Origin of the sequence: Streptomyces tirandamycinicus, assembly GCF_003097515.1 — a bacterium.
Lineage (GTDB): Bacteria > Actinomycetota > Actinomycetes > Streptomycetales > Streptomycetaceae > Streptomyces > Streptomyces tirandamycinicus.
Genome location: NZ_CP029188.1, coordinates 3,855,001 through 3,970,343, shown reverse-complemented (window position 1 = coordinate 3,970,343; position 115,343 = coordinate 3,855,001). Strand labels below are relative to the sequence as shown.

Annotated in this window: 102 protein-coding genes, 2 rRNA genes and 1 pseudogene (2 of these 105 only partly in view); 31 read left to right on the top strand and 74 right to left on the bottom strand. The window is 71.7% G+C overall.

Going from position 1 to position 115,343, the window contains the following annotated elements:
- The 8 genes from DDW44_RS17620 to DDW44_RS17585 all read right to left on the bottom strand — a co-directional run.
- Positions 1-469, bottom strand: partial view of an NADH-quinone oxidoreductase subunit 5 family protein gene (locus DDW44_RS17620; RefSeq protein WP_108907032.1) — the 5' end (the start) only. The gene continues 1,532 nt to the left of window position 1, outside the view; 469 of the gene's 2,001 nt are visible here — the first part of the coding sequence; it begins with the start codon at positions 467-469; its stop codon lies off the left edge, out of view.
- Positions 466-825: an NADH-quinone oxidoreductase subunit NuoK gene (gene nuoK / locus DDW44_RS17615; RefSeq protein ID WP_018889378.1), complete on the bottom strand. Its 360-nt coding sequence runs from the start codon at positions 823-825 to the stop codon at positions 466-468. The genes DDW44_RS17620 and nuoK (DDW44_RS17615) overlap by 4 nt, the downstream gene beginning before the upstream one ends.
- On the bottom strand, positions 825-1,394 hold the full coding sequence (locus DDW44_RS17610; RefSeq protein WP_017948751.1) for an NADH-quinone oxidoreductase subunit J family protein: 570 nt from the start codon (positions 1,392-1,394) through the stop codon (positions 825-827). The genes nuoK (DDW44_RS17615) and DDW44_RS17610 overlap by 1 nt, the downstream gene beginning before the upstream one ends.
- Entirely contained in the window at positions 1,391-2,053 is a 663-nt protein-coding gene (locus DDW44_RS17605; RefSeq protein ID WP_108907031.1) for a NuoI/complex I 23 kDa subunit family protein, read from the bottom strand. Before DDW44_RS17605 ends, DDW44_RS17610 begins: the two co-directional genes overlap by 4 nt.
- On the bottom strand, positions 2,050-3,021 hold the full coding sequence (locus DDW44_RS17600; RefSeq protein WP_017948749.1) for a complex I subunit 1/NuoH family protein: 972 nt from the start codon (positions 3,019-3,021) through the stop codon (positions 2,050-2,052). The genes DDW44_RS17605 and DDW44_RS17600 overlap by 4 nt, the downstream gene beginning before the upstream one ends.
- A 741-nt stretch (positions 3,022-3,762) precedes the next feature.
- Positions 3,763-4,812 (bottom strand): NADH-quinone oxidoreductase subunit C, encoded by a 1,050-nt coding sequence (locus DDW44_RS32835; protein ID WP_244224055.1) that lies wholly within the window; start codon positions 4,810-4,812, stop codon positions 3,763-3,765.
- Positions 4,809-5,513: an NADH-quinone oxidoreductase subunit B gene (locus tag DDW44_RS17590; RefSeq protein WP_108907030.1), complete on the bottom strand. Its 705-nt coding sequence runs from the start codon at positions 5,511-5,513 to the stop codon at positions 4,809-4,811. The genes DDW44_RS32835 and DDW44_RS17590 overlap by 4 nt, the downstream gene beginning before the upstream one ends.
- On the bottom strand, positions 5,504-5,908 hold the full coding sequence (locus tag DDW44_RS17585) for an NADH-quinone oxidoreductase subunit A (RefSeq protein ID WP_017948747.1): 405 nt from the start codon (positions 5,906-5,908) through the stop codon (positions 5,504-5,506). Before DDW44_RS17585 ends, DDW44_RS17590 begins: the two co-directional genes overlap by 10 nt.
- 1,053 nt (positions 5,909-6,961) lie before the next feature.
- Between DDW44_RS17585 and DDW44_RS17575 the strand changes: the two genes are divergently transcribed.
- The 4 genes from DDW44_RS17575 (at position 6,962) to DDW44_RS17555 (ending at position 13,990) form a co-directional block, all read left to right on the top strand.
- Positions 6,962-8,908 carry a 2-oxoacid:acceptor oxidoreductase subunit alpha gene (locus DDW44_RS17575; protein ID WP_108907028.1) on the top strand — a complete coding sequence of 649 codons (1,947 nt, stop codon included), beginning with the start codon at positions 6,962-6,964 and terminating at the stop codon, positions 8,906-8,908.
- Entirely contained in the window at positions 8,901-9,962 is a 1,062-nt protein-coding gene (locus DDW44_RS17570) for a 2-oxoacid:ferredoxin oxidoreductase subunit beta (protein ID WP_108907027.1), read from the top strand. Before DDW44_RS17575 ends, DDW44_RS17570 begins: the two co-directional genes overlap by 8 nt.
- Before the next feature lie 386 nt (positions 9,963-10,348).
- Positions 10,349-11,353 (top strand): EamA family transporter RarD, encoded by a 1,005-nt coding sequence (rarD, locus tag DDW44_RS17565; RefSeq protein ID WP_108907026.1) that lies wholly within the window; start codon positions 10,349-10,351, stop codon positions 11,351-11,353.
- A gap of 1,281 nt (positions 11,354-12,634) precedes the next feature.
- Positions 12,635-13,990, top strand: coding sequence for a M28 family peptidase (locus DDW44_RS17555; protein ID WP_108907025.1), 1,356 nt, complete (start codon positions 12,635-12,637; stop codon positions 13,988-13,990).
- 179 nt (positions 13,991-14,169) lie between these two features.
- Here the strand turns inward: DDW44_RS17555 and DDW44_RS17550 are convergent, their stop codons facing one another.
- The 4 genes from DDW44_RS17550 to DDW44_RS17535 form a co-directional block, all read right to left on the bottom strand.
- Positions 14,170-15,054, bottom strand: coding sequence for an ABC transporter permease (locus DDW44_RS17550; RefSeq protein ID WP_108907024.1), 885 nt, complete (start codon positions 15,052-15,054; stop codon positions 14,170-14,172).
- A gap of 103 nt (positions 15,055-15,157) precedes the next feature.
- Complete coding sequence (locus tag DDW44_RS17545; RefSeq protein ID WP_108907023.1) at positions 15,158-16,099, bottom strand: ABC transporter ATP-binding protein; 942 nt, start codon at positions 16,097-16,099, stop codon at positions 15,158-15,160.
- A 120-nt stretch (positions 16,100-16,219) separates the two neighbouring features.
- Positions 16,220-17,491, bottom strand: coding sequence for a LolA family protein (locus DDW44_RS17540; protein WP_108907022.1), 1,272 nt, complete (start codon positions 17,489-17,491; stop codon positions 16,220-16,222).
- A 320-nt stretch (positions 17,492-17,811) separates the two neighbouring features.
- Positions 17,812-18,822 carry a polyprenyl synthetase family protein gene (locus DDW44_RS17535; protein ID WP_108907021.1) on the bottom strand — a complete coding sequence of 337 codons (1,011 nt, stop codon included), beginning with the start codon at positions 18,820-18,822 and terminating at the stop codon, positions 17,812-17,814.
- Between the two features lie 284 nt (positions 18,823-19,106).
- Between DDW44_RS17535 and DDW44_RS17525 the strand changes: the two genes are divergently transcribed.
- Entirely contained in the window at positions 19,107-21,356 is a 2,250-nt protein-coding gene (locus tag DDW44_RS17525) for a CocE/NonD family hydrolase (RefSeq protein WP_108907019.1), read from the top strand.
- 157 nt (positions 21,357-21,513) lie between these two features.
- Positions 21,514-22,743: a fumarylacetoacetase gene (fahA, locus tag DDW44_RS17520; protein WP_108907018.1), complete on the top strand. Its 1,230-nt coding sequence runs from the start codon at positions 21,514-21,516 to the stop codon at positions 22,741-22,743.
- Positions 22,744-22,803: 60 nt separating this feature from the next.
- Here fahA and DDW44_RS32105 read toward each other — a convergent pair whose 3' ends face one another.
- The 15 genes from DDW44_RS32105 to DDW44_RS17450 form a co-directional block, all read right to left on the bottom strand.
- Positions 22,804-22,953, bottom strand: a complete 150-nt coding sequence (locus tag DDW44_RS32105) for a hypothetical protein (protein WP_167455503.1) — start codon at positions 22,951-22,953, stop codon at positions 22,804-22,806.
- A 166-nt stretch (positions 22,954-23,119) separates the two neighbouring features.
- A complete protein-coding gene (gene nuoN, locus DDW44_RS17515; RefSeq protein ID WP_108907017.1) occupies positions 23,120-24,769 on the bottom strand; it encodes an NADH-quinone oxidoreductase subunit NuoN in 1,650 nt (549 codons plus the stop codon).
- Entirely contained in the window at positions 24,766-26,364 is a 1,599-nt protein-coding gene (locus tag DDW44_RS17510) for an NADH-quinone oxidoreductase subunit M (RefSeq protein WP_017948733.1), read from the bottom strand. The genes nuoN and DDW44_RS17510 overlap by 4 nt, the downstream gene beginning before the upstream one ends.
- A 5-nt stretch (positions 26,365-26,369) precedes the next feature.
- Positions 26,370-28,274: an NADH-quinone oxidoreductase subunit L gene (gene nuoL / locus DDW44_RS17505; protein WP_017948732.1), complete on the bottom strand. Its 1,905-nt coding sequence runs from the start codon at positions 28,272-28,274 to the stop codon at positions 26,370-26,372.
- 14 nt (positions 28,275-28,288) lie between these two features.
- On the bottom strand, positions 28,289-28,588 hold the full coding sequence (gene nuoK, locus DDW44_RS17500) for an NADH-quinone oxidoreductase subunit NuoK (RefSeq protein WP_017948731.1): 300 nt from the start codon (positions 28,586-28,588) through the stop codon (positions 28,289-28,291).
- Positions 28,585-29,484 (bottom strand): NADH-quinone oxidoreductase subunit J, encoded by a 900-nt coding sequence (locus DDW44_RS17495; protein ID WP_018889394.1) that lies wholly within the window; start codon positions 29,482-29,484, stop codon positions 28,585-28,587. The genes nuoK (DDW44_RS17500) and DDW44_RS17495 overlap by 4 nt, the downstream gene beginning before the upstream one ends.
- Positions 29,481-30,122 (bottom strand): NADH-quinone oxidoreductase subunit NuoI, encoded by a 642-nt coding sequence (gene nuoI / locus DDW44_RS17490; protein ID WP_017948729.1) that lies wholly within the window; start codon positions 30,120-30,122, stop codon positions 29,481-29,483. Before nuoI ends, DDW44_RS17495 begins: the two co-directional genes overlap by 4 nt.
- The gene (nuoH, locus tag DDW44_RS17485; RefSeq protein ID WP_108907016.1) at positions 30,115-31,524 is read right to left on the bottom strand and encodes an NADH-quinone oxidoreductase subunit NuoH; all 1,410 of its coding nucleotides are present in this window, start codon (positions 31,522-31,524) and stop codon (positions 30,115-30,117) included. The genes nuoI and nuoH overlap by 8 nt, the downstream gene beginning before the upstream one ends.
- Entirely contained in the window at positions 31,521-34,049 is a 2,529-nt protein-coding gene (locus DDW44_RS17480) for an NADH-quinone oxidoreductase subunit G (RefSeq protein ID WP_108907015.1), read from the bottom strand. Before DDW44_RS17480 ends, nuoH begins: the two co-directional genes overlap by 4 nt.
- Complete coding sequence (gene nuoF, locus DDW44_RS17475; protein WP_017948726.1) at positions 34,046-35,410, bottom strand: NADH-quinone oxidoreductase subunit NuoF; 1,365 nt, start codon at positions 35,408-35,410, stop codon at positions 34,046-34,048. Before nuoF ends, DDW44_RS17480 begins: the two co-directional genes overlap by 4 nt.
- Positions 35,410-36,267, bottom strand: a complete 858-nt coding sequence (nuoE, locus tag DDW44_RS17470) for an NADH-quinone oxidoreductase subunit NuoE (protein WP_017948725.1) — start codon at positions 36,265-36,267, stop codon at positions 35,410-35,412. The genes nuoF and nuoE overlap by 1 nt, the downstream gene beginning before the upstream one ends.
- 17 nt (positions 36,268-36,284) lie before the next feature.
- The gene (locus DDW44_RS17465) at positions 36,285-37,661 is read right to left on the bottom strand and encodes an NADH-quinone oxidoreductase subunit D (RefSeq protein WP_170812520.1); all 1,377 of its coding nucleotides are present in this window, start codon (positions 37,659-37,661) and stop codon (positions 36,285-36,287) included.
- The gene (locus DDW44_RS17460) at positions 37,658-38,386 is read right to left on the bottom strand and encodes an NADH-quinone oxidoreductase subunit C (RefSeq protein ID WP_017948723.1); all 729 of its coding nucleotides are present in this window, start codon (positions 38,384-38,386) and stop codon (positions 37,658-37,660) included. The genes DDW44_RS17465 and DDW44_RS17460 overlap by 4 nt, the downstream gene beginning before the upstream one ends.
- Before the next feature lie 91 nt (positions 38,387-38,477).
- The gene (locus DDW44_RS17455; protein WP_003998928.1) at positions 38,478-39,032 is read right to left on the bottom strand and encodes a NuoB/complex I 20 kDa subunit family protein; all 555 of its coding nucleotides are present in this window, start codon (positions 39,030-39,032) and stop codon (positions 38,478-38,480) included.
- Positions 39,033-39,046: 14 nt separating this feature from the next.
- Positions 39,047-39,406 (bottom strand): NADH-quinone oxidoreductase subunit A, encoded by a 360-nt coding sequence (locus DDW44_RS17450; protein ID WP_017948722.1) that lies wholly within the window; start codon positions 39,404-39,406, stop codon positions 39,047-39,049.
- A gap of 716 nt (positions 39,407-40,122) precedes the next feature.
- On the opposite strand from DDW44_RS17450, the gene DDW44_RS17445 reads away from it, so the two are divergent.
- Entirely contained in the window at positions 40,123-40,920 is a 798-nt protein-coding gene (locus tag DDW44_RS17445; protein ID WP_108907014.1) for a C40 family peptidase, read from the top strand.
- Positions 40,921-41,349: 429 nt separating this feature from the next.
- Here the strand turns inward: DDW44_RS17445 and DDW44_RS17440 are convergent, their stop codons facing one another.
- Positions 41,350-42,639: a geranylgeranyl reductase family protein gene (locus DDW44_RS17440; RefSeq protein WP_017948720.1), complete on the bottom strand. Its 1,290-nt coding sequence runs from the start codon at positions 42,637-42,639 to the stop codon at positions 41,350-41,352.
- Between the two features lie 99 nt (positions 42,640-42,738).
- Here DDW44_RS17440 and DDW44_RS17435 point away from each other — a divergent pair, with 99 nt between their 5' ends.
- Positions 42,739-43,251: a GNAT family N-acetyltransferase gene (locus DDW44_RS17435; RefSeq protein WP_017948719.1), complete on the top strand. Its 513-nt coding sequence runs from the start codon at positions 42,739-42,741 to the stop codon at positions 43,249-43,251.
- 228 nt (positions 43,252-43,479) lie between these two features.
- Here the strand turns inward: DDW44_RS17435 and DDW44_RS17430 are convergent, their stop codons facing one another.
- The 5 genes from DDW44_RS17430 to DDW44_RS17410 all read right to left on the bottom strand — a co-directional run bounded on the left by DDW44_RS17430 (position 43,480) and on the right by DDW44_RS17410 (position 48,199).
- Positions 43,480-44,391, bottom strand: a complete 912-nt coding sequence (locus tag DDW44_RS17430; RefSeq protein ID WP_017948718.1) for a glutaminase — start codon at positions 44,389-44,391, stop codon at positions 43,480-43,482.
- 20 nt (positions 44,392-44,411) lie between these two features.
- Positions 44,412-45,107, bottom strand: coding sequence for a demethylmenaquinone methyltransferase (locus tag DDW44_RS17425; RefSeq protein ID WP_017948717.1), 696 nt, complete (start codon positions 45,105-45,107; stop codon positions 44,412-44,414).
- A 113-nt stretch (positions 45,108-45,220) separates the two neighbouring features.
- A complete protein-coding gene (locus DDW44_RS17420; RefSeq protein ID WP_108907013.1) occupies positions 45,221-45,880 on the bottom strand; it encodes a hypothetical protein in 660 nt (219 codons plus the stop codon).
- Positions 45,881-45,887: 7 nt separating this feature from the next.
- The gene (gene mqnC / locus DDW44_RS17415) at positions 45,888-47,087 is read right to left on the bottom strand and encodes a cyclic dehypoxanthinyl futalosine synthase (protein ID WP_017948715.1); all 1,200 of its coding nucleotides are present in this window, start codon (positions 47,085-47,087) and stop codon (positions 45,888-45,890) included.
- Between the two features lie 215 nt (positions 47,088-47,302).
- Positions 47,303-48,199, bottom strand: coding sequence for a menaquinone biosynthetic enzyme MqnA/MqnD family protein (locus DDW44_RS17410; protein WP_017948714.1), 897 nt, complete (start codon positions 48,197-48,199; stop codon positions 47,303-47,305).
- Positions 48,200-48,468: 269 nt separating this feature from the next.
- On the opposite strand from DDW44_RS17410, the gene DDW44_RS17405 reads away from it, so the two are divergent.
- Both DDW44_RS17405 and DDW44_RS17400 read left to right on the top strand, forming a co-directional pair.
- Positions 48,469-48,672, top strand: a complete 204-nt coding sequence (locus tag DDW44_RS17405; RefSeq protein ID WP_017948713.1) for a cold-shock protein — start codon at positions 48,469-48,471, stop codon at positions 48,670-48,672.
- 420 nt (positions 48,673-49,092) lie between these two features.
- Positions 49,093-49,491 (top strand): DnaJ family domain-containing protein, encoded by a 399-nt coding sequence (locus DDW44_RS17400; protein WP_018889403.1) that lies wholly within the window; start codon positions 49,093-49,095, stop codon positions 49,489-49,491.
- 278 nt (positions 49,492-49,769) lie between these two features.
- On the opposite strand, the gene DDW44_RS17395 is transcribed toward DDW44_RS17400, so the two are convergent.
- The 9 genes from DDW44_RS17395 to DDW44_RS17360 all read right to left on the bottom strand — a co-directional run bounded on the left by DDW44_RS17395 (position 49,770) and on the right by DDW44_RS17360 (position 56,345).
- Positions 49,770-50,390 (bottom strand): TetR/AcrR family transcriptional regulator, encoded by a 621-nt coding sequence (locus tag DDW44_RS17395; protein WP_208648045.1) that lies wholly within the window; start codon positions 50,388-50,390, stop codon positions 49,770-49,772.
- Between the two features lie 184 nt (positions 50,391-50,574).
- On the bottom strand, positions 50,575-50,649 hold the full coding sequence (locus tag DDW44_RS33560) for a 50S ribosomal protein bL37 (RefSeq protein WP_106430099.1): 75 nt from the start codon (positions 50,647-50,649) through the stop codon (positions 50,575-50,577).
- Positions 50,650-50,877: 228 nt separating this feature from the next.
- Complete coding sequence (locus DDW44_RS17385; protein ID WP_027731903.1) at positions 50,878-52,209, bottom strand: dicarboxylate/amino acid:cation symporter; 1,332 nt, start codon at positions 52,207-52,209, stop codon at positions 50,878-50,880.
- A 127-nt stretch (positions 52,210-52,336) separates the two neighbouring features.
- Positions 52,337-52,483 (bottom strand): hypothetical protein, encoded by a 147-nt coding sequence (locus DDW44_RS32100; RefSeq protein ID WP_158687449.1) that lies wholly within the window; start codon positions 52,481-52,483, stop codon positions 52,337-52,339.
- A gap of 192 nt (positions 52,484-52,675) precedes the next feature.
- On the bottom strand, positions 52,676-52,966 hold the full coding sequence (locus DDW44_RS17380) for a DUF4229 domain-containing protein (RefSeq protein ID WP_017948708.1): 291 nt from the start codon (positions 52,964-52,966) through the stop codon (positions 52,676-52,678).
- 131 nt (positions 52,967-53,097) lie between these two features.
- Positions 53,098-53,622: a GNAT family N-acetyltransferase gene (locus DDW44_RS17375; RefSeq protein ID WP_108907011.1), complete on the bottom strand. Its 525-nt coding sequence runs from the start codon at positions 53,620-53,622 to the stop codon at positions 53,098-53,100.
- A 185-nt stretch (positions 53,623-53,807) separates the two neighbouring features.
- Positions 53,808-54,971 carry an aminofutalosine synthase MqnE gene (gene mqnE, locus DDW44_RS17370; RefSeq protein WP_018889407.1) on the bottom strand — a complete coding sequence of 388 codons (1,164 nt, stop codon included), beginning with the start codon at positions 54,969-54,971 and terminating at the stop codon, positions 53,808-53,810.
- Between the two features lie 94 nt (positions 54,972-55,065).
- Positions 55,066-55,521, bottom strand: coding sequence for an Lrp/AsnC family transcriptional regulator (locus DDW44_RS17365; RefSeq protein ID WP_018889408.1), 456 nt, complete (start codon positions 55,519-55,521; stop codon positions 55,066-55,068).
- Positions 55,522-55,679: 158 nt separating this feature from the next.
- Positions 55,680-56,345, bottom strand: a complete 666-nt coding sequence (locus DDW44_RS17360) for a UbiX family flavin prenyltransferase (protein WP_108907010.1) — start codon at positions 56,343-56,345, stop codon at positions 55,680-55,682.
- Between the two features lie 92 nt (positions 56,346-56,437).
- Here DDW44_RS17360 and DDW44_RS17355 point away from each other — a divergent pair, with 92 nt between their 5' ends.
- On the top strand, positions 56,438-57,028 hold the full coding sequence (locus tag DDW44_RS17355) for a rhomboid family intramembrane serine protease (protein ID WP_018889409.1): 591 nt from the start codon (positions 56,438-56,440) through the stop codon (positions 57,026-57,028).
- A 188-nt stretch (positions 57,029-57,216) separates the two neighbouring features.
- Here DDW44_RS17355 and DDW44_RS17350 read toward each other — a convergent pair.
- The 3 genes and pseudogenes from DDW44_RS17350 to DDW44_RS17340 all read right to left on the bottom strand — a co-directional run bounded on the left by DDW44_RS17350 (position 57,217) and on the right by DDW44_RS17340 (position 60,204).
- Positions 57,217-57,827, bottom strand: a pseudogene (locus DDW44_RS17350) (Uma2 family endonuclease).
- Between the two features lie 26 nt (positions 57,828-57,853).
- On the bottom strand, positions 57,854-58,756 hold the full coding sequence (gene mqnP / locus DDW44_RS17345; protein ID WP_018889411.1) for a menaquinone biosynthesis prenyltransferase MqnP: 903 nt from the start codon (positions 58,754-58,756) through the stop codon (positions 57,854-57,856).
- The gene (locus DDW44_RS17340; protein ID WP_026281601.1) at positions 58,753-60,204 is read right to left on the bottom strand and encodes a menaquinone biosynthesis decarboxylase; all 1,452 of its coding nucleotides are present in this window, start codon (positions 60,202-60,204) and stop codon (positions 58,753-58,755) included. The genes mqnP and DDW44_RS17340 overlap by 4 nt, the downstream gene beginning before the upstream one ends.
- Before the next feature lie 85 nt (positions 60,205-60,289).
- Between DDW44_RS17340 and DDW44_RS17335 the strand changes: the two genes are divergently transcribed.
- Both DDW44_RS17335 and DDW44_RS17330 read left to right on the top strand, forming a co-directional pair.
- A complete protein-coding gene (locus DDW44_RS17335; RefSeq protein ID WP_026165418.1) occupies positions 60,290-60,613 on the top strand; it encodes a PLD nuclease N-terminal domain-containing protein in 324 nt (107 codons plus the stop codon).
- 19 nt (positions 60,614-60,632) lie between these two features.
- Positions 60,633-61,124 (top strand): nucleoside deaminase, encoded by a 492-nt coding sequence (locus DDW44_RS17330; RefSeq protein WP_108907009.1) that lies wholly within the window; start codon positions 60,633-60,635, stop codon positions 61,122-61,124.
- A 141-nt stretch (positions 61,125-61,265) separates the two neighbouring features.
- On the opposite strand, the gene DDW44_RS17325 is transcribed toward DDW44_RS17330, so the two are convergent.
- The 8 genes from DDW44_RS17325 to hemL all read right to left on the bottom strand — a co-directional run bounded on the left by DDW44_RS17325 (position 61,266) and on the right by hemL (position 69,861).
- On the bottom strand, positions 61,266-61,796 hold the full coding sequence (locus DDW44_RS17325) for an SRPBCC domain-containing protein (RefSeq protein ID WP_018889415.1): 531 nt from the start codon (positions 61,794-61,796) through the stop codon (positions 61,266-61,268).
- Between the two features lie 278 nt (positions 61,797-62,074).
- Complete coding sequence (gene ccsB / locus DDW44_RS17320) at positions 62,075-63,154, bottom strand: c-type cytochrome biogenesis protein CcsB (protein WP_108907008.1); 1,080 nt, start codon at positions 63,152-63,154, stop codon at positions 62,075-62,077.
- Entirely contained in the window at positions 63,151-64,986 is a 1,836-nt protein-coding gene (gene resB / locus DDW44_RS17315; protein WP_108907007.1) for a cytochrome c biogenesis protein ResB, read from the bottom strand. The genes ccsB and resB overlap by 4 nt, the downstream gene beginning before the upstream one ends.
- Positions 64,987-64,989: 3 nt before the next feature.
- On the bottom strand, positions 64,990-65,730 hold the full coding sequence (locus tag DDW44_RS17310) for a cytochrome c biogenesis CcdA family protein (RefSeq protein ID WP_108907006.1): 741 nt from the start codon (positions 65,728-65,730) through the stop codon (positions 64,990-64,992).
- A gap of 2 nt (positions 65,731-65,732) precedes the next feature.
- Positions 65,733-66,347 carry a TlpA family protein disulfide reductase gene (locus DDW44_RS17305; RefSeq protein WP_108907005.1) on the bottom strand — a complete coding sequence of 205 codons (615 nt, stop codon included), beginning with the start codon at positions 66,345-66,347 and terminating at the stop codon, positions 65,733-65,735.
- Between the two features lie 142 nt (positions 66,348-66,489).
- Positions 66,490-67,740 carry a polysaccharide deacetylase family protein gene (locus DDW44_RS17300; protein ID WP_108907004.1) on the bottom strand — a complete coding sequence of 417 codons (1,251 nt, stop codon included), beginning with the start codon at positions 67,738-67,740 and terminating at the stop codon, positions 66,490-66,492.
- A 115-nt stretch (positions 67,741-67,855) separates the two neighbouring features.
- Complete coding sequence (locus DDW44_RS17295; protein ID WP_108907003.1) at positions 67,856-68,548, bottom strand: histidine phosphatase family protein; 693 nt, start codon at positions 68,546-68,548, stop codon at positions 67,856-67,858.
- Positions 68,545-69,861, bottom strand: a complete 1,317-nt coding sequence (hemL, locus tag DDW44_RS17290) for a glutamate-1-semialdehyde 2,1-aminomutase (RefSeq protein ID WP_108907002.1) — start codon at positions 69,859-69,861, stop codon at positions 68,545-68,547. The genes DDW44_RS17295 and hemL overlap by 4 nt, the downstream gene beginning before the upstream one ends.
- 126 nt (positions 69,862-69,987) lie before the next feature.
- Here hemL and DDW44_RS17285 point away from each other — a divergent pair, with 126 nt between their 5' ends.
- From DDW44_RS17285 to DDW44_RS17270, 4 genes are all read left to right on the top strand, one after another.
- Positions 69,988-70,551: a hypothetical protein gene (locus DDW44_RS17285; protein ID WP_078503500.1), complete on the top strand. Its 564-nt coding sequence runs from the start codon at positions 69,988-69,990 to the stop codon at positions 70,549-70,551.
- A 922-nt stretch (positions 70,552-71,473) separates the two neighbouring features.
- Positions 71,474-71,929 (top strand): hypothetical protein, encoded by a 456-nt coding sequence (locus DDW44_RS17280; protein ID WP_108907001.1) that lies wholly within the window; start codon positions 71,474-71,476, stop codon positions 71,927-71,929.
- 189 nt (positions 71,930-72,118) lie between these two features.
- Positions 72,119-72,679, top strand: a complete 561-nt coding sequence (locus tag DDW44_RS17275; RefSeq protein ID WP_018889422.1) for a GNAT family N-acetyltransferase — start codon at positions 72,119-72,121, stop codon at positions 72,677-72,679.
- A gap of 183 nt (positions 72,680-72,862) precedes the next feature.
- Entirely contained in the window at positions 72,863-73,597 is a 735-nt protein-coding gene (locus DDW44_RS17270; RefSeq protein WP_018889423.1) for a Mut7-C RNAse domain-containing protein, read from the top strand.
- Positions 73,598-73,658: 61 nt separating this feature from the next.
- Here the strand turns inward: DDW44_RS17270 and DDW44_RS17265 are convergent, their stop codons facing one another.
- Entirely contained in the window at positions 73,659-74,234 is a 576-nt protein-coding gene (locus DDW44_RS17265) for a TetR/AcrR family transcriptional regulator (protein ID WP_017948685.1), read from the bottom strand.
- Between the two features lie 160 nt (positions 74,235-74,394).
- On the opposite strand from DDW44_RS17265, the gene DDW44_RS17260 reads away from it, so the two are divergent.
- The 3 genes from DDW44_RS17260 (at position 74,395) to DDW44_RS17250 (ending at position 77,124) form a co-directional block, all read left to right on the top strand.
- Positions 74,395-75,870 (top strand): FAD-dependent monooxygenase, encoded by a 1,476-nt coding sequence (locus DDW44_RS17260; RefSeq protein WP_108907000.1) that lies wholly within the window; start codon positions 74,395-74,397, stop codon positions 75,868-75,870.
- A gap of 99 nt (positions 75,871-75,969) precedes the next feature.
- Positions 75,970-76,305, top strand: a complete 336-nt coding sequence (locus DDW44_RS17255) for a YnfA family protein (RefSeq protein WP_108906999.1) — start codon at positions 75,970-75,972, stop codon at positions 76,303-76,305.
- Between the two features lie 51 nt (positions 76,306-76,356).
- On the top strand, positions 76,357-77,124 hold the full coding sequence (locus tag DDW44_RS17250; protein WP_108906998.1) for an SDR family NAD(P)-dependent oxidoreductase: 768 nt from the start codon (positions 76,357-76,359) through the stop codon (positions 77,122-77,124).
- 196 nt (positions 77,125-77,320) lie between these two features.
- Here DDW44_RS17250 and DDW44_RS17245 read toward each other — a convergent pair whose 3' ends face one another.
- The gene (locus tag DDW44_RS17245; protein ID WP_108906997.1) at positions 77,321-80,176 is read right to left on the bottom strand and encodes an AMP-binding protein; all 2,856 of its coding nucleotides are present in this window, start codon (positions 80,174-80,176) and stop codon (positions 77,321-77,323) included.
- Positions 80,177-80,479: 303 nt separating this feature from the next.
- Here DDW44_RS17245 and DDW44_RS17240 point away from each other — a divergent pair, with 303 nt between their 5' ends.
- From DDW44_RS17240 to DDW44_RS17225, 4 genes are all read left to right on the top strand, one after another.
- A complete protein-coding gene (locus tag DDW44_RS17240; RefSeq protein ID WP_108906996.1) occupies positions 80,480-81,496 on the top strand; it encodes an iron ABC transporter substrate-binding protein in 1,017 nt (338 codons plus the stop codon).
- Between the two features lie 2 nt (positions 81,497-81,498).
- Positions 81,499-83,088, top strand: a complete 1,590-nt coding sequence (locus tag DDW44_RS17235; RefSeq protein ID WP_108906995.1) for an ABC transporter permease — start codon at positions 81,499-81,501, stop codon at positions 83,086-83,088.
- Complete coding sequence (locus DDW44_RS17230; RefSeq protein ID WP_108906994.1) at positions 83,085-84,140, top strand: ABC transporter ATP-binding protein; 1,056 nt, start codon at positions 83,085-83,087, stop codon at positions 84,138-84,140. Before DDW44_RS17235 ends, DDW44_RS17230 begins: the two co-directional genes overlap by 4 nt.
- A gap of 354 nt (positions 84,141-84,494) precedes the next feature.
- Positions 84,495-85,376: a serine hydrolase gene (locus DDW44_RS17225; protein ID WP_108906993.1), complete on the top strand. Its 882-nt coding sequence runs from the start codon at positions 84,495-84,497 to the stop codon at positions 85,374-85,376.
- 85 nt (positions 85,377-85,461) lie between these two features.
- Here DDW44_RS17225 and DDW44_RS17220 read toward each other — a convergent pair whose 3' ends face one another.
- Positions 85,462-86,718, bottom strand: a complete 1,257-nt coding sequence (locus DDW44_RS17220) for an RtcB family protein (protein ID WP_108906992.1) — start codon at positions 86,716-86,718, stop codon at positions 85,462-85,464.
- 282 nt (positions 86,719-87,000) lie between these two features.
- On the opposite strand from DDW44_RS17220, the gene DDW44_RS17215 reads away from it, so the two are divergent.
- The 3 genes from DDW44_RS17215 (at position 87,001) to DDW44_RS17205 (ending at position 90,545) form a co-directional block, all read left to right on the top strand.
- On the top strand, positions 87,001-87,822 hold the full coding sequence (locus tag DDW44_RS17215) for a hypothetical protein (RefSeq protein WP_017948675.1): 822 nt from the start codon (positions 87,001-87,003) through the stop codon (positions 87,820-87,822).
- A gap of 178 nt (positions 87,823-88,000) precedes the next feature.
- A complete protein-coding gene (locus DDW44_RS17210) occupies positions 88,001-88,729 on the top strand; it encodes a DUF3558 family protein (RefSeq protein WP_027731928.1) in 729 nt (242 codons plus the stop codon).
- Positions 88,730-89,081: 352 nt separating this feature from the next.
- On the top strand, positions 89,082-90,545 hold the full coding sequence (locus DDW44_RS17205; protein WP_108906991.1) for a DUF2637 domain-containing protein: 1,464 nt from the start codon (positions 89,082-89,084) through the stop codon (positions 90,543-90,545).
- Between the two features lie 276 nt (positions 90,546-90,821).
- Here DDW44_RS17205 and lysS read toward each other — a convergent pair whose 3' ends face one another.
- A complete protein-coding gene (gene lysS / locus DDW44_RS17200) occupies positions 90,822-92,561 on the bottom strand; it encodes a lysine--tRNA ligase (protein WP_017948672.1) in 1,740 nt (579 codons plus the stop codon).
- Positions 92,562-92,955: 394 nt separating this feature from the next.
- Here lysS and argS point away from each other — a divergent pair, with 394 nt between their 5' ends.
- On the top strand, positions 92,956-94,716 hold the full coding sequence (argS, locus tag DDW44_RS17195) for an arginine--tRNA ligase (RefSeq protein ID WP_108906990.1): 1,761 nt from the start codon (positions 92,956-92,958) through the stop codon (positions 94,714-94,716).
- A 105-nt stretch (positions 94,717-94,821) separates the two neighbouring features.
- On the opposite strand, the gene DDW44_RS17190 is transcribed toward argS, so the two are convergent.
- The 7 genes from DDW44_RS17190 to DDW44_RS17160 form a co-directional block, all read right to left on the bottom strand.
- Entirely contained in the window at positions 94,822-95,094 is a 273-nt protein-coding gene (locus DDW44_RS17190; RefSeq protein ID WP_017948670.1) for a DUF1876 domain-containing protein, read from the bottom strand.
- A gap of 141 nt (positions 95,095-95,235) precedes the next feature.
- Positions 95,236-96,240 carry a porphobilinogen synthase gene (hemB, locus tag DDW44_RS17185; protein ID WP_108908865.1) on the bottom strand — a complete coding sequence of 335 codons (1,005 nt, stop codon included), beginning with the start codon at positions 96,238-96,240 and terminating at the stop codon, positions 95,236-95,238.
- Positions 96,241-96,530: 290 nt separating this feature from the next.
- Positions 96,531-98,189, bottom strand: a complete 1,659-nt coding sequence (locus DDW44_RS17180; protein WP_026165413.1) for a bifunctional uroporphyrinogen-III C-methyltransferase/uroporphyrinogen-III synthase — start codon at positions 98,187-98,189, stop codon at positions 96,531-96,533.
- Positions 98,186-99,163: a hydroxymethylbilane synthase gene (gene hemC / locus DDW44_RS17175; protein ID WP_108906989.1), complete on the bottom strand. Its 978-nt coding sequence runs from the start codon at positions 99,161-99,163 to the stop codon at positions 98,186-98,188. Before hemC ends, DDW44_RS17180 begins: the two co-directional genes overlap by 4 nt.
- Positions 99,160-100,515, bottom strand: coding sequence for a glutamyl-tRNA reductase (locus DDW44_RS17170; RefSeq protein WP_018889439.1), 1,356 nt, complete (start codon positions 100,513-100,515; stop codon positions 99,160-99,162). Before DDW44_RS17170 ends, hemC begins: the two co-directional genes overlap by 4 nt.
- Positions 100,512-101,291 (bottom strand): redox-sensing transcriptional repressor Rex, encoded by a 780-nt coding sequence (locus tag DDW44_RS17165; RefSeq protein WP_027734955.1) that lies wholly within the window; start codon positions 101,289-101,291, stop codon positions 100,512-100,514. The genes DDW44_RS17170 and DDW44_RS17165 overlap by 4 nt, the downstream gene beginning before the upstream one ends.
- Positions 101,292-101,561: 270 nt before the next feature.
- Positions 101,562-101,837, bottom strand: coding sequence for a glutaredoxin family protein (locus DDW44_RS17160; protein ID WP_017948664.1), 276 nt, complete (start codon positions 101,835-101,837; stop codon positions 101,562-101,564).
- Positions 101,838-101,963: 126 nt separating this feature from the next.
- Here DDW44_RS17160 and DDW44_RS17155 point away from each other — a divergent pair, with 126 nt between their 5' ends.
- From DDW44_RS17155 to DDW44_RS17145, 3 genes are all read left to right on the top strand, one after another.
- Positions 101,964-102,911, top strand: coding sequence for an HAD family hydrolase (locus DDW44_RS17155; protein WP_018889441.1), 948 nt, complete (start codon positions 101,964-101,966; stop codon positions 102,909-102,911).
- A 441-nt stretch (positions 102,912-103,352) separates the two neighbouring features.
- The gene (locus tag DDW44_RS17150) at positions 103,353-104,189 is read left to right on the top strand and encodes an ECF subfamily RNA polymerase sigma factor, BldN family (RefSeq protein WP_026165411.1); all 837 of its coding nucleotides are present in this window, start codon (positions 103,353-103,355) and stop codon (positions 104,187-104,189) included.
- 348 nt (positions 104,190-104,537) lie between these two features.
- Positions 104,538-105,737, top strand: a complete 1,200-nt coding sequence (locus DDW44_RS17145) for a DUF5667 domain-containing protein (protein ID WP_108906988.1) — start codon at positions 104,538-104,540, stop codon at positions 105,735-105,737.
- Between the two features lie 137 nt (positions 105,738-105,874).
- Here the strand turns inward: DDW44_RS17145 and DDW44_RS17140 are convergent, their stop codons facing one another.
- The 10 genes from DDW44_RS17140 to DDW44_RS17095 all read right to left on the bottom strand — a co-directional run.
- Entirely contained in the window at positions 105,875-106,966 is a 1,092-nt protein-coding gene (locus DDW44_RS17140) for a lysophospholipid acyltransferase family protein (RefSeq protein WP_108906987.1), read from the bottom strand.
- 15 nt (positions 106,967-106,981) lie between these two features.
- A complete protein-coding gene (locus DDW44_RS17135) occupies positions 106,982-108,037 on the bottom strand; it encodes an NAD-dependent epimerase/dehydratase family protein (protein ID WP_017948659.1) in 1,056 nt (351 codons plus the stop codon).
- Between the two features lie 184 nt (positions 108,038-108,221).
- Positions 108,222-108,320: a 30S ribosomal protein bS22 gene (locus tag DDW44_RS17130; protein WP_003948845.1), complete on the bottom strand. Its 99-nt coding sequence runs from the start codon at positions 108,318-108,320 to the stop codon at positions 108,222-108,224.
- Between the two features lie 110 nt (positions 108,321-108,430).
- Positions 108,431-108,640: a helix-turn-helix domain-containing protein gene (locus tag DDW44_RS17125; RefSeq protein ID WP_158687078.1), complete on the bottom strand. Its 210-nt coding sequence runs from the start codon at positions 108,638-108,640 to the stop codon at positions 108,431-108,433.
- Positions 108,641-108,768: 128 nt separating this feature from the next.
- The gene (locus DDW44_RS17120) at positions 108,769-109,584 is read right to left on the bottom strand and encodes a phosphatase (protein ID WP_108906986.1); all 816 of its coding nucleotides are present in this window, start codon (positions 109,582-109,584) and stop codon (positions 108,769-108,771) included.
- A 128-nt stretch (positions 109,585-109,712) separates the two neighbouring features.
- On the bottom strand, positions 109,713-110,888 hold the full coding sequence (locus DDW44_RS17115; RefSeq protein WP_108906985.1) for an acetoin utilization protein AcuC: 1,176 nt from the start codon (positions 110,886-110,888) through the stop codon (positions 109,713-109,715).
- Entirely contained in the window at positions 110,839-112,074 is a 1,236-nt protein-coding gene (locus DDW44_RS17110) for an MFS transporter (RefSeq protein WP_208647971.1), read from the bottom strand. The genes DDW44_RS17115 and DDW44_RS17110 overlap by 50 nt, the downstream gene beginning before the upstream one ends.
- A gap of 43 nt (positions 112,075-112,117) precedes the next feature.
- A complete protein-coding gene (locus DDW44_RS17105; protein WP_108906983.1) occupies positions 112,118-112,762 on the bottom strand; it encodes an HAD family hydrolase in 645 nt (214 codons plus the stop codon).
- 110 nt (positions 112,763-112,872) lie between these two features.
- Positions 112,873-112,989 (bottom strand): 5S ribosomal RNA (gene rrf, locus DDW44_RS17100).
- A 105-nt stretch (positions 112,990-113,094) separates the two neighbouring features.
- A 23S ribosomal RNA gene (locus tag DDW44_RS17095) occupies positions 113,095-115,343 on the bottom strand (it continues 876 nt past the right edge of the window).

Sequence of the window (115,343 nt, the reverse complement as noted above, 5' to 3'; positions counted from 1 at the left end):
AGTAGTGGCCGACCAGGAAGTACGAGCAGATGCCCATGATCTCCCAGCCGACGAGCAGCACCATCAGGTCGCCCGAGTAGACGACGAGCAGCATCGCGGAGGTGAACAGGGAGACCAGGGCCGCGTAGGAGGGGTAGCGCGGGTCGTCGCGCAGGTAGGCGGTCGAGTAGATCTGCACGCAGGAGGCGACGACACCGACCAGGACGGCGACCAGCACGGCGAAGCCGTCGAGGTAGAGGGCCAGGTCGACGGGCACCGACCCGGTCGGGGTCAGCTGGGTGGACGCGCTGATCGGCCGTCCGCCGCCCTGGCGTACGGCGACCAGCACGGCGAGCACGGTGGCGGCCAGCGTGGGGAGCACGGCCAGCGGCCGGGTGAACCCGGGTGAGGTGCGGCCGAGGAGCAGGCCGCCGGCGGCGGCGAGGAAGGGGAGGAGGGGGACGAGAACGGCGAGGGTCGTCGTGGTCACGCGGTGGCCTCAGCCTTCTCTGCCGGCGCGGGGACGCCGGCCGGTTCGTGACCTTCGGCGGTGTCGCGGAGCTTGTCGATGTCCGAGGTGCCGCGGTTGCGGTACACCATCAGGACGATCGCCAGACCGATGCCGATCTCCGCGGCGGCGATGGCGATGGTGAACAGGGTCAGGGCCTGGCCGCTGTGCAGGGCGTCGCGCAGCCACACGTCGAAGGCGACGAGGTTGAGATTGACGGCGTTGAGCATGAGCTCGACCGACATCAGGACCAGGATCGCGTTGCGGCGCGCGAGCACCCCGTACAGCCCCGTGCAGAAGAGGAGGACGGAGAGCACCGCTGGGTAGGCGAGATGCATCAGTTCTTCCCCTCCCGGGCCTCGGGGCTCTTGCGGGACAGGACGATCGCGCCGACCAGGGCGGCCAGGAGCAGCACGGAGAGCGCCTCGAACGGCAGCACCCAGTGCCGGAAGAGGATCTCGCCGGCGACCCGGGTGGAGCCCTGGGCCGGTCCTTCGAGGTCGATCCACGTGGTACGGAACGCGTCGACGACCACCCAGACCAGGGCGGCCGCGGCGGCGGCCGCCACGGTGAGCGCGGCGGGGCGGTTACCGGAGTCGGCGTCGGGGGAGCGGCCGATGGGGGCCTTGGTGAGCATCAGCCCGAAGAGCAGGAGGACGACCACGGAACCGACGTAGATCAGCACCTGCACCCAGGCGATGAACTCGGCGGTCAGCAGGAGGTACTCGACGGCCAGCCCGCCCAGCGCCACGACCAGCCACAGGGCGGCGTGCACCAGTTGACGGGTGGTGACGGTGAGGACGGCGGCGGCCAGGGTGGCGACGCCGACCAGCAGGAAGGCGATCTCGACGCCCGTCGGGGACAGGAAACCGTTCCCGGTCTGGGCGACGGCGTGGGCGAGGGTCATGACCGGCCCTCCTCGTCCGCCGGGTCGGCCGGGCCCGTGGCGCCCGGCGGAGTGGCCGGGCCCGTGGCGCCCGGTGCTCCGGCCGTCTGCCCGGCCTCGTCGGCCTGGGCCCGCGCGGCGGCGAGCTTCTCCGCGGCCTTGCGGGCGGCGGCGAGTTCCTTGGGTTCCTCGGCGGCCGTGTCGAGGGCGGGCGGCGCCGGGACCGTCCACATCCACTCGCGGAGCTTGTCCCGCTCATGGGTCAGTTCGCGGATGTCGGTCTCCGCGTACTCGAACTCCGGCGACCAGAACAGCGCGTCAAAGGGACACACCTCGATGCAGATGCCGCAGTACATGCAGAGCGAGAAGTCGATGGCGAACCGGTCGAGGACGTTGCGGGAGCGCTCACGGCCCCCCGGGGCGGCGGCCGGGACCGTCTCCTTGTGGGAGTCGATGTAGATGCACCAGTCGGGGCACTCACGGGCGCAGAGCATGCAGACCGTGCAGTTCTCCTCGAACAGTCCGATCACCCCGCGCGAGCGGGGCGGGAGCTCGGGCTGCACGTCGGGGTACTGCGCGGTGTGCGCGCGCTTCGTCATCGTCCGCAGGGTGACGGCGAGCCCCTTGGCCAGGCCGGATCCCGGGATGCGGGACCGGGACGGCGGATGGGAGCCGGTCATGACTGCATCACCACCTTGACGACGCCGGTGAGGGCGATCTGGGCGAGGGCGAGCGGGACGAGCGTCGTCCAGGCGAGCCGCTGGAGCTGGTCCTCCCGCAGCCGCGGATAGGTCACGCGGAGCCAGATCACGATGAAGGCGAGCACCGCGGTCTTCAGCAGGGTCCACAGCCAGCCGAGGCCCTCCGCACCGAACGGGCCGTGCCAGCCGCCGAGGAACAGGACGGTGGTCAGACCGCAGAGCACGACGATGCCCGCGTACTCGGCGAGCAGGAACAGGGCGAAGCGCAGTCCGGTGTACTCCGTGTACGCGCCGAAGATGATCTCGGAGTCGGCGACCGGCATGTCGAACGGCGGACGCTGCAACTCGGCGAGACCGGCGACGAAGAAGACCAGGGCGCCCACGATCTGCCAGGGCAGCCACCACCACTCGAAGGCGTTCAGGATGCCCGGGAGGGAGACGGTGCCGGCGGCCATCGCGACGGACGCGGCGGCCAGCAGCATCGGCAGCTCGTACGCGAGGAGCTGCGCGGCGGTGCGCAGGGCGCCGAGGAGCGAGAACTTGTTGGCCGAGGCCCAGCCCGCCATCAGCGAACCCAGCACACCGACGCCCATGACGGCGAGCACAAAGAAGATGCCCGCGTCGACGATGATGCCGACCGCTCCCTCGCTGGGACCGATCGGGATCGCGACCAGCACCAGCAGGTACGGGAGGAGTGCGACGGCGGGCGCGAGCTGGAAGACGCGCCGGTCGGCGGCGGCCGGGACCACGTCCTCCTTCTGCGCGAACTTCACCCCGTCCGCGACGAGCTGCGCCCAGCCGTGGAAGCCGCCGGCGTACATCGGGCCGAGCCGGCCCTGCATATGGGCCATCACCTTGTGCTCGGTCTGGCCGATGACGAGGGGCAGCACCAGGAACACGGCGAACACGGCCAGGAGCCGCAGGGCGACGTCGAGTGCGTCGTTCACGCGCGGTCGCCTCCCGTGGCGTCGTCGGTCCGCGGCCCGGGCCCTTCATCGGACCCGCCGCCCGGCCGGGGGGTCGGGGTCGTGGTCGAGGGTGGGGTCGTGGGCCGGGTTGTGGGTCGGGTTGTGGGTCGGGTTGTGGGCGGGGGGCCGTCGGGGCCCGTCCCCGGGGCAGGCTCGGAGTCGGGTCCTTGCCGAGGTCCCGCCTCGGAGTCGGGTCCTTGCTCGGGCGGAGGTCCGCCCGAGTCCTCGCCCCGCTCGGTGGCGACGGTGCCGCTGCCCGGAGCCGCGCCGGACCCGGTCCCGGGCCGGGGCCCGGCCGCGGTCTCCCCGGGAGACCCGCCCTCGCCGCCGCGCTCGGCAGCGGCGTCGGCAGACCCGGCGGCAGCGGGCCCGGTCTCGTCGGCGGAACCGGCGGACTCTCCTCCGTCAGCGGATCCGGCTGCGGACTCGGCTGCGGACTCGGCACCGGACCCGTCCTCGGGCTGCGCTTCCGCCGGTGCGCCGCCGGTGCGGGCCGCCCCGGTCTGAGGGCGCGCCTCGGACTGAGAGAGCGCGTCGGACTGAGAGAGCGCCTCGGACTGAGGGTGTGCCTCGGACTGAGGGTGTGCCTCGGACTGAGGGCGGGCTTCCGCGCCGGAAGCCGGTGGCGTCTGCTCTTCGCCCGGTCCGGGCTGGGCCGCGGGCTCCTGCTGCGGCTGCGGCTGCGGCTGCGGCTGCGGCTGCGGCTGCGGCTGCGGCTGCTCAGAGTCGTCGAACGCCGGGCGGGCGTGGTGCCAGGGCGCGTCGGTGCCGCGGGTCCGTGGCGCCCGGGCCGACGGAGGTGCCGCCTCGCCGGGCCCACCCGTCGAGTGGTCCGCCGCGCCACGGCCGCGGTCCGGCGGGCGGCCGCCTCGTCCGCGCCCCGCGCCGGCTGGCCGAGCCCTCGGACGCGGACCGCGAGCGCCGTGCGGGCGCCTGACTCGCCGACCCCTCGGCGGCGGAACGGGAGCGCCGCGCCGGAGGTCCGCCACCGGCCGCCTGCGGACCCTCCGCCGCAGCGGCCGGACCCGCCGAGTCGCCCTGAGCGGCCGGAGCCGCCTGACCCGCCTGTCCCGCTGAATCGGCCTGACTCGCCGACCCCTCCGACGCACTGCGGGTGCGGCGCGGCGGACGTTCGCCCGCGGCGCGCGCGGTGCGGGCCGGGCGGGCGGGGGCGGGGGGAAGCTGGCCCTTGAGGGGGCCCCACTCGTTGGGGTCGGGGACGCCGGGCGGCAGCATCTGGCGCCGCTTCGGCCCGCCGTGCTCGGACTCGCCCGGCTCCTTCGCGCCCGGCCATGCCTTGGCGACCCGCGCCGCGAGCACGAAGTCCTTGCGCAGCGGGTGCCCTTCGAACGTGTCGGGAAGGAGCAGCGGCACCAGGTGCGGATGGCCGGTGAAGTCCACGCCGAACATCTCGTGCGTCTCGCGCTCGTGCCAGCCGGCGCCCGGGTAGATCTCCACCGCCGTGGGGAGCGCGGGGGTGTCGTGCGGCACGGTCGTACGCAGCATCAGTCTGCGTACGGAGGTTCCCTCCGCGGTTCCCTCCGCCCCCTTCTGCAGCGAGACGACGTGCGCGCACACACGGAAGCCCGTGCCCGGCTCGTCGACGGCGCTGAGCCAGTCGAAGTAGGTGCAGCCGAGCTCGTCGCGGGCGATCCGCAGCGCGTCGAGCCATGAGCCGGCCGGAACGTCCACGGTCAGCAGGTCGTACGCCGCCTCGGCGGTCGCCTCCGGACCGAAGCGCTCCGTGATGTCCGTGCCGAAGGTGCTCACGAGGCGGCTCCCCGGTCGGACCCGCGCCCGTCGGGCGCCTCACCCGGTGGCGTGGCGCCGGACGGGGAGTCCGCGGCGCCCGCGGCCGGGTCCGGCGGGGTCACCAGCCCGCTGCGGAGTTCGCTCACCGAGGCCCGCCCGGGAGCGGTGGCGTACCGCTCGCCCAGCGACTCGCGCGCGATCTTCTCCTGCAGCTTGAGAACGCCCTGCAGCAGCGCTTCGGGCCGCGGCGGGCAGCCCGGGACGTAGACGTCCACGGGGATGATCTGGTCGACGCCCTTGGTCACGGAGTACGAGTCCCAGTACGGGCCGCCGCAGTTCGAGCACGCTCCGAAGGAGATGACGTACTTGGGTTCGGGCATCTGCTCGTACAGCCGCTTCACCGCCGGTGCCATCTTGTCGGTGACCGTGCCCGATACCACCATCAGATCGGCCTGCCGGGGGCCGGGGGCGAACGGGATCACCCCGAGGCGGATGAAGTCGTGCCGGGCCATCGACGCGGCGATGAACTCGATCGCGCAGCAGGCGAGGCCGAAGTTGAAGACCCACAGGCTGTAGCGGCGGCCCCAGTTCAGGATCACCTTCATCGGCTCGGGTGCCAGCCGGGAGAGGGCTCCCAGCCTCCTGGGTTCCGGCAGCAGCACCGGCTCGGCGGCCGGCTCGGCCGCCTCCGCGCCCGGGGTCCGCGGGGTCACGTCCATGTGAGGACGCCCTTCTTCCATGCGTAGAGAATTCCCACGGCCAGGAAGCCGAGGAAGATGAACATCTCCACGAGCGTCGTCGCGCCGTATCCGGCCGCGGCGAAGACCGTGGCCCACGGGAACAGGAAGATCGAGTCCACTGCGAAGATCACGTAGAGGAACGCGTACACGTAGTAGCGGACCTGGGTGTGCGCCCAGCCCTCTCCCACGGGGTCGACCCCGCACTCGTAGGTGAGCAGCTTCTCCGGCGTCGGTACGACCGGCCGCAGCAGCCGTCCAGCACCGAACGCCACGGCGACGAAGAGCACGCCGACGAGGGCGAGCAGTCCGACGACCGAGTAGCTCTGGAAGTAGTCGGCCGCGAGCACGGTCGACGATTCGGGAAGTGTCCGCACGTCCGCCCCTCGCTCCCTGCCCGTTCGACGATCTGTACGCACGGGAGTCTAGGCCCTGTTAAAGAAACGGTAAGCAGGCGTGTCAGTCATCGGACCGGAACGGGCGTCCGGCTGGCGCGGATGTCCCTGCTCCACCCCGCCCACGCATGCCCTGACCTGCGCGGATGCGGCCGCGCAGGCCGTCGGCCACAGACCCCGAACAGCAGTCCCTCCCGATGCCGCCCGGTCCCCCCCGGCCTCGCCCAGCCCTCCCGGACCTCCCGGACCTCCCAGCCCTACCGGCCTCCCCAGCCCTGCCGACCTCGACGCACACGGGCAGCGCGTGCGGACGGGGCGGCGCCTGCACACAGGGGAACGGCGGGCCGCCGCCCCGCGCCCGGGAGGCGGAACCGGACGCGCTCGACCGGCGGCCCCTCGGGCGCGAAACACCCGCCCGGCCGTGCGAACGGTGCGATGCTGGGGCGACCGGACGCAGGCAGCCGGACGCGGGCCGATGGCCATGCTCAACCATGCGCGACGACCGCAGGGGGACGCACCACCGTGGAGCACAAGACCGGCGGGCACCGGGCGCTCGCCACCGTGCCGGCGACGGGGACACGTGGGCCGTCGGCGAGGCGCACACCGTCCGCGTCGCCCTCGCCGTCACCCTCGCCCTCGCCCTCGCCCAGGACGCCGTGCCGCTCCGTGAGGCACCGCCCCGTGAGGGCCTCATCCGCCCGAGCGCCGACCGTGGACACCGCACCGGACGGCACCATCCCGAGGTTCGACTCACTCTCGGTGACGGCGGGCATCGGTGTGTACGGGCGTGCTCACCTGTCCGAAACGGTGAATGCCTGACACTCTGTCAGTTAGTAGCGATCGATCGCGGGGGACCTTCCCATCGAGCAGACCGGGGGGCGAACGGAACATGGCAAGCCGGTACACGGCGGCATCTCAGATCGACGTCCGACATGTGAGCGGTCCCGGGAAGGTGGTGCTCACGGACGTAGGGTTGACCTTGGAGCGACCGGTGCGCCGGCCGCGACCCAGCCGCCTCGAGGGAGGTCCAGTTCAGTGACCAGCCAGGTCAGCAGCCCAGCAGAACACGCGGACGAGGCAGACGAGGCCGGGGAGGCCCTCGTCGGGGGGCAGCGACGGCCTCCCGGCGAGAAGGAAGTACGCCAACTGGACCGGGTGATCATCCGCTTTGCGGGTGATTCCGGTGACGGAATGCAGTTGACGGGTGACCGCTTCACCTCGGAGACGGCGTCGTACGGGAACGACCTGTCGACCCTGCCCAACTTCCCGGCCGAGATCCGGGCGCCCGCCGGCACCCTGCCGGGCGTGTCCAGCTTCCAGGTGCACTTCGCCGACCACGACATCCTCACCCCCGGCGACGCCCCGCACGTGCTGGTGGCGATGAACCCGGCCGCGCTGAAGGCCAACATCGCCGACGTGCCGCGCGGCGGCGAGATCATCGTCAACACCGACGAGTTCGCCAAGCGCGCCATGGCCAAGGTCGGCTATGAGACCTCCCCGCTGGAGGACGGCTCGCTGGACGGCTACAGCGTGCACCCCGTCCCCCTGACAACGCTGACGATCGAGGCGCTCAAGCAGTTCGGGCTCTCCCGCAAGGAGGCCGAGCGCTCCAAGAACATGTTCGCGCTGGGCCTGCTGTCGTGGATGTACCACCGGCCGACCGAGGGCACCGAGAAGTTCCTGAGGGCCAAGTTCGCGAAGAAGCCGCAGATCGCCGAGGCGAACGTGGCGGCGTTCCGGGCCGGCTGGAACTTCGGGGAGACGACCGAGGACTTCGCCGTCTCCTACGAGGTCGCCCCGGCCGGCACCGCGTTCCCGACCGGCACGTACCGCAACATCTCCGGGAACCTGGCCCTGTCCTACGGGCTGATCGCCGCGTCCCGCCAGGCCGACCTGCCGCTGTACCTCGGCTCGTACCCGATCACCCCGGCCTCGGACATCCTGCACGAGCTGTCCCGGCACAAGAACTTCGGCGTGCGCACCTTCCAGGCCGAGGACGAGATCGCCGGCATCGGCGCGGCGCTCGGTGCCGCGTTCGGCGGCTCGCTGGCCGTGACCACTACATCCGGCCCCGGCGTGGCGCTGAAGTCGGAGACCATCGGCCTGGCGGTGTCGCTGGAGCTGCCGCTGCTGGTCGTCGACATCCAGCGCGGTGGGCCCTCGACCGGTCTGCCCACCAAGACCGAGCAGGCCGACCTGCTGCAGGCCATGTACGGGCGCAACGGCGAGGCACCGGTGCCGGTCGTCGCCCCGCGGACCCCGGCGGACTGCTTCGACGCGGCACTGGACGCGGCCCGGATCGCGCTGACGTACCGCACCCCGGTGCTCCTGCTGTCCGACGGGTACCTCGCCAACGGCTCCGAGCCGTGGCGCATCCCGGACCTCGACGAGCTGCCGGATCTCCGGACCCGGTTCGCCACCGGCCCGAACCACACGCTCGAGGACGGAACCGAGGTGTTCTGGCCCTACAAGCGGGACCCGCACACGCTGGCCCGCCCCTGGGCCGTGCCCGGAACACCGGGTCTGGAGCACCGGGTCGGCGGCATCGAGAAGCAGGACGGGACCGGGAACATCAGTTACGACCCGGCGAACCACGACTTCATGGTCCGCACCCGCCAGGCCAAGATCGACGGCATCGAGGTCCCTGACCTGGAGGTCGACGACCCCGACGGCGCGAGGACGCTGGTCCTCGGCTGGGGTTCCACGTACGGGCCGATCACCGCAGCGGTCCGCCGCATCCGGCGGGAGGGCGGCGCCGTCGCCCAGGCCCATCTGCGGCACCTCAACCCGTTCCCGAGGAATCTCGGGGAGGTACTCGGACGTTACGACAAGGTAGTGGTACCGGAGATGAACCTGGGCCAGCTCGCCACCCTGATCCGGGCGAGGTTCCTGGTCGACGCACAGCCGTACAACCAGGTCAACGGAATGCCGTTCAAGGCCGAGCAGCTCGCGGCGGCTCTCAAGGAGGCCATCGATGACTGAGACAGCGTCCGTACTGCTGTCCCTGGTTCCCAAGGCCGAGGCCAAGCAGTCCATGAAGGACTTCAAGTCGGACCAGGAGGTCCGCTGGTGCCCGGGCTGCGGTGACTACGCGATCCTCGCCGCCGTGCAGGGTTTCATGCCCGAGCTCGGCCTGGCGCGGGAGAACATCGTCTTCGTCTCCGGCATCGGCTGCTCCTCCCGCTTCCCGTACTACATGAACACCTACGGGATGCACTCGATCCACGGCCGCGCCCCGGCTATCGCGACCGGGCTCGCCTCCTCCCGGCGCGACCTGAGCGTGTGGGTCGTCACCGGCGACGGCGACGCGCTGTCCATCGGCGGCAACCACCTCATCCACGCCCTGCGGCGCAATGTGAACCTCAAGATCCTGCTGTTCAACAACCGGATCTACGGGCTGACGAAGGGGCAGTACTCCCCCACGTCCGAACTCGGCAAGATCACCAAGTCGACGCCGATGGGCTCGCTGGACGCGCCCTTCAACCCGGTGTCGCTGGCGCTCGGTGCCGAGGCGTCGTTCGTCGCCCGCACGATCGACTCCGACCGCAAGCACCTCACCGAGGTACTGCGCGCGGCGGCGGACCACCCGGGCACGTCGCTGGTGGAGATCTACCAGAACTGCAACATCTTCAACGACGGCGCCTTCGAGTCCCTCAAGGACAAGGAGCAGGCCGAGGAGGCGGTGATCCGGCTGGAGCACGGGCAGCCGATCCGCTTCGGTCGCGGCGGCACCAAGGGCGTGGTGCGGGACCCGGCCACCGGCGATCTCGCGGTCGTCACGGTCTCGGCGGAGAACGAGTCCCGGATCCTCGTCCACGACGCCCACAGCGCCGGTCCGACGACCGCGTTCGCGCTGTCCCGGCTGGCCGACCCGGACACGCTGCACCAGACGCCCATCGGGGTGTTCCGCAGCGTCGAGCGCCCCGTGTACGACACCCTGATGGCCGATCAGCTCGATGCCGCGATCGAGCAGAACGGCAAGGGCGACCTGGGCGCCCTGCTCGCGGGCAACGACACCTGGACCGTCGTCGGCTGACGCCCGGCCCCTCCCGGACACCGGCCCGGACCTCCGCTCAGGAGGTCCGGGCCTCGTCCTGACCGGGCCTCGTCCTGACCGGGCCTCGTCCTGACCGGCCTCGTCTTGACCGGCGCGCGCCGGGCTCGGACGGTCACACCCGTCCCGGAAGGTCACACCCGGCCCGGACGCTCGCAGTCAGCGGGCCGTCGCACTGGGGGAACCGCCACACCGTCCGGGCCGTCGTCAGGGGGGCCACGCCGTCCGGGCGCACCGCCGATCGCCTCGTCATGACCGTATAGCGATACGGACATGACATCGCGCCCTGCCCGGCGCTACCTTCGACCAGTACAGGGCGGCATGGGCGGCACACGGCGGCACAGGCGGCCGGGGCGGCAGGAGGTTCGGTGAAGGCGGAGAACGAGCAGCGCATAGGCCTGCTGTACGGGATGGGCGCCTACGGGATGTGGGGCCTGGTCCCCCTCTTCTGGCCGCTGCTGAAGCCGGCCGGAGCCGTCGAGATCCTCGCCCATCGCATGGTCTGGTCACTCGCGGTCGTCGGCATCGCCCTGCTGGTGCTGCGCCGCTGGGGATGGCTGCGCCCCCTGCTTCGGGACCGGCGCAGGCTCGGCCTGATCTCCGTCGGCGCCACGGTGATCACGGTGAACTGGGGTGTCTACATCTGGGCGGTCAACGCGGGCCAGGTGGTGGAGGCGTCGCTGGGCTACTTCATCAACCCGCTGGTCACCATCGCCATGGGTGTGCTGCTGCTGAAGGAGCGGCTGCGGCCCGCGCAGTGGGCGGCCGTCGGCGTCGGCTTCGCCGCGGTGCTGGTACTCACGGCCGGATACGGCCGGCCGCCGTGGATCTCGCTCATCCTGGCCTTCTCGTTCGCCGTCTACGGGCTGCTGAAGAAGAAGACCAACATCGGCGGCCTCGAATCGCTGGCGGCCGAGACGGCGGTGCAGTTCCTGCCGGCCCTCGCCTATCTGCTGTGGCTGGGCTCCCGGGGTGCGGCCGACTTCGGCGCGCACGGCGCCGGGCACACCGCGCTGCTCGCCGCCACCGGGATCGTCACCGCCGTCCCACTGATCTGCTTCGGCGCGGCCGCGATCCGGGTGCCGCTGTCGACGCTGGGGCTGCTGCAGTACCTGGCGCCGGTGTTCCAGTTCCTGCTGGGTGTCCTCTACTTCCACGAGGCCATGCCCGCCGAGCGGTGGGCCGGATTCTCGCTGGTCTGGCTGGCCCTGACCATCCTCACCTGGGACGCGCTGCGCAACGCCCGGCGGGTCCGGGCGGAGGCGGCGCGCCTCGCGGCCGAGGCCCGCGCCGCGGCCGCCGCGGGCACGGCACCCGAGGCTCCGGCGGCCCCGGAGGCGGCTTCCGAGCGGCGTCCGGAGCCCGCCGCCTGACGACGGCGCTGCGGGTACGGGCGGCGGCGACCGGACCGCGGGCCTGCGCCGCGGATGCCGCGGATGCCGCGGATGCCGCGGATGCCGCGGATGCCGCGGATGCCGCGGATGCCGCCGACGACTGTCGACCCGGGTGGGGCCGTCCGTCGCGCTCGGCCCGAGTGGGCCCGTCCTTCGCGTCTCTGCCGGTCCGATGGACCGAATCGTGCGGCACCTCGTAGCGGCACGGGGGGCGGGACCACCCCCTGCCGAGCAGGACCTGCCGGAACGGGACCTGCCGGAACGGGACCTGCCGGAACGGGACCTGCCGGAACGGGACCTGCCGGAGCGGGGTCACCGTGCGCGGAGCCCTGACCGCCGAGGGGCACGGGGGCGCAGTCGCCGGGCATGACGGTATCCGGCCGCCGTCCGGCATCCGGACGACCCGCACGAGGAGGCCATCGGCCCGGGACTCGCCGGACGGCCGCTCCTCCAGCGGGTACCGGGGCGGCGGCTTCACTCCTCCGGCGCGCCCCGAGGGCAGAACGACGCCGAAAGCACCCGAGCACCCGAGCACCCGCGCGCCCGCGCGCCCGGAGAACAGGCTCGCACCTCAAGCACCCCGGCAACCGAGCATCCCGAGACAGTCACGAGCACCCCGAGAACGGAGCCACGCCCCGGGCACCCGGGCACCCGCGCACCCGCGCACCTCGAGAACAGGCCCACACCCCGCACACCCCGCACACCCCGGCAACCGAGCCACACCCGGAAGCCTCGCCCGCACCCGGAGCCGATCCCGACGGAAGCCGTCGAAGCACACGGCGGACGCCCGCGGGGCCGCTCCCGGCAGAGGTACGCGAGCGGCACCGGCTGCCCGGCCGGCTCGGCGGCATGGCACCCGCGCACGACGGCCCCGCACCGGAAGCCACACGGCACGAGGGGCACCGGGCCGGGCAGGGGCGCCCCCCGCGACCGGCCCACCAACCCCGTGTGACCGTCCCACGCAGCCCACAGGCCGTGGCGGCGAGGTCCACACCCGCGCGTCCGGCCGGCGGTCCATGGTGCGCACCACGCAGCGGCGGCAGTCGCATTCCGCTCCGAGCGGCTGGCGGAGTTGATCGTTCCGGGATGTCCGTCTATCGAACCCGACTGACCGGTTTCCGCCCTTGACGGTCAGTCACCATCTCGCTGAACATTCAGCACACAGCCGCACCGCGCACAGCTCCAGCACCCTGCGACGCCGTCGTCGCAGGGGGTCTCGCACGTTCCGTCCTGTCCCCGTACGGAATCCGGAGCCCCCACATGAGTCACTCCGCTCATAGACGCACCGCCGCCGCCACGGCACTCGCCCTCGCCGGGCTGCTCACCGCGGCGGTTCCGGCGGCGGCGGCACCCGGCGGACCACCCGCCGCCGCGCCCGACTCCCGGGTGAGCGCCGCCACTTCCCCGGCGGCGCTCGCCGCCCCGGACATCCCGCTCGCCAACGTCAAGGCACATCTGTCCGAACTCCAGTCCATAGCCGGCGCCAACGGCGGCAACCGCGCCCACGGTCGGCCCGGCTACAAGGCGTCGGTCGACTACCTGAAGGCCAAGCTGGACGCGGCCGGATTCACCACCACGGTGCAGCAGTTCACCTCCTCCGGCGCCACCGGCTACAACCTGATCGCCGACTGGCCGGGCGGCGACCCCAACCAGGTGCTGATGGCAGGCGCCCACCTGGACTCCGTGAGCTCGGGACCGGGCATGAACGACAACGGCTCCGGTTCGGCCGGTGTGCTGGAGACCGCCCTGGCCGTCTCCCGGGCCCAGCTGCAGCCCGCGAAGCATCTGCGCTTCGCCTGGTGGGGTGCGGAGGAACTGGGGCTCGTCGGCTCCCGGTACCACGTCAGCAACCTCTCGTCCGCGGACCGTTCGAAGATCTCCGGCTATCTCAACTTCGACATGATCGGGTCGCCGAACCCGGGCTACTTCGTGTACGACGACGACCCGGTGATCGAGCAGACGTTCAAGGACTTCTACGCCGGAATCGGTGTGCCGACCGAGATCGAGACCGAGGGCGACGGCCGTTCGGACCATGCCTCGTTCAAGAACGTCGGGATAGCGGTGGGCGGGCTGTTCACGGGCGCCAGCCGTACCAAGTCGAGCGCGCAGGCGCAGAAGTGGGGCGGGACGGCCGGCCAGGCCTTCGACCGCTGCTACCACTCGTCCTGCGACACCACGTCGAACATCAACGACACCGCGCTCGACCGCAACAGCGACGCCATTGCGCACGCCGTCTGGGCGCTGTCCGCCGGGTCGACCGTGCCGCCCGGCGACGTCTTCGAGAACACCCAGGACGTCGCCATTCCGGACAACGGCGCCGCGGTGACCTCGCCCGTCACCGTGTCCGGCCGCACGGGCAACGCGCCGGCCACCCTCAAGGTGGGCGTGGATATCAAGCACACCTGGCGGGGCGACCTCGTGGTCGACCTGCTGGCGCCGGACGGCACCGCGTACCGGCTGAAGAACTCCAGCAGCAGCGACTCCGCCGACAACGTCATCGCGACGTACACCGTGAACGCCTCCAGCGAGACCGCGAACGGCACCTGGCAGCTCAGGGTGCAGGACGTGGCCCGCTACGACACCGGCTACATCGACAGCTGGCGGCTCACCTTCTGAACCGGCGGCTCCGGACCCACCCCCCACGGGCCGCATGCGCACGCGGACACCGCGTGCGCATGCGGTCGCCCCCGGGCCGGAGGCGCCCCCGGCCGTACGCGCCCTGCCCGGCCGTACCACGCTGCCCGGCCGGACGCGCCCTGCCCGGCCGTACCACGCCGTCAGGCCGTACCGCGCCGTCAGGCGGTGATGTCCTTCGAGGTGAACCGCGCCCACGCCGCCGAGCCGAACACCGCCGCGTACACGCCCTGGAGCCCGAGGTTGCGCAGGATGTCGTCCCAGAGGACCGGTTCCCGCAGCACGTCCGCGAACGACAGCCAGTAGTGCGGGAAGAGGTACGGGTGCAGCGCGTCCAACTGCGGAACGGCGTCCAGGATCTGCGCGGTGACGACCAGCCCGACCGTCGCCGCCATCGCCGCGACACCGCTCCCGGTGAGCGTCGAGACGAACAGCCCCAATGCCGCGAGCCCGGTGAGCGACACGGCCACCAGCACCGCGATCAGCAGGGCGCGGAACAGCCCCTGCCCGAAGGAGATCCGGGTTCCGGAGATGGTGGTGACCTCTCCGACGGGGAAGAGCGCGGCTCCGGCCAGGAGAGCCGAGACCGCCACGGCGAGGGTCGCGGCCAGGCAGAAGGCCACTGCGGTCGCGTACTTGACGAGCAGCAGCCGGGTCCGGCCGGCGGGGGCCACGAGCAGGTAGCGCAGCGTCCCGCTGCTCGCCTCGCCCGCGATCGCGTCCCCCGCGACGACACCGACCGCCATGGGCAGGAACACCGGCAGGGTCGCGGCGAGTGCGGCGAAGACGAGGAACAGGCCGTTGTGGGTGATCTGGGTGAAGAACGCCGGTCCCTGACCACCGCCGTCGCCGACCGAACCGCCGCCCGCGGTCTCGGCCCTGACGGCGAAGCCGATCAGCACGGGCACGGCGGCGAGGACGCCCAGCAGAGCGAGGGTGCGCCGGCGGCGGAAGGTCGTCGCCAGTTCGGAGCGGAAGAGGCCGAGGGTCCACAGCGGCCGCGCGGACCGGTCGGCGGTCCTCGTCGTCCCGGGAAGAGCGTCCACCCGTTCCCCTTCAGGCGCCCCGGAGGTCACACCGGACCCCGCTGACCCAGAGGTCCCATCGGCCCCTGCGGTCCCCGCGGTCTCCGCCGCCCCGGGGCGTGGATCAGCCCGCGACATCGAAGCCCTCCCCCGTCAGGGCCACGAACGCGTCCTCCAGAGAGGCCCGTTCCCGGCCGAAGGCCCGTACCCGCACCCCCGCCCGCACCAGCGCCGCGTTGATGTCGGCCGGTTCGGCCTCCGCGGGCGGGTCCCCGGTCACCCGGTCGCCCACCACGGCCAGATCGGTGACGCCCAGCTCCTTCAGTACGCGTACGGCGTCCGCGGGGTCGGGTCCGGTGACCGACAGCCGTCCGCGGGTGTGCGCGGCGAGTTCGGCGACGGAGCCCCGCGCGATCAGGGCGCCGCGGTTCATCACGGCGGCGTGGGTGCAGACCTGCTCGATCTCGTCGAGGAGATGGGAGGAGAGGAAGACCGTGGTGCCGTCCGCCGCGAGTCCTCTGATCAGCGCCCGCATCTCCCGCATGCCCTGCGGGTCCAGGCCGTTGGTGGGCTCGTCCAGCACGAGCAGGCTGCGCGGCCGGAGCAGGGCTGCGGCGAGTCCGAGGCGCTGCTTCATGCCGAGCGAGTACGTGCCGGCCCGGCGTGACGCCGCCGCGGAGAGCCCCACCCGGTCGAGCGCCGCGGCGACCCGGGGACGGCGGGTGCGGGGGTCGGCCGTCGGATCCGCCGCGTCGTACCGCACGAGGTTGTCCCGGCCGCTCAGATGCCCGTAAAGCGCCGGGCCTTCGATCAGCGCGCCGACCCTGGGCAGCACGGCCCTCGCGGCACCGGGCATGGGTGCCCCCAGGACGGTCGCGGTGCCCGCGCTCGGCGCGACCAGCCCGAGCAGCAGCCGGATCGTGGTCGTCTTGCCCGATCCGTTCGGCCCGAGGAAGCCGAAGACGCTCCCGGCGGGCACCTCGAGGTCGAGCCGGTCGACGGCGGGCGGGCCGCTCCGGTACCGCTTGGTGAGCCCGCGCGTCTCGATGACGGCGACGCCGGTCATGCGTCCCCCCTTCGTGAGCTCGTGAGCTCGTGAGCCTCCCGGCCTCCCGGCCTTTGCGTGGGCAGGGCGCACGCACAGAGGTGCGGGGCGCGGTGGAGCCGCCCCGCACCTCCGCCGGTCCTACCGCGCCGCGTTCGCCGCGTTCGCCGCCCCGACGAGGGCGTCCTGGGTGACCGCGCCGACGTATATCGTGCCGTCGTCGGTCATGAGTGCGTTGACCAGACGGGTCTTGAAGACCGTACCGGTGCCGAAGTCGCCCTTCACGCGGTCGCCGAAGGATTCCAGGAACTTCTGGGCCTCCGGCGGGGCGTCGCCCGGCTCCGGGGCGGTGGAGCCCTCGCCGCCGGAGGTCCTGATCTCCGCGATGGCCGTCCAGCCCTCGCCGATGACGTTCACCGCCCGGCCGTCCTCGCCGACGGGCCCCAGGCCTTCGAGACCCTTGAGGCCCTTCAGTCCCTTCAGGCCCTCGCCGTGCTCGGACGCCCCCTCCTCCCGGTCGTGGAGCTCGTCCGCCTCGGTCACCTTGGCGCCCTTCGGCGGGGTGAAGTCGAAGGTCGACGCGGGCGGCCGGGAGAAGTCGACCTTGGTGAAGCCCGCGTCGACCACGGCCTTCCCGCCGCCGCTCGGCAGCAGGGTGAACTTCAGCGGCACACCGTTCCGCGCGTCCACCGCGATCCTGACGGAGCCGACGGTCGAGCCGCTCTGCTTGGGCTTCACAAGCAACTGGTAGGCGTCCCGTCCGGCGATCCGGGCCGTGCCGTCGACGGTCACCGAGGTGGTGTCACCCGCGGCCTTCAGCACCTCGTCGGCGAGCTCCTTCGGGGTGGCGGGCGGCTCCTGGGGAGCCGGGTGCTCCCGCTCGGCGGCCGCCCCGGCGCCCTCGCCGTGGTAGACCTCGTTGGACTTGCTGTCGTAGGCCCAGACGTCGTCGCCGTTGTGGATGACGCTGTACTCCGCCGCGTCGTCCAGGATCGACAGCTTCTGCCGGTCCGGGCCGTCTGCCGCGATCCGCAGCGTGTGGGTGCCGGACGCCAGCTCCATCAGCCTGGCGTCGGGCGAGGCGGACGAGCCGCCCTCGCCGCCGCCGGGTGCGAGGCCGTCCGCGACGCCCCCGGCCAGCCCGGCGAGCGACGGAAGGCCCAGATCGGTGGTGATCTTGACCGTGCCGGACAGCTGCTCCGCGTCCGACGCGGCGATCTTCGCGATGAGTTCCTGTGCCGTGACGTCCGGCAGATCGGGGTCACCGGACGCGGCGAGCGCCGGGACGAGCCCGATGGTCGCCGCGGCGACCCCCGCCACCGCGACCGGGACCGCGTAACGCGCCGCCTTCCGGCGGACGACGCTGCCCTCCCCTGCCTCGTCGGTGGTCCGTGCGGTGTCGTTCGGTGCCATGGTGTGCCCTACCTCCGTGGTCGGCGGCGTCGTCCGTCCAGTGCACGAGTCCACTCGCGCCGCCATTCTCACCCGTGCCGGTCGCTTCGGTGAGGAGTGGTTGCCCTCCATCTGACCAAAACGCGCCGACGCACGCGTCAGCCCCCGGGATCAACTCCGCGTACTGCTGCGGTATGACCCGGGGGCCGGTTCGGGCGCGATTCCAGTAGGGGTCGGGCGGTCGGGGCACGGCACGCGCGGGGGACCACCCCGCCTCAGGTCACCCCTCCGGCCACCGCTCCGGTCACCCCTCCGAAGAGGGTCCGGAGACGGTCAGGCCGTCAGCCCGCGCGGTGGACCACCGCGTCGCAGAGCTCCTCCAGCGCGGCCCTCGCGGTGCACTCGGGGAGCGACGCCAGCATCGCGCGGGCCTCCTGCGCGTAGCGCACCGTGTCGCGCCTGGCCTGCTCCAGGGCGGAATGGACCCGCAGTCCCGCCAGCGCCTCGGCGTGCCGGGCGTCGTCCGTCAGATCACCGGAGAGCAGCTCGACCAGCGCCAGGTCCTCCGGCCGGCCGTGTGCGGCGGCCTGCTCCTGCAGCCGGAGCACCGGGAGGGTGGCGATGCCCTCGCGGAGATCGGTGCCGGGGGTCTTCCCGGACTCGTGGGAGTCGGAGGCGATGTCGAGGACGTCGTCGGCGAGCTGGAAGGCGACGCCGAGGCGCTCGCCGTACTGGGTGAGGACGGCGGTGATCCGCTCGTCGGCGCCCGCCATCATCGCCCCGAAACGGCAGGAGACGGCGACGAGCGACCCGGTCTTGCCGCGCAGTACGTCCAGGTAGTGCTCCACCGGGTCCCGGCCGTCGCGCGGACCGGCCGTCTCGAGGATCTGGCCGGTCACCAGGCGTTCGAACGCCTCGGCCTGGATGCGGACGGCCTCGGGGCCGAGGTCGGCCAGGATGTGCGAGGCCCGGGCGAAGAGGAAGTCGCCGGTGAGGACGGCGAGGGAGTTCCCCCAGCGGGCGTTGGCGCTGGGCACCCCGCGGCGCACCTCGGCCTCGTCCATCACGTCGTCGTGGTACAGCGTCGCCAGGTGGGTCAGCTCGACGACGACCGCCGAGGGCACCACACCCGGGGCGTCGGGGTCGCCGAACTGGGCCGCGAGCATCACCAGGAGCGGCCGGAACCGCTTCCCGCCGGCCCGTACGAGGTGCTGCGCGGCCTCCGTGATGAAGGGCACCTCGCTCTTGGTGGCATCGAGCAGCCCCGACTCCACGGCCGCCAATCCGCTCTGGACATCGGCCTCAAGAGCCTGGTCCCGCACGCTCAGCCCGAACGGCCCGACGACGGTCACGAGAGGTACTCCTGTCTGCTGACGATCACACGGATTGTCGATGTGTCGCTGCCACCACTCAAGTCAGCGTATCCGGTCGCCTTTCGATCACCATGGGCGCCTTCCCGCCTCCCCCGGTATGTTCTTGATCAGCTGATACGACTGGATGTGAGAGCCTTGTCCGAAATCTCGATCGTGCCTACGGGAGCGGGTGCGCACCGGCCCGCGGAACGCCGCCACCTCCCCTTCCGCCGGGCGGTCGCGGGCCCCTGGCCCAGGGTGCCCAGTCCGCCGGGACCGCCGTCGTGAAGATCCGCAGCGACTACCCGTACGAGACCCGGAGTGACGATCTGCGCATCCCGGTGCCCGACGCCGCGGGCGGCACGACCGCGCTGTACGCCCGCGTCTGGCGGCCGGTCACCGACGAGCCCGTACCGGTCCTGCTCGAGTACCTGCCCTTCCGGCCGGGCGACTGGACGTCGCCCCCGGACCGCGGGCGCCACCCCTGGTACGCGGGGCACGGTTACGCGTCCGTGCGCGTCGACGTCCGCGGCCACGGCGACAGCGAGGGCGTGCCCGGGGACGAGTACACGGCGGCCGTCCCGGCGGACGGGGCCGCCGTCGTCGAATGGCTCGCCCGGCAGCCGTGGTGCACGGGTCGCGTCGGGATGTTCGGGGTCTCCTGGGGCGGCACCTGCGCCCTGCAGATCGCGGCGCTCGCGCCGGAGCCGCTGAAGGCCGTCGTCGCGGTCTGCTGCACCGACGACCGGTACGACGGCGACGTCCACCGCATCGGCGGCGCGGTGACCGCGGCGGGCACCGCCTCACGGGCCGCGGCCCTGCTCGCCCTCAGCGCCCGGCCGCCCGACCCGCTGCACACCGGCGACGACTGGCGCCCGCTGTGGCAGGCCCGGATGGAGGCGCTCGAACCGCACCACCACACCTGGCTGGCCCACCGGACCCGGGACGAGTACTGGAGCAACGGCAGCGTGCGCGAGGACTACGGCGCGATCCGGGCCGCGGTCCTCGCCGTCGGCGGCTGGCAGGACCCCCACCGGGACACGGTCCTGCGACTGGTCCGGGAGCTGGACCCGGCGCGGACCCGGGGCATCATCGGGCCCTGGCCGCACGCGTACCCGGACCAGGAACTGCCGCCCGGTCCCTGGATCGGCTTCCTCCAGGAGACGCTGCGCTGGTGGGACCACTGGCTGCGGGACGAGACCCCGGCGCGGGCCGGGCAGGGCGGCGGCCCGGAGCGGCGGGACGCGGCCCGGACCCCCGGTGATACCGGCACCGGCCGAGCAACGGGCACGGACACCGGCACGGCAACAGGCGCGGGCACCGGCACCGGCACCGGCACAGACACAGACACAGACACAGACACAGACACAGACACAGCATCACGCGCGGGCGCGGGCGCGGGCGCGGGCACAGCAACAGGCACCGGCACGGACACCCGCACCGGCGTGATGGCGGAACCGCTGCTCCGCTTCTGGATCACCGACTCCCACCCGCCTGCCACGGCGTACGACGAACTGCCCGGACGGTGGGACGGCGAGCCCGTGTGGCCGTCGCCCCGGGTCGTCCCGGTGGCGTACGCGCTCCAGGGCCCGCCGCTGATCGTCGACTCCCCTCAGCACACCGGGCTGGACGCCGGGAGCCTCACGCCCTTGGGTGAGGACTCCGACCTTCCGCCCGACCAGCGTGACGAGGACGCGAAATCCGTGAGCTTCGAGTTCACGGTCGCGGAGCGGACGGAGATCCTGGGGCGGCCGTGCGTGACCCTGCGGCTCGGCCCGGGAGCCCCCCACGGCCAGGCCGTCGCACGGCTGTGCGACGTGGCGCCCGACGGCTCGTCGACGCTGGTCACCCGGGGTGCGCTCGACCTGCCGCCCCGGGCCGGGCGGGACCGCGCCGGCGACCGGCCCGGGGGCACCGCCGAGGACGTCGTCTTCGAGCTCGGCGCCGCCGGTCACGCCTTCGCCCCGGGCCACCGGGTCCGGCTGGCCGTCTCCTCCGCCTACTGGCCCTGGATCTGGCCGCGGGCGGACTCCGCGGGCTTCACCCTCGACCCGGACGGCTCCTTCCTCGAACTCCCCGTCCGCACCGCCCCCGCCGGCCCGGCGACGCCCGGCACCATCGCCTTCGAGGCCCCGCAGCACGCCGGGCCGCCCGGTGTCGTCACCGCCGTCACGCTCGATCCACCGCACCCAGGGCGCCTGATCGTCCGCGATGTCGCCCAGGGCGAATGGCGGCTGGAGCTCTCCCACGACGGCGGCACCCGCGTCCACCCGGACGGCCTCGAGTACACCGCGCGCAGCACGGAGTCCTATGCGATCCGGGAGCGGGACCCGTTGTCCGCGCGTACCCGCTCCGAGTGGTCGATCCGCCTCCACCGCCCGGAGCAGGCCTGGGACACGACGGTCGAGACGCACTCGGACATCGGTTGCGACGGGGAGCACTTCCTCACCACCGACGAGCTGGTGTGCCGGCTCGGCCGGGAGGTGGTCTTCCACCGCACCTGGCAGAAGCGGATCCCCCGGACCGCGGACTGACGGGAGCCCTGGCGGGAGCACGGGCTTGAGTCCTGACGAGAGCGCCGGCGGAAGCACGGGACGGGCGGCCCCGCCGGGTGTCCGGGTGGGCCCTGACGCCGGCTGCACACTCCACGTAACGTGTCCTCCACACCCGTGGAAAGCGAGGCAAGCACCGATGCCCGAGCAGAGCCCGCTCGATCTGGCCGAGGGCGATCCCTTCGGCCCGCACAACCTCCCGTACGGCGTCTTCACCACGGCGGACGAGCCGGACCGGCGCCGGCTCGGGGTCCGGATCGGCGGCCATGTGCTCGACGCCGGAGCCGCGGCGCAGACCCTCGGCTCCCCGTACGCGGCACTGCTCGCCCAGCCCGACCTGGGGCCGCTGCTCGCGGCCGGCCGCACCGCCTGGCGGGACGTGCGCCGCGCGCTCACGGCCTGGGTGACGGTGCCGGCCCACCGCCGGGACATCGAGCCGCTGCTGCACCCGCTGGGTTCGGTGACCCTCCATCTCCCGTACGAGGTGGCCGACTACGTCGACTTCTACGCCAGCGAGCACCACGCCACCAACGTGGGCCGCATCTTCCGCCCGGACGGCGAGCCGCTCACCCCCAACTGGAAGCACCTTCCGATCGGTTACCACGGGCGCTCGGGAACCGTCGTCGTGTCCGGTACGGAGGTCGTCCGCCCCTCCGGGCAGCGGAAGGCCCCCGGCGACGCGGCCCCCGTCTTCGGCCCGTCGGTCAAGCTGGACATCGAGGCGGAGGTCGGCTTCGTCGTCGGCACCCCGTCCGAGCTCGGCCGGCCCGTCCCGCTGAACGCCTTCCGCGACCACGTCTTCGGGCTGCAGCTGCTCAACGACTGGTCCGCGCGCGACATCCAGGCCTGGGAGTACGTGCCGCTCGGCCCGTTCCTCGGCAAGTCGTTCGCCACGTCGGTGTCCGCCTGGGTCACCCCGCTGGAGGCCCTGGACGCGGCCCGGGTCTCCCCGCCCGCCCGGGACTTCGGCCTGCTGCCGTACCTCGACGACGCGAACGACGAGGAGCCGGGCGGCTTCGACCTGCGCATCTCCGTCGCCGTCAACGGGCAGATCGTGTCCGAGCCGCCCTTCGCCACCATGTACTGGACCGCGGCCCAGCAACTGGCCCATATGACCGTCAACGGCGCCTCGCTGCGCACCGGGGACCTCTACGGCTCGGGCACGGTCAGCGGCCCCGACGTGCATCAGCGCGGCTCGTTCCTGGAGCTCACCTGGAACGGCAGTGAGCCGCTCGAGCTGCCCTACGGGAAGCGGACGTTCCTGGAGGACGGGGACGAGGTCACCCTCACCGCGTGGGCGCCCGGCCCGGACGGCGTCAAGGTCGGCCTCGGCGAGGTCACCGGCCGGATCGCGCCCGCCGCCGGCTGACGGCGGGTCCCTCGCGACGCCGCCCTGTCCCCGCCCTGCTCCCGCCCGGTGACCGCCCGTTCAGGTCCTGTCGTCCGCGATGCGCTCGCCCTCGGCCTGGGACGGCGTGGTCCGGGCGACGTCGGGGTGCTGCTCCTCGGTCGACTCCCGGTCCTCTCCCTCGGCCTGCGAGGGCGTGGTGTAGTCGGGCTCCTGGTACTGGTCGATCATGACGATCCTCCTCGACCGATGGCCTCGCCCCATGACCGAGCGTAGTCGCTTTCGGGCGGCCCGGCCGGGCGGGTGGACCCGGGCGGCACGAGGGCCCGGCACCCCTCGGAGGGGTGCCGGGCCCTGGCGCCGGCCGTGCGGGGACAGGAACCCCGCGGACCGCCGCCTACCGCGCGAACACGCTCGCCTGGCCCGCCAGGTCCAGGAAGTACTGCGGTGCCACCCCGAGCACCAGCGTGACAGCGACGCCGACCGCGATCGTCGTCATCGTCAGCGGTGACGGGACGGCGACCGTCGGGCCCTCCGGCCTCGGCTCGCTGAAGAACATCAGCACGATCACCCGGATGTAGAAGAACGCGGCGATCGCGGACGAGATCACACCGACCACGACCAGCGCTCCGGCGCCTCCCTCCGCGGCCGCCCGGAACACGGCGAACTTCCCGGAGAAGCCCGACGTCAGCGGGATCCCGGCGAAGGCCAGCAGGAACACCGCGAAGACCGCCGCCACCAGTGGTGACCGCCTGCCGAGACCGGCCCACTTGGACAGGTGGGTGGCCTCGCCGCCCGCGTCGCGCACCAGGGTGACCACGGCGAACGCGCCGATGGTGACGAAGGAGTACGCGAGCAGGTAGAAGAGCACCGACGAGACGCCCTCCGGGGTCAGCGCGATGACACCGGCGAGGATGAAGCCGGCGTGCGCGATCGAGGAGTACGCCAGCAGCCGCTTGATGTCGGTCTGGGTGATGGCGACGATCGCGCCGCCCAGCATGGTGACGATGGCGATCGCCCACATGACCGGCCGCCAGTCCCAGCTCAGCCCGGGCAGCACCACGTACAGCAGCCGGAGCAGCGCACCGAAGGCCGCGACCTTGGTGGCCGCCGCCATGAAGCCGGTGACCGGGGTGGGCGCGCCCTGGTAGACGTCCGGGGTCCACATGTGGAACGGCACCGCGCCGACCTTGAAGAGCAGTCCCATCAGGACCATCGCGCCGCCGATCAGCAGCAGGACGTCGTTGCCCATGGTGGCGGCGAGCGCCGGGTCGATGGTCTGCACGGTGCCGTCGACCACGTCGGCGATGCGCGCGTACGCGACGGACCCCGCGTAGCCGTACAGCAGGGCGATGCCGAAGAGGAAGAAGGCGGAGGAGAAGGCGCCGAGGAGGAAGTACTTCACCGCGGCCTCCTGCGACATCAGCCGCTTCCGGCGGGCCACGGCGCACAGCAGGTACAGCGGGAGGGAGAACACCTCCAGGGCGATGAACAGCGTCAGCAGGTCGTTCGCGGCGGGGAAGACCAGCATGCCCCCCACGGCGAAGAGCGCCAGCGGGAACACCTCGGTGGTGGTGAACCCGGCCTTGACCGCGGCCTTCTCGCTGTCGCTGCCCGGTACGGAAGCGGCCTGTGCGGCGAAGGAGTCGACGCGCTTGCCGTGCGCCGAGGGGTCGAGCCGGCGCTCGGCGAAGGTGAAGACCGCCACCAGCGCCGCCAGCAGGATCGTGCCCTGCAGGAACAGGGCGGGCCCGTCGACCGCGATGGCGCCCATCGCCGCGATGCCCGCCTTGGTCGTGCCGTAGCCGCCGGCGGCCAGGCCGAGTACCGCGGCGAACGCGGCGGTCAGCGCGACGACGGCGAGGAACAACTGTGTGTAGTGCCGGCTCCTGCGCGGGACGAGGGCCTCGGCCAGCACACCGAGGATCGCCGCGCCGAACACGATCAGCATGGGTGCGAGCTGTGCGTACTCGATGTCCGGAGTCGGAATCCTGTCCAGCGGCTGGGCCGCCGTGGTCCACAGGCTGTGGACAGCTGTCGCGCTCACTTGGCCGCCTCCACCTCGGGCCGGGGGTCCTTCTGCTGGACGTCGGACATGGTGTACTCGACGGCCGGGTTGACGATGTCCGTCAGCGGCTTGGGGTAGACGCCGAGGAAGATCAGCAGGGCGATGAGCGGGGTGACCACCGCCAGTTCACGCAACCGCAGATCGGGCAGGGTCCGCACCTCCTCCTTCACCGGCCCGGTCATCGTCCGCTGGTACAGGACCAGTGTGTAGAGCGCGGCGAGCACGATGCCGAGGGTCGCGATGACGCCGACCACCGGATAGCGCGCGAACGTCCCGACGAGGACCAGGAACTCACTGACGAACGGCGCGAGTCCCGGCAGGGACAGGGTCGCCAGGCCGCCGATCAGGAAGGTGCCGGCGAGAACCGGGGCCACCTTCTGCACTCCGCCGTAGTCGGCGATGAGCCGGGAGCCGCGCCGCGAGATCAGGAAGCCGGCGACCAGCATCAGCGCGGCGGTCGAGATCCCGTGGTTGACCATGTAGAGCGTGGAGCCCGTCTGGCCCTGGGTGGTCATCGCGAAGATGCCCATGACGATGAACCCGAAGTGGGAGATCGACGCGTAGGCGACCAGGCGCTTGATGTCGCGCTGGCCGACGGCGAGCAGCGCGCCGTAGACGATGCTGACCAGCGCCAGGGCCAGGATGACCGGGGTCGCCCACGCGGATGCCTCGGGGAACAGCCCGAGGCAGAAGCGCAGCATGGCGAACGTGCCGACCTTGTCGACCACCGCCGTGATCAGCACGGCGACCGGCGCGGTCGACTCGCCCATCGCGTTGGGCAGCCAGGTGTGCAGCGGCCACAGCGGCGCCTTCACCGCGAACGCGAAGAAGAAGCCGAGGAACAGCAGCCGCTCGGTGTTGGTCGCCATCTCCAGCGTGCCGTCGGCACGGGCCGCGGCGATCTCCGTCAGCGAGAAGTTCCCCGCGACCACGTAGAGGCCGATGACCGCGGCCAGCATGATGAGGCCGCCGGCCAGGTTGTAGAGGAGGAACTTCACGGCGGCGTAGGAGCGCTGGGCCGCCGCGTGCTCGTCGCTGCCGGCGTGGGCACGGTCCCCGAAGCCGCCGATGAGGAAGTACATCGGGATGAGCATGGCTTCGAAGAGGATGTAGAAGAGGAAGACGTCGGTCGCCTCGAAGGAGAGGATCACCATCGCCTCGACCATGAGGATCAGGGCGAAGAAGCCCTGGGTCGGCCGCCAGCGGTAGTTCTTCGTCTCGGCGGGGGCCTCCCCGCCGGAGGCGGGGGAGGGGTCGGCGTCGTGCCAGCCGGCCAGGATCACGAACGGGATCAGTACGGCGGTCAGCGCGATCAGCGCCACCGCGATGCCGTCCACGCCCAGTTCGTAGCGGACCCCGAAGTCCTTGATCCAGGCGTGGGATTCGGTGAGCTGGTAGCGCTCGCCTCCGGGCTCGAAGCGGACGGCGATCACCGCCGCGAGCACCAGCGTGCCCAGGGAGACCAGCAGGGCCAGCCACTTGGCGGCGGTGCGCCGGCCGGCGGGGACGGCGGCGGTGGCGATCGCGCCGAGAGCCGGGAGCGCCGCCGCCGCGGTGAGGAGCGGGAAGGACATGTCGGTTACACCGCCCTCATCAGCAGGGTCGCGGCGATCAGCACCGCAGTACCTCCGAACATCGTGACCGCGTAGGTGCGGGCGTAGCCGTTCTGCAGTTTCCGCAGCCGGCCGGAGAGGCCGCCGAAGGACGCCGCCGTGCCGTTGACGACCCCGTCGACCAGGCTGTGGTCGACGTAGACGAGCGACCGGGTCAGGTGCTCGCCGCCCCGGACCAGGACCACGTGGTTGAAGTCGTCCTGGAGGAGGTCGCGGCGGGCGGCCCGGGTGAGCAGCGAGCCGCGCGGCGGGGTGACCGGTACCGGGCGCCGGCCGTACTGGAGATAGGCCAGCGCGACGCCGAGGACCATCACGGCGACCGTCGCGGTCGTGACCGTGGCGGCGCTCAGCGGCGAATGGCCGTGGTCGAAGCTGGTGACCGGCTCCAGCCACTTCACGAACGACTCGTGCCAGGAGAACAGCCCACCGGCGAAGACCGAGCCGAAGGCGAGGACGATCATCGGAATGGTCATCGTCCGCGGCGACTCGTGCGGGTGCGGCAGTTCGCCCTTGGCGTCGGGCTGCCAGCGCTTCTCGCCGAAGAAGGTCATCAGCATCACGCGCGTCATGTAGAAGGCCGTGATGGCCGCGCCCAGCAGGGCCGCGCCGCCGAGGATCCACCCCTCGGTGCCGCCCTTGGCGAAGGCCGCCTCGATGATCTTGTCCTTGGAGAAGAAGCCGGACAGGCCGGGGAAGCCGATGATGGCGAGGTAGCCGAGGCCGAAGGTGACGAAGGTGATCGGCATGTACTTCCGCAGACCGCCGTACCTCCTCATGTCCACCTCGTCGTTCATGCCGTGCATGACCGAACCGGCGCCGAGGAACAGCCCGGCCTTGAAGAAGCCGTGGGTGACCAGGTGCATGATCGCGAAGGCGTAGCCGATGGGGCCGAGACCCGCCGCCAGGATCATGTAGCCGATCTGCGACATCGTCGACCCGGCCAGCGCCTTCTTGATGTCGTCCTTGGCGCAACCGACGATCGCACCGAAGAGCAGCGTGACCGCGCCGACGGTGACGACCGCGAGCTGGGCGTCCGGGGCGGCGTTGAAGATCGCCCCGGAACGGGTGATCAGGTAGACGCCGGCGGTGACCATCGTGGCCGCGTGGATCAGGGCCGAGACCGGGGTCGGGCCCTCCATCGCGTCCCCGAGCCAGGACTGCAGCGGCACCTGGGCGGACTTGCCGCAGGCGGCGAGCAGCAGGAGCAGTCCCAGGGCGGTCAGCGTGCCCTCGGACGTCCTGCCCGTGGAGTCCAGCACCGGGCCGAAGGCGAAGGTGCCGAAGGTGGTGAACATCAGCATGATGGCGATGGACAGGCCCATGTCGCCGACCCGGTTGACCAGGAAGGCCTTCTTCGCCGCCGTCGCCGCACTGGGCTTGTGCTGCCAGAAGCCGATGAGCAGGTACGAGGCCAGGCCGACGCCCTCCCACCCGACGTACAGCAGCAGGTAGTTGTCGGCGAGGACCAGCAGGAGCATCGCCGCGAGGAACAGGTTGAGGTAGCCGAAGAAGCGGCGGCGGCGCTCGTCGTGCTCCATGTACCCCACGGAGTACAGATGGATGAGCGAGCCGACGCCGGTGATCAGCAGGACGAAGGTCATCGACAGCTGGTCGAGCTGGAAGGCGACGTCCGCCTGGAAGCCGCCGACCGGGATCCAGCTGAACAGGTGCTGGTACAGGGTGCGGTCGTCGCCGGGCCGGCCGAGCATGTCGGCGAAGAGCACGACGGCGACGACGAAGGAGGCGGCGGCGAGCGCGGTGCCGACCCAGTGCCCCGCGCGGTCGAGCCGGCGGCCGCCGAGGAGCAGCACCACCGCTCCGAGCAGGGGCGCCGCGACCAGCAGCGCGATCAGGTTCTCTGCGTTGTCCACGAGTCTGCGACCCCTTACAGCTTCATCAGGCTGGCGTCGTCGACCGAGGCCGAGTGGCGGGAACGGAACAGCGACACGATGATCGCGAGCCCGACCACGACCTCGGCGGCGGCGACGACCATCGTGAAGAAGGCGATGATCTGGCCGTCGAGATTGCCGTGCATCCGGGAGAAGGCGACGAGCGAGAGGTTGCAGGCGTTGAGCATGAGCTCGATGCACATGAAGACCACGATCGCGTTCCGCCTGATCAGCACGCCGGACGCGCCGATCGTGAACAACAGGGCCGCGAGGTAGAGATAGTTGACGGGATTCACCGCTTGGCCTCCTGTCCCTCGCCCCGGCCGTCCCGGTCGAGTTCGTCCCGGTCCCGGCCGAGGCGCTCCTCGGAGCGCCGCTCCAGGGCCCTGAGGTCGTTCAGCGCCTCCCGGGACACGTCGCGGATCTGGCCGCGGTCCCGCAGCGTCTTGCTGACGGTGAGTTCCGACGGGGTGCCGTCGGGGAGCAGACCGGCGACGTCCACCGCGTTGTGCCGGGCGTACACGCCCGGGGCGGGCAGCGGGGTCGGGAGCTTCCAGCCGTAGTCCGCGGATGCGGGGTGGCGGTCGGGCGACGGCGGGGCGCTCGCCTCGCGCACCCGCTGCTCGGCCAGTTCCCGCTGGGTCCTGGCGCGCTCGGTGCGCTCCCGGTGGGTGAGCACCATCGCGCCCACCGCCGCCGTGATGAGGAGGGCGCCGGTGACCTCGAAGGCGAAGACGTACTTGGTGAAGATCAGCGCCGCCAGGCCCTCGACGTTGCCCGCCGCGTTGGCCTCGCCGAGTCCGACGAAGGCCGCGGGGCCCAGCGAGGCCTGGCCGATGCCCGCGATCATCAGCACGCCGAAGCCGATGCCGCAGAGGGCCGTCCACCAGCGCTGGCCCTTCAGCGTCTCCTTGAGGGAGTCCGCGGCCGTCACGCCGACGAGCATGACGACGAAGAGGAAGAGCATCATGATCGCGCCGGTGTAGACGATGATCTGGACGACGCCCAGGAAGTACGCGCCGTTGGCGAGGTAGAAGACCGCCAGGATGATCATGGTCGCGGCGAGGCACAGCGCGCTGTGCACGGCCTTCTTCATCAGGATGGTGCCCAGCGCCCCGACGACGGCGACGGTGCCGAGCACCCAGAACTGCACGGCCTCGCCGGTGGAGGTCGCGGCGGCCAGAGCGCTCATGCGTCGGCCCCCTTCTGCGCCGCCGGCTCGGCGGACCCGGTGTCCGAGGCGGCGTCCTGGGGCTTCTCCCCCTTGGAGACGGCCGGCTGGCGCTCGGTCCCGGGCGCGGCCTCGGTGACCAGGCCCCGGTAGTAGTCCTGCTCGTCCGTGCCCGGGTAGATCGCGTGCGGGGTGTCGACCATGCCGGGCTCGAGGCCCGCCAGCAGCTGCTCCTTGGTGTAGATCAGGTTCTCGCGGGAGCTGTCGGCCAGCTCGAACTCGTTGGTCATCGTGAGTGCCCGGGTCGGGCACGCCTCGATGCACAGGCCGCAGAGGATGCAGCGGGCGTAGTTGATCTGGTAGACGCGGCCGTACCGCTCGCCCGGCGAGTAGCGCTCCTCCTCGGTGTTGTCCGCGCCCTCCACGTAGATGGCGTCCGCCGGACAGGCCCAGGCGCACAACTCGCAGCCGACGCACTTCTCCAGCCCGTCCGGATGCCGGTTGAGCTGGTGCCGGCCGTGGAAGCGCGGCGCCGTGGTCTTCTGCTGCTCCGGGTACTGCTCGGTCAGCCGCTTCTTGAACATGGCCTTGAAGGTCACGCCGAAGCCGGCGACCGGGTTCTGGAACGCGCTCCCGGAATCCTCGGGTCGCTCAGACACCGTCAGCCTCCTTTCCGTCACGAGGACCGTCACTGTCAGTATTGGCGCCGCCACTGACAATCAGCTCGCGGTCGCGGCGCGGCCGCCTGCGCGGAGCCTGCGGCAGCACCTGTCCGGGCAGCGGGGGCACCGGGAAGCCGCCGGCCATCGGGTCGAACGCGCCGGGCGCCCCGCCCCCTTCGGCCTCCGCCGCCTCCTTCGCCTCCGCGTCGGCCCGCTCCTTCCTGCCCCGGAAGAGGTCCGCGACGAAGGACAGCAGCAGCACGGCGAGGACCGCACCGCCGACGTACAGCACGATCTGCGAGAAGTCGCGGCCGTCGTTGCGCAGCGCCCGCACGGTCGCCACGAGCATCAGCCAGACGACCGAGACGGGGATGAGCACCTTCCAGCCGAGCTTCATCAGCTGGTCGTAGCGGACGCGCGGGAGCGTGCCGCGCAGCCAGATGAAGAAGAAGAGCAGCAGCTGCACCTTGAGGACGAACCAGAGCATCGGCCACCAGCCGTGGTTCGCGCCCTCCCAGAAGGTGCTGACGGGCCACGGAGCCCGCCAGCCGCCCAGGAACAGGGTGACGGCGACCGCCGAGACGGTGACCATGTTGACGTACTCGGCGAGCATGAACATCGCGAACTTGATGGACGAGTACTCGGTGTTGAAGCCGCCGACCAGGTCGCCCTCGGACTCCGGCATGTCGAACGGGGCCCGGTTGGTCTCGCCGACCATCGTCACGATGTAGATGAGGAACGAGACCGGCAGCAGCAGGACGTACCAGCGGTCCGCCTGCGCCTCCACGATCGTCGAGGTCGACATCGATCCGGAGTAGAGGAAGACCGAGGCGAACGCGGCGCCCATGGCGATCTCGTACGAGATCACCTGTGCGACCGAGCGCAGTCCGCCGAGCAGCGGGTACGTCGAACCGGACGACCAGCCGGCGAGCACCATGCCGTAGATGCCGACCGAGGCGACCGCGAGGAGGTAGAGCACCGCGATCGGCAGGTCGGTCAGTTGCATCGTGGTCCGCTGACCGAAGATCGAGACCTCGTTGCCGGCCGGGCCGAACGGGATGACGGCGATCGCCATGAACGCCGGGATCGCCGCGATGACCGGCGCGAGGACGTAGACCACCTTGTCCGCGCGCCTGACGATCACGTCCTCCTTGAGCATCAGCTTGACGCCGTCCGCGAGGGACTGGAGGAGGCCCCACGGGCCGTGCCGGTTGGGGCCGATGCGCAACTGCATCCAGGCGACGACCTTGCGCTCCCACACGATGGAGAACAGCACCGTCACCATCAGGAAGGCGAAGCAGAACACCGCCTTGACGACGACGAGCCACCAGGGGTCCCGCCCGAACAGCGAGAGGTCCTCCGCCGCGAGCAGCGTCTGGTCGAGGAGTGCCGGGTTCACGCGCGCACCTCCGGTACGTCGTCGGGGCCGGCGGTCCCCTGGCCGGCCGTTGCCGCGGGGCCGACGCGGACGAGCCGTCCGGGCGTCGCGCCCGTGTCGCTTGCGACGCCGCCGCCGACCGAGTTGAGCGGGAGCCACACCACGCGGTCGGGCATCTCGGTCACCCGCAGCGGGAGGTGCACGGACCCCGAGGGGCCGCTGACGGCGAGCAGATCGCCGTCCTTGACCCCGGTCTCGGCCGCGGTGGCGGCGGAGAGCCGGGCGACCGCCGCGTGCCGGGTGCCGGCCAGCGCCTCGTCGCCCTCCTGGAGCAGGCCCTGGTCGAGCAGGAGCCGGTGGCCGGCCAGGACCGCCTCGCCCTCGCCGGGGCGGGGCAGCGGCATGGCGGACTCGGCGGGAGCGTCCGCCCTGGGCCCGGTCCAGGTGCCGAGGCGGTCCATCTCGCGCCGCACGGACCGCAGGTCGGGCAGGGCGAGATGGACGTCGAGCGCGTCGGCGAGCATGTGCAGCACCCGCGCGTCCGCCGGGGCCGGCGGGCGGGTCATCTGGTCCGGCTTGAGCGCGGCCTCGAAGAGCCGTGCCCTGCCCTCCCAGTTGAGGAACGTGCCGGCCTTCTCGGCCACGGCCGCGACCGGGAAGACCACGTCGGCCCGCGAGGTGACCTCGGAGGGCCGCAGCTCCAGCGAGACCAGGAACCCGGCCGAGTCGAGCGCCTCCCGGGCGCGGGCGGGGTCGGGCAGATCGGCGACCTCGACACCGGCGACGACCAGGGCGGCCAGTTCGCCGCTTGCGGCCGCTTCCAGGATTTGCCCGGTGTCCCGGCCGTAGCGGTGCGGCAGTTCGCGTACGCCCCAGGCCGCCGCGGTCTCCTCACGGGCCCGCAGATCGGTGGCGGGACGGCCGCCGGGCAGCAGCGACGGCAGGGCGCCGGCCTCGACCGCGCCGCGCTCCCCGGCCCGGCGCGGGATCCAGACGAGCGCGGCGCCGGTCGCCGCGGCCGTGCGCACGGCCGCGCTCAGCGCGCCCGGCACCCCGGCCAGCCGCTCACCGACGACGATGACGGCCCCTTCCGACCGCAGCGCCTCGGCGGCGGTGGCGCCGTCCCCGTCGAGCCCGGTGCCGGACGCCAGCGCGTCCAGCCACTCGGCCTCGGTGCCGGGGGCGGTCGGCAGCAGCACCCCTGCGGCCTTCGCCAGACCGCGGGTGGTGTGGGTGGCGAGGGAGAACGTCCGCTGGCCGTGCTTGCGCGCGGCCTTGCGCAGCCGGAGGAAGACGCCGGGGGCCTCCTCCTCCGACTCCAGGCCCGCCAGCAGCACCGCCGGGGCCTTCTCCAGCGAGGTGTAGGTGACGCCGCCGCGGTCGAGGTCCCGGCCGTGGCCGGCGACCTCGGCGGCGAGGAAGTCGGCCTCCTCCGAGGAGTGGACCCGGGCCCGGAAGTCGATGTCGTTGGTGCCGAGGGCGATCCGGGCGAACTTGGCGTACGCGTAGGCGTCCTCGACCGTCAGCCGGCCGCCGGTGAGCACGGCGGCCCGGCCGTGCGCCGCCGCGAGTCCGGTGGCGGCCGCCTCCAGGGCCTCCGGCCAGCTCGCGGGTTCCAGCTCGCCGGTCTCCCCGTTGCGGACGAGCGGGGTGGTGAGGCGGTCGCGCTGCTGGGCGTAGCGGAAGGCGAACCGCCCCTTGTCGCAGATCCACTCCTCGTTGACCTCAGGGTCCTCGGCGGCGAGCCGCCGCATGACCTTGCCGCGCCGGTGGTCGGTGCGGGTCGCGCAGCCGCCCGCGCAGTGCTCGCAGACGGACGGCGACGAGACCAGGTCGAAGGGCCGGGAGCGGAACCGGTAGGCCGCCGAGGTCAGCGCGCCGACCGGGCAGATCTGGATGGTGTTCCCGGAGAAGTAGGACTCGAAGGGGTCGCCCTCGCCCGTGCCGACCTGCTGCAGCGCACCGCGCTCCAGGAGTTCGATCATCGGGTCGCCCGCGATCTGGTTGGAGAAGCGGGTGCAGCGGGCGCAGAGCACGCACCGCTCGCGGTCGAGCAGCACCTGGGTGGAGATGGCGACCGGCTTCTCGTAGGTGCGCTTCCTGCCCTCGAAGCGGGACTCGGCCTGACCGTGCGAGACCGCCTGGTTCTGCAGCGGGCACTCGCCGCCCTTGTCGCAGACCGGGCAGTCGAGCGGGTGGTTGATGAGCAGCAGCTCCATCACGCCCTTCTGCGCCTTCTCGGCGACGGGCGAGGTGAGCTGCGACCTGACGACCATGCCGTCGGTGCAGGTGATGGTGCAGGAGGCCATCGGCTTGCGCTGGCCCTCGACCTCGACGATGCACTGCCGGCAGGCGCCGACCGGGTCGAGGAGCGGGTGGTCGCAGAACCGGGGGATCTCGATGCCGAGTTGCTCGGCGGCCCGGATGACCAGGGTGCCCTTCGGCACGGAGATGTCGACACCGTCGATGGTCAGCGTGACCAGGTCCTCCGGCGGGACCGCGGCGCTCCCGCCGCCGCCGGACGCGGCGGACGTGGTGACGGTCATGCGTCCACCTCCAGGTTCGACACGGCCCAGGCCGTGGACTTCGCGGGGTCGAAGGGGCAGCCCCGGCCGGTGATGTGCTGCTCGTACTCGTCGCGGAAGTACTGCAGCGAGGAGAAGATCGGCGAGGCGGCACCGTCACCGAGGGCGCAGAACGACTTGCCGTTGATGTTGTCGGCGATGTCGTTCAGCTTGTCGAGGTCCTCCATGACGCCCTTGCCGGCCTCGATGTCGCGCAGCAACTGCACGAGCCAGTAGGTGCCTTCGCGGCAGGGCGTGCACTTCCCGCAGGACTCGTGGGCGTAGAACTCGGTCCAGCGGGTGACGGCCCGGACGACGCAGGTGGTCTCGTCGAAGCACTGCAGCGCCTTGGTGCCGAGCATCGACCCGGCGGCGCCGACGCCCTCGTAGTCCAGCGGCACGTCGAGGTGCTCGTCGGTGAACATCGGGGTGGAGGAGCCGCCGGGGGTCCAGAACTTCAGCCGGTGGCCCGGGCGCATCCCGCCGCCCATGTCGAGCAGCTGGCGCAGGGTGATGCCGAGCGGGCCCTCGTACTGGCCGGGGCGGGCGACGTGGCCGCTCAGCGAGTACAGCGTGAAGCCGGGGGACTTCTCGCTGCCCATCGAGCGGAACCACTCCTTGCCCTTGTTGAGGATCGCGGGAACGGACGCGATGGACTCGACGTTGTTCACCACCGTGGGGCAGGCGTACAGACCGGCGACCGCGGGGAAGGGGGGCCGCAGCCTGGGCTGTCCGCGGCGGCCCTCCAGGGAGTCCAGCAGGGCGGTCTCCTCGCCGCAGATGTACGCACCGGCGCCCGCGTGCACGGTGAGTTCGACGTCGAGCCCGCTGCCGAGGATGTTCCTGCCGAGGTAGCCCGCGTCGTAGGCCTCGCGGACGGCCTCGTGCAGCCTGCGCAGTACGGGGACGACCTCGCCGCGCACATAGATGAAGGCGTGGCGGGACCGGATCGCGTAGCAGGCGATCACGATGCCCTCGATGAGGGAGTGGGGGTTGGCGAAGAGGAGCGGGATGTCCTTGCAGGTGCCCGGCTCCGACTCGTCGGCGTTGACGACGAGGTAGTGCGGCTTGCCGTCGCCCTGCGGGATGAACTGCCACTTCATCCCGGTGGGGAAGCCCGCGCCGCCGCGGCCGCGCAGTCCGGAGTCCTTGACGTACGCGATCAGTTCGTCGGGGGCCATCGCGAGGGCCTTGCGCAGTCCCTCGTAGCCCTCGTGCTCGCGGTAGGTGTCCAGGGTCCAGCACTCGGGCTGGTCCCAGAAGGCGGAAAGGACGGGCATGAGCAGCTTCTCCGGGCTGGTTCCGCCGCCGGCCTCCGGCCCGTACTCGGTGGACACGGTCATCACTCCCCCTCCTCGGAAACCGGGCCGGCCGGGTGGGCCGGGTCGGACGCCGACGTGTCCTGTGAGTCGTTCTGCGTCCCGGCGGGACTCGTCGAGGGGTGGTGGTCGGGCGACGGGCGGGCGTGGGAGCTGAGGTGCTCACCGGGCGGCTCGTCCTGCGGGGCGGCACCCCGCGGGTGGACGACCCTCCGCTGGGGGGCCTCGCCCTTGGCCAGTTGCAGGCCGACGAGGGTGGCGGGGCCGGCCCCGCCGGTGGCCGCGACGGCTCCGGGGCGCTCGTCGGGGAAGCCGGCCAGGATGCGGGCGGTCTCCTTGAACGTGCACAGCGGGGCGCCGCGGGTGGGCTCGACGGGGCGTCCCGCCCTGAGGTCGTCGACGAGCCTGCGGGCCGACTCGGGGGTCTGGTTGTCGAAGAACTCCCAGTTGACCATCACCACGGGGGCGAAGTCGCAGGCCGCGTTGCACTCGATGTGTTCGAGGGTGACCTTGCCGTCCCCGGTGGTCTCGCCGTTGCCGACGCCGAGGTGTTCCTTGAGGTCGTCGAAGATCGCGTCGCCGCCCATCACGGCGCACAGGGTGTTGGTGCAGACGCCGACCTGGTAGTCGCCGGACGGCTTGCGGCGGTACATGGTGTAGAAGGTGGCGACCGCGGTGACCTCCGCCGTCGTCAGGTCCAGCATCTCCGCGCAGAACCGCATACCGGTGCGGGTGACGTGGCCCTCCTCCGACTGCACGAGGTGCAGCAGCGGCAGCAGCGCGGAACGGCTCTCCGGGTAGCGGCCGATGATCTGCCGGGCGTCCGCCTCCAGCCTCGCGCGCACCTCGGACGGATAGTCGGGGGCGGGGAGCTGGGGCATCCCGAGCGATACGTCTGTCACCGGTCGACGCCTCCCATCACGGGGTCGATGGACGCGACGGCGACGATGACGTCGGCCACCTGGCCGCCCTCGCACATCGCCGCCACGGCCTGCAGGTTGGTGAAGGACGGGTCGCGGAAGTGGACCCGGTGGGGGCGGGTGCCGCCGTCGGAGACGACATGGACGCCGAGCTCGCCCTTGGGGGACTCGACGGCCGCGTACGCCTGTCCGGCGGGGACCCGGAAACCCTCGGTCACCAGCTTGAAGTGATGGATCAGGGCCTCCATGGAGGTACCCATGATCTTCTTGATGTGGTCGAGGGAGTTGCCGAGACCGTCCGGGCCGAGCGCGAGCTGCGCGGGCCAGGCGATCTTCTTGTCCTCGACCATCACCGGGCCGGGGCCGAGCCGGTCCAGGCACTGCTCGACGATCCGCAGCGACTGCCGCATCTCCTCCAGCCTGATCAGGAAGCGGCCGTAGGAGTCGCAGGTGTCCGCGGTGGGGACGTCGAAGTCGTAGGTCTCGTAACCGCAGTACGGGTCGGTCTTGCGCAGGTCGTGCGGCAGCCCGGTGGAGCGCAGGATCGGGCCGGTCGCGCCGAGGGCCATGCAGCCGGCCAGGTCGAGGTAGCCGATGTCCTGCATCCGGCCCTTGAAGACGGGGTTGCCGGTGGCGAGCTTGTCGTACTCGGGAAGGTTCTTCCGCATCTTCTTCACGAACTCGCGGATCTGGTCCACGGCGCCCGGCGGCAGGTCCTGGGCCAGACCGCCGGGGCGGATGTACGCGTGGTTCATCCGCAGGCCGGTGATCAGCTCGAAGATGTCGAGAACGAGTTCACGGTCGCGGAACCCGTAGATCATGATCGTGGTGGCGCCGAGCTCCATGCCGCCGGTGGCGATGCACACCAGGTGGGAGGAGAGCCGGTTGAGCTCCATCAGCAGCACGCGGACGACCGAGGCCCGGTCGGGGATCTGGTCCTCGATCCCGAGGAGCTTCTCCACGGCGAGGCAGTACGCCGTCTCGTTGAAGAACGGCGTCAGGTAGTCCATGCGCGTGACGAAGGTGGTGCCCTGCGTCCACGTCCGGTACTCGAGGTTCTTCTCGATGCCGGTGTGCAGGTAGCCGATGCCGCAGCGGGCCTCGGTGACGGTCTCGCCCTCGATCTCCAGGATCAGCCGGAGCACACCGTGGGTGGACGGGTGCTGGGGACCCATGTTGACGACGATGCGCTCGTCGTCCGCCTTGGCCGCGGTCTCCGCGACCTCGTCCCAGTCGCCGCCGGTGACCGTGTACACGGTCCCCTCGGTCGTCTCGCGGGCGGTCGAGAGGGGCGTTCCGGAGGGCCCCTGAGCGGTCTGGTCGCCGGGGGGCCGGTGGGCAGCCGATGTGTTCATGAGTACGACCTCCGCTGGTCCGGAGCCGGGATCTGGGCGCCCTTGTACTCGACGGGGATGCCGCCGAGGGGGTAGTCCTTGCGCTGCGGGAAGCCCTGCCAGTCGTCCGGCATCATGATCCGGGTGAGGGCGGGGTGGCCGTCGAAGACCAGACCGAAGAAGTCGTAGGTCTCGCGCTCGTGCCAGTCGTTGGTCGGATAGACCTCCACCAGCGACGGGACGTGCGGGTCCGCGTCCGGGGCGCTGACCTCCAGGCGGATCAGCCGGCCGTGGGTGAGCGAGCGCAGATGGTAGACGGCGTGCAGCTCGCGTCCCTTGTCGCCCGGGTAGTGCACGCCGCTCACGCCCGTGCACAGCTCGAACCGCAGCGCCGGGTCGTCGCGCAGCGTCCTGGCGACGCCGACGAGGTGCTCGCGGGAGACGTGGAAGGTGAGTTCGCCGCGGTCCACGACGGTCTTCTCGATCGCGTTCTCCGGGACGACGTCCTGCTCCTCGAGGGCGCCCTCGAGTTCGTCGGCGACCTCGTCGAACCAACCGCCGTAGGGGCGGGTGGCGGCGCCGGGCAGCCGGACGGAGCGGACGAGCCCTCCGTAGCCGGAGGTGTCGCCGCCGCCGTCGGCGCCGAACATGCCGCGCTGCACGCGGATCTCCTCGCCGTGCTCACCGCGCTGCCCTGGCAGGTTCTGCTCGGAGAGCTCCTTCTCCGGGTTCGGCTGGTCGGTCACCTGTGCACCCCCTTGATCGCGTCCGTGCCCGCAACTCGCAGGGGTGCGGGCTTCGTCGTCGTCTGCGGCCCGGCGGCCGTGCGCACGTCGCTCACCGGAGCAGCCCCTTCATCTCGATCGTCGGGAGCGCCTTGAGTGCCGCCTCCTCCGCCTCACGGGCGGCTTCCTCCGCGTTCACTCCGAGCTTGGAGGTCTGGATCTTCTGGTGGAGCTTGAGGATGGCGTCCATCAGCATCTCCGGCCGAGGGGGGCAGCCGGGCAGATAGATGTCAACAGGAACAATGTGGTCAACACCCTGCACAATCGCGTAATTGTTGAACATTCCGCCTGACGATGCGCAAACCCCCATGGAAATCACCCACTTGGGGTTGGGCATCTGGTCGTAGACCTGCCGCAGCACGGGCGCCATCTTCTGGCTCACCCGCCCGGCCACGATCATCAGGTCGGCCTGCCGGGGGGAGCCGCGGAAGACCTCCATGCCGAAGCGGGCCAGGTCGTAGCGGCCCGCACCGGTCGTCATCATCTCGATGGCGCAGCAGGCGAGGCCGAAGGTCGCGGGGAAGACGGACGCCTTGCGCACCCAGCCCGCGGCCTGCTCGACGGTGGTCAGCAGAAAGCCGCTCGGCAGCTTCTCTTCGAGTCCCATTGCCCCTCAGCCCCTCAGTCCCATTCCAGGCCGCCGCGCCGCCAGACGTAGGCGTAGGCGACGAAGACGGTGAGCACGAAGAGCAGCATCTCCACGAGCCCGAAGATCCCCAGGGCGTCGAAGCTGACGGCCCAGGGGTAGAGGAAGACGATCTCGATATCGAAGATGATGAAGAGCATCGCCGTCAGGTAGTACTTGATCGGAAAGCGGCCCCCTCCGGCCGGCGTCGGCGTCGGCTCGATACCGCACTCGTAGGCCTCGAGCTTCGCGCGGTTGTACCGCTTCGGGCCGACGAGCGTGGCCATGACCACGGAGAAGATCGCAAAGCCTGCCCCTAGGGCGCCGAGCACGAGGATGGGCGCGTAGGCATTCACGCTCCTCGCTCCTTCCAGTCGTCCTTGACCGTTGGACCGCACCGGGACTCGCCTCGCCGCCCCGCGAAGATCATGCTCATGTGAGGCAGTTCACAAGCCCGACTGCTCCGCATCCTATGCCCGCCGGTCTGTGATCTGCGACACGGGGTAGGGCAAGGACTTTGTGATCTCCACCACCTGACGAAGGATCATGAAGCCGGATGAGCGGTGATCTTCGTACGGGAAGCGCACAAGCGACTACGAAAAGTGAACATTTTCCCCGTTACTGCTGGTCAGAGCCCGGTGCCACTAGCAGGGGCGACGACGTCCGGGCAAATTGGCGATGGACCGGACCGGGTGATAAGGGGAGGCCTTCACTCGCACGAGGGGGCCGGGCGGACGGAAGTGGACGTGTGCATGCGTTCACGAACGCCGCCGGATGTGTTCATGAGCAACGCCCAGGGTCGCCGGCGGTGACCGTTCTGTGACCTGCGCCACTCGGGGCGAGGTCCGGAAAACCGGGGCTTGGCCATCGGTGTGAAGGGGTGGTAAGCGGCGGGCAATCCGGACCTTTTCACGAAAGCCCACGATCACAGCCCTGATCACCACTGCCCGTTTTGCCCGTTACGGCGTCAATAAAGGCGACACGCAGGCCGAATCGCCCGCCCGCGGCGGCAACTGTGGTGGAAAGCACGTTTCTTGAAGGGAACCATGGAGCCCTGATAGCGGTTGTACCCATGTCCCACACCGCTCACATACGTAGCCACCGGAAGCCCCGCCGCAGCTCCTCGAAGCTCGCGCTGCGCGCCGGAGTTGCCGGTGGCGTCCTCAGCACCATCGCGGTGGCCGGAAGCGCCGGGCCGGCGAACGCCGAGCCGGTGACCGAGACCATCGAGATGCCCGCGCTCACCATCGACAGCCCGGAGCTCGCCGGCGCGGTCGCCCTCTCCGCCGAGGCGACCCAGCAGGCGGCCCTGGCCCTCGATCTGCGGACCCAGGAGAACGCCGCCGCCGTCAAGGCGGCGAAGGCCGCGAAGAAGGCCAAGGCGGAGGCCGAGCGCAAGGCCGAGGCCGAGCGGAAGGCCGAGGAGGCCGCCCGCGCCGCGGCCGAGGAGCGCTCCTCGCGCTCCTCGGAGCGCACCACCCTGTCCGACGCCTCGCAGGGCGTCTCCAACGCCTCCGGCTCCGTCGGGACCGTGATCGCCTTCCTCAAGGCGCAGCTCGGCGACGCCTACGTCATGGGCGCCACCGGCCCCAACTCGTGGGACTGCTCCAGCCTGGTCCAGGCCGCGTTCCGCCAGGTCGGCATCGACCTGCCGCGCGTCTCCCAGGACCAGTCCGTGGCGGGCACCCAGGTGTCCCTGGACAACCTGCAGGTCGGCGACATCCTCTACTGGGGCGGCGCCGGCTCCGCGTACCACACCGGTGTCTACATCGGCGACGGCAAGTACCTCGACGCCGCCAACCCGAGCAAGGGCGTCGTCATCCAGGAGCTGTCGGGCTACCCGGCGAGCGGCGCGGTCCGCGTCCTCTGACCCGGCCCGAAACGCTCCCCCGGAGCACCCGGTTCACCCCGGGACCGCCGGAACAGGCCACCGTCTCCCCGTCCGGGGGCGGTGGCCTCGGCGTTTTTGCGGTCCTGCGGTCCCGGCGCCCTTCGCCGGGACCGAGGGCAAGGCTCCCGGCCGTGGGCGGTCCGGGCGGTTCCCGGGCGGTCCCGGGCGATGCCGGCCGGTCTCGGGCAGTCGTCCGGCTTCGGGCGATCTCGGGCAGTCTCGGGCGATCTTCAGGGATGGGGCCCTGCACCGCCCGGCGGACTGCCGGCCGCGGCGGGCCTGAGGAGGGGTGCGGGCGCCGCCCCTGCCCGTAGGGACCGGGGCGGCGCCCCTCCGGGCTTCGCGGGCCGGGCCTTCAGGCTCCCGGAGCCCCCTTGACCGGACCGGACCGCAGGTACTCCCGCATGATCAGGCTTTGGGGGCCACCTTGGAGAGGCCGTTGATGATCCGGTCCATCGCGTCGCCTCCGGTGGGGTCCGTGAGGTTGGCCAGCATCTTCAGCGTGAACTTCATCAGCACCGGGTGCGTCAGGCCCCGCTGCGTCGCGATCTTCATGACCTTCGGGTTGCCGATGAGCTTCACGAACGCCCGGCCCAGCGTGTAGTAGCCGCCGTAGGTGTCCTTGAGGACCTTCGGGTAGCTGCGCAGGGCCAGTTCCCGCTGGGCGGGCGTGGCCCGGGCGTGCGCCTGGACGATGACGTCGGCGGCGATCTGCCCGGACTCCATGGCGTAGGCGATGCCCTCGCCGTTGAACGGGTTGACCAGGCCGCCCGCGTCGCCCACGAGCAGCAGGCCCCTGGTGTAGTGCGGCTGCCGGTTGAAGGCCATGGGGAGCGCGGCGCCGCGGATCGGGCCGGTCATGTTGCCGGGGACGTAGCCCCATTCCTCCGGCATCGAGGCGCACCAGGCCTTGAGGATCTCGCGCCAGTCCAGCTCCTTGAAGGACGCCGAGGTGTTCAGGACACCGAGGCCGACGTTGGAGGTGCCGTCTCCCATGCCGAAGATCCACCCGTACCCGGGCAGCAGCCGGTCCTCCCCGGGTCCGCGGCGGTCCCACAACTCCAGCCAGGACTCCAGGTAGTCGTCGTCGTGCCGCGGGCTGGTGAAGTACGTGCGGACGGCGACGCCCATCGGGCGGTCCTCGCGCCGGTGCAGCCCCATGGCGAGGGAGATGCGGGAGGAGTTGCCGTCGGCGGCGACCACGAGCGGCGCGCGGAAGGTGACCTCGCGCTTCTCGTCACCGAGCCGGGCGTGGACGCCCGTGATGTGACCGGTGCGGTCGTCGACGATCGGGGCGCCGACGTTGCAGCGCTCGTACAGCCGCGCGCCCGCCTTCTGCGCCTGCCGCGCCAGCTGCTCGTCGAAGTCGTCCCGCTTGCGCACCAGTCCGTAGTCCGGGTAGCTGGCCAGCTCCGGCCAGTCCAGCTGCAGCCGGACCCCGCCGCCGATGATCCGCAGGCCCTTGTTGCGCAGCCAGCCGGCCTCCTCGGACACGTCGATGCCCATGGCGACCAGCTGCTTGGTGGCGCGCGGGGTGAGCCCGTCGCCGCAGACCTTCTCGCGGGGGAACGCCGTCTTCTCCAGCAGCAGGACGTCCAGGCCGGACTTGGCCAGGTGGTAGGCGGTCGTCGAACCGGCCGGGCCTGCCCCGACGACGATCACATCTGCGGTGTGCTCGGAGGGGGTCGTCTCGGTCACGGCGGGTTCTCCCGAAGACTCGAATTCACGTGCCGTGCGGCACAGGTCGTGTGCAGTCTATGGGGGCGTACCGAACGGCGACCGAAGGGCTCCCCCACGATGACCGCAGCGTCTCTCCCCGTCGTCCAGCTCCGTGTGCCCACCGAGGAGGACACGTTCGCCTGGCACCGCGCCTTCGACGACCCCGAGGTGATGGAGTTCCAGGGAGGCAGGTCCGCCGAAGTGTCCGTGTACGAGGAACTCACCGCGCGGCAGCGGCGGCACGACGCCGAGCGGGGCTTCTGCCTGTGGACGCTGCTGGACGAGAAGGGCGAGGTGTGCGGCTTCACGGGCGCGCAGCCGTGGCCGCACGACGGGTTCGGCCCGGTGGGGGAGATCGAGATCGGCTGGCGGCTCGCGCGCCCGTACTGGGGCCGCGGCTATGCGACGGCCGCCGCCCGCACGGCACTGGACCGGCTGCGCGCGGCCGGTGTGCCGTCCGTGGTCGCGATGGTCGACTCGCGCAACGAGCGGTCGATCGCGGTGACCCGGCGCCTGGGCATGGAGCTCGCCGAGACGTACGCCGTCCCGGACCGCGACCGCACGGGGCTCTGCTTCCGGCTCACCCTGTAGCGAGCGCCGGGTCCGTGGCCCGGGTGGACAGGGCCGACTCGATCGAGGACGTGCCCGGCGTCCGCCCGGTACCGGTCGCGCTCCGTGCGGTGGACCGCGTACTCGGTGCCGTCCGCCCGTCCGCCCGTCCGCCCGTGCGCCCGTGCGCCGTTCGTCAGTGTGCTCGTGCGCTCGTGCCCTCGCGCCCGTCCGCCCGTGCGCTCGCCCGCCGTCCGCTCGTCCGGGCGCTCAGAACACCGACAGCCCGGTCAGCGTGGTGAAGCGGTCCAGCGCCGCCACGCCCGCCACCGAGTTGCCCTGCCCGTCCAGGCCCGGGCTCCACACGCACAGCGTGCACCGCCCCGGCACCACCGCCACGATCCCGCCGCCGACCCCGCTCTTGCCGGGCAGCCCGACCCGGTAGGCGAACTCGCCCGCCGCGTCGTACGTACCGCAGGTGAGCATCACCGCGTTGACCTGCTTCGCCTCGCTGCGGGTCAGCAGCCGGCTGCCGTCCGCGCGCAGTCCGTGACGGGCCAGGAAGCGGGCCGCTCGGGCCAGGTCACCGCAGCTCATCTCGATCGAGCACTGCCAGAAGTAGTGGTCCAGCAGCGCGGGGACGGGATTGGCGATGTTGCCGTACGAGGCCATGAAGTGGGCCAGCGCGGCGTTGCGGTCGCCGTGCCCGGACTCGGACTCGGCGACCTCCGGGTCGAAGGCCAGCTCCGGGTTGCCGCTCTCCTGCCGCAGGAACTCCAGCAGCTCGCTGCTCGCGTCGCCGGTCAGGGTCAGCAGCCGGTCCGTGACGACGAGGGCCCCGGCGTTGATGAACGGATTGCGCGGGATGCCGTTCTCGTACTCCAGCTGCACCAGCGAGTTGAACGGGTTGCCGGAGGGCTCGCGGCCCACGCGCTCCCAGAGGCCGTCGCCGCCCAGGGAGAGCGCGAGGGCCAGGGCGAAGACCTTGGTGACCGACTGGGTGGAGAACGGTCGCTCCCAGTCGCCCACGCCGTGGACCTTGCCGTCGAGGTCGGCGATGGCCATGCCGAAGTGGCGGGCGTCGACGGCGGCCAGGGCCGGGATGTACTCGGCCGGGGTGCCGCTGCCGACCAGCGGTGCGACGTCCTGCGCGATCCGCTCCAGGATCGACTGGTAGTCCATGGTGCGCGGTGCCCGGGGACTTACCGGGACTTGGTGCCGCGGTGCAGCGCGACGATCCCGCCGCTCAGATTCCGCCAGGCCACCTTCGACCAGCCGGCCTTCTGGAGCATCGCGGCGAGGTCCGCCTGCTCGGGCCAGGACTGGATCGACTCGGCGAGGTAGACGTACGCGTCGGGGTTGGACGACACCGCGCGGGCGACGGGCGGCAGCGCCCGCATCAGGTACTCCTCGTACACGGTCCGGAAGGGCGCCCAGGTGGGGTGCGAGAACTCGCAGATGACCACCCGGCCGCCGGGCTTCGTCACCCGGTGCAGCTCGCGCAGGGCCTGGTCGGTGTCCTGGACGTTGCGCAGCCCGAAGCTGATCGTCACGGCGTCGAAGGAGCCGTCCCGGAAGGGCAGCCTGGTCGCGTCGCCTGCGGTCAGCGGCAGCCACGGGTGCCGCCGCTTGCCCTCCCGCAGCATGCCGAGGGAGAAGTCGCAGGGCACCACGTACGCCCCGGTGCGGGTGAACGGCAGCGAGGACGTGCCGGTCCCGGCGGCCAGGTCGAGGACCCTCTCGGCGGGCCGCGCGCCGACGGCCTCGGCGACCTCCCTGCGCCAGCGCCGGTCCTGGCCGAGCGAGAGCACGTCGTTGGTGAGGTCGTAGTTCGCCGCGACATCGTCGAACATCGAGGCGACTTCGTGCGGCTGCTTGTCCAGGGATGCGCGGGTCACTGGCGTTCGGCCTCGCAGTGTCGGGTGCGGACGGTACGCGGGTCATTGTCTCAGGCGCACCGCGAGACGCCCGGTGGGGGCGTGCCCGCGGGTCCCGGGCCCGGCCGGTGCCGTCAGCGCCGCCGGTACACCAGCCGGCCCCCGAGGACGGTGGCGACGCAGCTGCGGGCGCCGTGCTCGCGCAGGGCGGCCAACGGGTCGCCGCCCGGCGGCACGCCGAACACGGCGAAGTCCGCGACCGGCTGGGGCCCCTCGGGCCCCAGCCGGTCCGGGAGGACCTCCGCGACGGGGCGGCCCGCGAACAGGTCGAGGGACACGGGCCCGCGCGGCTCCGCGGAGCGCTCCGCGCGGCCGAGACCCACCCGCGCCACCGCGTCCAGGACGGCCCGGCACCGGAGCTCCCCGGCCACCGCCACCGTGCCGTGCGCGAGCATCCGCTGGGCGCCGCGCCGCGCGCTCGCTCCCCACCGGGCGTCCGTCATCTCCAGCGCGGCGAGCGCGGCGCCGGTGAGCGGCTCCGTGCCCAGTTCGTCCGCCTCGCGCGGGTCGGGGTGGTAGGCCCGCTCCAGCAGTTCGGGCCCGTACGGGTTGCACAGGCCCGGCGTCAGCACCCCGGGCCAGCGCCGTACCCGAGCGCGCGGATGCGCCGCGACCACCTCCCGGTAGGGGCCCACGGCGGCGATCGCGCCCCCCAGCACGGCGACCGCGCCGTCCGGCACGGGCGCCTCCCGGCCACCGGGCAGCAGCAGGTCCGCCGCGTGGATCGTCAGCACGGCGCCGTCAGTTGGCGTTGAGCAGCTTCAGTTCCGGGTGCGCGGTGCCGCCGTCGATCGCCGTCGACGAGATGTGCGACACGACGCGGTCGTCGACGGGGTCGTCCGCCGGGTCGTCGTGCACGACGATGTGCTCGTACGTCGTCGTCCGCTGCGCCGGGACCCGGTCCGCGCGGCGGATCAGGTCGATGATCTCCTGCCGGTTGGAGCGGTGCCTGGCGCCCGCCGAGGAGACCACGTTCTCCTCCAGCATGATCGAGCCCAGGTCGTCCGCGCCGTAGTGCAGCGACAGCTGGCCGATCTCCTTGCCCGTGGTCAGCCAGGAGCCCTGGATGTGCGCGACGTTGTCGAAGAACAGCCGGGCGATCGCGATCATCCGCAGGTACTCGAAGATCGTCGCCTGGGTCCGGCCCTTGAGGTGGTTGTTCTCGGGCTGGTAGGTGTACGGGATGAAGGCCCGGAAGCCGCCCGTACGGTCCTGCACGTCGCGGATCATCCGCAGGTGCTCGATGCGCTCGGCGTTGGTCTCGCCGGTGCCCATCAGCATCGTGGACGTCGACTCCACACCGAGCCCGTGCGCCGTCTCCATGATGTCCAGCCAGCGCTCGCCGGACTCCTTCAGCGGGGCGATCGCCTTGCGCGGCCGCTCCGGCAGCAGCTCGGCACCGGCGCCCGCGAAGGAGTCCAGACCGGCCGCGCTGATGCGCCGGACGGCCTCCTCCACGGACACTCCCGAGATCCGGGCCATGTGCTCCACCTCGGACGCGCCGAGGGAGTGGATCACCAGCTGCGGGAACTCCCGCTTGATGGCGGCGAAGTGCTTCTCGTAGTACTCCACGCCGAAGTCCGGGTGGTGACCGCCCTGGAACATGATCTGCGTGCCGCCCAGCTCGACCGTCTCGGCGCAGCGCCGCAGGATGTCGTCGAGGTCCCGGGTCCAGCCCTTGGCGGTGTCCTTGGGCGGGGCGTAGAAGGCGCAGAACCGGCAGGCCGTGACGCACACGTTGGTGTAGTTGATGTTGCGCTCGATGATGTACGTCGCGATGTGCTCGGTGCCCGCGTAACGGCGCCGGCGCACGGCGTCCGCCGCGGCGCCCAGCGCGTGCAGCGGCGCGGAGCGGTAGAGGTCGAGCGCCTCTTCGGGGGTGATCCGCCCGCCCTCGGCGGCACGGTCCAGGACGGACTGGAGGTCGGCCTTCTGGGTCACCGGGGTGTCACCTTTCGGCGGTGGAGCAGGGCGTTACCGGACCGTGCCAGCCTACGACAGGCCCGTTGCCCGCCCCTCGGGGGCACCTCGGCGGCTCGGCCCGCGCTCGCCCCGGCGGTGCGGGCCGGCGGGTGGCCGGCCGGCTCGATCCCGTCCCTCGCCGCGGGTGGGACCGCCCACCTGAGCGCCCGCCCACCGGACTGCCCGCACCTGGCTCAGGCACCGAGCAGTTCGACCGCCACGTCGGCCGGGAAGCCCGTCGTCGGGCCGGTCCTGCGGGCGAACTCCCGGACACCGGCCAGCTGCTCGGGACCGAAGCGGAAGTCGAGCGTCGTGAAGTACCGCTCGAGCACCGCCGCGTCGAACGCCTCCCAGCGCGCCGCCTGCTCGGCGACCTTGGCGACCTCCTCGAGGGAGAGGTCGCGGGAGGCCAGGAACGCCTCGTGGACCTGCCGTACCACCCGGGGCTCCCGCCGCAGATAGTCCCGGCGGGCCGCCCACACCGCGAAGACGAACGGCAGGCCGGTCCAGTCCTTCCACATCCGGCCCAGGTCGTGGACCCGCAGCCCCAGCCTCGGCGCGTCGTGCAGCGACGCGCGCAGCGCGGCGTCGCCGATCAGTACGGCCGCGTCCGCCTCCTGCATCATCACGCCCAGGTCGGGCGGGCAGCTGTAGTAGTCGGGCGCCACCCCGTACTGCTCGGCGAGCAGCAGCTGCGCCAGGCGCACCGAGGTGCGGGAGGTGGACCCGAGGGCGACCCGGGCGCCGTCCAGCCGGTCCAGCGGCAGCTGCGAGACGATCACGCACGACATGACCGGCCCGTCGCAGCCGACCGCGATATCGGGGAAAGCGACGAGTTCGTCGGCGTTGCGCAGATATTCCACAAGGGTGATCGGGCCGATATCGAGATCACCGGCGACCAGCCGTTCGGAGAGCTTCTCCGGGGTGTCCTTCGTGAGCTCGAGATCCAGGAGCGTCCCGGTGCGGGCGAGGCCCCAGTACAGCGGCAGGCAGTTCAGGAACTGGATGTGACCGACCCGCGGCCGGCTGCGACCGCCGTGATCGACGGCGGCGTTCTCGGCGTGTTCCGCGGGTGCTGCGTGACTGTCCACATCGTGAGGCTAGACCGGGGGACCCGCCTTCGAATGGCCGGGGCACCCCGCCGAGAGCGTCAGCATGTCAAGGCTGCATCAAACGTCCGGGTGACGTGATCTTTCCCTCTACCCATCTGAACACCGTGCGTGCTAGGCTCAACGCAAGTTGCAGTTTGGTTTCCCTTGCAGTGCAGAGCCTGCGGAGCATGTAACCCGCAGGCTTTTGTAGTTTTCAGACTTGTTTGCAGGTTCTGGAGCAGGGCAACCCTTTGGCCCAAGGAGGGCTTATGGCTACCGGAACCGTGAAGTGGTTCAACGCTGAAAAGGGCTTCGGCTTCATCGCCCAGGACGGCGGCGGCCCGGATGTCTTCGTCCACTACTCCGCGATCAACGCGACCGGCTTCCGCTCCCTCGAGGAGAACCAGGTCGTGAACTTCGACGTCACCCAGGGCCCGAAGGGCCCGCAGGCGGAGAACGTCACCCCGGCCTGATGCGACCGGGTCGGCGATCGCGCACGACTTAGCAGTACCCAAGGAGCCCCGCCCGTACATCGCGTACGGGACGGGGCTCCTGCCCTTCCGGCCTCCTGCCGGCAGCCGTATTCGCCACCCGAACGGCCGAAAACCGGAAAGCGAAACGGAAACGGGAACGGGAACCGCAGGGGAAATGACGGTGAACGGGAGAGGAAAGGAAACCTCCCCGGAGGTCTCACAACTCCCGGAACATGATGTTCACCCCACCATGCCGTGCTGCGGGTGCCTGCACGCGCCCAGGGCGGGTGCCTGAAGGCGCCCGGGACCGTGCCCAGGACGCGGAATCCCGGCTCCTCCCACAGCCGCGTCGCGGGATTCGTCTCCACGGCCTTCCGGAGACCCGGTCGGCCGGGGCCGCCGGTCCGTACCCTGGAACCCATGACCGAGCGCAAGCCCCCGGGCGTCAGTTTCGAGTCGTGGGTCGACAAGCAGATCCGCGACGCGAGGGAACGCGGCGAGTTCGAGGAGTTGCCGGGCCTCGGCAAGCCCCTGCCCGACGACCTGGCGCCGTACGACGAGCTCTGGTGGGTCAAGGGCAAGATGCACCGCGAAGGCATCGCCGTGCTGCCTCCCGCCCTCGCCCTGCGCAAGGAGGCCGAGGACGCGCTGGAGAAGGCCCACCGCGCGCCCTCGGAGACCGCGGTGCGCCGGATCATCACGGAGATCAACGAGAAGATCACCAAGATGCTCCTGATGCCGCCCCCGGGGCCGCCGCTCGGTCGAAAGCCGTACGACGTGGACGAGGTCGTCCGGGAGTGGCGGCTCAGGCAGGGCTGACGGGTCGCGAAGCGGCCGGGCCGGACGCCGCACACCGCTTGCCCACTGCCCACTGCCCACTGCCCGGTCGAACGATGGGGCGGTACGGACGGCAGCGGTGCCGTGCGCACGCCGGGTCCGGGGCAGCCGGACCGGGCCCGGACTCGGGTCGCCGGTCCGTGCCGGTTCCCGACCCGGTCCGGAACGGTCTCCGTTCTCCGTTCTCCGCGGGGCCTACGGCAGGAACGACACGGCCCCCGGTGCCATGCGCGGGCGGGCCGCGAGGGACCGGCGGCACCTCATCGGGCGGGCGGCGCCCAGCGTTCCCCCTTCATGAGGTTTCCCAGGCCCTCCCATGCGAAGTTCATCAGCGTCGCCGCCGCCTGCCGCGCGGAGACGCCCGGGGTGTCGTTCGCCCACCCGGCCAGCGACTCCGCCGCCCCGACGAGTGCCTGGGCCAGGCCCGCCGCTTCCCCGGCGGCGACTTCGCCGGGCCCGTGGGCCTCGCGCGCCGCCGCCCCGATCAGCCCCGTCACGAACGTCACGATCTCGTCCCGCAGCACCGCCACCTCGGCGGCGAACGGCTCGCCGTGCGTACGGGCCTGCCGGTGCAGCACGGCCCAGGCGTCCGGGTGCTCGTTCGTGTGCCGGAAGAACGCGGTCAGGCCCTCCCACAGTTGACGGTCCGCCGGCAGCCCCGGGTCCACCGCGGCCCGTACGGCCGCGACCAGTGCCGCGGACTCCCGCCGGATACAGGCGGTGAAGAGGTCTTCCTTGGAGTTCAGATAGAGGTAGACCAGCGGCTTGGACACCCCCGCGAGCTCGGCGATCTCGTCCATCGACGCCGGCCGGTACCCCCGTTGCCCGAACGTCTGCACTGCGGCGTCGAGCATCTGCTGCTCCCGCATGGCACGCGGCATCCGCTTGCCCCGACCGGCACCACCCACGTCAGACGTCCTCCCGGCCACCGGCCACCGAACTGTTGTCCGGTAAGCCTACGGCCCATCGGCGGGCGGAAACGCCGAGGACCGGTCCGCGGGTTTCGCGGACCGGTCCTCGGATGGTCTGCGCCGAACCGGCGAAAGCGGTCAGGCGTGGGGGCGGTCAGGCGTTGGGGCGCTTGCCGTGGTTCGCTTTCCGCTTCTTCCTGGCCCGCCGCTTGTTGCCTCGCTTCGACATGGTGCGCATCTCCCGCTTCCGGACGAAAACGATGATCTTGCCAGTCTAGGGCGGGCGCCTGCGCTCCGCACCCACGGCCCGCCGAAGCGGGCCGGTGCGCCGAGCTTCCGGTGCGCCGAAGCTTCCGGTCCGCCTCGTCGGCCGGTCCACGTTGGACCGGCACACGAAGCTGCCCGGCGCGGGGGCGGGGCGGTTCGCGTCGGCGCCGCGGGCCCGCCGGTCGGCAGATCACACGGTGGCGGGGACGGCCTCCTTCTGCTCCGGCTCGGGCGTCCCGCCCTCGTCCACCGGAGACGCCGAGGCCGAGTCGTATGCGTCGCGGTCGAGGATCCGCTCGCGCGCGGCGACGATCACCGGCACGACGGCCTGACCGGCGACGTTCGTCGCGGTCCTCATCATGTCCAGGATCGGGTCGATCGCCATGAGCAGACCCACGCCCTCCAGCGGGAGGCCCAGCGTGGAGAGGGTCAGCGTCAGCATGACCGTCGCTCCGGTGAGACCCGCGGTGGCCGCGGATCCGACGACCGAGACGAAGGCGATCAGCACGTAGTCCTGCACGCCGAGCGGGACGTCGAAGATCTGCGCGATGAAGATGGCGGCGAGAGCCGGGTAGACGGCCGCGCAGCCGTCCATCTTGGTCGTCGCCCCGAACGGCACGGCGAAGGAGGTGTACTCCTTCGGGACGCCCAGGCGTTCGGTGACCTTCTGGGTGACCGGCATGGTGCCGACCGAGGAGCGCGAGACGAAGGCGAGCTGGATGGCCGGCCAGGCGCCCCTGAAGAACTGCAGGGGGTTGACCTTGGCGACGGTCGCCAGCAGCAGCGGGTAGACGCCGAACAGGACCAGCGCGCAGCCGATGTAGACGTCGGCCGTGAAGGTGGCGTACTTGCCGATGAGGTCCCAGCCGTAGTCGGCGATCGCGTAGCCGATGAGGCCGACGGTGCCGATCGGGGCGAGCCGGATGACCCACCACAGCGCCTTCTGGAGCAGCTCCAGCACGGACTCGCTGAAGGCGAGGATCGGCTGGGCGCGGTCACCGAGCTTGAGCGCGGCGGCACCGGCGACAGCGGCCATGAAGACGATCTGAAGAACGTTCAGCTCGGTGAACGGCGTGATGACGTCCGTGGGCACGATGCCGGTGAGGAAGTCGATCCAGGAGCCGGCCTTCTCCGGCTTCGCGCCGTCCTTCGGCGTGAGGCCGGTGCCCGCACCGGGGTTGGTGAGCAGGCCGAGGGTGAGGCCGATCGCCACGGCGATCAGCGAGGTGATCATGAACCACAGCAGTGTGCGGCCGGCCAGCCGTGCGGCGTTGTTGACCTTCCGCAGATTGGTGATCGACACCAGGATCGCGAAGAAGACGAGCGGTGCGACGGCCAGCTTGAGCAACTGGACGAAGATGTCGCCGATCTGCTCCAGGGTCGTGCGGAGCCAGGTGACGTCCTGGCTGCGGGCCAGCCAGCCGAGCAGGACGCCGGCGACCAGACCGGCGACGATCTGGGCCCAGAAGGGGACCTTCGGCATACGGCTGGCGCGGGTGGGCGTCGCGGAGTTCGCGGACACGGGCACACTCCGGTGAGGCGCATCGGGAGTTCGGGGATTCAGGAACTCGAGAAACGGAGGAATCGGGAAGGGGGGATGTGGGTGCGGCGCCCGTTCACTCGGGGGAAGGCCGCCCCGCGATGCCGGGTCAGACCGGGCGGCGACAGAGCGCGGGCAGGCCGGGGGCGCCCCCGGCACCGGCGCGGTGCGGTGCGAGGGGGAGGCACAGGTCGACGTGCAGCCGCGTCACGAGCGGGAGGCTCATGACCGTTCGGGGGCACACTGCTGTCGTCATGAGCCATACGTTAACACTTGAACTTTGAGACCCTCAAAGCCGCGCTTTGGGCCATGATCGCGCCAGCGCGTGTCCGGAAACAGCACCACCCCAGCATGGGAGCGCTTGCTCCCCGCCGGGGCGGCAGGATGGGTGAAGTCGGCTGTGACGAAGCTCACTTCCGCCGGTGCGGCCGGCGGACGCGGTGATGCGCTATTGGACGTCCTCGCGGGTGCGGTTGGCCTCCAGGCGCGTCTTCGCCCGGTCCACCTTGGCGACGATCTGCTCGGACATCGCCTCGCGCTGTCTGCGCAGCAGCACGACGCTCAGCGGCGCCGAGATCAGGACGGACAGCACGAGCACCCACAGCAGGTTGGAGTCACCGAGGCCGCGCGGCAGTACGCGCAGGTACACCAGCCCCCACAGGACGAGGAAGCAGCCGGCGAAGATGCCGAACCGCATGAGGGTGTACCGGAGCGTGGCGCTCGTCTTGCTGTCGGACACGACGGCCCCTTTCCTTCTCTGAGTCGCCCGTCCAGTGAAGCATGTCCCCATTTCGCTCATCGAGGCGGCTCCGGCCCTTCCGGCATCGAGGCGGCTGGGGCCCTTCCGGCCCGGACGGCGCCCGGGGAGGATCACACCAGCGGGAGCAGCATGGTGATGTCGTCGCGGTAGTCGCCGTCGGAGACCTGGATCGCGTCGGGCACCCGCCCGACCTCCTTGTAGCCGCACGAGGCGTAGAACCGCTCCAGCCCCGCGCCGCCGCGGCAGGTGAGCCGTATCGCGGTGATCCCGCTCATCCCGCGGGCGGCGTCGGCGGCGGCGGCGAGCAGCTGCCGGCCGTACCCCTTGCCCTGGTGCCGGGGATGCACCATCACGGTGTAGAGCCAGATCCAGTGGCGCATCAGGCGGTGCGCGTTGAACGTGAGGAACGCCGCCGCGGCGACCTCGCCGTCCGCGTCCCGCCCGACGAGCAGCCGCGCCCGCCCCTCGGCCATCGCCACCAGGTGCCGGACCAGTTCGGGCCGGACGTCCTCCGGGCTCACCGGCGGTACGAACCCCACGGCCCCGTCGGCATTGCTCACATCGGTCCAGAGCCCCAGGATCCCGTCGCGGAGCACGGGGCCGACGGGCGGATCGAGCGAGAATTCCAGAGCCATGACCCGACGATAACAACGCCCCGCCGGGGGCCGGGACGGGCGTCCGGACGGCCCGGACCGGCCCGGCCCGGACGGTCTCGCCAGGCGGCTGGACGGCCCGGTCTCGCCGTCGCGGGCGGTGACCCGGCCCGGCCCGGCCTCGCGGGCGGTGGCCGCGGCGCGACCCGGGCGGGGCGCCGCGTGCGTCAGACCCGCATGGGCTGCGGCGACTCCCGGCGGTCGCCGTCGGGGCCCGGGTACTCGCGGATGACCTCGTAGCGGGTGTTCCGCTCCACCGGCCGGAAGCCCGCGTCGCGGATCAGCTCCAGCAGGTCGTCGCGCGTCAGCTTGTTCGGCGTGCCGTAGTTGTCCGCGTCGTGTGTGATCTTGTACTCGACGACCGAGCCGTCCATGTCGTCCGCACCGTGCTGCAGCGCCAGTTGCGCGGTCTGCACCCCGTGCATCACCCAGAAGACCTTGACGTGCGGGACGTTGTCGAACAGCAGCCGGGACACCGCGAAGGTCTTCAGCGCCTCCGCGCCCGTCGCCATCGTGGTCCGCGCCTGGAGCCTGTTGCGGACCTTGCCGTCCTTCATGTCGACGAAGTCGTGCTGGTAGCGCAGCGGGATGAAGACCTGGAAGCCGCCGGTCTCGTCCTGCAGTTCACGCAGCCGCAGGACGTGGTCCACCCGGTGGCGGGGCTCCTCGATGTGCCCGTACAGCATCGTGCACGGGGTCTTCAGGCCCTTCTCGTGCGCGAGGCGGTGGATCCGGGACCAGTCCTCCCAGTGGGTGCGGTGGTCCACGATGTGCTGGCGGACCTCCCAGTCGAAGATCTCGGCGCCGCCACCGGTCAGCGACTCCAGCCCGGCGTCGATGAGCTCGTCCAGGATCTCCGAGGCGGTCAGCCCGGAGATGGTCTCGAAGTGGTGGATCTCGGTCGCGGTGAAGGCCTTCAGCGAGACGTCCGGCAGCGCCTGCTTCAGTTCGCGCAGCGACCGGGGGTAGTAGCGCCAGGGGAGGTTCGGGTGGAGCCCGTTGACGATGTGCAGCTCGGTGAGGTTCTCGCTCTCCATCGCCTTGGCCAGGCGGACGGCCTCCTCGATGCGCATCGTGTACGCGTCCTTCTCACCCGGCTTGCGCTGGAACGAGCAGTACGCGCACGACGCCGTGCAGACGTTCGTCATGTTGAGGTGGCGGTTGACGTTGAAGTGGACCACGTCGCCGTTCTTGCGCGTACGGACCTCGTGGGCGAGGCCGCCGAGCCAGGCCAGATCGTCCGACTCGTAGAGGGCGATGCCGTCCTCGCGGGTCAGCCGCTCGCCGGCCCGGACCTTCTCCTCCAGCTCGCGCTTGAGCCCCGCGTCCATGCGGCCGCCTCCCAGATGTCCTCGTACTGCGCCTGTCCCAGGGCCTTTTCCCGGGCGTGCCCCCGGATCGCCGGAGGCCCCACCCACGTTACGCCTAGACCTCTTCGGGCAGGTCCCCGACCCGGTTCTCCCACTTCGTGGACAGCACGATGGTGGTACGCGTCCGCGACACGCCCTTCGTCCCCGACAGCCGGCGGATCGTCTTCTCCAGGCCGTCGACGTCGCTGGCACGCACCTTGAGCATGTACGAGTCGTCACCCGCGATGAACCAGCAGTCCTCGATCTCCGCGAGGTCGCGCAGTCGCTGCGCCACGTCCTCGTGGTCGGCGGCGTCGGAGAGGGAGATGCCGATCAGCGCGGTGACGCCGAGACCGAGTGAGGCGGCGTCGACGGTCGCCCGGTAGCCGGTGATGACGCCCGCGGCCTCCAGGCGGTTGATGCGGTCGGTGACGGAGGGACCGGAGAGCCCCACGAGCCGGCCGAGCTCGGCGTACGAGGCCCTGCCGTTCTCGCGCAGGGCCTGGATGAGCTGCCTATCCACGGCGTCCATATGCCTGAGCCTTCCATTATTCATCGCTACCGCAATTTTACGTGTGAAATCCAAGGCGTGCAGGGTGTACACCCCGCACTGCCCCTGCGTATCCGGAACGAACCACGCCACGGACGGCCCGTCCGGCCGGGACCCCCGTCCCCTCGCCCGACGGCCGGCTAGTCGGCCCTGGAGCCCCCCAGCTCTCCCTCCCAGCGGCGGTACAGGCCGTGGGCGACGCCCGCCGCGTCCAGCACCCGCCCCGCCACGAAGTCCACCAGGTCCTGGATGTGCGTCGCCCCCGCGTAGAAGGCGGGGGACGCGGGCAGGACCACCGCGCCCGCCTCGTCGAGCGCCACCAGGTGCCGCAGGGTCTGGCCGTTCAGCGGGGTCTCCCGCACGGCGACCACCAGCCTGCGCCGCTCCTTCAGTGTGACGCTCGCCGCCCGCTGGAGCAGGTCCTTGGACAGCCCGAGCGCCACACCCGCGACACAGGCGGTGGACGCCGGCACGATCAGCATGCCCTTCACCGGGTACGACCCCGAGGACGGTCCGGCGGCCAGGTCCCCGGCCGCCCAGTGGCGCACCGCGCCCACGTCCACCCGGAACGTGCCGGGCTTGCCGTCCGCGCCCCGCTCCAGCCAGGTGCGCAGGTCGTCCTGCCAGTGCCCGTCCCGGAACGCGATCCCCGTCTCGTCGAGCAGGGTGAGCCGCGAGGCCCGCGACACCACCAGGTCCACGCTCTCGCCCGCGTCGAGCAGCCCGCGCAGTACGGCCGCGGCGTAGGGGGTCCCGGACGCCCCGGAGACCCCGACGACCCACGGGGTGCGATTGGCGTCGTTCATGGCAGTGAGCCTATCCGGCCACCCGGTGGCGGAACCGGGGCAGGTTCCCCGGACGTTTCCGGGGAAAGACGCGGAAACCACTGGGGGCCAGGATGTCGACCACCTCGCTCGAGCCGAGCCGGACCGACCGGGCGAAGGCCGCGGGCAAGCTGATGCTGGCCTGGGTGGCGCTGCTGTGGGCGCTGGAGGCGGTCGACCACGTCACGGGCCACAGCCTCGACACGTACGGGATCACCCCGCGTGAGCCCGCCGAGCTGGCGGACGTCGTCCCGGCGTCCTTCCTCCACTTCGGCTTCGGTCATCTGGCGTCGAACACCGTTCCCCTGCTGGTCTTCGGCTTCCTCGCCGCGCTCGGCGGCATCCGCCGCTTCCTGGCCGTGGCCGCACTGATCATCGTCGCCGACGGCGTCGGCGTCTGGCTGATCTCGCCGCCGGGCTCCAACACGGCGGGCGCGTCCGGTCTGGTCTTCGGCCTCTTCGGCTATCTGCTGGTCCGCGGCTTCGTGGACCGCCGGCCGGTGGACATCGGCGTCGGCCTCGCGGTCGGCGCGATATGGGGCAGCTCGATCCTGCTGGGCCTCTCCCCCGCGAACACGGGCGTGAGCTGGCAGGGGCACCTCATCGGCCTGGTGGCGGGCGTGGTGGCGGCGTTCGTGTTCCGCCGCTCGGCAGTCAGGCCGTGATCACGGCCTGACTGCCGGGCAGGCGCCGACGGGCGGGCCCGCTCCCCGGGCCGGGGCCCCGGGCACCGAGGCTGCCCGGTGGGGCGAACGTCGTTTCCCGGGCCCGCAGGGGCACGGGCCGCCTCGATCAGGACCGGGCCGCCTCGGTCAGGGCGCGGGCCGCCTCGGTCAGGACCGGGCCGCCTCGGTCAGGACCGGGCCGCGGGATCCACGGGGAGTTCTGCCGTGTCCAGAGTGACCTTCCCGATGCCCGTCTCCACGACGACCGGCCTGCCGTAAGAAATCGTGTCCCGGCCGAGATAGCCGTCCGGGCCGGGATTCCAGAGCGTCACGCAGTGCGCCTGGTACGGGTCGAGGATCAGGTAGTGGGGATCCCGCGCCGCGCATAGGCCCGGTCCTTGATCTCGTAGTCGTTGCGGACGCTGCCCGGCGAGACCACCTCGACCGCGAGTTCGACGAGGTCGGGCGGGTAGGCGCTGAGGTTCCTCTCGCTCTCGGCCCTCGGGATCACGGCGAGGTCGGGGCAGAACTCGTTCGCTTCGTCGAAGGGGATCGTGACGTCGCTGATGAAGTCCCACTCGTCGGGGAGCTGGGCCTCCAGCGCGTTCCACACCGCCCTGATCGTCTTGGCGTGGTGCGGCTTCACGGGGCCGATCACGAGGGCGGCGCCCTCGACGATCTCCGTCCGGTAGCCCGGAAACATGCCCTCGAGCCGACTGAGCTGCGAGCGCAGCCGGCCGCTCTCCGAGACGGTGACGGTCACGTCGGCGACGTCGGCCGGATCGGCCTCCCTGTCCATGCGCTCGATGGTAGGCCGCACGGTGGCTACGGGGTGAGGCCCCGGACGGCCAGATCGGTCAGCGCGCACACGAACAGGGCAATGCCGATGAAACCGTTGACGGTGAAGAACGCCCGGTTCAGCCGGGACAGGTCGTGCGGCGTCACGATCGAGTGCTCGTAGACGAACGCCACCGCGACGACCGCCAGGCCCAGCCAGAGGAACGCCCCGGCGCCGGTGGCGAGGGCGTACCAGGCGAAGAGAACCAGCGTCACGGCGTGGCAGGCCCGGGCCCCCCACAGCGCGGCCGGGATGCCGAAGCGGGCCGGGACCGACATCACGCCGTGGGCGCGGTCGGCCTGCACGTCCTGGCAGGCGAAGATCAGGTCGAAGCCGCCGATCCACACGCCGACCGCCAGCCCGAGGATCACAGCGTCCCAGGACCAGGCCCCGGTGACCGCGAGCCAGGCGCCGACCGGGCCCATGGCCTGGGCGAGCCCGAGGATCGCGTGCGGGAAGTTGGTGAAGCGCTTCCCGTACGGATAGACCACCATCGGCACGACCGCGACCGGCGCCAGCGCCAGGCACAGCGGGTTGAGCAGGGCTGCGGCGCCGAGGAAGACCACCACGGCGATGCCCGCCCCGGTCCAGGCGGACCGCACCGACACCGCCCCGGTCACCAGCTCGCGGCCGGCCGTCCGCGGATTGCGGGCGTCGATCTCGCGGTCGATGATCCGGTTGCAGGCCATCGCGAAGGTCCGCAGGCCGACCATGGCGACGGTGACGAGCAGCAGCGTCACCCAGTCGATGCCCCCACCGCTCTCGAACATCGCGGTGAGCGCGGCGATGTACGCGAACGGCAGCGCGAACACCGAGTGCTCGATCATCACCAGCCGCAGGAACGCCCTCGTCCGGCCGACGCCCGGCACCGCCGCCGCCGAGGCGCTCACAGGCCGTACTCCTTCCACCGGCGGTCGACCAGCGCCGCCGTGTCCGGGTCCGAGACGACCATCTCCGGCCAGCCCCCGTCCCGGGTGTAGCCCTCCTCGGGCCACTTCCGCGTGGCGTCGATGCCCGCCTTGCCGCCCCAGAACTGCTGGTAGGACGAGTGGTCGAGGTGGTCCACGGGCCCCTCGACGACGGTCAGGTCGCGGGCGTAGTCGGTGTTGCCCAGCGCCCGCCACGACACCTCGTGCAGATCGTGGACGTCGCAGTCGGCGTCCACCACGACGATGAGCTTGGTCAGCGACATCATGTGCGCGCCCCAGATGGCGTGCATCACCTTCTGGGCGTGCTTCGGGTACTTCTTGTCGATCGAGACGATCGCGCAGTTGTGGAAGCCCCCCGACTCGGGCAGGTGGTAGTCCACGATGTCCGGCACGATGATCTTGAGCAGCGGGAGGAAGAAGCGTTCCGTCGCCCGGCCGAGCGGACCGTCCTCCGTCGGGGGACGCCCCACCACGATCGACTGGAGCAGCGGGCGCCTGCGCATCGTCACACAGTCGATCGTCAGCGCCGGGAAGTCCTCCTGCGGCGTGTAGAAGCCGGTGTGGTCGCCGAACGGGCCCTCGGGAAGCATCTTCCCCGGCTCCAGCCAGCCCTCCAGGACCACCTCCGCCTGCGCCGGCACCTGGAGCGGCACGGTCTTGCAGTCGACCATCTCGATCCGCTTGCCCTGGACGAAGCCCGCGAACAGGTACTCGTCGATGTCCCCGGGCAGCGGCGCCGTCGAGGCGTACGTCACCGCGGGCGGGCAGCCGAAGGCGATGGCGACCGGCAGCTTCTCGCCGCGCCGCGCCGCCACCTGGTAGTGGTTGCGGCTGTCCTTGTGGATCTGCCAGTGCATGCCGATGGTGCGCTTGTCGTGGCGCTGGAGGCGGTACAGGCCGAGGTTGCGCACCCCGGTGTCGGGGTCCTTGGTGTGGGTGAGGCCCAGGTTGAAGAAGGAGCCGCCGTCCTCGGGCCAGGTGAACAGCGCGGGCAGCCGGTCCAGGTCGACCTCGTCACCGCGCAGCACCACTTCCTGCACCGGCGCGTCCTTCACCTTCTTCGGCGGCACGTGCGTCATCGCGCCCAGCTTGCCGAACGCCTCGCGCACCCCCACGAAGCCGTGCGGCAGCTCGGGCTTCAGCAGCCCGCCGATCTTCGCGCTGATCTCGTCGTACGCCTTCAGCCCGAGCGCCTTCAGCAGCCGGCGGTCGGTGCCGTACACGTTCATCGCCAGCGGCATGGACGAACCGCGCACGTTCTCGAAGAGCAGCGCGGGGCCGCCCGACTTCTGGACCCGGTCGACGATCTCCCCGACCTCCAGGTACGGGTCGACTTCGGCCTTGATGCGCTTGAGGTCGCCCTCACGCTCCAGTGCCCGGAGCAACGAGCGAAGATCGTCGTAAGCCATGCCGTCCAGTATCTGCCACTCGCTACGCTGGACTCGTCACGGGGGCCGTTCCACGGCCCCGTTCTCCGCACGCAGGGGGCCGCCAATGCTTCGGGTGCTGATGTTCTTGGTGCCGCTGGCGCTCAGCATCTACGCCTTCATCGACTGCATCTCCACGGACGAGAAGGAGATCAGGCACATCCCCAAGCCGCTCTGGGCGATCCTCGTGCTGCTCTTCCCGCTCGTCGGTTCGATCTCCTGGCTGATCGCCGGAAAGGACCGCGGCACGCGGCGTCCGTCACGGCGCGGCGGCTGGGTGGCTCCCGACGACAACCCCGAGTTCCTGAAGTCCCTCGACGAGGACGGCCCCGGGCAGCCCAGGGACCGGGCGAAGGACCCGACGCGCGACGAGGACCCGGGCACGTCCTGAGGACAGGAGGGACCGGGTCATGGACCGGGAGCGGAATCGCGAGCCGAATCGTGAGCTGGACCGGGAGCTGGCACGGCGGTGGCTGTCCACCGCCCTCGACGAGGCGCGCACGGGCCGCGCGGAGGGCGGCATCCCCATCGGCGCCGCGCTGTACGGGGCGGACGGGTCGCTGCTCGGCCGCGGGCACAACCGCCGCGTCCAGGACGGCGACCCCTCGGTGCACGCCGAGACGGACGCGTTCCGTGCGGCGGGGCGTCAGCGGTCGTACCGGGGGACCACGATGGTGACCACCCTCTCCCCCTGCTGGTACTGCGCCGGGCTGGTCAGGCAGTTCGGCATCTCCCGGGTGGTGGTCGGCGAGGCGGAGACGTTCCACGGCGCCCACGGCTGGCTGGCGGCGCACGGCGTGGAGGTCGTGGTCCTGGACGATCCCGCGTGCACGGCACTGATGCGGGAGTTCGTCGACGCCCACCCGGAGCTGTGGCACGAGGACATCGGCGACGACGGCTGACTCGCGGGCGGCGCCGCGCCGTACCGTGCCGGGCCGTGTAGCGCCGTACCGTGCCGGGCCGTGTAGCGCCGTACCGCGCCGCGCAGGGCCGTACCGCGCCGCGCAGGGCCGTACCGTGCCTCGCAGGGCCGCGCCGTTCGGTCAGGTGCGGGCGGCGTACTCCGCGCGGAGCTGCCCGAAACGCTCGGGCGTCCAGGAGGACCAGTCGGCGGGCCGGCCGTCGAGCGCGTCCGACAGGTACTCGAAGTGCTGGTGCCAGCCCGCCAGGTTGTCGAGGCGCCGCTCGTCCGGTCCGGCGAACTCGTTGGTGAACCGCAGCACGGCCGCCAGCGAGTCGGCGGGCGCCGGCTCCATGTGGAAGCGGATACGGCCGTACGTCTCGACGGTGTACTCGGCGACGGCCTCCCGGTCCCAGGCCGTGACCCGCCCGGAGACCACGGCACCCTCGGTGCCTTCCTCCGCGTTCAGCCAACGGAGCGTCACCGCGCCGCCCAACTGGGGTTCCAGCAGGTCCGCCGCGGCCAGCCACTGCGGCAGGCCCTCGGGCGTGGCGACTGCGGCCCAGACCCGCACCACCGGGTGCGGCAGCAGGAGCACGAAGTGCAGGACGTGCACCGGGCCGTCGTCGCCGGCCCGGGTCTCGCCGGTGCCGTACGGGATCGCTTCCGTCATGGCACCAGCGTCGCCCCTGCGGGCCGGGCCCGCTACCGTGTGGCGCCCACTCGGACGCCCGCCGGGGCCTCCCCCGGCCATCGCCGGGACACCCGCCGTGCCCGCCCCACGACTTCTCCGGGACCTCTCCGGACCTCCCCGGGGCCTGCCGGACCCGCCGGGCCTGCCGGGCCTGCCGGGCCTGCCGGGCCTGCCGGGCCTGCCGGGCCTGCCGGGCCTGCCGGCGATCGTCTCCGCCCCGCCCGCCCGTCTCCGGCCCGCCCGGCAGCGGCGGGCGATCAGACCCCCGCGTAGCCGTGGAGGCTGTTCACGAAGAGGTTGACGCCGTAGTAGTTGAAGAGGAAGCAGGCGAACGCGATCAGCGCGATGTACGCGGCCTTGCGGCCCTTCCACCCGGCGGTGGCGCGGGCGTGCAGGTACGCGGCGTACGCCACCCAGGTGATGAAGGACCAGACCTCCTTGGCGTCCCAGCCCCAGTAGCGGCCCCACGCGTCGCCCGCCCAGATCGCCCCGGCGATGATCGTGAACGTCCACAGCGGGAAGACCGCGGCGTTGATGCGGTAGGCGAACTTGTCCAGGGACGCGGCGGACGGCAGCCGCTGCAGCACCGAGCGGGCGAAGGAGCCGGGGTCGACGCCGTCGGCGAGCTTGCTCTCGTAGGAGTCCCGGAACAGGTACAGCAGGGTGGCGACCGCGCCCAGGTAGAAGACCGCGCCGCAGAAGATCGCGGTGGAGACGTGGATCCACAGCCAGTACGAGTCCAGGGCCGGAACGAGCTGGTCGCTCTCGGTGTAGAGCCAGGTGACCGCGATGCCCAGGTCCAGCAGGACCGTGGTGACGAGCGGCAGCCCGATCCAGCGCACGTTCTTCCTGGCGAGGAGGAAAGCGAGGTACGCGCCGACCGCCACCGTGGAGAAGGTGGTGGAGAACTCGTACATGTTGCCCCAGGGGGCGCGCTGCACCGAGACGGCCCGGGCGACGACCCCCGCGGCCTCGATCAGGAAGGCGAGGACGGTCAGCGAGACCGCGATCCGGCCGTACAGGTCGCCCTGCTGGTCGCCGCCGGCCGCGCCGGGGCCGTCGGGGACGTCCCGGGCGCCGGGCGAGGAACGGGTGACGACCCTGGGGCGCTCCAGCACGGTGGTCCCGCCGCCCTTTCGGGCGACCCGGACCTTCGGTGCGGCGGCCCGGCCGTCCGCCGTCAGGGCGGCGGCGGTACGGCCGACCTTGCTGCGGCTGCCGAACGTCCACTCGGCGATGTGCGCGAGGAAGGCCAGGGTGTAGACGGCCATGGCCGAGTAGATCAGCACATTGCTGAACTCGGCGAGGCTCTCGTTGTTGGCGGCGGCGAGATTCACTTCTCAGCCCCTTCGGCAGGAACAGCTTCGGCTGGTTCGGGATCGGGTGCGGTCGGCGCCTCGGCGTTGAGCGATGCGGCGAGGTCGGCCAGCTCCTCGGGGAGCCCGGCCGACTCGCTCCGGCCCAGCCCCGCCATCTCCACGACCGTCACCCCGTCCTCCCCGCGAACGGCGCGCACCCACACCCGGCGGCGCTGGATGAACAGGGAGCCGACGAGTCCGGTGATCGCGGCGACGGCACCGGCGAGGGCGAGCCCGTTGCCCGGCTGCTGGGAGATCTGGAAGCTCGCCCACTCCTTGATCTCCTTCTCGAAGGTGATCGAGCCGGCGCCGCCGGGCAGCTTCATCGTCTCGCCGGGCAGCAGGGTCTGCTTGAAGACCTCGCCCTTGGCGTCCTCGAACGGCTTCATCTTGCGGGTGTCCAGCTGGTACACGTTCTGCGGGACGCCGGAGTCGACGCCGAGGCTGCCCCGGTACGCGCTGAGGTTGAGCGCCGGGAACACCAGGGCCGGGAACTGGGAGAACATCTGGCCGTGACCCTTGCCCGCGTAGGTGGGCACGAAGAAGGCGGGGAAGCCGAGCTGCTCCTTCTCGCCGTCCTTGTTGCGGTAGCCGTCCAGCACCTTGATGACGCCCGTGGAGCTGACGTTGTCGTCGATGGGCAGCAGCGGCACGGCGGCCCGGTGGACCACCTGGCCCTTGCCGTCGCGGACGGTCACGACGGGCGCGTAACCGTGGGCGAGCAGATAGAGCTTGGAGCCGTCGACCTCCAGTGGCTCGTTCACCCGGACGACGGCCTTCCGGTCCTTGCCCTCGGCGCCCTTCGCGTAGGTGACCGCCGCCTCGAAGGTACGGGGCGTGCCCTTCTGCGGGCCACTGGGCTCGTACGTGCCGGTGAACTGGTCCAGGGTGAAGCTGAACGGGACCAGGTCGTCGACGTCGAACAGCGACCCGGACCTGAAGTCGTCGTACTGGGTCAGGGTGTTGGCGAAGCCGTCGCCCTCGACGACCAGCTTGCCGCCCTCGGACTTGAAGAGCTGCCCGACGGCGAAGGCCACCAGCATCACGATCAGGGAGACATGGAAGAGGAGGTTGCCGACCTCGCGCAGATACCCCTTCTCGGAGGCCACCGCGTCCCCGGCGGCACGGGCCCGGAACCGCCGCTTGCGCAGCAGCGCGAGCGCGGCCTCGCGGACCGCCTCGGGCTCGGCCTCGGTGCGCCACGTCGTGTACACGGGCAGCCGGGTGAGCCGCTTGGGCGCGCCCGGCGGGCGGCCGCGCAACTGGCCGATGAACTGCCAGGTCCTCGGGACGATGCAGCCGATCAGCGAGACGAACAGCAGAATGTAGATCGCCGAGAACCACACCGAGCTGTAGACGTCGAAGAGCTGGAGCTTCTCGAAGACCGGCGTCCAGAACTCGTTGTTGTCCTTCCAGGTGCCGACCTTCATCTCGTCCACGCTGTTCTGCGGGATGAGGGAACCGGGGATCGCGCCCAGGGAGAGCAGGAACAGCAGGATGAGCGCCACCCTCATGGAGGTCAGCTGGCGCCAGAACCACCGGATCCAGCCGGCCGTCTCGCGAACTCCCCAGGCGAGCGCGCCGACGGGGCCCGGCGCGCGCGGTCCGCCGAAGGACCCGGGCACGGCCCGCTCCTGGGGGGCGGTGGAGAGCCGGTCCCCCGCGCCGCCGAGGTCACCGGGCTCCTGGCCGGCTCGTTCGGCGCCGGCGGCCTCGGTCGTGGTGCCGGTATCGGTCGCCGTCCCGGGTGTCGTCCCGGTCCCGGTCGTCGTTTCGGTCCCGGTCGTCGTTTCGGTCTCGGTCTCGCTCATGGATCAGATTCCCACCTGGAAGCCACTGGACCAGCTCTGCATCTGCTGCACCAGGACGTCCCACGCACCGGTGAGCAGCAGCGCGCCGGTCGCGATCATCATGCCGCCGCCGATCCTCGTCACCCACGCATAGTGCCGCCTGACCCAGCCGAACGCACCGAGGGCCCTGCGGAAGGCGACGGCCGCGAGCACGAACGGCAGCCCGAGGCCGAGGCAGTACGCGGCGGTCAGCAGGGCACCGCGGCCCGCGCTGCCCTGCTGCGTGGAGAGCACCGTCACCGAGGCGAGGGTCGGGCCGATGCAGGGGGTCCAGCCGATGCCGAACAGCGCGCCGAGGACGGGTGCCCCGACCAGTCCCGTCGCGGGCCGCTTGTGGAAGCGGAACTCGCGCTGGGTGAGGAAGGGCATGAGGCCCATGAAGAAGAGGCCCATGAGGATCATCAGCACGCCGAGGACCGTGGTGAGCACCTCGCGGTGCTCCTGGAGGGTCCAGCCGAAGAACCCGAAGAGGGCCCCTCCGGAGACGAAGACGGCGGAGAAGCCGAGCACGAAGAGAGCGGCCCCGGAGGCCATCCGCCCCTTGCGGGCCTCGGCCAGGTCGGTGCCGGTGACACCGGTCACGTAGGACAGGTAGCCCGGCACCAGCGGCAGTACGCAGGGGGAGAAGAAGGACACCAGACCCGCCAGGACGGCGACGGGGAGCGCGAGCAGCAGCGCGCCGCTCATGACCGTCTCGTTCTGCATCCCTACTGCTCCGCGGCCTTCTCCGCGACCACGGGGTCGATCATGGAGCGGAGCTGCTTGTCGTCCAGCGCCGTCAGGGCCCGGGCCGCGATCTTCCCCTCGCGGTCGATGACGAGCGTGCTCGGGATGGCCTGCGGATTCAGGCTGCCCTTGGGGAACTTCAGGATCAGCTTGCCGATGGGGTCGTGGAAGCTCGGGTAGCCGACCGCGTAGTCCTTCTCGAACGCGAGCGCCGGGCCGGTCTGCGGGTCGCGGGTGTTGATCCCGATGAACTCCACGCCCTTGCTCTTCGTCTCCTCGGCGACCTCGGCCAGATACGGCGCCTCGGCACGGCACGGCGCGCACCACGATCCCCAGAGGTTCAAGACGACGACCTTGCCCTTGTAGTCGGCCAGGTCGAGCGGCTTGCCCGTGAGGTCCTTGCCGGACAGCCGGGGGGCCGTCGTCCGCTTGCCCTCGGCGACGGTGACGATCCCGCTCGTACCGGCGACGAAGTTGGTGTCGCCGCCCCCGCCGGACTTGCCGCCGGCATCGCCGGTGCACGCCGACAGAGTGAGCGCGGCGGCGAGCGCGCCGACGGTGATCAGGGTGCGTCGAGAGGCACGGACAAGGCTCATGTGAAAAGTTTCGCATGTGGGTTCAGGGGATCTTGGCCGCCCCCCTTGCCGCCCGTAACGCCCCTTGTCAAGGGGGGTTAAGGGTGTGCTGCGCAGGACCGGCGCGCCGATTCCGGCGTGCCGGCGCATCCGCGACCGCCGGCTATCCGGCATTCCCGAGATAGGCGTTCCAGCCGCCGTCCGGGGACTGCCCGACCTCGAGGGAACGGAGCTTCGCGAGAATCCCCGGGTCCTGCACGTCGAGCCAGTCGCAGAACTGCCGGAACGACACCAGCCGCACGTCCTTCTTCCCGGCCATCGACTTCAGGGCCTCCTCGACGGCGTCCATGTAGATACCGCCGTTCCACTGCTCGAAGTGGTTGCCGATGAAGAACGGGGCGCGGTTCGACTCGTAGGCCCGCCGGAATCCGCCGAGATAGGCCTCGGTGGCCTGCCTCCGCCAGCCCGGATAGCGGGAGGGCACCCCGTTGGTCGAATTCCGGGACTGATTGGCGAGGATGTTGTAGTCCATCGAGAGCACCTCGAAGGAGTGGCCGGGGAACGGCATGGCCTGCAGCGGCAGGTCCCATACGCCGCCGCGCTTCTCGGGCCACTTCTGCCGGCCGCCCGGCGAGCTGGCGTCGTAGCGCCAGCCCAGTTTCCGCGCCGTCGGCAGGAGACTTTCCTGACCGAGCAGACAGGGGGTGCGGCCGCCGACGAGTTCCCTGCCGTAGTCGAAGGGGAGCGGATCGAGTTCCGTCCAGCCGCTGTTGCTCTTCCACCGTGTGACGAACGACACGGCCTGGTCGATCTCGTTCTCCCACTGGGCGGGCGTCCAGTTGCCGACCGAACCCGATCCGCCGCAGAAGTGCCCGTTGAAGTGGGTGCCTATCTCGTGCCCTTCGAGCCACGCCTGCCGCACGTACTTCAGGGTGTCCTTGATGTGCGCGTCGGTGAGATAGCCGATGTCGGAGGCCCCCACCGGATTGTTCGGCGGACGGTAGAGCGACTTCCTGGACTCGGGCAGCAGGTAGAGCCCGGAGAGGAAGAACGTCATCGCCGCGTCGTGCTCCCTGGCGAGTTCCAGGAACCGCGGGAAGAGGCCGTTGCCGACCTCGCCCGCCCCGTCCCAGGAGAAGATCACGAATTGCGGCGGGGCCTGCCCGGGTTCGAGCGGCTCAGGGGCGTCCGGCTGCCGGGGCTGCTTTCCCGTGTCGGCCGTCGAGCCGTCGCCTATGAGACGCACCGGCTTCTTCGCCGCACCGGCGTTCTTGCCACCGCCCCCGCCCGTCTCACCGCCGCCTCGTCCCGGTTCCCCACCGCCGCCCGAGCCGACGCCGCAGCCCGCGGCGCCGATGGCCGCGGCGGCGCCGAGTCCCGCTCCCAGCAGGCTCCTTCGCGTGATGTCGCGCATGCCGGCCGTCCCCGTTTCCCTGTCGCATTCCCGCACGTACTCGCATGGAGGGAGATGGCGTGCGGAACGCGAAGGTTCCCGGGGTTAGCACGGAATGTGCGGGACGGCGATACGGCTATGCGCCAAACGCCTTGGACTGTCCCTTGGCCGGTTTGGCACCCGCGAGGAGATGCGCCGGTACAAGATCGCGCGCGGGCTCCGCATACCCGACCGAGACGATCCCGTCGCCCTGGAACGTGAAGGTCGTCAGCGACGCGAGGGTGCACTGCCGGCGGCGCGGGTCGTGCCAGAGCCGGCGCTGCTCCACATAGCTGCGCACGATCCAGATCGGCAGCTGGTGGCTGACCAGGACCGCCTCGTGGCCGCGGGCGGCGTCCCGGGCCGAGCCCAGCGCACCCATCATCCGCACCACCTGGTCCACGTACGGCTCGCCCCAGGACGGTCGGAACGGATTGGTCAGATGCCGCCAGTTGCCCGGCCTGCGCAGCGCGCCGTCGCCGACGCCGAAGGTCTTGCCCTCGAAGACGTTCGCCGCCTCGATCAGCCGCTCGTCGGTGTCCAGCGTCAGCCCGTGGGACTTGGCGATCGGCGCCGCCGTCTCCTGCGCCCGCTCCAGCGGCGAGGCCGCCACGTGGGTGACGTCGCGGTCGGCGAGGTACTCGGCGACCCGGTCGGCCATCCGGCGCCCCAGCTCGGAGAGGTGGTAACCGGGGCGGCGCCCGTAGAGGACCCCGTCCGGGTTGTCCACTTCACCGTGCCGGATGAGATGGACGACGGTCCTGTCCGTATTGATTCCCGTACCGGTCATGCCGTGGCCTCCGCGGCGGCACGGGCGGCGGCGGGCAGCGCGGCGGCGATCCGCTCGACGGCCGCGTCGTCGTGGGCGGCCGACACGAACCAGGACTCGAAGGCGGACGGCGGAAGGTAGACCCCTTGGGAGAGCATCGAGTGGAAGAACGCGTTGAAGCGGAAGGCCTCCTGGCGCTTCGCGTCCTCGTAGTCCCGCACCTCGCCGTCGGTGAAGAACACCGAGAACATGTTGCTCGCGGACTGCAGCCGGTGGGCGACGCCCTCCTTGGCCAGCGCGTCCGTGACCAGGCCCCGCACCGCCGCGGCGGCCGCGTCGACCTTGGTGTACGCGGCGTCGTCCAGGAGCCGGAGCTGGGCGAGGCCGGCGGCGGTCGCGACCGGGTTCCCGGAGAGGGTGCCCGCCTGGTAGACCGGCCCGGCCGGGGCGAGGTGCCCCATGACGTCGGCACGGCCGCCGAACGCCGCCGCCGGGAAACCGCCCCCCATGACCTTGCCGAAGGTCATCAGGTCCGGTACCACACCGTCGACGCCGTACCAGCCGGCCTTCGACGTACGGAAACCGGTCATGACCTCGTCGGAGATGTAGAGCGCGCCGTTCTCGGCGCACACGTCCTTGAGCGCCTGGTTGAAACCGGGCAGCGGCGGGACGACACCCATGTTGCCCGGGGACGCCTCCGTGATCACGCAGGCGATCTCGCCCGGGTGCGCCAGGAAGGCGGCGCGGACCGAGTCCGGATCGTTGTACGGCAGCACGATCGTGTCGCCCGCCTGCGCCCCCGTGACGCCCGGGGTGTCCGGCAGCCCGAAGGTCGCCACCCCGGAGCCGGCGGCCGCAAGCAGCGCGTCCACGTGCCCGTGGTAGCAGCCGGCGAACTTGATCACCTTGGCGCGCCCGGTGAACCCGCGCGCCAGCCGGATCGCCGACATGGTCGCCTCGGTGCCCGACGAGACCAGTCTCACCTGCTCGACCGGGAGGACCCTGGCCACGATCTCCTCGGCGAGCGCGACCTCGCCCTCACCGGGCGTACCGAACGAGGTGCCGCGCGCGACGGCCTCCTGCACGGCCGCGGTGACCTCCGGGTGGGCGTGGCCGAGGATCATCGGGCCCCAGGAGCACACGAGGTCCACGTACTGGCGGCCGTCGGCGTCCGTCAGGTACGGGCCGCTGCCGGACACCATGAAGCGGGGGGTACCGCCGACGGCGCGGAAGGCCCGGACGGGAGAGTTCACGCCGCCGGGCGTCACGAGGGACGCGCGGTCGAAAAGCGTCTGCGAAACTGGGGCGTCATAGGGAAAGCTCACGGAATCCATGGTGTCAGAGGCACGGGACGTTCTTGCGGACAGGTGTTTCACCGCACGTCCGTGGGGGAGGTCACTGTCACGATGATCGGGTTGCGCGGCGGGGGCCGTGCGTCCTAAAAGCAGTCGGGTGGAGATATGCATCGCGGTGGCGGACTGGGCGAGGGGACTGACGACCTGGGTCCCGAGCCTGCCCGGCGTGGGAAGCACCGGCGACACGAGGCGGGTGCGCCCGAGCCCGTGGAGAACAGGGGTGGCCGGGGCATGGGGGTGACCTACAAGTACTTCGGCGCGCCGGACGGTGCGACCGCCGCCCGGGTCCCGATCTCGATGCGCCCGGAGGAGCTGGGCGGTGACGAGCTCGGCATGGGCGGCATGTTCACCAAGATCAAACCCGAGACGATAGCCGCGATGGTCCTCACGGGCATTCAGGGCATGCCCCTGAACAAGGTGCCCCCGCTCGAACTCGTGGTCCTCCACCCCGATTACGCCGTGGTGAAACTCCCGATGACGGTCGTCGACCCGCTCCGCGACATCGGCGAGGAGTCGGTGGGCGCGGCGGCGTTCATCTGGTCCACCGTCCCGGACCGCGGCGGACCGCGGGACGCCTTCGACGTCTACCAGTTGCTGCACGAGTGGCAGGATTTCAGCCATCGTCTGCATGAGGCGGGGCACCAGCCGTACTGCCTGGTGTGGCCCTGAGCCGGGGCCGTCGTACGGCCGACGGCGCGGCCGGCGGACAGCGGACGGCGGACGGCCACGCTCGTACCGGGCGTCCGTGCTGGGGATGACGACTCGTCGACCCGGCGCGGTGCCGTAGCCGGCGCGGTGCCTTAGCCGGCGCGGTGCCTTAGCCGACGCGGTTCGCGGTTCGGTCGCCGGGGCTTACCGGACGGGCCGTACCGAGGGCGGCTCGCAGGTCGGGCGGGGGTGTCGGGCCGGGCTGCCGGGCCGGGCTCGCGGGTCCCGCCCGAGTGGTGCCGCGACCGCGCGGTGCCGGAGGTGACGCGACCGGATCGTGGCGCGACGGCGGAGGTCGGGGCGTCGTCCGTGCCCTCGGTGCCCGTCTGGTCCCGGCGGCGTTCCCGCGGCCGCGGGAACGCCCGCGTGCCGCCGCCCTCCGCCGCCCTCCGCTGCGGCTGCGCCCGGCTCGGTGTCCCCGCCGCCCTGACGACTCCGGCCGCCCGGGAGCCGCTCGTGCTCACGGCCGAGTGCTGCTCTCGCCTGCCCTCGGGCCCTCGCCGAGGTCAGGCCCCGCCCGAGGTCTCAGTGGTGCCCCGGCCACGGCCCCGGTCACGGCCACGGCCCGGGCCCGGTTCCCGCGACGGCCCCGCGCCGCACCCCGCCCGACACGGCACCGGACCGGTGCCCGCTCATCCGCCTCACGGGCCGCCAGGGCCGCTCCGGGCGGCGAAGGTCCGGTGAGCATCCTGCGGTGATCCCGCGTTCCCGGCGCCTTCCGGGCGTGCACGCGCGGTTGCCGGACACCCTTGTGAGCGGTGAACCGACTCCAGCCGGACGCCCCGGCTGCCGATGTCCGGACTGCGCCCGCCACGACGCGCCGACGTCCCGTGGCGGGTGCTGACACGGAAGACGAGATTCCCGAGTACCGAGGAGGTCCGGCGTGGGCGACGTCCTGCTGGCGTTGTGCATCCCGCTGACGCTCTGCGCGAGCGGTCTCTACGCGGTGTGCGACAGCTGGTGGCGGCGGAGGCGCGGGGTGGTGCCGCGTCATCTGTATCCGGGCGTGTGCTCGTACGTGTACGCCTACGAGCACCCCCGCGCGCACGCCGGTGCCCGGCTCGCGGAGCGGGAGATGCTCACCGCCGCGGAGGACATCGTCGACGAGGCCTACGCGAGGCTGGCGTGGCTGTACGACGGCACGTGCACCGGGCCGGGCGCCGCGACGGGCGCCAAGACGGGCACCGGGCCGGGCCTCGCGACGGGCACCGGGCCGGGCGCCGGCGCGGGTACCCGCACGGGCGCCGAGGCCGGCCGGGTCGGCGCGGACTCCACCGCGGATCCCGACCCGTCACTGCCGGCGCCCGCGCGCACGGTGACGCGTCCGCCGGAACGCTGACCGCTTCGCCGAACGCGCCGTACCGACGCGCCCGCGGCGCCGTCTGCTCGACGGCCGGGCCGAGTTCCGCGCTCCCGCCCGCGGTGTACGCGGCGACGAGGGCACCGGGTCGAGTCCCCGCGCGCCCGGCGTCGCGGTCGGCTCGGCGCGCTCCGGGCACTGTCGGTGCGGCCGCGTACCGTGCGGGGCATGGACGACACGACACCGGTGGTGCGGATCGAGCCGTGGTCGGAGGGCGACTTCGAGCTGCTCCGGGCCTTGAACGCACCGGAGATGACGGAGCACCTCGGGGGCCCCGAGCCGGAGGGCAAGCTGGCCGAGCGGCACCGGCGCTATGTGGCTCTGAGCACGGACCGGTCCGGGGCGGGGCGGATGTACCGGGTGGTGCAGACGGCCGGCGGGGAGCCGGTGGGTTCGATCGGGTTCTGGCGGAAGAGCTGGCGCGGCGGCGAGGTCTACGAGACGGGGTGGGCCATCCTGCCCGGCTTCCAGGGGCGGGGGGCCGCGACGGCGGCGACGCTGGCCGTCGTCGAGGAGGCCCGTGCGGCGCGCGGGCACCGCCATCTGCACGCGTTCCCGTCCGTCGACAACGTTCCGTCGAACGTGGTGTGCCGCAAGGCGGGCTTCTCGCTGATGGGGCAGTGCGACTTCGAGTACCCGCCGGGTACACCGCTGCGCAGCAACGACTGGCGTCTCGACCTCGGCGGGCCGGAGGCGGGCGGGGACGGTTGGGACCCGGAGCAGCAGTGACCGCTTCCGGAGCTGCGGCCGTCCGTCAGGGCGGTGAGCGTCCGGAGGCTGATGGTCTGGGGGGCCGAGCGTCCGGGTGGGGCTGAGCGTCCCCGTAGGGCGGTCACGCGTCCGCGGCACCCAACGCTCCGAGCCCGGCCGAAACCGCTGGCTGGGGCCGCCCCCCGATGGCATGCTGGCGGCGTGAACGGACCGGAGATCCACATCAGCTTCGCCCCCGAGCTGCGGCTCTTCGTCCCGGCGGAGCGGAGGGCGCAGCGGACCTCGCTCGTCACGGACGGCTCGTCGAGCCTCGGGCACGTGGTGGAGTCGCTCGGGGTCCCGCTCACCGAGGCGGGGCGGCTGCTGGTGGACGGCAGCCGCGTCGAGACCAGCTACGTCCCCTCGGAGGGCGAGCACGTCCGGGTCATGGGCGTCGAGCGCCCGCAGCGGGTGCCCGGCGCCCCCCTCCGGTTCCTCCTGGACGTCCATCTGGGCACCCTGGCCCGGCGGCTGCGGCTGCTGGGCGTCGACGCCGCGTACGAGAGCGAGGACCTCGGCGACTCCGCACTGGCCGCGCTCTCCGCCCGCGAGCGGCGCGTGATGCTGTCCCGGGACCGGGGTCTGCTGCGCCGCCGGGAGCTGTGGGCGGGGGCGTACGTCTACAGCGACCGCCCCGACGACCAGCTCCGTGACGTGCTGCAGCGGTTCGCGCCCGCTCTCGATCCGTGGACCCGCTGCACGGCCTGCAACGGCCGGCTCGCGGACACGGACAAGGCGGCGGTGGAGCACCACCTGGAGCAGGGCACGCAGCGGTCGTACGACGTGTTCGCGCAGTGCACGGCCTGTGAGCGGGTCTACTGGCGCGGTGCCCACCACGCCCGGCTGCAGGCGATCGTCGAGGGGGCGCTGCGCGAGTTCGGCAGCCCGGTGGGCTGAGGGCCGCGCCGTCGCGGACGGCGGACGAGGGGCGTCGCGGACGTGCCGTCCCGCGCCGCTGTCACGGGGCCGCGGCGGTGAGATACCGCTGGACCGTCGGGGCGAGCCAGGCGATCACCTCCTCCCGGGTCATGTCGACGGCGGGCTGGATCCGCAGCACATAGCGGGCGAGAGCCATTCCCAGGATCTGGGAGGCGGCGAGCGCGGCCCGGCGCGGTACCTCTTCCTGCACGGGGCACACCCCGGCGGCGATGGGCAGCAGCTGCCCCCGGAACACCTCCGCCATGCGCTCGGCCCCGGTGTCGTTGGTGACCCCGACCCGGAGCATCGCCGTCAGCGTCTCGTCGTGCTCCCACCGGTCGAGGAAGTGGGAGACGAGCACGGCGCCGATGTGCCGTCCGGGCATCGCCCCCAGCGCGGGAAGCCGCAGGTCGATCTCGGAGGCCGCGGCGAACAGGCCCTCCTTGTTGCCGTAGTACCGCATCACCATCGACGGATCGATCCCCGCGTCCCTGGCGATGGCGCGGATGGTGGCGCGTTCGTACCCGTCCGCGGCGAAGCGCTCCCGGGCGGCTTCGAGGATCGCGGCGCGGGTGGCGTCGGAGCGGCGCGGGGCGGGAGGTGGTTCCGGAGTCACGTCAACAAATGTAGGCCAACGGTCGTTGACACGCCAGCGCACCGGGGTCTAGCGTTGCCTACAAGCGTTGGCAAACGCTCGTTGACTTTCCTGCGCCGCGCCGTTGCCCACCGGAGGACACCGGCTTCCCGGCGCCCGACCACCGACAGGAGGCACCGCCATGACCGAGGAGACCGCAGCCCGGAGCACCACCACCGCCACGGGCGCATCCCCCGCCCCCGCCCCCACCTCCGCCCGGAGCTCCGCGGAGACGGAGGTGACGGTCGTGGGCGCGGGGCCCACCGGGCTCCTGCTCGCGGGCGACCTCGCGGCAGTGGGCGTCCGCGTCACGGTCGTCGAGCGGCGGGCGCCCGAGAGGAGCAATCTGACCCGGGCCTTCGGGGTGCACGCGCGCACACTGGAGCTCCTGGACGCCCGGGACCTGGCGGACCAACTGGTGGCGAAGGGCACGCCCATCACGGGCCTGCGCCTGTTCCGCCGGCTCTCCCTCGACCTGTCCCGACTGGGCTCCCGTTTCCCGTATCTGCTGATAGCCCCGCAGTACGAGGTCGAGCGGCTGCTGGAACGCCGTGCGCGCGCCGCCGGGGCCACCTTCCGGTACGGCACCGAGCTGCGCGGACTGCGCCAGGACGCCGAGTCGGTCACCGCCGAACTCCGCGACGAGCACGGCACCGACGCGACGCTGCACTCGCGCTACCTCGTCGGCACGGACGGCATGCGCAGTGCGGTCCGGCGGTCGCTCGGCCTGCCCTTCCCCGGCGTCTCGGCCATCCGCTCGATCCTGCTCGCGGACGTGCGGCTCTCCGAGGAGCCGGAGAGCCTGCTCGCGGTCAACGGCACCGGCCGGGCCTTCGCCTTCATCGCCCCCTTCGGCGACGGCTGGTACCGGGTGATGGGCTGGAGGCGCGACCGGACCCGGCCCGAGGACCGGCCGGTCGAGCTGGACGAGGTGCGCGAGATCGCCCGCGAGGCGCTCGGTACCGACTACGGCATGCGGGACGCCCGGTGGATCTCCCGCTTCCACAGCGACGAGCGCCAGGTCCCCGAGTACCGCCGGGGCCGGGTCTTCCTCGCCGGAGACGCGGCGCATGTGCACTCCCCCGCCGGCGGCCAGGGCATGAACACCGGTCTTCAGGACGCGGCGAACCTATCCTGGAAGCTCGCCGCCGTGCTGCGGGACCACGCCCCGGACCCGGAAGGACTCCTCGACACCTACCACTCCGAGCGGCACCCGGTCGGCGCCCTGGTGGTACGCAGCAGCGGCGCGATCGTGCGTCTCGCCATGGCGCACACACCGCTCCAGCGCCTCTCCCGCGCCCTGGCGACGAGCTTCCTCAACGCGGTCCGGCCCGCGGCGGACAGGGCGATGGGCATGATCTCGGGCATAGGCGTCTCCTACGAGGCCCCGCGCGGCACCCACCGGCTGACCGGCAGGCGCGCCCCCGACCTCTCCCTCCGGGAGGGCCGGCTCTACGAGCTGCTGCGCGGCGGCGAGTTCGTCCTGGTGGCACCGGACGGCGCCGACACGGCCCCGCCGGCGGCACCCGGACCCGTCGCCAGGGCCCACTGGCGCGACCCGAACCGCACGGCGCTCCTGATCCGCCCGGACGGATACATCGCATGGGCACGGGACTGAGCACGGATCACGGGGTGCGGGCGCGCGGCACGCCACCGACCGGGTGCGGACGCGACCCCCTGTCCCGGTCACCGGGGCCGGTCGTGCCAAGCTGCCCCCATGGTCGTCGCCCGCTCCGTGCTCCTGTTCGCCGTCGCCGCCTTCTGCGAGATCGGCGGCGCCTGGCTGGTCTGGCAGGGAGTGCGGGAGCACCGGGGGTGGATCTGGATCGGCGCGGGCGTTCTCGCCCTGGGGGCATACGGGTTCGTGGCCACGTTCCAGCCGCAGGACGACTTCGGACGGGTCCTTGCGGCCTACGGCGGGGTGTTCGTCGCGGGTTCGATCGCCTGGGGCATGGTCGCCGACGGCTACCGTCCCGACCGCTGGGACGTCCTGGGTGCCCTGGTCTGCCTGGCGGGCATGGCGGTGATCATGTACGCGCCGCGCGGCCGCTGACCCTCTGCCTATCCTGGCGGGTGGTAACGATCAGTTGACCCGGGAGCCGCCATGACCGCCACGCCCATTGCCGTCGTCACCGGAGCGAGCAGCGGAATCGGCGCCGCCACCGCGCGGAGTCTCGCCGCGGCCGGCTACCACGTGGTCCTCACCGCCCGGCGCAAGGAGAGGGTCGAAACCATCGCCGCCGAGCTGACGGAGGCCGGGCACCGGGCCACGGCCCACGCGCTCGACGTCACCGACCGCGCCGCCGTGGACGCCCTCGCGGCTTCCCTCGACGGCTCCGGCCCCGTGCAGGTCCTGGTCAACAATGCGGGCGGGGCCCTCGGCGCCGACCCGGTCGCGACCGGCGACCCGGCGGACTGGCGGCAGATGTTCGAGGTCAACGTCATCGGCACGCTGAATGTCACGCAGGCCCTGCTCCCCGCGCTCACCGCCAGCGGTGACGGCACCGTGGTGGTCCTCTCGTCCACCGCGGGCCACGCCACCTACGAGGGCGGCGCGGGCTATGTCGCCGCGAAGCACGGGGAACACGTCCTCGCCGAGACCCTCCGCCTGGAAATCGTCGGCACCCCGGTCCGCGTGATCGAGATCGCCCCCGGCATGGTGAAGACGGAGGGATTCGCGACCACACGGTTCCGGGGCGACGCCGAGAAGGCCGCCAAGGTCTACGAGGGAGTGGCCCAACCGCTCACCGCCGAGGACGTCGCCGACACCGTGACCTGGGCGGTCACCCGCCCGGCCCACGTCAACATCGATCTGCTGGTCGTCCGCCCCCGGGCCCAGGCGTCGAACACCAAGGTCCACCGGGAGCGCTGAACCGCCCCGTCCGGCGGCAGCCCGCCCGGGCGGCGCTCCGCCCGGCCCGCGACGCCGCCCGCCGCCCGCCGGCCGCCGGCCGCCGGACCAGCCTGACCACCGGTCAGGCCGCCGGTTCCGCGGGCACGGCCTCGTTCCGCGCCGCGCCTTCTCCGGTTCTCCGGTTCTCCGGTTCTCCGGTCAGGAGGCCGGGCGGCTAACGCCGGCCGCGGAGGCCGAAGAGGCCCGCGAACCGCGACGGGCGGGTGGACGGCGCGGAGCCCGGAGCCTGTGCGAAGGCCAGCGACGACAGGAAGGACAAGGACTTCAGCTGGGACGGCGACGTGCCCGCGGGCACCAGCGGCAGCCCCCGCATCAGGCGCGTCACCGCGATCGAGTAGGCGATGCCGAAGACGAGCGAAGCCGCCAGCGCCAGATGCTTCGAGAAGCCGTCCACGAGCGGGTAGATCTGCCAGTGCGTCAGGTAGATGTACATCGAGCCGGTCGCCACCAGCCCGGCCACCTGGTTGACACGCTCCCGGCTGGGCAGTGTCGGCAGCCACACCAGCAGCGCGAACCCGGCGACCACGACCGCCTCGCGCCAGGGCTCGCCGGGGAAGAACCCCGGCACGGTCGCGACGGCGGCCATGGTCACCAGCAGCCGCTGCGTCACCGTCCGGGACTTCGCCGCCGCCCAGCCGAGCGCGAACAGCCAGAAGACGGTCACCGCGTCCGTCATCTGCGAACGGTGCGGGAGGCCGACGAGGTCGTAGCGGGTGAGCAGGCCGAGCCCGGTGAGCAGCACGGGGAGGGCGAACGGGAAGCGGCGTTCCGCGCGGTCCGCGAAGGGCAGGCACAGTACGGCGACGACCGCGACGAGGATGTAGACGAGGGCCTCGATGAACCAGGTATGGATGCCCGGCCCCATGTCCTGCGGCCTCAGGGCGTTGTGCAGCAGGAACAGGTTGGACAGCGTGTAGTCGTCGCTGACGAGGAGCGCGAATCCGATCCAGGCCATGCTCGGCAGGGCGATACGGGCGATGCTGCGCCCGACGCGGCCGACGCGTTCGCGCCGTGCGGCGTCCGTGAGGTGGAAGCGGGCGAAGTTGTACCCGGCGACGGCGAGCAGCAGATGGGCTCCGCCCCTGATCGTGAAGACGCCGATGTGCGAGCCCACGACGCAGACGATCGCCGCGGCGCGCAGGGCGACACCGGTCTCCAGTCTGCGTCTTCGGGAGCGCGGACGCCCCGAGGGCGGTCTCTGCCCGGGCTGCCTCACGAGCTCGCGGATCGGGGTGGTGTGCCAGTCGGCCGGCAGCCGGCCCAGCCGGTCCTCGAGGTGGATGGACATCTCCACGTACGACAGCGAGTCGCCGCCGAGGCCGACGAACGTGCTGTCCTGCGTCACGTCCGTGCGGTCCAGGATCTGTGTGTAGAGCGCGCACAGGTCCTCGGCGGCGTCGCCGCCGGAGGAGGACGCGGGCAGTGTTTCGCCGCCGTCGGGGCGGGTGAGTGCGAGCACGGCCGGGTAGTCGGCCTTGCCGGTGGCCAGACGGGGCAGCTCGTCCACGACCCGGACGCGTACGGCACGCACCGGCAGATCGCACTCGTCCGCGATCAGCCGCCGTATCCGCCGTTCCTCGGCGGCACCGGAGGCACCCGGGCCGCAGGAGCCGGTGCGGTCACCTGTACCACCGGAGCCGCCTGGTCCCCCGGAGCCACCGGCATCACCGGAGCCGCCCGGGACGCCGAAGTCACCGGAGCCACCTGGGCCGCCCAAGTCACCCGAGGCACCCGAGGCAGCGCCGTCGCCCCGGCCGCCGGAGGCCGTCGCCGCGATGGCGAGTGCCTCGTCGTCGCCGGTGCACAGCGCGGCGATCCCGTGCCCCGCGAGCATCGCCTCGACCCGCTCGGGGTCGATCCGCAGGCCCAGAAGCTTCACGAACCGGCTGCGGCGCCCCACGATCTCGTAGAGCCCCTCGGGGGTGCGCCGCGCGAGGTCGCCGGTGCGCAGCTCGTCCACCGTCCGGCCGAGCGCGAGGTCCTCCGGGCCGTGGGCGTAGCCCAGCATGACGTTCGGCCCCGCGTACACGAGCTCCCCCGTTCCGGCCCCGGGGTGGTCCTCGACCGGTGCGATGCGGAACGAGCCACCGGGAATCGGCACCCCGATCGCCGCCGGGTGGGCGGCCGCCAGATCGGGCGGCAGATAGGCCATCCGGGCGGTGGCCTCGGTCTGGCCGTACATCACGAACAGGTCCCAGCCGCGGCGCGCGCCCAGCTCGGCGTAGTGCGCCACGCGCTCGGGTGCCAGCCGGCCGCCGGCCTGGGTGACGTACCGCAGATGCGGCAGGTCCATGTCGGCGAAGCCGACCCGGTCGAGCAGGTCGAAGGTGTACGGGACGCCCGCCAGGGACGTCCCGCGGGCACGGCGGAAGAGGTCCCAGAAGCAGGGGTCCGCCACCGACAGTCCGGTGAGGACGAGACCCGCCCCGCGCAGCAGATGGCTGTGGACCACGGAGAGCCCGTAGCAGTAGTGCAGCGGAAGGGTCGTCGCGGCCCGGTCGGTGTCGCGGATGCCGAGGTACGCGGCGATCGACTCGGCGTTCGCCTGGAGGTTCTCGTGCGAGAGGCGGACCAGCTTCGGCGAACCGGTGGAGCCGGACGTACTGAGCAGCAGGGCGAGATCCGGATGCAGGTCGTGGGCGGAGACCGCGCGCCGCTCCTCGAACTCCCACCGCCCCGGGACCGGCCGTACGACGACATCGGGGTCGTACGCCGCGATCAGCGACTCCACCGCCTCGGGGTGGTCGCCCGGAACGAGGAGCACCGGATGTCCCGCCGCGAGCGCGGCGAGATGCACGACCAGGGCCTCGGCGGTGTTGGCTCCGGGCAGCAGCACGAGCCGCCGCTCGGTGCCGAGGCGCAGGACGGTGTCCGCGACCCGTGCGGCGAGTTCGCGGTAGGAGATCTCGCCGTCCGCGGTGATGAGGGCGGTGCGGTCACCGTGGGTCGCGAGGCGGTGGGCGAGAGGCAGCATTCGGCCACTGGCGGGTGGTGCGGAGTGGAGCGTCACGGGCGCATCGTAGGTAAGCCTTTCCTTATCGGGAAGAGGAGGGTCGGCCCTCCGGGGCGGCGGAAGGCGAACCGTTCGCCAACTGGCCCCGCCCGCACGGGCGGAGAGATCCAGCCGCCCGGTGATCGCCTCCACCCTCGCCACCCGTGTCCAAGCCGTTACCTATGGCACTATTGACTCTTAGGTGAGGTTTACCTTACTAATGCTCCGTTCGGTTGTTCCACTCCCGGCGCCGGTCCCGCGCTCCACGCGGCACGCTCTCGCGTGGCGGTGGTGAGCACGTCAGAAAGGCCTTCACTCCTCATGCGACGCCCGTTGGCCCGCGCTCTCGCCGCTCTCGCCGCGACGGCCCTGTTCCTGCCCGCCGTCGCCGGCTGCAGCGGCGAGCCCGCCGGTCTCGTCATCTACTCCGGCAGGAACGAGAACCTCGTGGCGCCGCTCATCGAGAAGCTCGAGGAGCACCTCGGCACCACCGTCGACGTCCGATACGGCGGCAGCGCCGAACTCTCGGCGCAGCTCCTCGAGGAGGGCGACGAGACCGAGGCCGGCCTCTTCCTCTCCCAGGACGCGGGCGCCCTCGGCGCGCTCTCCAAGGAAGGCAGGCTCACGCCGCTGCCGCCGGCGACGCTCGACAAGGTCGCACCGAACTACCGCAGCTCGGCCGGCGACTGGGTCGGCGTCAGCGGGCGGGTCCGGGTCATCGCGTACAACTCCGAGAAGGTGACCGCGCCCCCGGGCAGCGTGCACGACCTGGTGAAGCCCGAGTGGAAGGGCAAGATCGGCTACGCCCCGGCCAACGCCTCCTTCCAGGCGTTCGTCACCGGCATGCGCGTCCTGGAGGGCGACGAGGCCACCCGCACCTGGCTGAAGGGGCTGAAGGCGAACAGCCCGAAGGCCTACGACAGCAACCTCAACGTCCTCGACGCCGTCGACTCCGGCGAGGTGTCCCTCGGCCTGCTCAACCACTACTACTGGTACGAGAAGGCGGCGGAGAAGGGCGCGGACAAGCTCCGGGCCAAGGTGCACTACCTCCCGAACGGCGACCCGGGCGGCCTGGTGAACGTCGCCGGAGTGGGTCTGCTGAAGGGCGCCGACAAGCAGCAGAGCGCCTACGCCCAGAAGGCCGCCGACTTCCTGCTGTCCGCCGAGTCGCAGCGCTACTTCGCCGAGGAGACCAAGGAGTACCCGCTCGCCGCGGGCGTCGAGCAGGCCGAGGGCGTCCCGCCGCTGGACTCCCTCCAGCCACCTCAGATCGACCTGGGGCGGCTCGACTCGCTGAAGGCGACCCTGGCCATGCTCCAGGACGTCGGAATGGTCTGACGGTGACCACACCGGATTCACCCGTCCGGAAGCGACCAGCCCCCCGCCCGGCCGCCGCCCCCGCGTCTGCCGGGCGTCGGCGCGCCGCGGCCCGGCCCCCCTGGCCGCTGCTCCTCACCGCCTGCCTGGCCGGGGCGCTCGCCCTGCTGCCGCTCGGCTATCTGGCCGTGCGGGCGCTGGAGCGCGGCCCCGCCTTCGCCTGGGACGTCATCGCCGACGAGCGGACCGGGGCGCTCCTGCTGCGCAGCCTCGGGCTCGCCGCCGTCGTTGTCGCGGCCTGCCTGGTGCTCGGCGTCTCCCTGGCCTGGCTGACCGTGCGCACGGCGCTGCCCGGCGTCCGCGTCTGGTCGGTGCTGGTGACCCTGCCGCTGGCCGTGCCCAGCTACGTCGCGGCGTTCACCTGGCTGTCCGCCGCGCCCCGGCTCGTCGGCTTCACCGGGGCCGCGCTCGCGATGACGCTGGTCAGCTTCCCGTACGTGTACCTGCCCGTCGCGGCCGCGCTGCGCGGGATCGACCCCGCGCAGGAGGAGGTGTCGCGCTCGCTCGGGAACGGCGCCGTGCGCACGTTCCTGCGCGTCGTCCTCCCCCAGCTGCGGCCGGCCGCCGCCGGGGGCGGGCTGCTGGTCGCGCTCTACGTGCTGTCGGACTTCGGCGCGGTGTCGCTGATGCGGTACGACACCTTCACCCGCGGCATCTACACCTCCTACCGGGCCAGTTTCGACCGCACCCCCGCCGCGGCGCTCAGCGCCGTACTCGTGGTCATGACCGTGGCGCTGGTGGCGGCGGAGGCCCGCACCCGCGGCCGCGCCGGGCACTCCCGGACCGGCCGGGGCACCGCACGCCCGGCGACGCCCCTCGCGCTCGGCCGGCTGCGGCTGCCCGCGCTCGCCTGGTGCGGGGCCGTCGTCGTCGCCGCCGTGGGCTTCCCGCTGGGCGTGCTCGGCTACTGGCTGGCCGTCGGCTCGTCCGCGACCTGGGAGCCCGCCCTGCTCACCGACACCGCGCTCACCACGCTGGGTGTGGCCGCGGCGGGCGCGGCGCTCACCACCGCGCTGGCCCTGCCGGTCGGCGTGATCGCGGCCCGCCACCGCGGCCGGGCGGCGCACCTGCTGGAGCAGGCCGCGTACGCCGGGCACGCCCTGCCCGGCATCACCGTCGCCCTGGCGCTGGTGTTCTTCGCCGTCCGCTACGCCCGCCCCCTCTACCAGGAACTGCCGCTGCTCGTCTGCGCCTACGCGGTGCTCTTCCTGCCCGTCGCGGTGGCCGCCACCCGGGCGGCGGTCCTCCAGGCCCCGCCGGTGCTGGAGGACGTCGCCCGCTCGCTCGGCCGCTCACCGCTGAAGGTGCTGCGCGAGGTCACCGTGCCGCTCGCCGCCCCCGGTGTGGCCGCCGGAGCCGCCCTGGTCTTCGTGGTGTGCATGAAGGAGCTCCCCGCGACCCTGCTGCTGCGGCCCACCGGCATGGACACCCTGGCCAGCCGGCTGTGGACGGAGACCGGAGCCGGCTCGTTCGCCGCCGCGGCGCCGTACGCGGCCGCGCTGATCCTCCTCGCCGCCGTCCCGTCCTACCTGCTCGGAAGGCACCGCACATGACCGACCTTCAGATCTGGGGACTGACCAAGGGGTACGGCCCCGGCGCCGCCGTCCTCGACGGCCTCGACCTCACCGTCCCCGGAGGCTCGCTGGCCGCAGTCCTCGGCCCCTCCGGCTGCGGAAAGACCACGCTGCTCCGCATCGTCGCCGGCTTCCTGCACGCCGACGCGGGCACCGTCACCCTCGGCGGACGCGCCCTCGGCGGACCCGGCGTCCATCTGCCGCCGGAGCGCCGCCGTATCGGCATCGTGCCGCAGGAAGGCGCCCTGTTCCCGCATCTCAGCGTGGCCCGCAACGTCGCCTTCGGGCTGACCGGGCTGGACCGGGGCGCACGCGGGCGGCGGGTCGGCGAGATGCTCGGGCTCGTCGGGCTCGACGGCTACGGCGACCGTATGCCGCACGAGCTCTCCGGCGGGCAGCAGCAGCGCGTCGCCCTCGCCCGCGCCCTGGCCCCCGAGCCCGACCTGGTACTGCTCGACGAGCCGTTCAACGCGCTCGACAGCGCGCTGCGGGCGGGGGTACGGGCCGATGTGCGCGCAGCGCTCCGGGCCACCGGCGCCACGGCGGTCCTGGTCACCCACGACCAGCAGGAGGCGCTCTCCACCGCGGACCTCGTCGCGGTCGTCCGGGACGGCCGGGTGGCGCAGTGCGCCGCGCCGCAGGACCTGTACCACCGCCCCGCGGACCCCTGGGTGGCCGCGTTCGTCGGCGACGCGGTGCTCGTCGGCGGCGCCGCCGACGGCGGCACCGTGAACACCCCGCTGGGCCGTGTGGCCCTGGCGGGCGGACCCGACGCACCGGGCGGGCTCCGCGAGGGCCGGGTGCTGCTCCGGCCGGAGCAGATCCAGCTGACCGACCCGGCCGCGGCGGACATCCGGGGCACGGTGACCGACGTGCACTTCTACGGCCACGACGCCATGGTCACCGTCGACGTCGACGGCGTGGACGGTCCGGTCGGCATCCGCGTCCCCGGCCCGGTACCGGTCCGCCCCGGCGGGCGGACGGGTATCCGCGTGACGGGGGAGGCGACGCTCCACCCGGCGACCGGCTGACGGCGCCGGGGCGACGCCCGGCCGCCTCGTGGACGAGAGGCGAGGACGGGGGACGGGGGACGGGGGACGGGCGGTGAGAGACGGCCGGACGGGGGACCGGGGGCCGGGCTGCGGGCATGTCCTTTGTCACACCCGGGCGGTGCCGCCACCGCCGGGGACGGTTCACCCGGCCCCGCCCCGGCCGCGACGGAACCCGTACGGGCCCGGGCCGAAGCCGGGCCGGGTCCGCCGACTCGGGCCCGCCGCGGCCTTCTCCGCCCGGCTCCTCCGTAGCGCACATCACACCCCGTCCCGCGCGCTCGTCGCCAACACTGGTTCGGACAAACCGACCGACAAGCGGAGGATCAGAGCCAGGTGGTGCATATACGAAGGGGCCGGCGTGGTCTGGCCGCCGCGCTCGTCGTCGGCGCGGTGGCTCCCGTGGTCGCGGGAACCGCGGCGGCCGACGCCCACGCGGCGCCGCCGCAGGTGAGGTGCAGCTCGGATAAGGCCGGGCTGGCGGCGAAGCTCCAGCGGGACATCACGGCGGCGCTGAGGGGCCGGACCGCCCTCACCGCGGTGTCCCTGCACGACCGTACGACGAAGACGGTGTGCGAGCTGCGCGCGGACCAGCGCTTCGACTCCGCCAGCACCGTCAAGGTCACCGTCCTCGCGGCGCTGCTGTGGGACGCGGACAGGCAGGACCGCCGTCTCACGGCGCGTGAGGCCGACCTCACGACCGCCATGATCACGAAGTCGGACAACAAGGCGACGACCGCGTTGTGGAAGCAGCTCGGCACCGCGAAGGTCGGCGGCTTCCTGTCCGCGGCCGGCATGACCCGGACGGTGCCGGGCAGCGACGGCCACTGGGGACTGACCCAGATCACGGCCGCCGACGAGCAGAAGCTGCTGGACCTGATCACCGCGAGGAACGGCGTGCTCAGCGACCGCGCCCGCGCCTACGCGCTCAGACTGATGCACGAGGTCGTGCCGGCACAGCGCTGGGGCACCCCGGCGGGCGCGCCGCGGTCGGCGGCACCGCACGTCAAGAACGGCTGGCTGTCGCGTGACACGGACGGCTGGCGGGTGCACGGCCTGGGCGCCTTCCTCGGCGGCGGCCACGACTACAGCATCACCGTGCTCACCCACGGCAGCAGGACGATGGCCGCCGGAGTCGAGACCACCGAGGCGGTGGCCCGCGCGATCCACAAGAACCTCGACGCCGCCGCGGGCGCGGGGGAGACCGGGACGGGCTGACGCCCGACCGCCCGGCCGGACGGACCGGGCCGCCGCGGGCCCGTACGTACTGCGCCCGGACCGGGCCGCCGCGGGGGCGTGGGCGTCACCCCTTGACGCAGATGACCTGCTTGAGCTTGGCGACGACCTGCACCAGGTCCTTCTGCTGGTCGATCACCTGGCTGATCGGCTTGTAGGCAGCCGGGATCTCGTCCACCACGCCCGAGTCCTTGCGGCACTCGACGCCCCGCGTCTGCTCCTCGAGATCCCTTGTCGAGAACCTCCGCTTCGCCGCGTTCCGGCTCATCCTGCGGCCGGCACCGTGCGAGGCGGAATTGAACGACTTCGGGTTGCCCAGGCCGCGGACGATGTACGACTCCGTACCCATCGATCCGGGGATGATCCCCCACTCCCCCGAGCCCGCGCTGATGGCTCCCTTGCGGGTGACCAGCAGGTCCATCCCCTCGTACCGCTCCTCGCTGACGTAGTTGTGATGGCAGCTGATCACGCCGGGGCGGTACTCCTCGGTCCTCGTCCCGCCCTCGGCATCCCGCTGCTCACAGGAGACGACCGAGTCGAACGTGACCTTGGCCTTGACGAACTCCCTGCGGACGACCTCCTGGAACAGCCCCATCATGATCGCGCGGTTGTACCTGGCGTACTCCTGCGCCCAGAAGAGGTCGTTGCGGTAGGCCGCCATCTGCGGGGTGTCCGAGACGAACACCGCGAGATCGCGGTCCACCAGGCCCTGGTTGTGCGGCAGACCCCGGGCCTCGCCGATGTGGTACTCGGCGAGTTCCTTGCCGATGTTCCGGGACCCGGAGTGCAGCATCAGCCAGACGGAACCGCTCTCGTCCAGGCAGAACTCGATGAAGTGGTTCCCGGAGCCGAGCGTCCCCATCTGCCTGGCCGCCCGCTCCCGGCGGAACTTGACCGGATCGGCGACGCCGTCGAACCGCGCCCAGAAGCCGCCGAACCCGGCCGACGGGAATCCGTAGACCCGACCGGGATCCACCGGGTCGTCGTGCATTCCGCGCCCGACCGGGATCGCCCGCTCGATCCTGGAACGGAGCCGGGACAGATCACCGGGCAGGTCGTTCGCGGTGAGCGAGGTCTTCACGGCCGACATCCCGCAGCCGATGTCGACACCGACCGCCGCCGGGCACACCGCGCCGCTCATCGCGATGACCGAACCGACCGTCGCACCCTTGCCGTAGTGCACGTCCGGCATCACGGCGAGCCCCTTGATCCAGGGCAGTGTCGCGACGTTCCGCAACTGCTGCATGGCGCCGTCCTCGACCGTGGCCGGGTCCGTCCACATCCGGATCGGGACCTTGGCGCCGGCCACCTCCACGTACGACATACCTTCTCGATTCCCCCGAATGGTCAGATAACGCAAAAGGATCGCCAGGGCCCAGGAAAGGGACATCGAACCGGCGTTCACTGCTCCGCGTGCGATAGACATTGTGTCCATCGGCACGCATCGGGCGGCAACACGTTTTCGCCCCGGGCGGCCACGGGCGAAACCGGGCGGTCACGGGCGCCACCGGACGGCCACGGGCGAAACCGGACGGCCACGGGCCGGTCGGCGACCGGTCCGGCCCGGGCCGGATGCGCAGGACGGCAGAGAAGGGAGCCTGGGAACGTGCGGCGAAAGGGGTACGCATCCGGCGTCGCGGCGCTGCTCACGGCGCTCGTCACCGGCTGCACCGGCGGATCCGCCGACGGCGGCGCCACCACCGAGGCCAAGGCCGGCGAGACCGCCGGGCCCGTCGCGGCTCCCGGCAAGTACCGCACGCTCTACGAGCCCTGCGGGGCCGTCGAGCGCTCGATGCTCAGGGACCTGCTCCCCGGCGCGGCCGAGCTGCCCGAGGAGCCGCAGGAGAAGGTGTTCCGCGGTACGGCCGCCGTCACCTACGACACGGACCGCCGCGTCGGCTGCAGCTGGAAGGCCGACGCCCCCGACGCCTCGCACCACCTTCGCATCGACGTCGAACGCGTGGTGTCCTACGACCAGGACGTCAGTGACGAGCAGCGCGCCCTCGAGGTGTACACCAGGAAGCAGGACGCGGCTGAGCTGCCGGCGCCCGCCGCGAGCGGCCGGAGCGGTACCGGCGCCCCGGTGACGGGCTCCCCCGCCACCGGCGCCGAGCCCTCCCCGGGCACCACCGCCCCGTCCGGCGGAGCCGCCTCCGGCACGCCCGGCTCGCCCGGCTCCCCCGAGGGACTGCAACCGCGCCTCCTCGACGGCCTCGGCGACGCCGCCTTCCTCGACGACGTCCTCACCCGGACCGGTTCCACCGCCCGGCACCGCACGGTGAGCGTGGTGTTCCGCACATCCAATGTGATCGTGACCGTCGAGTACGGCGAGCAGCCCGCCCGGGTGACGGAGATCCCGGACAGCAAGGAACTGCAGGAAAAGGCCCAGGGACTGGCCCTGAAGCTGGCCGAGCGGTTCAACGACTAGCGCGGGGGCCGGGCCTCCGGTGCGAGCGGGCCGCTTCGCCGCCCGGTCCCGTCGGGCGACCCCGCCGTCGTACCGTGTCGGCGTACCGTGGCCGCCCGGAACTCCGGACCGTCCACCCGGAGGCCCGGACCCGCGTCCGGCACTCCGGAGGACCGTACGACAACCGACTGAAGGAACCATGCACCGATCAGCCCCGCGACTCACCCGCATACTCGCCTGCGCCGCCGTCCCGGTGATGCTCGTCGTCGCCGGCTGCTCTTCGGACTCCGATGCCAAGGGCTCCGGTCCGGCCGACGGCTCGTCCTCCTCGCCCGAGGCCACCGCCCCCGGCGGCGAGCAGTCGCCGGTGTCCGTGGAGCCCGCGAAGTACGCCAAACTGCCCGACCCCTGCAAGGCACTGACCTCCAAGACGGTCGAGGAGCTGGTGCCGAAGGTGAAGAACAAGGCCGGCACCGCCGGCACCTCCAACGACACGGCCGCCCGCGGCAGCTGCTCCTGGAACGGCCTGGAGGACAAGGGCGTCAAGGGCTCGAACTACCGCTGGCTCGACGTGTCGTTCCAGCGCTTCGCGTCCGAAGCGGGCATCGGCAGCGGCGGGGACCGCGCCAGGAACGCCTATGAGAAGGAAGTGGCCGCGGTCAAGGCCACGGAGAAGGCCAAGGACGTCAAGTCCTCCCCCGCTGCGGGCGTCGGCGAGGAGGCCACCGCGATCGCCTACGGTCTCACCAAGTCCGGCGAGGACTTCCGCTACGCCACGATCGTGGCCCGCACGGGCAATGTCGTGGTGACCCTCGGCTACAACGGTACGGGCTTCGCGGGCGCCGAGAACCCGGACCCGTCGCAGCTGATGAAGGACGCGGTGACGGCGGCCAAGGAGGCCACCGCCTCCGTCGCCAAGGCCAACTAGGTCCGCGGCCGGGCGGCCGGGAGGAGGGCACCCCTCGGGCCCGGCGGACCGACGCCGGGGGGCCACCGCAGAGGCGCCACCGGTGAGGCGCCGCCCCACGACATCCCCGCGCGGGCGAACGCTGCGGCTGAGACGGCTGAAACGGCGGGGACGACCTCCACCGCCGACCCCCCGGCCTGGGCGATCTCACTCCCGCTGCGGCGACCGCACCCCGCACGATCCGCCGGCCGGGCCCCGGCACCCCGGCGCCCGGCCGGAGTCCGCCCCTCCCCGGAGGGCCCGACTCCGTCTTCATGTGCCAGGCTTGGGCCGCGCCGCGGGCGCCACGAACAGAAGAGGGAGGGGATCGCGGGTGGCCGCGATGCAGCTGACACGCACGCACCGCATACTCATCGGCGTGGTGGTCGCCGGAGCGGTGATCATCGCCGCGATCGGTTTCGCCGGGTCGTACGCCGCGGTGCGCGAACTCGCCGAGCAGAAGGGCTTCGGCCGCTTCTCCCTGGTCTTCCCCATAGGCATCGACGCGGGCATCTGCGTGCTGCTCGCGCTCGACCTGCTGCTGACCTGGATCCGCATTCCCTTCCCCCTGCTGCGCCAGACGGCCTGGCTGCTCACCGCGGCGACGATCGCCTTCAACGGCGCGGCCGCCTGGCCGGACCCGCTCGGCGTCGGGATGCACGCCGTCATCCCGGTGCTCTTCGTGGTGTCCGTCGAGGCCGCCCGGCACGCGGTCGGCCGGATCGCGGACATCACCGCGGACAAGCACATGGAGGGTGTCCGCCTCACCCGCTGGCTGCTCTCCCCGGTGCCGACGTTCCGGCTGTGGCGGCGGATGAAACTGTGGGAGCTGCGCAGCTACGAGCAGGTCATCAAGCTGGAGCAGGACCGGCTGATCTACCAGGCCCGGCTGCAGGCCCGCTTCGGGCGGGCGTGGCGCCGCAAGGCCCCGGTCGAGGCGCTGATGCCGCTGCGGCTGGCGAAGTACGGGGTGCCACTGGCGGAGACCGCGCCCGCGGGGCTGGCCGCGGCCGGGATCGAGCCGATGCTGCTGCCCCCCGACCCGGCCCGTGCCGAGGAGCTGTCCGTGGCGGCGGCCGCCGCAGCCGAGTTGCCGGCGGCGCGGCCCGGTCAGCAGGAGTGGCCGCAGCCGCACCCTGACGAGCGGTTCGAGCAGCCGGAGCAGGCGGTCGTCCACGAGAGCCCGTGGTTCTCCGCGCCCCAGCTCGCTCAGGAGGGGTACGCGGGCGCGTACGACCCCGCGTACGAGGAGGGCCCGGAGCCGCGTCCGGTCCGCCCGGCCGGCCCGGTCGGCCCCGGCGTGATCCCCGGTCCGCGCAGCGGCCGGGAACCCGGGCCCGAGCAGGAGCGCGACCATGAGCAGGAGCCCGGCCGCGGGTCCGGTCACGGGGACGAGACCGCCCACCGGACCGCCGGGGCGGAGCACACCGGCGAGCGGCAGCCGGACGGGTACGGAGCCGTTTCGCAATACGAGGCGGGGCCGCAGTACGAGGCAGGGCCGCAGTACGTGGCGGGGCCGCCGCAGGAGGCCGTTCCGCGGTACGAACCCGAGCCGAAGGGACCGGCGGCCGCGGAGGACCCGTCCCTGGACGACGAGGAGTTCGCCGAGCTGGCCTACCCGGTGTTCAAGGCGTACACCGACCAGCACGGCAGCCACCCCACGAGTGACCAGCTCGACATACACCTGACCGACGTCCACGGGATCCACCACCCGCGGAGCGCCAGCCTGCTGCGGAAGCTCAACCAGCAGTTCCAGAACCGCTACCAGGCGGACATGGAGGCCGAGCACATCGCCTGAGCCGGGCGCATCGCCCGAGCGGGGCACATCGCCTGAGCCGGGCACATCGCCCGAACCCGGCACGGCGCTCGGGTACTGCCGCTCGGGTCCTGCCGCGGTACCACCGCGCGGTTTCCGAGTCAGGTGCTGCCGGTCGGCTCCCGAGTCCGGTCCGGACGACGCGGCGGAACGGCAGGGCCCTCCACCACGCGGCGGTTCCACTCCTGGAACCCGGGCGTGGCGGAGGGCCCTTCTGCCGAACGGTCGCGCCGGGAGCTTCCCGGTGACCCCGGCCGGTCAGGCGGCCAGCAGCTTCCGCACCCGGTCCGCCCCGACCGCCAGCAGCAGCGTGGGCAGGCGCGGGCCCGTCTCCCGGCTCACCAGCAGCCGGTACAGCAGCGCGAAGAACGAACGCTGCGCGACCTTCAGCTCCGGCGTCGGCTTGGCATCCGGATCCAGGCCGGCCATCACCTTCGGCACTCCGTAGACCAGGGTCGTCAGGCCGTCCAGCGACCAGTGGGTGTCGAGCCCCTCCAGCAGCAGCCGCAGCGACTCGCGCGCCTCGTCGCCGAGTGAGCCGAGCAGCTCCGCGTCCGGCTCGGAACGCACGACCGTGCGGGCGTCGGCCGGGACCTGGGTGGTGATCCAGTTCTCCGCGCGGTCCAGCCTGGGCCGGGCCTCGTCGAGCGAGGACAGCGGGTTCGCCGGGTCCAGCTCGCTGAGGATGCGCAGTGTCTGCTCGTCGTGGCCGGCGGTGATGTCGACGACGGAGGCGAGCGTGCGGTACGGCAGCGGGCGCGGCGTGCGCGGCAGCTCACCCGCGGCGGTGCGGGCCGCACGGGCGTACGCGGCGGCGTCGGCCGGGAGCACGGTGCCCTCCGCGACCTTGGACTCCAGCTTGTCCCACTCGTCGTAGAGGCGCTGGATCTCCTGGTCGAACGCGATCTTGAAGGACTGGTTGGGCTTGCGGCGGGCGTAGAGCCAGCGCAGCAGGGGCGCCTCCATGATCTTCAAGGCGTCGGCCGGGGTCGGCACGCCACCGCGCGACGAGGACATCTTGGCCATGCCGGAGATGCCCACGAAGGCGTACATCGGGCCGATCGGCTGGACGCCGTCGAAGATCTCGCGGACGATCTGGCCGCCGACGACGAACGACGAACCGGGGGACGAGTGGTCGACACCGCTCGGCTCGAAGATCACACCCTCGTAGGCCCAGCGCATCGGCCAGTCGACCTTCCAGACCAGCTTGCCGCGGTTGAACTCGCTCAGCCGGACCGTCTCCGAGAAGCCGCACGCCGCGCACGAGTACGTCAGCTCCGTGGTCGCGTCGAGATACTCCGTGACGGTCGTCAGGTCCTTCTCGCAGTTGCCGCAGTACGGCTTGTACGGGAAGTAGCCGGCCGAACCGCCGCTGCCGTCGTCCTCGGACGCCGCGCCGGAGCCCTCGGCGGCCTCCAGCTCGGCCTCGTCGACCGGCTTCTGCTGCTGCTTCTTCGCCGGGGCCTTCGCCTTCGTCCGGTACTGGTCGAGGATGCCGTCGATCCGGGCGCGGTTGCGCATGGCGTGCAGGATCTGCTCGCGGTAGGCACCCGAGGTGTACTGCTCGGTCTGGCTGATGGGGTCGTACTCGACACCGAGCTCGGCGAGCGACTCGACCATCGCGGCCTTGAAGTGCTCGGCCCAGTTCGGGTGCGGCGAGCCGGCGGGCGCCGGCACCGACGTCAGCGGCTTGCCGATGTGCTCGGCCCAGCCGCCGTCCACCCCCTCCACGCCCGCGGGCACCTTGCGGTAGCGGTCGTAGTCGTCCCAGGAGATCAGGTGGCGGACCTCGTACCCGCGGCGGCGGATCTCGTCCGCGACCAGGTGCGGGGTCATCACCTCACGCAGATTGCCCAGGTGGATGGGCCCGGACGGAGACAGGCCAGACGCAACCACGACCGGTTTCCCGGGCGCACGCCGTTCCGACTCGGCGATGACATCGTCCGCGAAACGGGAGACCCAGTCGGTCTCGGTGCTGCTCTGAGCCACGATCGGCACGTCCTTGATTGCTTGAGTCTGTCGAAGCCGGCGTCTGCCATTCTCCCAGACGGAACAGCGCACCCGCGGGTTGTCCACAGGCGCACGCCCGCCGGTCCGGGGTCCCGCCCCGAACGGTCCGCCGGCACGGGCCGATGCACGGGAGCCCATGCACGGGAGCCCGGCCGTCCGCAGGCGCCGGTTGTCCACAGGTCAGGGTCCCGTGGAACAAACAGGTTGCTCCACCGTGGGACACTTGACTACCGAATTGTCGGCGCCGACCGCACCGCCCGGCGCCCCACGCCGACCCACGACGGATCACGCCGACCCACGCCGACCCACGCCCGACGACGAACCACGCCCGACGACGACCTACGACGCCCCACCACGCCCCACTCACAGGAAACGGAAGCCCATGGCCTCGGTCCCTTCCCTCGCCTCGACCGTGCAGCAGCGCCTCGCGGACGCCCTCTCGGCAGCCCTGCCGGAAGCCGGCTCCGCCGACCCGCTGCTGCGACGCAGCGACCGGGCCGACTTCCAGGCCAACGGCATCCTGGCGCTCGCCAAGAAGCTCAAGGGCAATCCGCGCGAGCTCGCGGCCCAGGTGGTCGCGTCCGTCCCGGCCGACGACGTGCTGCGGGAGATCGAGGTCTCGGGCCCCGGCTTCCTGAACATCACGGTCTCCGACCGGGCGATCACCGGGACGCTCTCCGCCCGGGCCGCCGACGACCGTCTCGGGGTGCCGCTCGCCGACGGCGCGGGCACCACGGTGATCGACTACGCGCAGCCCAACGTGGCCAAGGAGATGCACGTCGGCCACCTCCGCTCGGCCGTGATCGGCGACGCCATGGTGCGGATCCTCGAGTTCACCGGCGAGAAGGTGGTCCGGCGCCACCACATCGGCGACTGGGGCACCCAGTTCGGCATGCTCATCCAGTTCCTGATCGAGCACCCCCACGAGCTGGACCACGAGGACGAGGCCGCCGTCTCCGGCGAGGAGGCCATGTCCAACCTGAACCGGCTCTACAAGGCCTCCCGGGCCCTGTTCGACTCCGACCCGGAGTTCAAGGAGCGCGCCCGGCGGCGGGTGGTGGACCTGCAGTCGGGCGACGAGCGGACCCTCGCCCTCTGGCAGCGGTTCGTCGACGAGTCGAAGATCTACTTCTACTCCGTCTTCGACAAGCTCGACATGGAGATCCACGACCCCGACGTGGTGGGCGAGTCGGGCTACAACCACATGCTCGACGAGACCTGCCGCATCCTCGAGGAGTCCGGCGTCGCGGTGCGCTCCGAAGGCGCTCTGTGCGTGTTCTTCGACGACGTGAAGGGTCCGGACGGCAAGCCCGTCCCCCTGATCGTGCGGAAGTCCGACGGCGGCTACGGCTACGCGGCGACGGACCTGTCCGCGATCCGGGACCGGGTGCGGAACCTCGGCGCGGACAGTCTGATCTACGTCGTGGACGCCCGTCAGTCCCTGCACTTCAAGATGGTCTTCGAGACCGCCCGCCGGGCCGGCTGGCTGAGCGACCGGGTCAAGGCCGTCCAGCTGGCCTTCGGCACCGTCCTCGGCAAGGACGGCAAGCCGTTCAAGACCCGTGAGGGCGAGACGGTGCGGCTGGTCGACCTGCTGGACGAGGCGATCGAGCGGGCCTCGGCCGTCGTCCGGGAGAAGGCCCAGGACCTGTCGGAGGAGGAGATCGCCGAGCGGGGCGCCCAGGTCGGCATCGGCGCGGTGAAGTACGCGGACCTGTCCACGTCCGCGGCCCGCGACTACAAGTTCGACCTCGACCAGATGGTGTCCCTCAACGGCGACACCTCCGTGTACCTCCAGTACGCCTACGCCCGTATCCAGTCGATCCTGCGCAAGGCCGGGGACGCCAGGCCGCGGGCCCACGCGGAGCTCGGGCTGGCCCCGTCCGAGCGGGCGCTGGGTCTGCACCTCGACCGGTTCGGCGAGGCGGTCGCGGAGGCGGCGTCCGGCTACGAACCGCACAAGCTGGCCGCGTACCTGTACCAGCTGGCGTCGCTCTACACGACGTTCTACTCGGAGTGCCCGGTCCTCAAGGCGGACACCCCGGCCCAGGTGGAGAACCGGCTGTTCCTCTGCGACCTGACCGCCCGCACGCTCCACCAGGGCATGGCCCTGCTGGGCATCCGCACCCCCGCGCGCCTCTGACGCGCGGCACCGGGCCAGACCGGTCCGGCGCACCGACGCGGACGGCCCCGGCGATCGACTTGAGTTCTAGTGATCGCCGGGGCCGTCCCCCGTTCGCCTCGCGCGTCAGCGATTGATCGGGTGGGCCGGCCTTCCCGTCGTCTCCTCGATCTCGTCATGGGCCTTCTTGAGCAGGGTCTGCGCGATGTCCATGAGCGCCCGAGCGCCGGCGATCTCCTCGCCGACCCGCAGCTGGGCCGGGTCGGACGGATGACGGCTGGCGTGCCCGTGGCCGCGCACTTCCGTGCCGTCGGCGAGCCGCAGCATCGCGGCCGCCCTGGTCCTGTCGCCTTCCTCGAGGAACTCCATATCGACGTGCCAGCCGACGAGAGTCTGCATGGCGGATCACCTCCACAGCGGTACCACTCCCAGGGTGCGCCGACGGCAGGCTGATCACCACCTCGTCCCCGCCCGGCCGCCCCCGGCAGACCCTCCCGGTGGGCGTGGCCCCTCCAGCGGGCGGGCCGTTCCGCCGCGGCGCTATCGCCGGGCGCCGCCGAGCTTCTGCGCGACCTCCGTCGCCCAGTACGTCAGGATCATCTGCGCGCCCGCGCGCCGGATCCCGGTCAGGGTCTCCAAAATCGCCTTGTCGCGCTCGATCCAGCCCTTCTCCGCCGCGGCCTCGACCATCGCGTACTCACCGCTGATCTGGTACGCGGCGACGGGCACGTCCACCGACTCCGCGACCCTCGCCAGCACGTCGAGGTACGGCCCGGCGGGCTTGACCATGACCATGTCCGCGCCCTCCTCCAGGTCGAGCGCCAGCTCCCGCAGGGACTCCCGCAGGTTCGCGGGGTCCTGCTGGTACGTCTTGCGGTCGCCCGTCAGGGAGGAGCCGACGGCCTCGCGGAACGGCCCGTAGAACGCGGACGAGTACTTCGCGGTGTAGGCGAGGATCGACACGTCCTCCTTGCCGATGGTGTCGAGCGCGTCCCGGACCACCCCGATCTGACCGTCCATCATCCCGCTGGGGCCGACGACATGGACGCCCGCGTCCGCCTGGACCTGGGCCATCTCGGCGTACCGCTCCAGCGTGGCGTCGTTGTCGACCCGGCCGTCCGCGTCGAGCACCCCGCAGTGGCCGTGGTCGGTGTACTCGTCCAGGCAGAGGTCGGACATGACGACCAGTTCGTCGCCGACCTCCTCCCTCACGGCGCGGATGGCGACCTGCAGGATCCCGCCGGGGTCCGTGCCCGCCGTGCCGGTCGCGTCCTTCTTCGCGTCCTCCGGCACACCGAAGAGCATGATTCCGGAGACCCCGGCCTCCCGGGCCTCGACGGCCGCCTTGCGCAGGGTGTCCATCGAGTGCTGCACGACGCCGGGCATCGCCCCGATCGGCACCGGCTCGCGCACCCCCTCCCGCACGAACGCGGGGAGGATCAGATCGGCGGGGTTCAGCCTCGTCTCGGCGACCATGCGCCGCATCGCGGGGGTGGTTCGCAGCCGTCGCGGCCGCGACCCGGGGAAGGATCCGTACACAGTCATGCCCACCACGCTACGCCCGTGCGGGGACCGCTCTTGCCGACACCGTGTCCCCCCGGGGCGACCGCGCGGCTCCCGTAGCGGTACGGCCCGGAACGCACGCGAAGGGGCCGCGGGGAGCATCCCCACGACCCCTTCCGGCCATGTCCCTAGCATCACCCGGGACAGCGTCCGCACTCACACCGGACGCCGTCCGCAGGCATAGCGCACACCGGACGCCGTCCCAGGCACACCGCACGCCGTCCGCAGAAACGTCGCACGCCCTCCGCGCTCACACCGGAGGGCCTCCGCCCTCACGTCGTCCGGCGTCTACGCGCTCCCGGACGCCGCTCGCTCGGCCGCGTCACCGGGTCGCCCGCCTCCAGCGCGGCCTCCCGGCGCCGCGCCCCGAACTCCGCGAGCGCCTCGGCCAGCTTGTGCACCGACGGCTCGGGCGACAGCACGTCGACCCGCAGCCCGTGCTCCTCCGCCGTCTTCGCGGTCGCGGGACCGATACAGGCGATCACCGTCACGTTGTGCGGCTTGCCGGCGATGCCGACCAGGTTCCGCACGGTGGACGACGAGGTGAAGAGCACGGCGTCGAAACCGCCGCCCTTGATCGCCTCCCGGGTCTCCGCCGGCGGCGGCGAGGCCCGCACGGTCCGGTAGGCGGTGACGTCGTCGACCTCCCAGCCCAGCTCGATCAGGCCCGCCACCAGGGTCTCGGTGGCGATGTCGGCCCGCGGCAGGAACACCCGGTCGATCGGGTCGAACACCGGGTCGTACGGCGGCCAGTCCTCCAGCAGACCCGCCGCCGACTGCTCACCGCTCGGCACCAGATCCGGTTTGACGCCGAACTCGATCAGCGACCGCGCGGTCTGCTCGCCCACCGCCGCCACCTTGATCCCGGCGAAGGCGCGGGCGTCCAGCCCGTACTCCTCGAACTTCTCCCGCACCGCCTTCACGGCGTTGACCGAGGTGAAGGCGATCCACTCGTAGCGGCCGGTGACCAGCCCCTTGACCGCGCGCTCCATCTGCTGCGGCGTACGCGGCGGCTCGACGGCGATGGTCGGAACCTCGTGCGGCACGGCTCCGTAGGACCTGAGCTGGTCGGAGAGCGAAGCGGCCTGCTCCTTGGTGCGCGGCACGAGCACCTTCCAGCCGAACAGCGGCTTGGACTCGAACCAGGCGAGCTGGTCGCGCTGCGCGGCGGCGCTGCGCTCGCCGACCACGACTATGACCGGCCGGTGGCCCTCCGGCGACGGCAGCACCTTGCCCTGCTTGAAGACCTGGGCGATGGTCCCGAGCGTCGCCGTCCACGTCCGCTGCCGCGTCGTCGTACCGGCCACCGTCACCGTCAGCGGGGTGTCGGGCTTGCGCCCGGCCGACACCAGCTCCCCGGCCGCCGGCGCCACGGCGTCCAGCGTCGTGGACACCACGACGGTGCCGTCCGAGGCACCGACCTCGGTCCAGCAGCGGGCGTCCGCGGTCCGGGCGTCGATGAACCGCACATCCGTGCCGTGCGCGTCACGCAGCGGCACACCCGCGTACGCGGGCACCCCGACCGCGGTCGCCACACCCGGCACGACCTCGAAGGGGATGCCCTCGGCGGCGCAGGCGAGCATCTCGGCCCCGGCGTCGCCGTCGAGCCCGGGGTCACCGCTCACGGCACGGACCACCCGCTTGCCGCCCCGCACGGCCTCCATGACAAGATTGGCCGCGTCCCTCAACACCGGGACATCGGCGGTTGTTGAGGCATCGTCAACAACGGTCAGCTCAGGTGTGCTCACTCCGGCGCGCGCGTGGCCGCGAACGACGTCGAGGACTTCCGGCTCGGCGATCAACACGTCCGCACCCGCCAGCGCCTCGACGGCGCGCAGCGTCAGCAGGCCCGGATCACCGGGACCGGCGCCGAGGAAGGTGACCTGCCCGTGTACCGGACCAGCAGGGACGTTCGAGGTGGTGGGGCTCAAAGTGCGCGCTCCCCCATAAGACCGGCCGCGCCCTTGGCGAGCATCTCCGAGGCGAGTTCGCGCCCGAGTGCCACGGCTTCGTCGTGCGACGTGGGCACGGGACCGGTGATGGACAGCTGCACCAGCGTGGAACCGTCGGTGGTACCGACGACACCCCGCAGGCGCATTTCATGAACAGCCTGCCCGCCGGCGGGCAGGTCGGCCAGCGCGCCCACGGGCGCACTGCAGCCGGCCTCCAGGGCGGCGAGCAGGGACCGCTCGGCGGTCACGGCGGCCCGGGTGTACGGGTCGTCGAGCTCGGCGAGCGTGGCGGCGAGGGCGGTGTCGGCCGCCGGGCACTCCACCGCCAGGGCCCCCTGGCCGGGGGCGGGCAGGACCGCGTCGACCGGCAGGAACTCGGTCGCCTCGTCGATCCGGCCGATACGGTTCAGGCCGGCCGCGGCGAGCACCACCGCGTCCAGTTCCCCGTCCCGCACGAAACCGATGCGGGTGTCGACGTTCCCCCGGATCGGCACGGTCTCGATCTGCAGCCCGTGCGAGCGGGCGTACGCGTTGAGCTGCGCCATCCGGCGCGGCGAGCCGGTGCCCACCCGGGCGCCCGTCGGCAGCCGGTCCAGGGTCAGCCCGTCCCGGGCGACCAGCGCGTCACGCGGGTCCTCCCGCCGCGGGATCGCGGCCAGGACGAGGTCGTCCGGCTGCGTGGTCGGCAGGTCCTTCAGGGAGTGCACCGCGAAGTCGACCTCGCCGGCGAGCAGCGCGTCGCGCAGCGCCGTGACGAACACACCGGTGCCGCCGATCTGCGCCAGGTGCTCGCGCGAGGTGTCGCCGTACGTGGTGATCTCCACGAGCTCGACGGAGCGGCCGGTCAGCCGCCGCACCGCCTCCGCCACATGCCCGGACTGGGCCATGGCGAGCTTGCTGCGCCTGGTTCCGAGCCGCAGGGGCCGCTCGGTCCCCGATGCCCTCTCGGTCATACTCGCCCTCGGTTCTTGATGTCGGCGTCGGTGACGTCGGCCCGGCTGACGGAGGCGACCGTCTCCGGGTCGAGGTCGAAGAGTGTGCGCAGCGCGTCCGCGTACCCGGCGCCCCCGGGCTCGGCCGCGAGCTGTTTGATCCGCACGGTGGGCGCGTGCAGGAGCTTGTCCACGACCCGGCGGACCGTCTGGGCGACCTCCGCGCGCTGCCGCTCGTCCAGGCCCGGCAGCCGGCCCTCGAGCCTGGCGATCTCGCCGGCCACGACGTCGGCGGCCATGGCGCGCAGGGCGACCACGGTCGGCGTGATGTGCGCGGCACGCTGGGCGGCCCCGAAGGCGGCGACCTCGGCGGCCACGATGGCGCGCACCCGGTCGACGTCGGCGGCCATCGGCACGTCCGCGGACGCCCCGGCGAGGGACTCGATGTCGACGAGCCGGACCCCGTCGAGCCGGTGGACCGCGGCGTCGATGTCCCGGGGCATGGCGAGGTCGAGCAGGGCCAGCGGCTCCTCGCGGCCCGCGAGCGCGGCCTCGACGGCCTCGGCCCCGAGCACCAGCCCGGTCGCGCCGGTGCAGGAGACCACGACGTCGGCACGTGCCAGTTCGCCGGCGACGGAGGCCATGTCGACGGCCCGGGCGCGGACGCCCGTACCGCCGGGCTCGGTGAGGATCCGCACCAGCCGTTCGGCGCGCTCACGGGTACGGTTCGCGACGACGACCTCGGCCACCCCGGCGCGCGCCAGCGTGGCGGCGGCGAGTGAGGACATCGAGCCCGCGCCGATGACGAGCGCGCTCCTGCCCGCGGCCCACTCCCCGGTGGGGGTGCCCTCGGCCAGCTGCTCCAGGCCGAAGCTGACGAGCGACTGCCCGGCCCGGTCGATACCGGTCTCGCTGTGGGCGCGCTTGCCGACCCGCAGGGACTGCTGGAACAGGTCGTTCAGCAGCCGGCCCGCGCTGTGCAGCTCCTGGCCGAGCGCGAGCGAGTCCTTGATCTGGCCGAGGATCTGGCCCTCGCCGACGACCATCGAGTCCAGACCGCAGGCCACCGAGAACAGATGGTGGACGGCCCGGTCCTCGTAGTGCACGTACAGATAGGGGGTGAGCTCCTCCAGCCCGACGCCGCTGTGCTGGGACAGCAGCGTCGAGAGTTCGGCGACTCCCGCGTGGAACTTGTCCACGTCGGCGTAGAGCTCGATCCGGTTGCAGGTGGCGAGTACGGCCGCTTCCGCCGCGGGCTCCGCGGCGAGGGCGTCCTGCAGCAGCTTGCCCTGCGTCTCCGCGGAGAGCGAGGCCCGCTCCAGGACGCTGACCGGGGCGCTGCGGTGGCTGAGGCCGACGACGAGGAGGCTCATGCCGGCATCACGGCGGGCACGTCCCCGTCGGGTCCCTTCCGGCCGTCGGCCGCGGCGGAGGCGGAGGCGCCGGTCGGCGCGACGGGCGGCACGGCGGCCTCACCCTCGGTCTCCTCGCCGGCCTTGCGCTGCTCGTGGAAGGCGAGGATCTGCAGCTCGATCGAGAGGTCGACCTTGCGCACATCCACGCCGTCCGGCACCGAGAGCACGGTGGGTGCGAAGTTGAGGATGGAGGTCACGCCCGCGGCGACGAGCCGGTCGCACACCTGCTGCGCGGCGCCCGCGGGGGTCGCGATGACCCCGATGGACACGCCGTTGTCCGAGATGATCTTCTCCAGCTCGTCCGTGTGCTGGACCGCGATGCCCGCGACCGGCTTGCCGGCCATCGCCGGGTCGGCGTCGATCAGCGCGGCCACGCGGAAGCCGCGGGAGGCGAATCCGCCGTAGTTGGCGAGAGCGGCGCCGAGGTTGCCGATACCGACGATCACGACCGGCCAGTCCTGGGTCAGGCCGAGCTCACGGGAGATCTGGTAGACGAGGTACTCGACGTCGTACCCGACACCGCGGGTCCCGTAGGAGCCGAGGTACGAGAAGTCCTTGCGGAGCTTCGCGGAATTGACCCCCGCGGCGGCCGCGAGCTCCTCGGAGGAGACCGTCGGCACGGAGCGCTCCGACAGCGCGGTCAGCGCGCGCAGATACAGCGGAAGCCGGGCGACGGTGGCCTCGGGGATTCCTCGGCTGCGAGTCGCCGGTCGGTGGGTTCGGCCAGTTGCCACGGTGCTCCTGCGGGATGAGCGAGGCAGGCGGCCATGCGTCCCAGGACCGCCCCGTCGACAGCAGGCTATGTCTTTGTGAACGCGTGCACAAAGATAGTGTCCGCTTTGTCCGTGCAAAGTGACCGGGGTCACGCAATCCGAACGCGCCATCCCGGAACCCGGGGTGATCGACTCTCGCGGAGAATCCAAAGGGGGCAAAGCGGTTCACACTCCTCACAGCCACGCCCCCGAGACCCCAGCAAAACGCCCACGATGGTAGCCGTCTTTCGGTCACGCCCCCAGTTCGCGGCGGAGCCGGGCGGCATCCACGCGCCAGAACGTGTGCTGCTCCCCGTCCACCAGCACCACGGGGATCTGCTCCCAGTACGCCCGGTGCAGTTCCTCGTCCCGGGTGATGTCCTTCTCCTCGAAGGCCGCCCCCGTCTCCGCGCACACCCGCTCGACCACGGACCGCGCGTCGTCACAGAGATGGCACCCGGGCTTTCCGATCAGGGTCACCACACGGTCACCGGCCTTCTTCTTGCCACGCGGCAGCAGAGGAGTCATGCCCCCTATTGTCCGCCCGCGCGCGACACACCCTGACGGCCCCTTTAACAATCCGGCCGCGGAGAGTTCACGCCCCGGCATCCCCGTGCGTCGGGAACCGGCGAGCGGACTGGCTATGCTCACGACATGGCCGCACTGGGATGGCTCACTCCCCGTAGGCGCTCCTCGACCGCCCGGAGCGTTCTCGCCGGCGAGGCCGCAGCCGAGGCAGCACGCAAGACGTCACAGCAGTTCGAGACGGACGCCCGGGCCCGGGCCGGCGCGGACACCGCACCGGCCGAGCCCGCCTTCCCCGTGGCCGGGGACGTCGCCGCCGCCGCCTTCTTCGACCTGGACAACACCGTCATGCAGGGCGCCGCGATCTTCCACTTCGGCCGCGGCCTGTACAAGCGCAAGTTCTTCCAGCGCCGGGAGCTGGCGCGGTTCGCCTGGCAGCAGACGTGGTTCCGGATCGCGGGCGTCGAGGACCCCGAGCACATGCAGGACGTGCGCGAGTCGGCGCTGTCCATCGTCAAGGGCCACCGCGTCTCCGAGCTGATGTCGATCGGCGAGGAGATCTACGACGAGTACATGGCGGACCGCATCTGGCCGGGCACCCGCGCCCTCGCCCAGGCCCATCTCGACGCGGGCCAGAAGGTGTGGCTGGTCACCGCCGCGCCGGTGGAGACCGCGACGATCATCGCCCGCCGGCTGGGGCTGACCGGCGCGCTCGGCACGGTCGCCGAGTCCGTCGACGGCGTCTACACCGGCAAGCTCGTGGGCGAGCCGCTGCACGGCCCGGCCAAGGCCGAGGCGGTACGGGCCCTGGCCGGTGCCGAGAACCTCGACCTGTCGCGCTGCGCGGCGTACAGCGACTCGCACAACGACATCCCGATGCTCTCCCTGGTGGGACATCCGTACGCCATCAACCCGGACACCAAGCTGCGCAAGCACGCCCGGGAGCGCGACTGGCGGCTGCGCGACTACCGCACGGGCCGCAAGGCGGCGAAGGTCGGCATCCCGGCCGCCGCCGGGGTCGGCGCCCTCGCGGGCGGCACGGCGGCCGCCGTGGCCCTGCACCGGCGCCGCCGCTGACCGCACGATCGCGGCCCAGCACGGCGCCGCGGTGCCGGCCTCCCGCGTCCCCTGCCTCCCACGGCGGAGGCGGGCCCCGAACGCCCCACCTCCCGCCACGGCACGCGACGAACGACATCCGACATCGGGCCCCCGGCACCCGGCATTCCGGGGGGCCTACCCCGTCCTGCCACCCGCCAGTCGCAACGCCCTCACACGAACACAACCCATCACGCTCCCCAGCGATGCCGAAGTAGTCCGATCAGCAATCGATCACAATCTGCGACCAAATGTGCCGCCTTGCCGTAACAGAAGCGACGGATTCGATGATTTGAGCAACTGGGTGTAGCACTGCCTGTACGAAGCGTTATTCTCCTCAGACGCACATGGGCCCCACGCGTCGCCACGACGAGTGACCGGTCCCGCACAGCACGTGATGGAAGCTCTGCCTCTGGGAGTCCCGTGTACCCACACGTCGGGGTTGACGCCTCGGGCCTGGCTACGCTCCGCGCGGTGGTCCTCGACCACATGCGCGGCTTCGTCCCCACCGCGTACGCCGTCCCCGCCTTCGCCGCGAGCCCGGCCGCCCTCGGCCCTGCCGGTCCCTGCTACGCCCTGGCCGACCGCATCGAGAAGGCGCCGGCCCGCAGCGGCGTGGTCGACGGACGGCCGGGCGAGCGAGAGGCGGGCAGACGGGGCGGCCGCCACGCCGCCACCTCGACCGCCGCCCGCCGGCCGAGTGCCGACAGCGACAGCGCGCGGATGATGGAACTGGTCGAACGCGCGCAGGCGGGCGAGGCGGAGGCGTTCGGCCGGCTCTACGACCAGTACAGCGACACCGTCTACCGCTACATCTACTACCGGGTCGGCGGCAAGGCCACGGCGGAGGACCTCACCAGCGAGACCTTCCTCCGCGCCCTGCGCCGGATCTCCACGTTCACCTGGCAGGGCCGCGACTTCGGCGCCTGGCTGGTGACCATCGCCCGGAATCTCGTCGCCGACCACTTCAAGTCGAGCCGGTTCCGGCTGGAAGTGACGACCGGCGAGATGCTCGACGCCAACGAGGTGGAGCGCAGTCCCGAGGAGTCGGTACTGGAGTCGCTCTCCAACGCGGCGCTGCTCGAAGCGGTCCGCAAGCTCAATCCGCAGCAGCAGGAGTGCGTCACCCTCCGCTTCCTCCAGGGCCTCTCGGTCGCCGAGACCGCCCGGGTGATGGGGAAGAACGAGGGGGCGATCAAGACCCTGCAGTACCGGGCCGTGCGCACCCTGGCCCGGCTGCTGCCCGACGACGCCCGCTGACAACCGCCGACACCCGCCGACACCCGCCGACACCCGCCGACACCCGCCGCCCATCGACCGTCCCGTCCCGTCCCCCGTGAAGGTCCCACCGGCACCACCCCGCCCCCCACGCGCCCGTCCCCGGCCCGCCCACTCCCAACTCACCATCCGTGAGCACTCGATGACGCACTGGTCCGATCATCCTCCGCGCGTAACCCAACTGCCGAGCCGCTCGTTGTGCGCAATGCAGGCTCCCTGCGGTCACGTCGTGCGCGCAGCCACTCACTCTTTCGTGTGGATGTGCTCAAGTCGTGCAACCTTCCGGACCCCCCGGGGAGTCGACCGTCATGACGAGAGGAGGTGCCGCCAGTGATCGCGAACGTTTCGGCGCACCGGCGGGCGAACGCCTTCGCCCAGGCCCTGGAGACTCAGGCGCTCCGGGGCGCGGCGGCCGAGCAGCCCGAGAGTTCGGCCCAGCCGGCCGAGCAGGGACGGCTGTTGGCCCTGGCGAACGGCCTCGGCGAACTGCCGAAGCCGGAGTTGGATCCCGATGTCAAGGTGGTGCAGCGAGCCCGGCTCGTGGCCGCCATGGAAGCCATGTTCGCGGAGGGCTCCGCAGCCCGGGGCCCTACCGTTCCGGAGCAGCGGAGCTCCCGCCGCGGAGCCCATCGGGCCTCCCCGCTCCGGAGACTCCGTCCGCGCTCCCGGTGGTCCAAGGGCCTCGCGGCCGGGGGACTGACGGTCGGAGTGGCCGCCGGTGCCTTCGGCGGGGTGGCGGCCGCCAGCTCCGACGCCCTCCCCGGTGACTCCCTCTACGGGCTGAAACGCGGCATGGAGGACCTGAAGCTCGGCATGGCCGACGACGACGCGGACCGCGGCGCGCTCTACCTCGACCAGGCCTCCACCCGGCTGAACGAGGCCCGCCGCCTCATGGAGCGCGGCCGCGCGGGCGAGCTGGACACCGAGTCGATGAACGAGATCAGGCACACCCTCAGCGGCATGCGGCACGACGTCTCCGAGGGCCACCGGCTGCTGCACCAGGCGTACGAGCGGGACGGCTCGCTCGGCCCCATCGCCACTCTGTCGTCCTTCTCCAGCAACCACCGCGAGGTGTGGAACGGACTGCGGGACCGGCTGCCCGCCCAGCTCACCGACGTCGGCGACCAGGTGAGCTCGGTCTTCGACGCCATAGACCAGGAGGTCGGCCCGCTGCGGTCGCTGCTGCCCCGTCCTCCCGAGGCGGAGCGCCTGGGATCGAGCAGTCCCGGATCGTCCCCGGAGGACCCCTCGAACTCCTCGGAGACCCACCCCTCCACGCCCTCCTCGCCGTCCGCCGGCGGCCCGGCCGGGGACAGCCGGCCCCAGCCGTCCGGGTCGGGCACCGTGGAGGACGAGCAGCTCATCGGCGGCAACACGGGCGGGTTGCTCACTCCCCCGCAGAACAGCGCCTCGCCGTCACCGTCCGGCAAGCTCCCGGACCCGGCCGCGCCCGTACCGGACGTGACGATCCCGCCGCTGTTGCCGGGGCTCCTGCCGGGCCTGGGCCTCGACAGCGAGGACACACCCTAGCCCGCTGCACCGGGGCCGGTGAGAGGCAGCAGGGCGGGGGCCGGATACGCTTCGACGCGTATCCGGCCCCCGCCCTTGCGTCAGGGACCACCGGGGCGGCCGCAGGGACAGTCCGGGGCGGCCGCCGAACAGGGCGGTCAGAAGAACACGGACCGCCGCTGCACCAGCAGTTTGTACAGCGTGTGCTGGATCTGCTCCCGCACCTGGTCGGTGAGGTTGAACATCAGCATCGGGTCCTCGGCCGCCTCCGGCGGATAGCCGTCCGTCGGAATCGGCTCCCCGAACTGAATCGTCCACTTCGTCGGCAGCGGCACCGCCCCCAGCGGCCCGAGCCACGGAAACGTCGGCGTGATCGGGAAGTACGGGAATCCCAGCAGCCGCGCGAGCGTCTTCGCGTTGCCGATCATCGGATAGATCTCCTCGGCCCCGACGATCGAGCACGGCACGATCGGCACGCCCGCCCGCAGCGCCGTCGAGACGAAACCGCCCCGCCCGAAGCGCTGGAGCTTGTAGCGGTCGCCGAACGGCTTTCCGATGCCCTTGAAGCCCTCCGGCATCACCCCGACGACCTCGCCCCGCCGTAGCAGCCGTTCCGCGTCCTCCGTGCACGCCAGCGTGTGCCCGGCCTTGCGCGCCAGTTCGTTTATCACCGGCAGCACGAAGACCAGGTCCGCGGCGAGCAGCCGCAGGTGCCTCCCGGCCGGGTGGTTGTCATGGACGGCCACCTGCATCATCAGGCCGTCCAGGGGCAGCGTCCCGGAGTGGTTGGCGACGACCAGCGCCCCGCCGTCGGCGGGGATGTTCTCGATGCCCTTCACCTCGACCCGGAAGTACTTGGCGTACAACGGCCGCAGCAGCGACATCAGCACCTGGTCGGTGAGCTCCTTGTCGTAGCCGAACTCGTCGACGTCGTAGTCACCGGTGAGCCGGCGCCGCAGAAACGCCAGCCCGCCGGCGATGCGCTGGTCCCAGCCGGTGTCCGTGCCACGTGGCCCCGGGCCCTGCGACGGCTGCCCGGGCGTCCCGTCCGCGTCCCCGCGGGCCGCCGCGTCCTTCGGCACCGCCCGATCCCCGCCCAGCTGTCCCGGCACGGAACCGACCGTGATCTCACGCGCCGACTCGCCCACGGATTTCCGCCGGCCCGATCCGGTGCGGCGCCGCGCCGAGCGCTGCGGCGCGCCGTTGCGCGACCGGTCGTCGTCGAACGGAATGACCTTGGCGTCCGCCATCGTTGCTCGCGCTCCTTATCCGGCGCTCGGTGGGGTGGCACCGCCGGCCGACGGCAGCGCGGCGACCTTGTCGACCGCTCTCGCCAGGGTCTCCGGCGGCAGCAGGCCCGGCCCGCAGCTCCGCGCGAAGTCGGCGAAGGTCTCCGCGGTCGTGTAGGCGGGCTCGAAGCCCAGTGTCTCGCGCATCTGCACCGTGCTGACCACCCGGCCGTGCGTGAGGAGCCGGATCTGCTCCGGCGAGAAGTCGGTGATGCCGACCGTGCGCAGGGCGGAGCCGACCCAGGTCACCGCGGGCAGCAGCACCGGCACCGTGGGGCGGCCGAGCCTCCGCGAGCACTGCGACAGCAGCAGCACACCGTCGCCCGCGATGTTGAACGTGCCGCTGTTCAGCGTGCCGCGGCGGGGCTCGTGGCAGGCGATCCGCAGCACGTCGACGACGTCGTCCTCGTGGACGAACTGCAGCCGGGGGTCATAGCCCAGCACGGTCGGCATGACGGGCAGCGAGAAGTAGTCCGCGAGCGGGGAGTCGGCGTGCGGCCCGAGGATGTTGGCGAACCGCAGCACGCACACCGCGACATCCGGCCTGCGGCGCGCGAAGCCGCGCACATAGCCCTCGACCTCGACGGCGTCCTTGGCGAAGCCACCGCTCGGCAGGGACTTGGGGGGCGTGGTCTCGGTGAAGACGGCCGGGTCGCGCGAGGCGGAGCCGTAGACGCTCGTACTGGACTTGACCACCAGCCGGCGGACGGTCGGCGACTTCTGGCAGGCACCGAGCAGTTGCATGGTGCCGATGACGTTGGTCTCCTTGACCGCGGTACGCCCCCCGGACCCGAGCGGGGTGCCCGTGACGTCCAGGTGAACCACGGTGTCCACGTCGTGCTCGGCCAGGACCCGCGCTATGGCCGGCTGCCGGATGTCAGCCCGTACGAAATCGGCTCCGCCGAGACGGTGCCCGGGAGTCACCGCGTCGACGCCCACCACCCGTTCCACTCCGGGGTCCCGCTGGATTCGGCGTACGAAGCGGCCCCCGAGCTGCCGGGCCACACCGGTGACGAGCACGACCTTGCCCAAGATCAGCGCCTTCCGTTCGGTCCTGGCTATGCGTCACCGTAGCGGGTTGATGTTGCGCCGTGTTGACCGCAGGGCCTTCTACCCGGCTCTTTGATCCCAACGCACGACACCACCGGCCGGAAAGCACCGTGGCCCCGTCCACCTCGCGGGTGAAAGGGGCCACGGCGTTCGCGACAGCTGCCGCTTACTTCTTGTTGCGACGCTGGACACGCGTGCGCTTGAGCAGCTTGCGGTGCTTCTTCTTGGCCATCCGCTTGCGCCGCTTCTTGATAACAGAGCCCACGACTACCCTCGCTCACTTCTCTTCACTCGGTGCGGGGCGTCTGGGCCCACACGACCTACGTCGGCCTAGCCTACCGGCCCGAGCTCCGAGCTTGTAATCCGAGGGGTGTCTCAGGCCGATTCGACCCCCACAAAGGATTCCCGGAGGTACTCGTGAACCGCTTGCTCCGGAACCCGGAAGGACCTGCCCACCCGGATCGCCGGCAGATGACCGCTGTGCACCAAGCGGTACACGGTCATCTTCGACACGCGCATCACCGAGGCGACTTCCGCCACGGTCAGGAACTTGACCTCGTTGAGAGGCCTTTCGCCAGCAGCCATGACCCACCTGTACCTTCCGCACACGACGCACACCGGCTTCCCCTCCGGTGACTCTTCGTCGCAGTGCGCTCACTCCCCAGAGTAGGGGCGGGTGGTGCGAGTGGGGAAGAGGAGCAGCCATCGGTCGTTTACCGTGACAGACACGCCCGATTGAGTACATAGCGAGTAAGCGGCCGGTAGCAAGGGGACCGCACAGCGTCATCCAGCGGGACGGCGACGGACACCCGCCCCTCGGCCTCCCCGACGAACAGCGCCGGATCGTCCACGTCCGCCAGGCCGATGGCCTCGAAACCGAGCTGACCTGCGCCGCAGACCCAACCGTGGTCCCCGACCACCAGCTCCGGCAGGGAGGTACCGGACTCCGCCGCACCCTCCAGCGCGGCCCGCACCGGGAGGGGGGAATGGGTGTGCACGCCGGTGCCACACCCCGCTTCCCGCGCTCCGGGTGCTCGCACCATCGCGACTCCCCGTACGTAGTCGATGGTGTGCGTACGTACGCCGAACCGGGTCGTTATGTCGACACATCGCCCCTGCGCGGGTGTGAGAACGAGACAGCCCGCCGCCGACAGTGCGTCTGCCAGCGCGGCGTAGAAGCCGAGCAGCCGCTGCGGATGCCCGGTCCCGAACAGCACGGTCCCGCGGCGTTCGGCGACCGCCGCCAGCCGCCCGGCGAACGCGTCGAGCCCGCTCAGCGTGCGCTCCGGATCGATGACGTCCTGACCGGAAACATGCTGCGGATCCCCGGACACCCCGCATCTGTCCGCCATCAACGCGATCAGGTCCCGTTCGCCCCAGGCCCACTCGGGGTCGAGCCCGAGCGTGACCCGCGGATCCCGCGCCGCGAACAGCCGGTAGCTCCGCAGGCTCTCCTCCCGGGACGTCGCCACCGGCCCGGCGAGTCCCGCCGCCAACAGATGCGCCCGCAGCGCCCCTCTGCTCACCACGGCGACGATCGTCCCGCAGCGCCCGGCGCCGCGGGACGGGAACCCGGCGAATCCCCACCGTCGGCGTAACGGCCGCGGCTGGCCCTCCACATGGCGGGCGCCCCCGGCAACAGGCGGCCGGGGGCCCGCTAAGGGAGCAGGCCCCGCAGCGGGAAGACCGCGCGGCGCGTCGCGAGCACCGCCTGGTCCAGCCGGTCCGCCGGGTCGTAGCCGTCCTCCCAAGGACGCCATGCCGGCGTGCGGCCGTCCGTCATCCGCCCCGGACCCAACTGCCGTGTCCGCGCGTACACCTCGTCCCGCCACGAGGACGGGATCACCGACTCCGGGTCCACCGGCGCATGGGCGGCGATCCCGACGAGGTGGGTCCAGGACCTCGGCACCACGTCCACGACCGCGTAACCGCCCCCGCCGAGTGCCAGCCAGCGCCCGTCCTCGACGTACGCGTGCGCCAGCGAGTGGCAGGCCTCCTGCACCAGCCGCTGGGCGTCCAGGGAGACGGCCAGGTGCGCCAGCGGGTCCTCGAAGTGCGTGTCGGCTCCGTGCTGCGTGACCAGGACCTGCGGGCGGAAGTCCCTCAGCAGTTCCGGCACGACGGCGTGGAACGCGCGCAGCCAGCCCTCGTCCCCGGTCCCCGCGGGCAGCGCCACGTTGACCGCGGAGCCCTCGCCCTTCCCCGGGCCACCCGTCTCCTCCGGCCATCCGGTGCCCGGGAAGAGCGTCCGGGGATGCTCGTGCAGGGAGATCGTCAGCACCCTCGGGTCGTCCCAGAACGCCGCCTGCACACCGTCCCCGTGATGCACGTCGACGTCCAGGTACACGACCCGCTCGGCCCCCAGCTCCAGCAGCCGCGCGATGGCCAGCGACGCGTCGTTGTAGATGCAGAAGCCGGAGGCCGAACCCGGCATCGCGTGGTGCAGCCCGCCGGCGAAGTTCACGGCATGGGGGGCATCGCCCCGCCACACCGCCTCGGCCGCCCCCACGGAGTGCCCCGCGATCATCGCCGACACCTCGTGCATGCCCGCGAAGGCCGGGTCGTCCATCGTGCCCAGCCCGTACGACGGGTCCGCCGCCCGCGGGTCCTCCGAAGCGGACCGCACCGCCGCCACATAGTCCTCGCGGTGGACCAGCCGCAGGGTCGACTCGCCCGCGGGCTTGCCCGCCACCACGTCCACGGCGCGGTCCAGCCCGTAGGCCCGCACCAACCCCATGGTCAGCGCGAGCCGCACGGGATCCATCGGATGCCCGGGGCCGAAGTCATACTTCGTCACCGCTTCGTCCCACATCAACAGTGCGCGGCCGCTCATGGCCGATACCGTATCGGTCGTCCTCCGGCTCGAACGACCTCGCGTACCGCCACGTCACCAGCACCAACACCATCGGGACGAGCATCGCTCCCCGGTAGCTCCACGCGTCGCCCAGCCCTCCGACCAGCGGTGCCCCGATCAGAAACCCCACGTAGGTGAAGACGTTGAGCCGTGCGACGGCCGCGTTGCCCGCCCCCGGGCCGCCGCCCGCGACGGCCAGCCGCCCCGCCGCGGCGAACGTCTGCGGCACGATCACGCACAGGCCCAGACCGAGCAGGGTGAATCCGGCGACACCCGCCGGCGGTCCGGGCGCCACCGCCACCACGGCGAACCCGCCGACCGCCAGCACCGTCCCGCTCCGCACGACCGTCACACCCCCGAAGCGGCGCACCCCGAGATCCCCCACGGCCCGCCCGAGCAGCGTGGTCACCATGTAGGCGCCGTACGGGACCGTCGCAAGCTCCTCGGAGCTCCCCAGCACGTCCTGGAGGTACTTGGCGCTCCAGTTCGCCACGGTGGAGTCACCGATGTACGCGAACGCCATCACCATGCACAGCGGCAGCAGCAGCCCGAACGGCACGCCCCCGCTCCCGGGCGGGTTCGCGCCGTCGCCCGGTGCCGGGCTGCCGGCGCCGACGTACCAACGGCTGCCGAGCAGCGCCGCGGGCAGCAGCACGAGAACGGCCGGCAGGTACGACACCAGGAGCGGCACATCCCCGTGCGCGCCGATCCAGGCGAGGGAGGTGCCGAGTATCCCGCCGAGGCTGTACGCGGCGTGGAAGCCGAGCATGATGCTCCGGCCGTACGCCTGCTGCAGGCTGACACCGAGCATGTTCATCGAGGCGTCCAGTGCGCCGACGGCCAGCCCGAACACCCCGAGGGCCAGGGCGGCCTGCCACACCACGGTGCCCGCCCCCAGTGCCGGCAGGGAGAGCAGGACCACCGGCTGCGACCACCGCAGCACCGCTGCCGGCGGCCGTCGCGCGACGAACCTCCCGGTGGCCGCGCTGCCGACGCCGGCGAGGACCGGAACGGCCGCGAGGAAGAGCGGCAGTTGGCCGTCGGATATCCCGTAGCGGTCCTGGATGGCGGGTATCCGCGTCACCAGGAGGGCGAAGGCCACGCCCTGGACGAAGAAGCTCAGCGCCAACGAGGCCCGACCGTGCCGCAACCGCGCGTCCGTCATGGCCGCACAGCGTAGGCCGCTCACCTACCCATGGGTAGGTCGGTCAGGCCAGCAGTTCGGGCAGCTCGGACATGGCGTCGAAGAACCCGTCGGCTCCGGAGAGGTTCGCGGCCGGCGTCATCGCGGTGAACCCGTACACGTCCATCCCCGCCGCGAGGGCGGCGGCGACACCGAGAGGACTGTCCTCGATGACCACGCAGCGCTCGGGGGCGGCACCCATTCGTTCGGCGGCGTGCAGGAACAGGTCGGGCGCCGGCTTGCCACGGCCCACGTCCTGGGCACTGAAGACGTTCTCCTCGTGGAACCACGCGTCAAGCCCGGTCTTCCGGTGCCCGACCCTGATGCGCTCATGGCTCCCGGAGGACGCGACGCAGTACGGCACCCCGTCGGCCGTCAGCTTCCCCAGGATGTCGAGGGCCCCGGGGACGGGCGTCAACTCACGCTCGAACGCGGCGAACACGCGGGCGTGCAGTGTCTCGTCGAAGTCGTCCGGGAGCCGCTTCCCGGTCCGCTCCAGGACCATTTCGTGCACCCGGTGCACCGCGGCGCCCATGTAGTCGCGCACGGATTCCGCGTAGGAGGTGGGATGCCCCAACTCGGTGAGGTACGCGGCAAGGATGGTGTTGGACAGGGGCTCGCTGTCCACGAGGACACCGTCGTTGTCGAAGATCACGAGGTCGTAGCGCATGCCCTCAAGCCTAGGAAATCACCTGCTCGGCAGGACGCGGCAGGGCAACGGAACAACGCAAAAAGGCCTCAACCCCCGAGTTTCCACTCGGGGGTTGAGGCCCAATGATTGTTCGGCGGCGTCCTACTCTCCCACAGGGTCCCCCCTGCAGTACCATCGGCGCTGAAAGGCTTAGCTTCCGGGTTCGGAATGTAACCGGGCGTTTCCCTAACGCTATGACCACCGAAACTCTATGAAACTGTCCAACCAGCCGACCAGCACCCCACCACCGGCGGTAACGCGGTCTCGGCATGTTCGCAACTTCAGAACAAACACAGTGGACGCGAGCAACTGAGGACAAGCCCTCGGCCTATTAGTACCGGTCAACTCCACCAGTCACCTGGCTTCCATATCCGGCCTATCAACCCAGTCGTCTACTGGGAGCCTTACCCCATCAAGTGGGTGGGAGTCCTCATCTCGAAGCAGGCTTCCCGCTTAGATGCTTTCAGCGGTTATCCCTCCCGAACGTAGCCAACCAGCCATGCCCTTGGCAGGACAACTGGCACACCAGAGGTTCGTCCGTCCCGGTCCTCTCGTACTAGGGACAGCCCTTCTCAAGACTCCTACGCGCACAGCGGATAGGGACCGAACTGTCTCACGACGTTCTAAACCCAGCTCGCGTACCGCTTTAATGGGCGAACAGCCCAACCCTTGGGACCGACTCCAGCCCCAGGATGCGACGAGCCGACATCGAGGTGCCAAACCATCCCGTCGATATGGACTCTTGGGGAAGATCAGCCTGTTATCCCCGGGGTACCTTTTATCCGTTGAGCGACGGCGCTTCCACAAGCCACCGCCGGATCACTAGTCCCGACTTTCGTCCCTGCTCGACCCGTCGGTCTCACAGTCAAGCTCCCTTGTGCACTTACACTCAACACCTGATTGCCAACCAGGCTGAGGGAACCTTTGGGCGCCTCCGTTACCCTTTAGGAGGCAACCGCCCCAGTTAAACTACCCATCAGACACTGTCCCTGATCCGGATCACGGACCCAGGTTAGACATCCAGCACGACCAGAGTGGTATTTCAACGACGACTCCACCTGAACTGGCGTCCAAGCTTCACAGTCTCCCACCTATCCTACACAAGCCGAACCGAACACCAATATCAAACTGTAGTAAAGGTCCCGGGGTCTTTCCGTCCTGCTGCGCGAAACGAGCATCTTTACTCGTAGTGCAATTTCACCGGGCCTATGGTTGAGACAGTCGAGAAGTCGTTACGCCATTCGTGCAGGTCGGAACTTACCCGACAAGGAATTTCGCTACCTTAGGATGGTTATAGTTACCACCGCCGTTTACTGGCGCTTAAGTTCTCAGCTTCGCCCCACCGAAATGGAGCTAACCGGTCCCCTTAACGTTCCAGCACCGGGCAGGCGTCAGTCCGTATACATCGCCTTACGGCTTCGCACGGACCTGTGTTTTTAGTAAACAGTCGCTTCTCGCTGGTCTCTGCGGCCACCCCCAGCTCAGAGTGCAAGACTCATCACCAGGCGTGGCCCCCCTTCTCCCGAAGTTACGGGGGCATTTTGCCGAGTTCCTTAACCATAGTTCACCCGAACGCCTCGGTATTCTCTACCTGACCACCTGAGTCGGTTTAGGGTACGGGCCGCCATGAAACTCGCTAGAGGCTTTTCTCGACAGCATAGGATCATCCACTTCACCACAATCGGCTCGGCATCAGGTCTCACCCACATGAGAGACGGATTTGCCTATCTCTCGGGCTACACCCTTACCCCGGGACAACCACCGCCCGGGCTGGACTACCTTCCTGCGTCACCCCATCGCTTACCTACTACCACCTCGGGTCAGCGGCTCCACCACTCCGACCTCGTCCGAAGACTCAGCCGGCGGCTTCACGGCCTTAGCATTAATGGGCTCGATACTGGGCGTTTCAAAGCGGGTACCGGAATATCAACCGGTTGTCCATCGACTACGCCTGTCGGCCTCGCCTTAGGTCCCGACTTACCCTGGGCAGATCAGCTTGACCCAGGAACCCTTAGTCAATCGGCGCACACGTTTCCCACGTGTGTATCGCTACTCATGCCTGCATTCTCACTCGTGAACCGTCCACAACTCGCTTCCACGGCTGCTTCACCCGGCACACGACGCTCCCCTACCCATCACAGCACCCGTTAGGGCTACCTGCTGCAATGACACGACTTCGGCGGTACGCTTGAGCCCCGCTACATTGTCGGCGCGGAATCACTTGACCAGTGAGCTATTACGCACTCTTTCAAGGGTGGCTGCTTCTAAGCCAACCTCCTGGTTGTCTCTGCGACTCCACATCCTTTCCCACTTAGCGTACGCTTAGGGGCCTTAGTCGATGCTCTGGGCTGTTTCCCTCTCGACCATGGAGCTTATCCCCCACAGTCTCACTGCCGCGCTCTCACTTACCGGCATTCGGAGTTTGGCTAAGGTCAGTAACCCGGTAGGGCCCATCGCCTATCCAGTGCTCTACCTCCGGCAAGAAACACACGACGCTGCACCTAAATGCATTTCGGGGAGAACCAGCTATCACGGAGTTTGATTGGCCTTTCACCCCTAA

Excerpts from the sequence above, each read along its gene's own strand:
- resB (WP_108907007.1), bottom strand. The coding sequence starts at position 64,986 with ATGAGCGAGACCGAGACCGAAACGACGACCGGGACCGAAACGACGACC.
- hemL (WP_108907002.1), bottom strand. The coding sequence starts at position 69,861 with ATGGATTCCGTGAGCTTTCCCTATGACGCCCCAGTTTCGCAGACGCTT.
- DDW44_RS17250 (WP_108906998.1), top strand. The coding sequence starts at position 76,357 with ATGACCGCCACGCCCATTGCCGTCGTCACCGGAGCGAGCAGCGGAATC.
- DDW44_RS17605 (WP_108907031.1), bottom strand. The coding sequence starts at position 2,053 with ATGACCGGCTCCCATCCGCCGTCCCGGTCCCGCATCCCGGGATCCGGC.
- DDW44_RS17375 (WP_108907011.1), bottom strand. The coding sequence starts at position 53,622 with ATGGCTCTGGAATTCTCGCTCGATCCGCCCGTCGGCCCCGTGCTCCGC.
- DDW44_RS17110 (WP_208647971.1), bottom strand. The coding sequence starts at position 112,074 with ATGACGGACGCGCGGTTGCGGCACGGTCGGGCCTCGTTGGCGCTGAGC.
- nuoK (WP_018889378.1), bottom strand. The coding sequence starts at position 825 with ATGCATCTCGCCTACCCAGCGGTGCTCTCCGTCCTCCTCTTCTGCACG.
- DDW44_RS17465 (WP_170812520.1), bottom strand. The coding sequence starts at position 37,661 with ATGAACACATCGGCTGCCCACCGGCCCCCCGGCGACCAGACCGCTCAG.
- DDW44_RS17155 (WP_018889441.1), top strand. The coding sequence starts at position 101,964 with ATGGCCGCACTGGGATGGCTCACTCCCCGTAGGCGCTCCTCGACCGCC.
- fahA (WP_108907018.1), top strand. The coding sequence starts at position 21,514 with ATGCCCGAGCAGAGCCCGCTCGATCTGGCCGAGGGCGATCCCTTCGGC.
- DDW44_RS17325 (WP_018889415.1), bottom strand. The coding sequence starts at position 61,796 with ATGACGGAAGCGATCCCGTACGGCACCGGCGAGACCCGGGCCGGCGAC.
- DDW44_RS17590 (WP_108907030.1), bottom strand. The coding sequence starts at position 5,513 with ATGGACGTGACCCCGCGGACCCCGGGCGCGGAGGCGGCCGAGCCGGCC.
- DDW44_RS17190 (WP_017948670.1), bottom strand. The coding sequence starts at position 95,094 with ATGCAGACTCTCGTCGGCTGGCACGTCGATATGGAGTTCCTCGAGGAA.
- DDW44_RS17340 (WP_026281601.1), bottom strand. The coding sequence starts at position 60,204 with ATGGCTTACGACGATCTTCGCTCGTTGCTCCGGGCACTGGAGCGTGAG.
- mqnE (WP_018889407.1), bottom strand. The coding sequence starts at position 54,971 with ATGGACGCGGGGCTCAAGCGCGAGCTGGAGGAGAAGGTCCGGGCCGGC.
- DDW44_RS17260 (WP_108907000.1), top strand. The coding sequence starts at position 74,395 with ATGACCGAGGAGACCGCAGCCCGGAGCACCACCACCGCCACGGGCGCA.
- DDW44_RS17125 (WP_158687078.1), bottom strand. The coding sequence starts at position 108,640 with ATGGCTGCTGGCGAAAGGCCTCTCAACGAGGTCAAGTTCCTGACCGTG.
- DDW44_RS17435 (WP_017948719.1), top strand. The coding sequence starts at position 42,739 with ATGACCGCAGCGTCTCTCCCCGTCGTCCAGCTCCGTGTGCCCACCGAG.
- nuoF (WP_017948726.1), bottom strand. The coding sequence starts at position 35,410 with ATGACCGTGTCCACCGAGTACGGGCCGGAGGCCGGCGGCGGAACCAGC.
- DDW44_RS17115 (WP_108906985.1), bottom strand. The coding sequence starts at position 110,888 with ATGAGCGGCCGCGCACTGTTGATGTGGGACGAAGCGGTGACGAAGTAT.
- nuoE (WP_017948725.1), bottom strand. The coding sequence starts at position 36,267 with ATGCCCCAGCTCCCCGCCCCCGACTATCCGTCCGAGGTGCGCGCGAGG.
- DDW44_RS17430 (WP_017948718.1), bottom strand. The coding sequence starts at position 44,391 with ATGGACTACCAGTCGATCCTGGAGCGGATCGCGCAGGACGTCGCACCG.
- DDW44_RS32105 (WP_167455503.1), bottom strand. The coding sequence starts at position 22,953 with ATGATCGACCAGTACCAGGAGCCCGACTACACCACGCCCTCGCAGGCC.
- DDW44_RS17395 (WP_208648045.1), bottom strand. The coding sequence starts at position 50,390 with ATGCCGCGTGCCATGCGGGAGCAGCAGATGCTCGACGCCGCAGTGCAG.
- DDW44_RS17610 (WP_017948751.1), bottom strand. The coding sequence starts at position 1,394 with ATGACCCTCGCCCACGCCGTCGCCCAGACCGGGAACGGTTTCCTGTCC.
- DDW44_RS17140 (WP_108906987.1), bottom strand. The coding sequence starts at position 106,966 with ATGGCGGACGCCAAGGTCATTCCGTTCGACGACGACCGGTCGCGCAAC.
- DDW44_RS17545 (WP_108907023.1), bottom strand. The coding sequence starts at position 16,099 with ATGACCGGCGTCGCCGTCATCGAGACGCGCGGGCTCACCAAGCGGTAC.
- DDW44_RS32100 (WP_158687449.1), bottom strand. The coding sequence starts at position 52,483 with ATGACGACAGCAGTGTGCCCCCGAACGGTCATGAGCCTCCCGCTCGTG.
- DDW44_RS17255 (WP_108906999.1), top strand. The coding sequence starts at position 75,970 with ATGGTCGTCGCCCGCTCCGTGCTCCTGTTCGCCGTCGCCGCCTTCTGC.
- DDW44_RS17330 (WP_108907009.1), top strand. The coding sequence starts at position 60,633 with ATGGACCGGGAGCGGAATCGCGAGCCGAATCGTGAGCTGGACCGGGAG.
- DDW44_RS17285 (WP_078503500.1), top strand. The coding sequence starts at position 69,988 with ATGCATCGCGGTGGCGGACTGGGCGAGGGGACTGACGACCTGGGTCCC.
- DDW44_RS17400 (WP_018889403.1), top strand. The coding sequence starts at position 49,093 with ATGACCGAGCGCAAGCCCCCGGGCGTCAGTTTCGAGTCGTGGGTCGAC.
- DDW44_RS17555 (WP_108907025.1), top strand. The coding sequence starts at position 12,635 with ATGAGTCACTCCGCTCATAGACGCACCGCCGCCGCCACGGCACTCGCC.
- DDW44_RS17170 (WP_018889439.1), bottom strand. The coding sequence starts at position 100,515 with ATGAGCCTCCTCGTCGTCGGCCTCAGCCACCGCAGCGCCCCGGTCAGC.
- DDW44_RS17360 (WP_108907010.1), bottom strand. The coding sequence starts at position 56,345 with ATGAACGACGCCAATCGCACCCCGTGGGTCGTCGGGGTCTCCGGGGCG.
- hemC (WP_108906989.1), bottom strand. The coding sequence starts at position 99,163 with ATGACCGAGAGGGCATCGGGGACCGAGCGGCCCCTGCGGCTCGGAACC.
- DDW44_RS17295 (WP_108907003.1), bottom strand. The coding sequence starts at position 68,548 with ATGACCGGTACGGGAATCAATACGGACAGGACCGTCGTCCATCTCATC.
- argS (WP_108906990.1), top strand. The coding sequence starts at position 92,956 with ATGGCCTCGGTCCCTTCCCTCGCCTCGACCGTGCAGCAGCGCCTCGCG.
- DDW44_RS17365 (WP_018889408.1), bottom strand. The coding sequence starts at position 55,521 with ATGGACGCCGTGGATAGGCAGCTCATCCAGGCCCTGCGCGAGAACGGC.
- DDW44_RS17540 (WP_108907022.1), bottom strand. The coding sequence starts at position 17,491 with ATGGCACCGAACGACACCGCACGGACCACCGACGAGGCAGGGGAGGGC.
- DDW44_RS17105 (WP_108906983.1), bottom strand. The coding sequence starts at position 112,762 with ATGCGCTACGACCTCGTGATCTTCGACAACGACGGTGTCCTCGTGGAC.
- DDW44_RS17335 (WP_026165418.1), top strand. The coding sequence starts at position 60,290 with ATGCTTCGGGTGCTGATGTTCTTGGTGCCGCTGGCGCTCAGCATCTAC.
- DDW44_RS17570 (WP_108907027.1), top strand. The coding sequence starts at position 8,901 with ATGACTGAGACAGCGTCCGTACTGCTGTCCCTGGTTCCCAAGGCCGAG.
- DDW44_RS17480 (WP_108907015.1), bottom strand. The coding sequence starts at position 34,049 with ATGACCGTCACCACGTCCGCCGCGTCCGGCGGCGGCGGGAGCGCCGCG.
- DDW44_RS17305 (WP_108907005.1), bottom strand. The coding sequence starts at position 66,347 with ATGAGCCTTGTCCGTGCCTCTCGACGCACCCTGATCACCGTCGGCGCG.
- hemB (WP_108908865.1), bottom strand. The coding sequence starts at position 96,240 with ATGACTGTGTACGGATCCTTCCCCGGGTCGCGGCCGCGACGGCTGCGA.
- DDW44_RS17355 (WP_018889409.1), top strand. The coding sequence starts at position 56,438 with ATGTCGACCACCTCGCTCGAGCCGAGCCGGACCGACCGGGCGAAGGCC.
- DDW44_RS17455 (WP_003998928.1), bottom strand. The coding sequence starts at position 39,032 with ATGGGACTCGAAGAGAAGCTGCCGAGCGGCTTTCTGCTGACCACCGTC.
- DDW44_RS17445 (WP_108907014.1), top strand. The coding sequence starts at position 40,123 with ATGTCCCACACCGCTCACATACGTAGCCACCGGAAGCCCCGCCGCAGC.
- DDW44_RS17275 (WP_018889422.1), top strand. The coding sequence starts at position 72,119 with ATGGACGACACGACACCGGTGGTGCGGATCGAGCCGTGGTCGGAGGGC.
- DDW44_RS17405 (WP_017948713.1), top strand. The coding sequence starts at position 48,469 with ATGGCTACCGGAACCGTGAAGTGGTTCAACGCTGAAAAGGGCTTCGGC.
- DDW44_RS17220 (WP_108906992.1), bottom strand. The coding sequence starts at position 86,718 with ATGTCGTACGTGGAGGTGGCCGGCGCCAAGGTCCCGATCCGGATGTGG.
- DDW44_RS17300 (WP_108907004.1), bottom strand. The coding sequence starts at position 67,740 with ATGCGCGACATCACGCGAAGGAGCCTGCTGGGAGCGGGACTCGGCGCC.
- DDW44_RS17310 (WP_108907006.1), bottom strand. The coding sequence starts at position 65,730 with ATGCAGAACGAGACGGTCATGAGCGGCGCGCTGCTGCTCGCGCTCCCC.
- DDW44_RS17230 (WP_108906994.1), top strand. The coding sequence starts at position 83,085 with ATGACCGACCTTCAGATCTGGGGACTGACCAAGGGGTACGGCCCCGGC.
- DDW44_RS17210 (WP_027731928.1), top strand. The coding sequence starts at position 88,001 with ATGCACCGATCAGCCCCGCGACTCACCCGCATACTCGCCTGCGCCGCC.
- DDW44_RS17495 (WP_018889394.1), bottom strand. The coding sequence starts at position 29,484 with ATGAGCGCTCTGGCCGCCGCGACCTCCACCGGCGAGGCCGTGCAGTTC.
- DDW44_RS17510 (WP_017948733.1), bottom strand. The coding sequence starts at position 26,364 with ATGTCCTTCCCGCTCCTCACCGCGGCGGCGGCGCTCCCGGCTCTCGGC.
- DDW44_RS17160 (WP_017948664.1), bottom strand. The coding sequence starts at position 101,837 with ATGACTCCTCTGCTGCCGCGTGGCAAGAAGAAGGCCGGTGACCGTGTG.
- DDW44_RS17240 (WP_108906996.1), top strand. The coding sequence starts at position 80,480 with ATGCGACGCCCGTTGGCCCGCGCTCTCGCCGCTCTCGCCGCGACGGCC.